General features: G+C 69.3%; 99 protein-coding genes and 1 other RNA gene (2 of these 100 running past the window's edge). 48 read left to right on the top strand and 52 right to left on the bottom strand.

What is annotated here, in order from left to right:
- The 3 genes in view from AC07U4_RS14340 to AC07U4_RS14330 are tightly spaced (at most 6 nt apart) and all read left to right on the top strand, a layout consistent with a single transcriptional unit that may run on beyond the window.
- Positions 1-1,467 carry the 3' portion of a TnsB C-terminal domain-containing protein gene (locus AC07U4_RS14340; protein WP_495195812.1) on the top strand. It extends 942 nt beyond the left edge of the window, so the window shows 1,467 of its 2,409 coding nt (coding positions 943-2,409); the start codon falls outside the window, past its left edge; its stop codon occupies positions 1,465-1,467.
- Complete coding sequence (locus AC07U4_RS14335; RefSeq protein WP_495195811.1) at positions 1,464-2,660, top strand: TniB family NTP-binding protein; 1,197 nt, start codon at positions 1,464-1,466, stop codon at positions 2,658-2,660. The genes AC07U4_RS14340 and AC07U4_RS14335 overlap by 4 nt, the downstream gene beginning before the upstream one ends.
- A gap of 6 nt (positions 2,661-2,666) precedes the next feature.
- Positions 2,667-4,541: a hypothetical protein gene (locus AC07U4_RS14330; protein WP_495195810.1), complete on the top strand. Its 1,875-nt coding sequence runs from the start codon at positions 2,667-2,669 to the stop codon at positions 4,539-4,541.
- Positions 4,542-4,696: 155 nt separating this feature from the next.
- Here AC07U4_RS14330 and AC07U4_RS14325 read toward each other — a convergent pair whose 3' ends face one another.
- The 3 genes from AC07U4_RS14325 to AC07U4_RS14315 form a co-directional block, all read right to left on the bottom strand.
- Entirely contained in the window at positions 4,697-5,053 is a 357-nt protein-coding gene (locus AC07U4_RS14325) for a hypothetical protein (protein WP_495195809.1), read from the bottom strand.
- Positions 5,050-5,766, bottom strand: a complete 717-nt coding sequence (locus AC07U4_RS14320; protein WP_495195808.1) for a protein-S-isoprenylcysteine O-methyltransferase — start codon at positions 5,764-5,766, stop codon at positions 5,050-5,052. Before AC07U4_RS14320 ends, AC07U4_RS14325 begins: the two co-directional genes overlap by 4 nt.
- A 76-nt stretch (positions 5,767-5,842) precedes the next feature.
- Positions 5,843-7,699 (bottom strand): YhjD/YihY/BrkB family envelope integrity protein, encoded by a 1,857-nt coding sequence (locus AC07U4_RS14315; protein WP_495195807.1) that lies wholly within the window; start codon positions 7,697-7,699, stop codon positions 5,843-5,845.
- A 209-nt stretch (positions 7,700-7,908) separates the two neighbouring features.
- On the opposite strand from AC07U4_RS14315, the gene AC07U4_RS14310 reads away from it, so the two are divergent.
- Positions 7,909-9,240 (top strand): DUF418 domain-containing protein, encoded by a 1,332-nt coding sequence (locus AC07U4_RS14310; protein WP_495195806.1) that lies wholly within the window; start codon positions 7,909-7,911, stop codon positions 9,238-9,240.
- Between the two features lie 58 nt (positions 9,241-9,298).
- Here the strand turns inward: AC07U4_RS14310 and ssrA are convergent.
- Positions 9,299-9,640, bottom strand: a transfer-messenger RNA (tmRNA) gene (ssrA, locus tag AC07U4_RS14305).
- Between the two features lie 42 nt (positions 9,641-9,682).
- Here ssrA and AC07U4_RS14300 point away from each other — a divergent pair.
- Positions 9,683-10,114, top strand: a complete 432-nt coding sequence (locus tag AC07U4_RS14300) for an RrF2 family transcriptional regulator (protein WP_038662387.1) — start codon at positions 9,683-9,685, stop codon at positions 10,112-10,114.
- Between the two features lie 122 nt (positions 10,115-10,236).
- Here the strand turns inward: AC07U4_RS14300 and mscL are convergent, their stop codons facing one another.
- The gene (gene mscL, locus AC07U4_RS14295; protein ID WP_137897894.1) at positions 10,237-10,677 is read right to left on the bottom strand and encodes a large conductance mechanosensitive channel protein MscL; all 441 of its coding nucleotides are present in this window, start codon (positions 10,675-10,677) and stop codon (positions 10,237-10,239) included.
- A 106-nt stretch (positions 10,678-10,783) separates the two neighbouring features.
- Here mscL and AC07U4_RS14290 point away from each other — a divergent pair, with 106 nt between their 5' ends.
- Genes AC07U4_RS14290 through AC07U4_RS14275 form a run of 4 tightly spaced genes read left to right on the top strand, consistent with a single transcriptional unit; the run spans position 10,784 to position 13,488 of the window.
- The gene (locus AC07U4_RS14290) at positions 10,784-11,389 is read left to right on the top strand and encodes a LemA family protein (protein ID WP_495195874.1); all 606 of its coding nucleotides are present in this window, start codon (positions 10,784-10,786) and stop codon (positions 11,387-11,389) included.
- Positions 11,390-11,400: 11 nt separating this feature from the next.
- Entirely contained in the window at positions 11,401-12,291 is an 891-nt protein-coding gene (locus AC07U4_RS14285) for a TPM domain-containing protein (RefSeq protein WP_495195805.1), read from the top strand.
- A 1-nt stretch (position 12,292) separates the two neighbouring features.
- Positions 12,293-12,964: a TPM domain-containing protein gene (locus AC07U4_RS14280; RefSeq protein WP_495195804.1), complete on the top strand. Its 672-nt coding sequence runs from the start codon at positions 12,293-12,295 to the stop codon at positions 12,962-12,964.
- On the top strand, positions 12,961-13,488 hold the full coding sequence (locus AC07U4_RS14275; RefSeq protein ID WP_495179013.1) for an NUDIX hydrolase: 528 nt from the start codon (positions 12,961-12,963) through the stop codon (positions 13,486-13,488). Before AC07U4_RS14280 ends, AC07U4_RS14275 begins: the two co-directional genes overlap by 4 nt.
- Positions 13,489-13,678: 190 nt before the next feature.
- Here AC07U4_RS14275 and AC07U4_RS14270 read toward each other — a convergent pair whose 3' ends face one another.
- Positions 13,679-13,960, bottom strand: a complete 282-nt coding sequence (locus AC07U4_RS14270) for an ETC complex I subunit (RefSeq protein ID WP_038662402.1) — start codon at positions 13,958-13,960, stop codon at positions 13,679-13,681.
- A gap of 9 nt (positions 13,961-13,969) precedes the next feature.
- Positions 13,970-16,405 carry an ATP-dependent helicase HrpB gene (gene hrpB / locus AC07U4_RS14265; RefSeq protein ID WP_495195803.1) on the bottom strand — a complete coding sequence of 812 codons (2,436 nt, stop codon included), beginning with the start codon at positions 16,403-16,405 and terminating at the stop codon, positions 13,970-13,972.
- An 84-nt stretch (positions 16,406-16,489) separates the two neighbouring features.
- Between hrpB and AC07U4_RS14260 the strand changes: the two genes are divergently transcribed.
- Together AC07U4_RS14260 and AC07U4_RS14255 are read left to right on the top strand one after the other, a co-directional pair.
- Complete coding sequence (locus AC07U4_RS14260) at positions 16,490-16,813, top strand: hypothetical protein (RefSeq protein WP_038662407.1); 324 nt, start codon at positions 16,490-16,492, stop codon at positions 16,811-16,813.
- A gap of 322 nt (positions 16,814-17,135) precedes the next feature.
- The gene (locus AC07U4_RS14255) at positions 17,136-18,083 is read left to right on the top strand and encodes a cation diffusion facilitator family transporter (RefSeq protein WP_495195802.1); all 948 of its coding nucleotides are present in this window, start codon (positions 17,136-17,138) and stop codon (positions 18,081-18,083) included.
- Positions 18,084-18,100: 17 nt separating this feature from the next.
- Here the strand turns inward: AC07U4_RS14255 and AC07U4_RS14250 are convergent, their stop codons facing one another.
- A complete protein-coding gene (locus AC07U4_RS14250) occupies positions 18,101-19,111 on the bottom strand; it encodes a polyprenyl synthetase family protein (protein WP_038662412.1) in 1,011 nt (336 codons plus the stop codon).
- Positions 19,112-19,212: 101 nt separating this feature from the next.
- Between AC07U4_RS14250 and AC07U4_RS14245 the strand changes: the two genes are divergently transcribed.
- From AC07U4_RS14245 to tmk, 3 genes are read left to right on the top strand one after another with little or no spacing between them, the layout of a single operon-like run.
- Positions 19,213-19,491, top strand: coding sequence for a chorismate mutase (locus AC07U4_RS14245; RefSeq protein ID WP_038662415.1), 279 nt, complete (start codon positions 19,213-19,215; stop codon positions 19,489-19,491).
- Between the two features lie 23 nt (positions 19,492-19,514).
- A complete protein-coding gene (locus AC07U4_RS14240) occupies positions 19,515-19,898 on the top strand; it encodes a DUF2147 domain-containing protein (RefSeq protein WP_495195801.1) in 384 nt (127 codons plus the stop codon).
- Entirely contained in the window at positions 19,898-20,536 is a 639-nt protein-coding gene (tmk, locus tag AC07U4_RS14235; RefSeq protein ID WP_495195800.1) for a dTMP kinase, read from the top strand. The genes AC07U4_RS14240 and tmk overlap by 1 nt, the downstream gene beginning before the upstream one ends.
- A 32-nt stretch (positions 20,537-20,568) precedes the next feature.
- On the opposite strand, the gene AC07U4_RS14230 is transcribed toward tmk, so the two are convergent.
- From AC07U4_RS14230 to AC07U4_RS14210, 5 genes are all read right to left on the bottom strand, one after another.
- Complete coding sequence (locus AC07U4_RS14230) at positions 20,569-21,345, bottom strand: enoyl-CoA hydratase (protein ID WP_495195799.1); 777 nt, start codon at positions 21,343-21,345, stop codon at positions 20,569-20,571.
- An 11-nt stretch (positions 21,346-21,356) separates the two neighbouring features.
- Complete coding sequence (locus AC07U4_RS14225; RefSeq protein ID WP_495195798.1) at positions 21,357-22,400, bottom strand: enoyl-CoA hydratase/isomerase family protein; 1,044 nt, start codon at positions 22,398-22,400, stop codon at positions 21,357-21,359.
- Between the two features lie 148 nt (positions 22,401-22,548).
- Positions 22,549-24,045, bottom strand: a complete 1,497-nt coding sequence (locus AC07U4_RS14220) for an alginate export family protein (RefSeq protein WP_495195797.1) — start codon at positions 24,043-24,045, stop codon at positions 22,549-22,551.
- A gap of 116 nt (positions 24,046-24,161) precedes the next feature.
- Positions 24,162-25,511: a dicarboxylate/amino acid:cation symporter gene (locus tag AC07U4_RS14215; RefSeq protein WP_038662429.1), complete on the bottom strand. Its 1,350-nt coding sequence runs from the start codon at positions 25,509-25,511 to the stop codon at positions 24,162-24,164.
- Positions 25,512-25,722: 211 nt separating this feature from the next.
- Entirely contained in the window at positions 25,723-26,217 is a 495-nt protein-coding gene (locus AC07U4_RS14210) for a methylated-DNA--[protein]-cysteine S-methyltransferase (protein WP_137897881.1), read from the bottom strand.
- A 424-nt stretch (positions 26,218-26,641) separates the two neighbouring features.
- Between AC07U4_RS14210 and AC07U4_RS14205 the strand changes: the two genes are divergently transcribed.
- A complete protein-coding gene (locus AC07U4_RS14205) occupies positions 26,642-28,285 on the top strand; it encodes a DUF5597 domain-containing protein (RefSeq protein ID WP_495195796.1) in 1,644 nt (547 codons plus the stop codon).
- 135 nt (positions 28,286-28,420) lie between these two features.
- Positions 28,421-31,279 carry a TIM-barrel domain-containing protein gene (locus tag AC07U4_RS14200; protein WP_495195795.1) on the top strand — a complete coding sequence of 953 codons (2,859 nt, stop codon included), beginning with the start codon at positions 28,421-28,423 and terminating at the stop codon, positions 31,277-31,279.
- A 240-nt stretch (positions 31,280-31,519) separates the two neighbouring features.
- Here AC07U4_RS14200 and AC07U4_RS14195 read toward each other — a convergent pair whose 3' ends face one another.
- Both AC07U4_RS14195 and AC07U4_RS14190 read right to left on the bottom strand, forming a co-directional pair.
- Entirely contained in the window at positions 31,520-32,491 is a 972-nt protein-coding gene (locus AC07U4_RS14195) for an alpha/beta hydrolase (protein WP_495195794.1), read from the bottom strand.
- A complete protein-coding gene (locus tag AC07U4_RS14190) occupies positions 32,488-34,962 on the bottom strand; it encodes a glycoside hydrolase family 3 protein (RefSeq protein ID WP_495195793.1) in 2,475 nt (824 codons plus the stop codon). Before AC07U4_RS14190 ends, AC07U4_RS14195 begins: the two co-directional genes overlap by 4 nt.
- A gap of 108 nt (positions 34,963-35,070) precedes the next feature.
- Between AC07U4_RS14190 and AC07U4_RS14185 the strand changes: the two genes are divergently transcribed.
- The 4 genes from AC07U4_RS14185 (at position 35,071) to AC07U4_RS14170 (ending at position 42,184) form a co-directional block, all read left to right on the top strand.
- Positions 35,071-36,585, top strand: a complete 1,515-nt coding sequence (locus AC07U4_RS14185) for a tryptophan halogenase family protein (protein ID WP_495195792.1) — start codon at positions 35,071-35,073, stop codon at positions 36,583-36,585.
- Positions 36,582-38,027: a tryptophan 7-halogenase gene (locus AC07U4_RS14180; RefSeq protein WP_495195791.1), complete on the top strand. Its 1,446-nt coding sequence runs from the start codon at positions 36,582-36,584 to the stop codon at positions 38,025-38,027. The genes AC07U4_RS14185 and AC07U4_RS14180 overlap by 4 nt, the downstream gene beginning before the upstream one ends.
- Entirely contained in the window at positions 38,024-39,496 is a 1,473-nt protein-coding gene (locus AC07U4_RS14175) for a tryptophan halogenase family protein (protein ID WP_495195790.1), read from the top strand. Before AC07U4_RS14180 ends, AC07U4_RS14175 begins: the two co-directional genes overlap by 4 nt.
- A 135-nt stretch (positions 39,497-39,631) precedes the next feature.
- Complete coding sequence (locus AC07U4_RS14170) at positions 39,632-42,184, top strand: sensor domain-containing protein (RefSeq protein WP_495195789.1); 2,553 nt, start codon at positions 39,632-39,634, stop codon at positions 42,182-42,184.
- A gap of 45 nt (positions 42,185-42,229) precedes the next feature.
- Here the strand turns inward: AC07U4_RS14170 and AC07U4_RS14165 are convergent, their stop codons facing one another.
- Positions 42,230-42,640, bottom strand: a complete 411-nt coding sequence (locus AC07U4_RS14165; RefSeq protein WP_137897875.1) for a DUF3597 family protein — start codon at positions 42,638-42,640, stop codon at positions 42,230-42,232.
- A 121-nt stretch (positions 42,641-42,761) separates the two neighbouring features.
- Between AC07U4_RS14165 and AC07U4_RS14160 the strand changes: the two genes are divergently transcribed.
- The gene (locus tag AC07U4_RS14160) at positions 42,762-43,352 is read left to right on the top strand and encodes a DUF4142 domain-containing protein (RefSeq protein ID WP_495195788.1); all 591 of its coding nucleotides are present in this window, start codon (positions 42,762-42,764) and stop codon (positions 43,350-43,352) included.
- A gap of 102 nt (positions 43,353-43,454) precedes the next feature.
- Here the strand turns inward: AC07U4_RS14160 and AC07U4_RS14155 are convergent, their stop codons facing one another.
- The 3 genes from AC07U4_RS14155 to AC07U4_RS14145 form a co-directional block, all read right to left on the bottom strand.
- Entirely contained in the window at positions 43,455-43,748 is a 294-nt protein-coding gene (locus AC07U4_RS14155) for a CsbD family protein (protein WP_038662454.1), read from the bottom strand.
- An 80-nt stretch (positions 43,749-43,828) separates the two neighbouring features.
- Positions 43,829-44,209, bottom strand: a complete 381-nt coding sequence (locus AC07U4_RS14150) for a reverse transcriptase-like protein (RefSeq protein WP_249340545.1) — start codon at positions 44,207-44,209, stop codon at positions 43,829-43,831.
- Positions 44,210-44,247: 38 nt separating this feature from the next.
- The gene (locus AC07U4_RS14145) at positions 44,248-44,844 is read right to left on the bottom strand and encodes a GDSL-type esterase/lipase family protein (RefSeq protein WP_495195787.1); all 597 of its coding nucleotides are present in this window, start codon (positions 44,842-44,844) and stop codon (positions 44,248-44,250) included.
- 102 nt (positions 44,845-44,946) lie between these two features.
- On the opposite strand from AC07U4_RS14145, the gene AC07U4_RS14140 reads away from it, so the two are divergent.
- Together AC07U4_RS14140 and AC07U4_RS14135 are read left to right on the top strand one after the other, a co-directional pair.
- Positions 44,947-45,270, top strand: coding sequence for a hypothetical protein (locus AC07U4_RS14140; RefSeq protein WP_495195786.1), 324 nt, complete (start codon positions 44,947-44,949; stop codon positions 45,268-45,270).
- Positions 45,267-46,337, top strand: coding sequence for a spore photoproduct lyase family protein (locus tag AC07U4_RS14135; RefSeq protein ID WP_495195785.1), 1,071 nt, complete (start codon positions 45,267-45,269; stop codon positions 46,335-46,337). The genes AC07U4_RS14140 and AC07U4_RS14135 overlap by 4 nt, the downstream gene beginning before the upstream one ends.
- Before the next feature lie 161 nt (positions 46,338-46,498).
- On the opposite strand, the gene AC07U4_RS14130 is transcribed toward AC07U4_RS14135, so the two are convergent.
- Both AC07U4_RS14130 and AC07U4_RS14125 read right to left on the bottom strand, forming a co-directional pair.
- The gene (locus AC07U4_RS14130; protein WP_495195784.1) at positions 46,499-48,997 is read right to left on the bottom strand and encodes an ABC transporter permease; all 2,499 of its coding nucleotides are present in this window, start codon (positions 48,995-48,997) and stop codon (positions 46,499-46,501) included.
- Positions 48,994-49,656 (bottom strand): ABC transporter ATP-binding protein, encoded by a 663-nt coding sequence (locus AC07U4_RS14125; RefSeq protein ID WP_038662467.1) that lies wholly within the window; start codon positions 49,654-49,656, stop codon positions 48,994-48,996. Before AC07U4_RS14125 ends, AC07U4_RS14130 begins: the two co-directional genes overlap by 4 nt.
- A 29-nt stretch (positions 49,657-49,685) precedes the next feature.
- On the opposite strand from AC07U4_RS14125, the gene AC07U4_RS14120 reads away from it, so the two are divergent.
- The 10 genes from AC07U4_RS14120 (at position 49,686) to AC07U4_RS14075 (ending at position 64,470) form a co-directional block, all read left to right on the top strand.
- Complete coding sequence (locus AC07U4_RS14120; protein WP_495195783.1) at positions 49,686-50,381, top strand: arylesterase; 696 nt, start codon at positions 49,686-49,688, stop codon at positions 50,379-50,381.
- 208 nt (positions 50,382-50,589) lie between these two features.
- Positions 50,590-50,841, top strand: coding sequence for a glutaredoxin domain-containing protein (locus tag AC07U4_RS14115; protein ID WP_038662469.1), 252 nt, complete (start codon positions 50,590-50,592; stop codon positions 50,839-50,841).
- A gap of 246 nt (positions 50,842-51,087) precedes the next feature.
- A complete protein-coding gene (locus AC07U4_RS14110; RefSeq protein ID WP_495195782.1) occupies positions 51,088-54,267 on the top strand; it encodes a helicase-related protein in 3,180 nt (1,059 codons plus the stop codon).
- 247 nt (positions 54,268-54,514) lie between these two features.
- Positions 54,515-55,066 carry a DNA-3-methyladenine glycosylase gene (locus AC07U4_RS14105; protein WP_495195781.1) on the top strand — a complete coding sequence of 184 codons (552 nt, stop codon included), beginning with the start codon at positions 54,515-54,517 and terminating at the stop codon, positions 55,064-55,066.
- A 152-nt stretch (positions 55,067-55,218) separates the two neighbouring features.
- Complete coding sequence (locus tag AC07U4_RS14100) at positions 55,219-55,470, top strand: hypothetical protein (protein WP_495195780.1); 252 nt, start codon at positions 55,219-55,221, stop codon at positions 55,468-55,470.
- A 114-nt stretch (positions 55,471-55,584) separates the two neighbouring features.
- Positions 55,585-57,696, top strand: coding sequence for a glycogen debranching protein GlgX (gene glgX, locus AC07U4_RS14095; protein ID WP_495195779.1), 2,112 nt, complete (start codon positions 55,585-55,587; stop codon positions 57,694-57,696).
- Positions 57,693-59,387, top strand: a complete 1,695-nt coding sequence (treZ, locus tag AC07U4_RS14090; protein WP_495195778.1) for a malto-oligosyltrehalose trehalohydrolase — start codon at positions 57,693-57,695, stop codon at positions 59,385-59,387. Before glgX ends, treZ begins: the two co-directional genes overlap by 4 nt.
- A 367-nt stretch (positions 59,388-59,754) precedes the next feature.
- The gene (gene malQ / locus AC07U4_RS14085; protein WP_495195777.1) at positions 59,755-61,662 is read left to right on the top strand and encodes a 4-alpha-glucanotransferase; all 1,908 of its coding nucleotides are present in this window, start codon (positions 59,755-59,757) and stop codon (positions 61,660-61,662) included.
- A complete protein-coding gene (treY, locus tag AC07U4_RS14080) occupies positions 61,659-63,959 on the top strand; it encodes a malto-oligosyltrehalose synthase (protein WP_495195776.1) in 2,301 nt (766 codons plus the stop codon). Before malQ ends, treY begins: the two co-directional genes overlap by 4 nt.
- Positions 63,960-64,068: 109 nt before the next feature.
- Positions 64,069-64,470, top strand: a complete 402-nt coding sequence (locus tag AC07U4_RS14075; protein WP_156143815.1) for a hypothetical protein — start codon at positions 64,069-64,071, stop codon at positions 64,468-64,470.
- Here AC07U4_RS14075 and AC07U4_RS14070 read toward each other — a convergent pair.
- The 3 genes from AC07U4_RS14070 to AC07U4_RS14060 form a co-directional block, all read right to left on the bottom strand.
- The gene (locus tag AC07U4_RS14070) at positions 64,427-64,621 is read right to left on the bottom strand and encodes a hypothetical protein (protein WP_038662491.1); all 195 of its coding nucleotides are present in this window, start codon (positions 64,619-64,621) and stop codon (positions 64,427-64,429) included. The genes AC07U4_RS14075 and AC07U4_RS14070 overlap by 44 nt on opposite strands.
- 142 nt (positions 64,622-64,763) lie before the next feature.
- Positions 64,764-65,180 (bottom strand): cupin domain-containing protein, encoded by a 417-nt coding sequence (locus AC07U4_RS14065; protein WP_038667084.1) that lies wholly within the window; start codon positions 65,178-65,180, stop codon positions 64,764-64,766.
- Between the two features lie 63 nt (positions 65,181-65,243).
- Entirely contained in the window at positions 65,244-65,459 is a 216-nt protein-coding gene (locus tag AC07U4_RS14060) for a hypothetical protein (RefSeq protein WP_137898288.1), read from the bottom strand.
- A 188-nt stretch (positions 65,460-65,647) separates the two neighbouring features.
- Here AC07U4_RS14060 and AC07U4_RS14055 point away from each other — a divergent pair, with 188 nt between their 5' ends.
- From AC07U4_RS14055 to AC07U4_RS14025, 7 genes are all read left to right on the top strand, one after another.
- Positions 65,648-74,125 (top strand): BapA/Bap/LapF family large adhesin, encoded by an 8,478-nt coding sequence (locus AC07U4_RS14055; RefSeq protein WP_495195775.1) that lies wholly within the window; start codon positions 65,648-65,650, stop codon positions 74,123-74,125.
- 153 nt (positions 74,126-74,278) lie between these two features.
- Entirely contained in the window at positions 74,279-75,538 is a 1,260-nt protein-coding gene (locus AC07U4_RS14050; protein ID WP_052075813.1) for a TolC family protein, read from the top strand.
- Entirely contained in the window at positions 75,535-77,679 is a 2,145-nt protein-coding gene (locus AC07U4_RS14045; RefSeq protein WP_495195774.1) for a type I secretion system permease/ATPase, read from the top strand. Before AC07U4_RS14050 ends, AC07U4_RS14045 begins: the two co-directional genes overlap by 4 nt.
- Positions 77,676-78,863 carry an HlyD family type I secretion periplasmic adaptor subunit gene (locus AC07U4_RS14040; protein ID WP_495195773.1) on the top strand — a complete coding sequence of 396 codons (1,188 nt, stop codon included), beginning with the start codon at positions 77,676-77,678 and terminating at the stop codon, positions 78,861-78,863. Before AC07U4_RS14045 ends, AC07U4_RS14040 begins: the two co-directional genes overlap by 4 nt.
- Positions 78,860-79,330, top strand: a complete 471-nt coding sequence (locus AC07U4_RS14035; protein WP_495195772.1) for a winged helix DNA-binding protein — start codon at positions 78,860-78,862, stop codon at positions 79,328-79,330. Before AC07U4_RS14040 ends, AC07U4_RS14035 begins: the two co-directional genes overlap by 4 nt.
- A 14-nt stretch (positions 79,331-79,344) precedes the next feature.
- Positions 79,345-79,554, top strand: coding sequence for a hypothetical protein (locus AC07U4_RS14030; protein ID WP_495195771.1), 210 nt, complete (start codon positions 79,345-79,347; stop codon positions 79,552-79,554).
- A 78-nt stretch (positions 79,555-79,632) separates the two neighbouring features.
- Positions 79,633-79,806 carry a hypothetical protein gene (locus AC07U4_RS14025; RefSeq protein WP_156143816.1) on the top strand — a complete coding sequence of 58 codons (174 nt, stop codon included), beginning with the start codon at positions 79,633-79,635 and terminating at the stop codon, positions 79,804-79,806.
- Between the two features lie 187 nt (positions 79,807-79,993).
- Here the strand turns inward: AC07U4_RS14025 and parE are convergent, their stop codons facing one another.
- Positions 79,994-81,976 (bottom strand): DNA topoisomerase IV subunit B, encoded by a 1,983-nt coding sequence (gene parE, locus AC07U4_RS14020; protein ID WP_038662504.1) that lies wholly within the window; start codon positions 81,974-81,976, stop codon positions 79,994-79,996.
- A 188-nt stretch (positions 81,977-82,164) separates the two neighbouring features.
- Here parE and AC07U4_RS14015 point away from each other — a divergent pair, with 188 nt between their 5' ends.
- Entirely contained in the window at positions 82,165-82,995 is an 831-nt protein-coding gene (locus AC07U4_RS14015; protein WP_038662507.1) for an outer membrane beta-barrel protein, read from the top strand.
- 667 nt (positions 82,996-83,662) lie between these two features.
- On the opposite strand, the gene AC07U4_RS14010 is transcribed toward AC07U4_RS14015, so the two are convergent.
- Complete coding sequence (locus AC07U4_RS14010) at positions 83,663-84,388, bottom strand: GcrA family cell cycle regulator (RefSeq protein ID WP_495195770.1); 726 nt, start codon at positions 84,386-84,388, stop codon at positions 83,663-83,665.
- A 64-nt stretch (positions 84,389-84,452) separates the two neighbouring features.
- Here AC07U4_RS14010 and AC07U4_RS14005 point away from each other — a divergent pair, with 64 nt between their 5' ends.
- Both AC07U4_RS14005 and AC07U4_RS14000 read left to right on the top strand, forming a co-directional pair.
- Positions 84,453-85,307: an ABC transporter permease gene (locus AC07U4_RS14005; RefSeq protein WP_038662513.1), complete on the top strand. Its 855-nt coding sequence runs from the start codon at positions 84,453-84,455 to the stop codon at positions 85,305-85,307.
- Complete coding sequence (locus AC07U4_RS14000; RefSeq protein ID WP_495195769.1) at positions 85,265-86,584, top strand: serine hydrolase; 1,320 nt, start codon at positions 85,265-85,267, stop codon at positions 86,582-86,584. The genes AC07U4_RS14005 and AC07U4_RS14000 overlap by 43 nt, the downstream gene beginning before the upstream one ends.
- On the opposite strand, the gene AC07U4_RS13995 is transcribed toward AC07U4_RS14000, so the two are convergent.
- Genes AC07U4_RS13995 through AC07U4_RS13980 form a run of 4 tightly spaced genes read right to left on the bottom strand, consistent with a single transcriptional unit; the run spans position 86,570 to position 89,500 of the window.
- Positions 86,570-87,118: a GNAT family N-acetyltransferase gene (locus tag AC07U4_RS13995; RefSeq protein WP_495195768.1), complete on the bottom strand. Its 549-nt coding sequence runs from the start codon at positions 87,116-87,118 to the stop codon at positions 86,570-86,572. The genes AC07U4_RS14000 and AC07U4_RS13995 overlap by 15 nt on opposite strands.
- Positions 87,115-87,903, bottom strand: a complete 789-nt coding sequence (locus tag AC07U4_RS13990) for a LysR family transcriptional regulator (protein ID WP_038662521.1) — start codon at positions 87,901-87,903, stop codon at positions 87,115-87,117. Before AC07U4_RS13990 ends, AC07U4_RS13995 begins: the two co-directional genes overlap by 4 nt.
- Positions 87,900-88,298: a Co2+/Mg2+ efflux facilitator ApaG/CorD gene (gene apaG / locus AC07U4_RS13985; protein WP_038662524.1), complete on the bottom strand. Its 399-nt coding sequence runs from the start codon at positions 88,296-88,298 to the stop codon at positions 87,900-87,902. Before apaG ends, AC07U4_RS13990 begins: the two co-directional genes overlap by 4 nt.
- The gene (locus AC07U4_RS13980; RefSeq protein WP_038662526.1) at positions 88,295-89,500 is read right to left on the bottom strand and encodes a trans-sulfuration enzyme family protein; all 1,206 of its coding nucleotides are present in this window, start codon (positions 89,498-89,500) and stop codon (positions 88,295-88,297) included. The genes apaG and AC07U4_RS13980 overlap by 4 nt, the downstream gene beginning before the upstream one ends.
- Before the next feature lie 114 nt (positions 89,501-89,614).
- On the opposite strand from AC07U4_RS13980, the gene AC07U4_RS13975 reads away from it, so the two are divergent.
- Positions 89,615-90,847 carry a phospholipid carrier-dependent glycosyltransferase gene (locus tag AC07U4_RS13975; protein WP_495195767.1) on the top strand — a complete coding sequence of 411 codons (1,233 nt, stop codon included), beginning with the start codon at positions 89,615-89,617 and terminating at the stop codon, positions 90,845-90,847.
- A gap of 31 nt (positions 90,848-90,878) precedes the next feature.
- On the opposite strand, the gene AC07U4_RS13970 is transcribed toward AC07U4_RS13975, so the two are convergent.
- The 16 genes from AC07U4_RS13970 to AC07U4_RS13895 all read right to left on the bottom strand — a co-directional run bounded on the left by AC07U4_RS13970 (position 90,879) and on the right by AC07U4_RS13895 (position 105,308).
- Positions 90,879-91,976: a glycosyltransferase family 2 protein gene (locus AC07U4_RS13970; protein ID WP_495179061.1), complete on the bottom strand. Its 1,098-nt coding sequence runs from the start codon at positions 91,974-91,976 to the stop codon at positions 90,879-90,881.
- Complete coding sequence (gene leuB / locus AC07U4_RS13965) at positions 91,973-93,016, bottom strand: 3-isopropylmalate dehydrogenase (RefSeq protein ID WP_495195766.1); 1,044 nt, start codon at positions 93,014-93,016, stop codon at positions 91,973-91,975. Before leuB ends, AC07U4_RS13970 begins: the two co-directional genes overlap by 4 nt.
- Positions 93,017-93,044: 28 nt before the next feature.
- Positions 93,045-93,776: a DNA repair protein RecO gene (gene recO, locus AC07U4_RS13960; RefSeq protein ID WP_137898302.1), complete on the bottom strand. Its 732-nt coding sequence runs from the start codon at positions 93,774-93,776 to the stop codon at positions 93,045-93,047.
- Positions 93,777-93,830: 54 nt separating this feature from the next.
- Positions 93,831-94,712 (bottom strand): GNAT family N-acetyltransferase, encoded by an 882-nt coding sequence (locus AC07U4_RS13955; protein ID WP_495195765.1) that lies wholly within the window; start codon positions 94,710-94,712, stop codon positions 93,831-93,833.
- Positions 94,709-95,659 carry a polysaccharide deacetylase family protein gene (locus AC07U4_RS13950; protein WP_495195873.1) on the bottom strand — a complete coding sequence of 317 codons (951 nt, stop codon included), beginning with the start codon at positions 95,657-95,659 and terminating at the stop codon, positions 94,709-94,711. The genes AC07U4_RS13955 and AC07U4_RS13950 overlap by 4 nt, the downstream gene beginning before the upstream one ends.
- Before the next feature lie 42 nt (positions 95,660-95,701).
- Positions 95,702-97,624 (bottom strand): excinuclease ABC subunit UvrC, encoded by a 1,923-nt coding sequence (gene uvrC / locus AC07U4_RS13945; protein ID WP_038662545.1) that lies wholly within the window; start codon positions 97,622-97,624, stop codon positions 95,702-95,704.
- 88 nt (positions 97,625-97,712) lie between these two features.
- Positions 97,713-98,153 (bottom strand): hypothetical protein, encoded by a 441-nt coding sequence (locus tag AC07U4_RS13940; RefSeq protein WP_495195764.1) that lies wholly within the window; start codon positions 98,151-98,153, stop codon positions 97,713-97,715.
- A 73-nt stretch (positions 98,154-98,226) separates the two neighbouring features.
- Complete coding sequence (locus AC07U4_RS13935; protein ID WP_495195763.1) at positions 98,227-98,547, bottom strand: DMT family transporter; 321 nt, start codon at positions 98,545-98,547, stop codon at positions 98,227-98,229.
- A gap of 245 nt (positions 98,548-98,792) precedes the next feature.
- Positions 98,793-99,425: a F0F1 ATP synthase subunit B family protein gene (locus AC07U4_RS13930; RefSeq protein ID WP_495179069.1), complete on the bottom strand. Its 633-nt coding sequence runs from the start codon at positions 99,423-99,425 to the stop codon at positions 98,793-98,795.
- Positions 99,418-99,912: a F0F1 ATP synthase subunit B family protein gene (locus AC07U4_RS13925; RefSeq protein WP_495195762.1), complete on the bottom strand. Its 495-nt coding sequence runs from the start codon at positions 99,910-99,912 to the stop codon at positions 99,418-99,420. The genes AC07U4_RS13930 and AC07U4_RS13925 overlap by 8 nt, the downstream gene beginning before the upstream one ends.
- Before the next feature lie 64 nt (positions 99,913-99,976).
- Positions 99,977-100,204: a F0F1 ATP synthase subunit C gene (locus AC07U4_RS13920; RefSeq protein ID WP_038662560.1), complete on the bottom strand. Its 228-nt coding sequence runs from the start codon at positions 100,202-100,204 to the stop codon at positions 99,977-99,979.
- A 42-nt stretch (positions 100,205-100,246) separates the two neighbouring features.
- Positions 100,247-101,038 carry a F0F1 ATP synthase subunit A gene (locus AC07U4_RS13915; RefSeq protein ID WP_495195761.1) on the bottom strand — a complete coding sequence of 264 codons (792 nt, stop codon included), beginning with the start codon at positions 101,036-101,038 and terminating at the stop codon, positions 100,247-100,249.
- Positions 101,039-101,074: 36 nt separating this feature from the next.
- Positions 101,075-101,401 (bottom strand): AtpZ/AtpI family protein, encoded by a 327-nt coding sequence (locus AC07U4_RS13910; protein WP_038662565.1) that lies wholly within the window; start codon positions 101,399-101,401, stop codon positions 101,075-101,077.
- 160 nt (positions 101,402-101,561) lie between these two features.
- Positions 101,562-101,933: a YdbL family probable chaperone protein gene (locus AC07U4_RS13905; RefSeq protein ID WP_038662568.1), complete on the bottom strand. Its 372-nt coding sequence runs from the start codon at positions 101,931-101,933 to the stop codon at positions 101,562-101,564.
- 1 nt (position 101,934) lies between these two features.
- A complete protein-coding gene (locus AC07U4_RS13900) occupies positions 101,935-102,141 on the bottom strand; it encodes a YnbE family lipoprotein (protein ID WP_052075609.1) in 207 nt (68 codons plus the stop codon).
- A 17-nt stretch (positions 102,142-102,158) separates the two neighbouring features.
- The gene (locus AC07U4_RS13895; RefSeq protein WP_495195760.1) at positions 102,159-105,308 is read right to left on the bottom strand and encodes an intermembrane phospholipid transport YdbH family protein; all 3,150 of its coding nucleotides are present in this window, start codon (positions 105,306-105,308) and stop codon (positions 102,159-102,161) included.
- Between the two features lie 75 nt (positions 105,309-105,383).
- Here AC07U4_RS13895 and radC point away from each other — a divergent pair, with 75 nt between their 5' ends.
- A complete protein-coding gene (gene radC / locus AC07U4_RS13890) occupies positions 105,384-106,076 on the top strand; it encodes a RadC family protein (protein ID WP_495195759.1) in 693 nt (230 codons plus the stop codon).
- A gap of 83 nt (positions 106,077-106,159) precedes the next feature.
- On the opposite strand, the gene AC07U4_RS13885 is transcribed toward radC, so the two are convergent.
- Positions 106,160-106,624, bottom strand: coding sequence for an EF-hand domain-containing protein (locus AC07U4_RS13885; RefSeq protein ID WP_495195758.1), 465 nt, complete (start codon positions 106,622-106,624; stop codon positions 106,160-106,162).
- 213 nt (positions 106,625-106,837) lie between these two features.
- Between AC07U4_RS13885 and purB the strand changes: the two genes are divergently transcribed.
- Positions 106,838-108,148 (top strand): adenylosuccinate lyase, encoded by a 1,311-nt coding sequence (gene purB, locus AC07U4_RS13880; protein ID WP_495195757.1) that lies wholly within the window; start codon positions 106,838-106,840, stop codon positions 108,146-108,148.
- A 39-nt stretch (positions 108,149-108,187) separates the two neighbouring features.
- On the opposite strand, the gene AC07U4_RS13875 is transcribed toward purB, so the two are convergent.
- From AC07U4_RS13875 to dnaK, 4 genes are all read right to left on the bottom strand, one after another.
- Positions 108,188-108,706, bottom strand: coding sequence for a thioredoxin family protein (locus tag AC07U4_RS13875; protein WP_495195756.1), 519 nt, complete (start codon positions 108,704-108,706; stop codon positions 108,188-108,190).
- Between the two features lie 336 nt (positions 108,707-109,042).
- Entirely contained in the window at positions 109,043-109,498 is a 456-nt protein-coding gene (locus tag AC07U4_RS13870; RefSeq protein WP_495195755.1) for a TM2 domain-containing protein, read from the bottom strand.
- 201 nt (positions 109,499-109,699) lie between these two features.
- A complete protein-coding gene (dnaJ, locus tag AC07U4_RS13865; protein ID WP_038662583.1) occupies positions 109,700-110,821 on the bottom strand; it encodes a molecular chaperone DnaJ in 1,122 nt (373 codons plus the stop codon).
- A gap of 139 nt (positions 110,822-110,960) precedes the next feature.
- On the bottom strand, positions 110,961-112,862 hold the full coding sequence (dnaK, locus tag AC07U4_RS13860; RefSeq protein WP_495195754.1) for a molecular chaperone DnaK: 1,902 nt from the start codon (positions 112,860-112,862) through the stop codon (positions 110,961-110,963).
- Positions 112,863-113,055: 193 nt separating this feature from the next.
- Here dnaK and AC07U4_RS13855 point away from each other — a divergent pair, with 193 nt between their 5' ends.
- Positions 113,056-113,505 (top strand): copper chaperone PCu(A)C, encoded by a 450-nt coding sequence (locus AC07U4_RS13855; protein WP_495195753.1) that lies wholly within the window; start codon positions 113,056-113,058, stop codon positions 113,503-113,505.
- On the top strand, positions 113,505-113,963 hold the full coding sequence (locus AC07U4_RS13850; RefSeq protein ID WP_495195752.1) for a vgr related protein: 459 nt from the start codon (positions 113,505-113,507) through the stop codon (positions 113,961-113,963). Before AC07U4_RS13855 ends, AC07U4_RS13850 begins: the two co-directional genes overlap by 1 nt.
- Positions 113,964-114,059: 96 nt before the next feature.
- On the opposite strand, the gene AC07U4_RS13845 is transcribed toward AC07U4_RS13850, so the two are convergent.
- On the bottom strand, positions 114,060-115,092 hold the 3' portion of the coding sequence (locus tag AC07U4_RS13845; RefSeq protein ID WP_495195751.1) for a threonine synthase. The gene runs 194 nt beyond the window's last position; 1,033 of the gene's 1,227 nt are visible here — the last part of the coding sequence; the start codon falls outside the window, past its right edge — the gene reads right to left on this strand; the stop codon is at positions 114,060-114,062.

Genomic DNA, 115,092 nt, shown 5'->3' with positions numbered 1-115,092 from the left:
TTCTTCGTCGACGGCGAGACCGGAATTCCCATCGGCGACGCCGTCTTGACGCTGATGCTGGAGGACAAGACGCGCGTCGTTCCGGGGTATGATCTCAGCCCTGGCGCCGGCTCGACCGCGACGCTGCTGCGTACCGTGCTCAGCGCCAACTCCCCCAAGGACGTGCCCGAACACCTGCTCGAGATCGACGAGAACCTGCCGTGGCTGCGGCTGCGCTCCGATCGCATCGGTTTCGACAATTCGATGGCCCAGCATGGACGGTCAGCCGAAGACAACCTTGCCGACGCATACATCGGTACTCGCTTCGTCGGCGCCGACATGCCGCGCGACAAGAGCCACATGGAGCGAGTGATCGGAACGTTCCTCGATCTCGTGTTCAATCACATGGAGGATGCCAGCTACGACATAGCCCGGATGCGCCTCTATGGCTTCGATCCGAAACGTCATGTTCTCTGCTCGATCCAGACCGGACGACGCCTGCTCGCGCTTGCGGTGATGACCTATAACGTCACCCGGAATAAAGCACTGGACCAGCGTCAGCCTGCCCTGGTGTGGAAAAAGGAACTCGGCCACCGGAAGCTACCCGTCATCGAGGACGTGGACAGGTTCGCCCGGGAGATCGGCCGGGTCTACGACGAGAACGTGACGCTGACGCCTGCCGGGATCGAGAAGTTCTATCGGCGTTACACGGCCGGTGCGCAGAAGATGAAGGAGGTGATCCAGGACTTCGAGTCGGCTCGTCGTGTGCCCGCCGGCGACATCACCCCGAAGCAGAAGCGGCGTACCCGTGACGACCGCAGGAAACTGTCGTTCGCGGTCAAGATCCGTGTCGACGACGAGAACATCGGGCGCATGCAGGTCTGGAATCCGCACGCGAAGACCGGCGCCGAATGGGTCACGTTCCACTGCACCGATCCCGCTGCCGACGGGATGCCACTATGGCTGCATGAGCGATGCCTGGAGTTCGCCGAGCGCGAGGCGATGGAGTATTGCACGCCCAAGCAGCAGGCGGTCGTCAGGGCGAGGCTGTTCGAGGAGATCGCGAACGTCGACGCTGCGGCCGCGGAACGCGAACGCTCTACCCTCGCCAAGGCGATCGACAATCCCCGCGTGAGGCATACGTTCGGACAGTACGTCGAGGTTGTGGACGAACCCGTCGGGCGGTTCCCGCCGCCACCGCCCGAACGGTTCGCCCCGGCACTGAACGAGTCCGCTGCGCCGATCCGCAAGGACGCGGCCATCAGGACGCCGCGTTCGGCTTCGAAGTCGACGAACGAGCCGGAGCGGATGAAGCGCAAGGCGCCATCGACTGCGCCAGCGCCAGCTCACCGGCGTTCCAGCCGCAGGCAGATTTCCCGAGACGAAGATCCGCGCGACGCCGGATCTCCACGCCAGTCGGCCGACATGGCCGACCAGCGAGCGCCACGACGCGCCCGTTCCACCCGCCTCAATTGGGGAGACGTATGATGTCGTATTCCGTTGGAAAGAATGCTTCGCAGAAGCCCGGCCGGGCCTCGGCGGGACACAAGCCCCGCCGTGAGCTGCGGCACGACAAGACCCGCCGCGATACGCGCGACGCCGGCATGCCGATCGGAGGGACCCCGGCCGACACGGCCTTTGGGGAAGCGGTCCCGAGCGATCTGAACCCGCTCACGTCCATCGACCATGATCCGGCGGAACTGCCGGTCGTTCAGGATGCCGAGGAGGGGCAGGTCGCCCTGTCGGAAGAGATGCGGGACGCATTTCGCCGCTTCCGCGCCAGCCCGATCGGGTCCCGTTCCGCCAAGGTGGCGCGCGCCATGTCCCAGCTGATGCGGATCCGCCTGCCGTATCCCCGTCAGATCGAGGCCATGGCCGAATTCGAGGAACTGCGCCTGCTCGGCCTGGACATGCGCGGCGAGCAGCAGCTCGGGGTCACCATCTTCGAGCGCACCGGCTGCGGCAAGTCCACCGCCGCGGCTCAGTACAAGGCGATGCTGCTGTCGGAATGCGCACCGGGAACGCTGCCGGTGGTCCATGCCCGGCTCGGCACGAGCGGGTCCGCACGTGACCTCTACGTGTCCATCATGTCGGAACTCGGTGACGGCTTCGCCATGTCGGGCACCGAACACACCCTGCGCCGTCGGGCGATGGTTGCCATGGACGCGGCGGGGGTGGAGCTGCTGGTGATCGACGAGACGCATCACGGTGGCCGCAAGACCGGCTTCGGCAGCGAGATCACTGCGGAACTGAAGATCATGCTTGACACCGGCAAGGTTCCGATCGTGCTGCTTGGAACGGAGGAGGCGGTTCCCATCGTCGGAGCCGATAGGGAACTGTCCGGTCGCCTGTTCTCGCCGTGCCGGATGGGTCCGCTCGACGTGAACGATGACGAGGACTGGGATCTCTGGTGCGGGTTCCTGGAGGCTCTCGACGCTCGCATGGTGTCTGACGGCATCGTTGCGGCGCCCGCCGGCTTGGATAAGGAGGACGTGGCGATCGCGCTCGGCGAGGTCTGCGACGGCATCGTGGGGCAGGTGATGCGCGTGATGCTCATGGCGCTGCGCGAGGCGACCCGCGACCACCGCGGCGTCATCACCATCGCCGATCTCCGGACCGCCGTGGATCAGTGGTCGATCGAACTCGGCTTCGCCAAGTCCAATCCGTTCGAAGGGGCCTGATCGCTCGTGGCCGACATCGATCCGGTCCGTACGCCCGCCGGGGAGTTCCTCCGGCGGGCGCATGCCCAGCTCCCGCCGCGCAGCGGCGTAGTTCTGGATCGGACGTCGTCGGCAGCGATCAAGCGGAGGCTCTTCTCTTCGACGACGCCGGCGGAGGGAGAGTCGCTGAGGAGCGTCGTGGCGAGGGCCTGCGCAGGTAACTTCGTACCTAACAGCTGGGGCGTGCTGCGGTACCTCGGCCTCGCCAATCGCAACCGTGTCCTGGTATCGGAGGACCCGAATGTCGTTACGGCCGATCTGGCCTATGCGATTCGGACGACGGAAGACGAGATCCGGCTTCGCCGCTACGAACCGCTCGACGCCCGCCATGTCTCGTTCTTCGGGACGCGGATGCATACGGCGCGTATCGAAACCAACGTGAGGCGCTTCTCTCCGACGTCTCTGGCGGTTCGGCCGGTGCATCTGGCCCTCTGGGAACTCCGGGATATCCCCTTCTGCCTGCACGGCTGGGACCTGCTAAAGGATCGGTGTCACTGCGAAGGTGAGAAGGGCGTGATCCAGGGTTGGACGCGCACGCTTGCTCCGGTCGAATGCTGTGACAGGTGCGGCGAGCCGCTGGCCGCTCTGGAGCCGCACCCGGTACCGGAAATCATGCAGGAGGATCTGTCGCTGCTGCTGCGTCTCGTCGGCACGTCCGAGGAGGAGCGCGCGAAGGGATGCGCGCTTCCGCCGACGCTGGCCGTAGCCGATCGTGGCCGAATCTACGAAGTAATAGTCGGCGTCATGAACGCTCTGCTCGGCGATCGGGCGTCCGATGGCGACAAGCCGGGCTTGGACATGGCCGCTTGCACCGCGATGCATGCAGCCTGTCGCGCCGTAAGGATGTGGCCGTCAGGGTTCGATGACCTTGTGCCTGCCCCTGACGTCACATTCTACACGTGGAGACGTCTCGGTTCGGCGTACCGCAGCCTCGGCGTCGACCGGACTACGCCGAAACAGACACGCTCCTCACTGCGGCGCGACGATGATCTCATTGGCATCCACCTCGCAGCCAGGGAAGGTCGGATGACCCCGGATACGCTGATGGGCTTCTGGCAGGCAGCTGCCATCACGCCTCACCAGAAGCCGTTCGGTGATCGCATGATGCCTGCATTCGACCGAACCGAACTTTCGGCGCTGGCCGAGGGGTGGCATGACGGCATCGAGGTACAGGCGTTCGCCAGTCGTCATGGCCTGTCGTTCCATGGCGTCGAACAGCTGATCGTGACCGACGTCCTCGCTGCCACGGCGCCTAGCCTGCCGGATGCCGCGCCCAGAATTTCGTCAGCAGGGGCGGCTGACTTCCTGAGTCGGGTCGAGGCTGGAGCCTGTCCCGCCGTACGCGATCCGGTCACCCTCAGATACGCGCTGCTTGCGGTCGGCGGACGTCAGAAGCCCTGGGGACCGATGTTCGAGGCGCTGCTGGCGGGCAAGGTCGACTACATGCTGCAGGGCGGTGACGCTCTGCTGGTCGATCGCATCCAGGTTCCGAGGTCCTTGGCGAAGGGGCTCGAGGATCTCCATTTCGATCGGGCGTCGTTCCCGCACTTTCGTTTCTCCCCGTCGATGGTCCAGCGCGAGGCATTGGCCACCCTGAACATCAGCGCAACGGGTACACGCGTCCTGAAGGGCCTTCCGGTTTCCGGTAGAACGACGCAGCTTTATCAGGTCGCTGACGTCGAGCAGCGAGCCCGCGAGATCATCACGCTTTCCGAGATCGCCTTCGCCATGGACGTCACTGTATCGCAGGCGCTCGGTCGTCTCCGGAAGGCTGGCTGGGAGCCTGCCATGCCAGGGGCGTGGTCCCGTCGAGAGACGGAACGCGAGTTGCATCGATTGTAGGGTGCCGGAATGAGCATTTTTTCCTGGAACGGACCGTGCTATGAAGAGCCCGTCCGGACCAAGCCGCCCGCTCAATCGTGAAAATAGGGCGCGTTTTGCGCACCTTACGAGAGCGGCTTTTGGTGAAATCCGGCATTCCCCGCCACCGTTGCTGGTCAAGCCATCTCCATCATCACCACGGTCGAGGCGAGCGCTCCGGCGAAGATCGCGCGTGCCGTCGGATCGCGCCGCGCCGTCATGCACGGCGCCAGCCGCTGCAGACGTCGCGGATCGGCGATCAGCCGGCACAGCAAGGCCTCGTCGCCATCCGGCCCGAACGGACATCCGCGGCAAAGCGGCCGGCCGAGACACGCCTCCCCCAGGGTCATGACGCTGTCGATCACCGGCGCCAGCATGTCATAGCCGAGCGGCGCGAGCAGCGCGTGAAGCCGCTGCTGCACCGGCTCGCGCCGGTCGCGCGCCGCGCGCCAGCAGCGCGCGGCCCGGGCGACCACGGTCGAGGGCACGGTCATGACCGCACCCGCGGCCACAGCCGTCCCACCCGCGCGCAATAAGCGTCATACGCCTCGCCGAACCGCTCGCGCAGCATCGCTTCCTCCTGCGGCACGCGCAGCCACCACATCGCGGCGAAAGCGGGTATGGCAAGCATCCCGCCGACGCCATTGTGGATCAGCAACGGCTGCGCCAGCACGGCCAGCCAGATCGCCACGTACATCGGGTGCCGCCATCGCGCGTAGACGCCGCCGGTGACGAGATCATGTCCGTCCCGCACTTCAAGTCCCGGGCTCCAGTTGCGACCGAGATCGGCGTGGCTGCGCCAGAAGAGCCAGAGCATCGGCAGCAGTGCGAGTGCGCCGATCGCCGTCGCCCAGTCGGGCAGGCGATAATCGGCGAAGGCGAACAGTCCGGTGGCGAGGTGCAGCAGCGGCAGCAGCATCATCGTCGCGAACATGCCGGTAAGCAGCAGCACCTCGTCCCGCCCCTTGCGCACCGTAACGACGCGGTTGCTGCGGTTGCGGGTCGCGTGCGGCAGGCGGATCGCGGTCATCGCGACGACCATCGCCAGCCAAACGGCCGCCCCCCAGCCGTTCTCGCGCCATCGGAACAGGGCAGCGATGATGAGGAGCATCGCCGCCACCAGCATCAACTGGGTGCCCGCACCGCTCATCATCGGTCGGATATCGTCGTCAGACCGCCGTTGCGCTTCGATCCCACCGGTCACCATCTGCCATCTCCCTATCTGCTATTGCGAGTCTGTAGCAGATAGGGAGATGAGGTGCTACCGTTTGCAGACGGCGCGGTCAGCGGTTCAGTGGCGACGCCGCAAACCGTCGCAGCAAGGCAGCGACATCGTCGTAGCGTGCCACCGCGCCACGCAGCGCCGCCTCGTCGAAACCGCCGGAGCGGACCGCCACCGCGGCCACGCCGCAGCGTTGCGCCGCAGTGATGTCATAGGGCGTATCGCCGATCACGATCGCACCCCTCGGTGCGACGCCCGCCTTGGCCAGTGCCGCGGCGAAGATGTCGCCCGCCGGCTTGCTGGTGGCGACGTCGTCCTTCGACACCGTCGCATCCACCACGTCGGCGATGGCGAGGAGGCGCTGGTAATGCGCCAGATCCTCGCTGCTCGCCGACGAGGCGAGCACCACCCTGCGCCCGCTCGCCGCGACACGCCGGACGAGTTCGGCTGCACCGGGAAACGGACGGACGCGGTCGCGATAGCGCGCCTTGAACAGCTCGCCTTGTCGCGCCGCCAGCCGTTCGCGATCCTTTGGCGCCAGCGCCGGCAGCAACGCGGGCACGAGCAAATCGCCGCCCTTGCCGATCTGGCCGCGGATCGCGTCGCAATCGACGCCATGCCCGGCTTCGGCGAAGGCGGCGTGCCACGCCGCGACGTGGAAATCGTTGCTGTCGACCAGCGTCCCGTCGAGATCGAACAACACCGCCTGCACCTGCGCCCGCTCCCGCGTCAGCCACGCGGCCAGCGCGCTGGCGCCGAGCACGGCGACGCCGGTCCGCGCCTGCCCCCGCTTGCGCAACAGGCGCAGGCCGAGCGTCGCCGAGGCGCTGGTGATCAGCCCGGCCTTGCCAAGCCCCGCGACCTGCCCCGCCCGCGCCGCCGCGCGGCTTGCCGCGAAATCCGCGGCGGCGGCATGGCCATCGCGATCGGCGGGCAACGCCGCCTCGCCGTCGTCACGCACGCCGCGCGCCGCGCCGTCGCCGGCGACGTGATCCGCCACCCACGAGCCGCGACTGCCCAGCGGCCGGGCGACGCCGGTGGTGGTATCTGCGGCCGTCTGATGTTCCAGCTCGGCGTTCAGCTCGGCGCCGAAGACCAGAATATAGGCAGACAGGTAGAACCAGGTCAGCATCACCACCACCGCGCTCAACGAGCCGTAGGTCGCGTTGTAATTACCGAAATTGGCGACGTAGAGGCCGAAGCCCAGGCTGAGCAGCAGCCACCCGCCCGCGGCGAACAGCGAGCCCGGCGTCAGCCAGGTCCAGCGCGCCCGTGCCCGCGACGGCCCGAAGCGGTAGAGCGCCGCCGCCGCGGCCGAGCCGGCGACGAGCAGCAGCAGGTACGAGGCGAGCTTGCCGCCGACCACGACGACGCCCGGTGCCCCCGGCAGCAGCGCCTCGAGCTTGGCGAGTGCCGCGATCACCAGCGCGGCGACCAGAGCGACGATCACCGCCGCCGCGGTGATGCCGAGCGCGAGCAGATTGACCCGGATGAAGCCGCGCTTCTCCTCTTCCTCATAGGCGATGTTGAGCGCGGTGATCACCGCGCCGGCGCCGTTGCGCGCACCGAACAGCGCCAGCGCCAGCGCGAGCAGCAGCCCGAAGCCCTTCTTGCCGTCCGACGATTTGACGACGTTCATCAATTGCTCGCCGACCAGCGTCGCGGCATCGGCGGGCATCACCGCCGCCAGCCGGTTGACGTCGGCGATCACGGTCTGCTGATCGGCGATCAGGCCGTAGCTCAGCACGGTGACGCCGAGCAGCGGCACCAGCGCCAGAAACCCGTAGAAGGCGACACCGGCAGCGATCAGGCCGACATTGTCGCGGCCGGTCTCCGCCCAGGTCCGTTTGAGGACGGCCTTCCAGCCGCCCGCCGGCAACGCCCAAGGGCTGTGCACCCCGTGTTCGCGATCGTCCATGCCCGTCACCCCCATCAACGCTGATCGTCGTGCAAGGGCGAACCGGCGTCGCGGCGCACGGTTCCGCGGCGATCGGTCTGCGTGGCGCATCCCGCTATGACACGACGTTAACCGCTTGTAACGGATGGTGTCCGGGACCGACTTGGCGCATTGGCGGGCGGGGTCCGGACATGCTCGCGTCCGTGCGACCCATGGCAGGTTATCCGAACATGAACGCGCCTTTCCAGCCGACCGCCCCGTATCGCACGACCGACAGTCAGCCGGCGCAGCGCATCCACACGCTGGACGTGCTGCGTGGCATCGCGATCTGCGGCATCCTGTTGATGAACATCCATGGCATGGGGGATGTCGCCGATTATCCGCTGACCCGCTTCCCGGCCGGCTGGACCGGCGAATGGATCGCCTGGGGGCTACAGACGCTGTTCGTACAGGGTGCGATGCGCGGTCTGTTCACGATGCTGTTCGGCGCGAGCATGGTGATCATGCTGCGGCGTGCCGAGGGGGCGGATTCGTCGCCGCAGCCGCTCGACGTCTGGGTGCGGCGATCGCTGGCGTTGATGGGCTTCGGCGTCGCGCAATGGCTGCTGTTCCTGTGGCCGGGCGAGATCCTTTGGAATTACGGGATCAGCGGCCTGTTCTTGCTCGCCTTCCGCGCCGCGCGTCCGCGCACGCTGCTGCTCGCCGCCGCGCTGCTTACCGCCGGCCTCGCCGCCAACGCCGCGGTGTGGACGCATCAGCAGGTCGCACAGCTCGAACAGGGACAGGCCGCTGGCTTGCGCCTCGCCCGCGGCCTGCCGGTGAGCAGCGACGATCGCCTCGCGATCCAGGCCGAGCGCGATCATCGCACCAGCATCCGCCCCACCGCCGAAGAACGCGCCGAGCGGATCGCCAAGCGGACGCACGCGCTCACGCTGCTCCACTGGAGCGGCGGCTATTGGATGCGCGAGAATCTGACGATCACCGGCTGGGTCGACATCGCCGAGAGCATCAGCTTCATGCTGATCGGCATGGCGCTTTTCCGGCTCGGCATCCTCACCGGCGCGGCACCCGCGGCGACCTATTGGCGGATGGCGATCGGCGGCTATGCCGGCGGATTGCTGCTCCGCGGGCTGCACGTCGCGCTGCTCGCGAAGACCGGGCTCGACATGGGCTCGCCCGCGGCGCCGGGATGGGCCTGGGTGGTCATGGAGGCGGCGTTCGAGCCAGCCCGGCTGTTGGTGACGATCGGCCACGTCGGGCTGGCGGTGCTCGCCTTCCGCGCCGGATGGTTCGGCCAGGCGGTGACGCTGCGCGCGCTCGGGCGGATGACCTTGTCGGTCTATTGCCTGCAATCGATCCTCGGTGCGCTGATCTTCTATGCGGCGGGCTATGTCGGCATCTTCACGCTGCCGCAGCTGTGGCTGATCGCCGCGGCGATCTGGGCGGTCTCGGCGCTGCTGTGCCGCTGGTGGCTGGCCCATCACGAAATGGGTCCGGCGGAACGACTGTTGCGGCGCATATCCTACGGACAAGCCTACAAGGCGCGCGCGGCACCGCTCTGAGGCGCTCTACAATGATGTGAGGTGGGGAGCTTCTGTTGCCCGGTGCTCCCCGTACCGCTGGAATCCCTTCTGTTGCCCGGTGGGTCCAACCGCGTAATCTTGGAATAACCTTAGGCCGTTAGGCCCTCAGTTACGCCGCAATCGCGAGTGCTTCGTTATCGTTGGCACTTGTGTAATGGGCCGTTGCGGTGGTCCCATTCCGAGCGAAAGACAGCGCCCTTCAACACACGTCGATCCTAGTTCGGCCCCGTCATCGAAGCTGATCGCTCAGCTGCGGTGGTGGAGCCGCCGGGTACTGCCCCCGGGTCCGCTGCGTCTATTCAACGCCACCGTTTATCGCCATAGCCGGCTGGAAGCCGGCGAGTGTCATATAGGCGCAACGTGCAGCCGCTGCAATCCACGCCTTTCGTTCGACACATTATGGCGTCATAGGGCCGGCATCATGTTGACCCAGCGTTCCCGCTACGCGCTGCGCGCGATGCTGTTCCTCGCCCAGGCGCCCGTCGCCAGTCCACCGATCCCGATGGGCCGGATCGCGGTCGCGGCGAACGTGCCGCGCAAGTTCCTCGAGCTGATCCTCGCGGATCTGCGCGATGCCGGCCTGCTGACCAGCACGCGCGGCAAGATGGGCGGCTACGTCCTGTCGCGGCCGGCGCGGCTGATCTCGCTTGGCGAGGTCATCCGGGTGATCGAAGGGCCGCTGGCGCTGGTCCCCTGCGTCAGCCGCACCGCCTATCGCTCGTGCACCGACTGCTACAGCGAGACCGACTGCGCGATCCGCCACGCGATGATGCGCGTCCGCGACGAAACCGCACGGATCCTCGACGGCACCAGCCTCGCGGAGGCGACCGCCGAGCATCTCGTCGCGGCGTAACGCCCATTCGTCATCCCGACGAACGTCAGGACCCATGGATACGGCGCCGGCAGAGTCGGCCCGCATCATCGGCCCCACCGACACCATGGGTCCCGGCTTTCGCCGGGATGACGATGGTAAACTCAAACCCGCGGCCGTGCCTTCAGTTCGTCGCGGATCTCGCGCAGCAACGTCACATCCGCCGGTTCGACCGGTACCGCGACCTCGGCCTTCGGCTTGGGGATCAGCCGGTTCACCGCGCGCACGATCATGAAGATGATGAAGGCGACGATGACGAAATTGGCCGCCTGGGTGATGAACGCGCCATAGCCGAGCAGCGGCACCCCCGCCTTCTTGAGCGCCGCATAATCGCTCAGCGACCCCGCATAATTCGCCGGCACCGGCCCCATGCGCAGGAAATAGCCCGAGAAATCGAGCCCGCCGAAAATCTTGCCGATCACCGGCATGATCACGTCCTCGGTCAGCGAGGTGACGATCTTGCCGAAGGCGGCACCGATGATCACCGCCACGGCGAGATCGAGCACGTTGCCCCGTGCGATGAACGTCTTGAATTCCTTGAACATGATCGCGCTTCCCTCGTTACCTGCCCGATGGCTGAGGTTAGGCGGCGATTACCCCTTCGCCAAGCCCGTCCACTGTCCTATATGCATAGGACAGATATTGCAGGAGATGTTCATGTCGTCGCTTCGACCCGTTGCCGCTTTTGCTTTGGTCGCCACCGCTTCGGTGTCGCTGGCCGGCTGCGGCATCAACTCCGTGCCGACCGCCGAGGAGAACGCCAAGGCGCGCTGGGCCGACGTCCAGAACCAGTATCAGCGCCGCGCCGACCTGATCCCCAATCTCGTCGCGACGGTGAAGGCCGCGGGCGCGCAGGAGAAGGACGTTCTCGTCCAGGTGACGCAGGCGCGCGCCGGCGCCAACCAGATCAAGCTGTCGGGTGATCAGCTCACCGATCCCGCCAAGGTGCAGCAGTTCGAGCGCGCGCAGAATGCCGTGACGCTGTCGCTGCAACGCCTGCAGGAGGCCTATCCCGAGCTCAAGTCGCAGGGCAATTACACCACGCTGATGAGCCAGCTCGAAGGCACCGAGAATCGCATCACCATCGCGCGGACCGATTACAACAATGCGGTGCAGGCCTATAACACGCGCATCCGCACCTTCCCCGACGCGGTCGGCGCGAAGATCTTCTACGGCGCCAAGCCGATCGTCCCCTTTACCGCGACGGCGGCGAACGCAGAGAATGCACCGACGGTCAACTTCGGGAATGCGAGCTGAGGGTGACCCCAATGCTCGCCCGGATGCTGGCCGCGTGGCGGGCGGCGCTGTTGCTGATGCTGGCGTGGATGATGGTCACGCCGGTGTCGGCGCAGACCTTTCCCAAATTCACCGGTCTCGTCGTCGATGCCGCGAACGTGCTGCCGCCCGATCAGGAGGCAGCGCTGACCGCGAAGCTGGAGGCCCTGCAGAAGGAGACGAAGCGCCAGCTCGTCGTCGCGACGATCCCCGACCTGCAAGGCTATCCGCTTGAGGAATACGGCTACAAGCTCGGCCGCAACTGGGGCGTCGGCCTGCGCGACGTCAACAATGGCGCGATCCTGTTCATCGCGCCGAACGAGCCCGCCGGTCGGCGGGGGGCACGTATCGAGGTCGGCCGTGGGCTGGAGCCGATCGTGACCGACGCGCTTTCCAGCGTCATCATCAATCAGGACATGATTCCACGGCTCAAGGCGGGGGACATTCCCGGTGCGATGAACGCCGGCGTCGATGCTCTGTCGCAGCAATTGCGCGCCTCGCCCGAGGAGGCGCAATCGCGGCTCGATGCCGCCGCAAAGCAGTTCGATCAGGCCCATAAGCGATCCACCTCGCGGCAGGGCGGCGGCGTACCGTTCGGCCTCATCATCTGGGGCGTGATCCTGCTGTTCGTGCTGATCCCGCTGTTCCGTGGTCGCAAGCGCGCCGGTCCCTGGGGACGGCGTTACGATGACGGCGGCGGCAGCGCGCTGCCGATCGTCCTGTGGGGCATCGCCAATGAGATCGGCCGCTCGCAGGGCGGTGGTGGCGGCGGTGGTTGGGGCGGCGGTTCCGATGGCGGCAGCGATGGCAGCTGGGGCGGCGGCGGCTTCACCGGCGGCGGTGGCGGCGACTTCGGTGGCGGCGGCGCTTCGGGGAATTGGTGACATGCAACTGACCGATACCGATCGCGCCCGCGTCGCCGCGGCGGTGGCCGAGGCGGAACGGAGCACCGCCGGCGAGATCGTCACGATCGTCGCGCGCCGCTCCGACAAATATCACGACGTCGCGCTGCACTGGGCGGTGCTGGCGATGCTGTTCGTGCTCGCGCTGCTGGCGCTTTGGCCCGATGCGGCGGTGCGGCTGCACGGACTGGTCGCCGACCCGTGGGACGGCGCACCGGCGCCGGGCGGGCTGTTTACCGTCGCGCTGGTGCTGCTCGTGGTGACCTTCCTCGTCGTGCGGCTGGCGCTCGCCTATATGCCGCTGCGGCTGGCGCTGACGCCGGGAAGCACCGCCGCGCGGCGCGTGCATGCGCGCGCGCTGATGCTGTTCCGCACCGCGGCCGAGGCGCGGACGCTGGAGGCGACGGGGGTGCTCCTGTATCTGTCGCTCGACGAACATCGCGCCGAGATCATCGCGGACAGCTCGATCCACAATCGCGTCGATCCCAAGGTCTGGGGCGCAGCGATGGCGGCGCTGATCGCGGCGACGCGTGACGGCCGCCCGGGTGACGGCATGGCCGAGGCGGTGCGCCAGATCGGCCTCGTCCTCGCCGAACAATTCCCGCCGCGGGCGGACGACATCAACGAACTGCCGGACCGATTGATCGAACTATGACCACCGAAACCGTCTGGAAGGGTAAATACCTTTCCGTCCGCAAGAGCGGCACCTGGGAATATGCCGAGCGGATCGGCGCGATCGCCGCGGCGGTGATCGTCGCAATCGACGGCGAGGGGCAGCTGTTGCTGGTCGAGCAGCATCGCGTGCCGTTGGGCCGCACCTGTCTCGAACTGCCCGCCGGGCTGGTCGGCGACGAGAGCGCCGGTGAGAGCGTCGCCGAGGCGGCTCGGCGCGAACTGGAGGAAGAGACCGGCTATCACGCCGCCTTCGTCGAGGAACGCGGCGAATATTATTCGTCGCCGGGCATGACCTCGGAAAGCTTCACCTTGGTGCTCGCCACCGGGCTGACGCGGACCGGCGACGGCGGCGGCGATGCGCAGGAGAATATCACCGTCCACCGCGTCGCGCCGGAGGCGGTCGCGGGCTTCGTCGCGACCAAACGGCGCGAGGGGGTGGCGATCGACGCCAAGATGCTGTTGCTGCTGGGCAGCGGGTTGCTCGAGGAAGCAATGGGCCGGTAGCTGCGCAGCGGGTAGGTTCGCGACGCGCGCCCCCACGCCCGTCACCCCGGACTCGTTCCGGGGTCCACTTCGCGGCTAGGTGAATGGCTGGAGGCTCCATCCGCGCGCTTGCGGCCCGGTGGACCCCGGAACGAGTCCGGGGTGACGGGGGAATCAGGTGGCAGTTACCTCAGGACGACAGCCACCAATCTTACCGGAAATTGTCGGCGTAGGCCTGCAGCTTCAGCTTGCGCTCGGGTGCCGGGATCAGCTCGTAATCGAAGCCCTGCGCCTCGCAATAGGCGATCGCCGCCTCCTGCGTCGGGAAGCTGAGCTTCACCTGCTCGCGCGTGTCGCCGCTGCCGGCCCAGCCGGTGAGCGGATCGGGCTGTTTCGGCTCGGCGGGCTCGAATTCGAGGCTCCACGTCTGGGTCCGGGCTTTGCCGGACTGCATCGCGTTCTTGGGGCGCTGGAAGATACGGGCGGTAGGCATGGCGGCTCCTTAGCGCGTCCCGGCGGCGCGCGCATCCGCCTTTTTGGTGCGCAGCGTCGCGGCCGCGGCGGCGGGATCGTCGGGCCAGGGATGTTTGGGATAGCGGCCGCGCATCTCCTTCGCCACCGCGCTCCAGCTTCCCGCCCAGAAGCCCGGCAGGTCGCGCGTCGTCTGGATCGGCCGGCCCGCGGGCGAGGTCAGGCTGAGCACCAGCGCCACCCGCTCCGATCCGATGCGCGGATGCTCGGCCAGCCCGAACAAGGCCTGCACGCGCAGCTCGACTTTGGGGCCGCCCTCCGCCGCATAATCGATGGCGTGCGTGCTGCCGGCGGGGCTCGTGAAATCGGCGGGCGCGAGCCGGTCGACCTGCCGCATCGCGTCCCAGCCGATCAGGTTGCGGACCGCATCGGTCAGCGCACCGCCGGGGATCGCGTCGAGCCGCCGCTTGCCCGCGAGCAGCGGCGGCAGCCATTCGTCGAGCCGCTCGACCAGCATCGCGTCGAGCCCGATCCCGGCATAGCGCGCGCGCGCCTTCAGCGCCTCGCCGCCCTCGCGCCACGGCAGCAGCGCAAGGCCATGCGTCCGCACGCCTTCGAGCAGCGCCGCCGCCACCGCCGCGGGATCGGCCTGCGAATCGGGTCCCGACGACAGCCGCAGCGCGCCGAGCCGCCGCTCGCGCAGCGTCGTCACGCCGCCGGTCGCCGGATCGAAATCCACCGTCCGGCGCGTCTCGATCCGGTCGGCGAACAGCCGTTCGATCGTCGCCAGCGTGATCGGCGCCGCGGCGAGGATGCGCGCGCCCGACGCCGCCCCCTGCGTCTCCGCCACCGCCAGCCATTCGCTGCGCGCCAGCGCGGTCGCCGGATCGAGCCGGAAGCCGCGCCCGCCGACCGACGCCCAATATTCGCCGCTGGCGTCGCGCGCGCGCGCGATCCGGTCGGGGAAGGCGAGCGCGATCGCCACCTCGACGCCCTCGGCGCTGCCGCCGTCGCCGCCCAGTTTCGCCCAGCGTTCGGCGAGCTTGCGCGCCGCCACCGCCTTGGTGCCGCGCTCGCCGCGCCAGCGCCGCAACCGCGCATCGAGATCGGGATCGGTGCCGCCGAGCCCGCGCTCGGACAGCAGCACCGCCACCTCGGCGGCGATCCGCCCCTGCCCCATCTCGCCGGCGCGCAGCAGCATATGGGCGAGCCGCGGCGGCATCGGCATCGCCGCGATCCGCCGCCCGTGCGCGGTCGGCCGGCCGTCGCCGTCGATCGCCTCCAAAGCGGTCAGCCGCTCGCGTGCCTCCGCCACCGCCGCGGCGGGCGGCGGATCGAGAAAGGCGAGGTCGCGCGGATCGTGGACGCCCCATAGCGCCGCGGCGAGGACGAGGCCGGACAGATCGGCCTCGAGGATCTCCGGCGGATCGAACCGCGGCAGGCCCCCGGTCGCCGCCTCCTCCCACAAGCGATAGGCCACGCCCGGCCCGAGTCGCGCCGCACGGCCGGCGCGCTGGATCACCGCCGCCTGGCTCGCCCGCTCGGTCACCAGCCGCGTCATCCCCGCGGCACGATCATAGCGCGGCCGTCGCGCCAGTCCCGAATCGACGACGATGCGGATGCCGTCGAGCGTCAAACTGGTCTCGGCGATCGAGGTGGCGAGCACCAGCTTGCGCCGGCCATCGGGCTCGGGCTTGATCGCGGCACGCTGCGCGGCGGGATCGAGGCTGCCGTGCAGTTCGTGGATGACGATATCGTCGGGCAGGCCGGCGAGCCGTTCGGCGGTGCGCTCGATCTCGGCGACGCCGGGCAGGAAGGCGAGCACGCCGCCCTCCGCCTCGCCGAGCGCGCGGCGGATCGCGCTCGCCATCGCATCCTCGATCCGGCCATCGCCCGCACGGCCCAAGTGGCGCAGTGCGAGCGGATAGCTGCGCCCCTCGCTCTCGATCACCGGTGCCTCGCCAAGCAGGCTGGCGAACCGTGCGCCGTCCAGCGTCGCCGACATCGCGACGATGCGCAGGTCGGGCCGCAGCGCCCCTTGCGCATCGAGCGCGAGCGCGAGGCCGAAATCGCCGTCGAGGCTGCGTTCATGGACCTCGTCGAACAGCACCGCCGAGATGCCGGCGAGTTCGGGATCGCTCTGGATACGCGCGACGAAGATGCCTTCGGTGACCACTGTCACCCGCGTCGCGGCGGAGCGCCGGCTGTCCATCCGCGTCGCATAGCCGAAGGTGCCGCCGACCGCTTCGCCGGCCAGCGCCGCCATCCGCTCCGCCGCCGCCCGCGCCGCGAGCCGCCGCGGCGAGAGCAGCAGGATCTCGCCGCTGCACCAATCCTCGCGCAGCAGCGCGGGCGCAACCGCGGTGGTCTTGCCCGCCCCCGGCGGCGCGACGAGCACCGCATTGGGCCGCGCGCGCAACACGGCGAGCATATCGGGCAGGACGGCGAGGATCGGCAGGTCGGTCACGGTCGCGGCGCCATGCCATGGATCGCCGCGCGACGCGATACACGCGATCTGCTATCCTCGCCGGACTCAACGAAGGACATGCACATGGGTCTGTTGGACGGCATCCTCGGCCAGGTGGCCGGCAATCCCGCGATCACCAATCTCGCCGAACGCATCGGCCTGTCGCCCGAACAGCTGACCGCGGCGATCAGCGCACTCGGCGAGGCGCACACCCAGCCCGGCGACACCGTCGCAGGCGCCGCCGATTCGACCGGCCTCTCGCCCGACGTGCTCCAGCAGATCCTCGGCCATCTCGGCGGCGAAGGCGCGCTCGGCAATCTCGGCGCGCTGCTCGGCGGCGCGAACGGCGAACAGGGCGGCCTCGGCGGCCTGCTCGGCGGCCTCGGCGGGATGTTCGGCAAGTCCTGACGCCGAACGACCGTCATCTCGGCCCTCATAAAACCTTTGGACAACCGACCCAGTGCTCCTGCGAAAGCAGGAGCCCAGGAGTTTTAAGCGCCATAAGACGTTGTTTTGCCTGACCCTGGGCTCCCGCCTGCGCGGGAGCACTGTGATGCTTTACCGGCGATGCAGACGTTTGCAGAAGTCCCGGCTTGCACCGGGATGACGATCCGGGTCGGGGTCAATCCGCCCTCCCCGCCAGATGACGAAAAGGTCATCGCCCGCGTCCTAGTATCTCCCGCCCCGCGGGTGATAGGCATGGCATCACGACGGCAGCCGGACGGGACCATTGGGCGGACATCATCACCACGGACACGATCACGGCGGCCACGACCACGGTCATAGCCATGGTCACGGCCAGGGCCACGGCCATTCCCACGCCCCCGCGTCGTTCGACCGCGCCTTTGCGATCGGGATCGCGCTCAACATCGCCTATGTCCTCGCCGAAGGGGGGGCCGGGCTGTGGACCGGCTCGGTTGCGCTGCTCGCCGACGCCGGCCATAATCTGTCCGACGTGCTCGGCCTCGCCGTCGCCTGGGGCGGCGCGGCGCTGGCGCGGACCGCGCCGACCAAGCGCTTCACCTATGGGCTGAAGGGATCGACGATCCTCGCCGCGCTCGCCAACGCGCTGTTCCTGCTCGTCGCGCTCGGCGCGATCGTCACCGAGGCGGTGCAGCGGCTGGGCGATCCGCCCGTCGTCGCCGGCCTTACCGTCTCGATCGTCGCCGGCATCGGCATCGCGATCAACGCCTTCACCGCCTGGCTGTTCGCGCGCGGGCGTAAGGGCGACATCAATATCCGCGGCGCCTATCTCCACATGCTCAGCGACGCGATGGTGTCGGCGGGCGTGGTGCTGGCCGGCGTCGCGATCTGGGCAACCGGCCTGGGGTGGATCGATCCGCTGGTCAGCCTCGTCATCGCCGCGCTGATCTTCTGGCAGACCTGGGGCCTGCTGCGCGAGACGGTCGAGATGAGCCTCGCCGCGGTGCCGCGGGCGATCGATTACGATGCGGTCACCGGCGCGCTGGAGGCGCTGCCCGGCGTGACCAAGGTCCACGACCTGCACATCTGGGCGATGTCGACCACCGAGCCGGTGCTGACCGCGCATCTGGTGATCCCGACCGGTCATCCCGGCGACGGTTTCCTCGTCGCGGCGCGCGGCATGTTGCACGAGCGGTTCGCGATCGGCCATGCGACCTTGCAGGTCGAAATGGGCGGGGATTGCGTCGCGTGTTGAGGCGCGCGCCCTAGCCCTCAATAGGCTCGCGCGACCGCGAACTCGACCGCCTCGATCATCGCGTCCTTGGCCTTGCCGTTGGCGAAGCCGCCGATCGCATCGATCGCGCGCTGGCCGTAGTGGCGGGCGCGGGCGAGCGTGTCGTCGACCGAACGCGTCTTGCGCACCAGATCGATGGCGTGGGCGAAATCCGCGTCGGACTGGCGCCGCCCCTCGATCGCGTCCTTCCAGAACTTGCGATCCTCCGCGTCGCCGCGGGCGTAGGCGAGGATCACCGGCAGCGTCATCTTGCCCTCGCGGAAATCGTCGCCGGCATCCTTGCCCATCGTCCCTGCGTCCGACACGTAATCGATCGCGTCGTCGACGAGCTGGAAGGCGATGCCGAGGTTGCGGCCATAAGCGTCGAGCGCCAGTTCCTCGCCCTCGGGCCGTTCGGCGACCACCGCGGAAATGCGGCAGGCGGCGGCGAACAGCGCCGCGGTCTTGGCGTTGATGATGTCGAGATAGCGGTCCTCGCCGAGGTCGACGCGGCGCGCGGCGGTGAGCTGGTTGACCTCGCCCTCCGCGATCACCGCCGAGGCGTTCGACAGGATCTTCAGCACCTTGAGGCTGCCGTCCTCGACCATCAGCTCGAAACTGCGGCTGAACAGGAAGTCGCCGACCAGCACGCTCGCCGGATTGCCCCAGATGATGTTGGCGGTGCGCTTGCCGCGGCGCAGGTCCGACCCGTCGACGACGTCGTCGTGGAGCAGCGTCGCGGTATGGATGAATTCGACCGAGGCGGCGAGGCGGTGGTGCCGCGTGCCGGTATAGCCGATCAGCCGCGCGCTGCTGAGCGTCAGCATCGGCCGCATCCGCTTGCCGCCGCCGGCGATGAGATGCCCGGCAAGTTCCGGGATCAGCGGGATTTGCGACTGCATACGGTCGAGGATCACCGTGTTGACGGCGTTCATGTCCCCCGCGACGAGCTGGAGCAGCGGCTCCAGCGACGGTTCGCGGTTGTCGAGGCGATGGATGGTTGCGGTCATCTCGCCCTGCGCTGTGGCCTCTCGCCTTCGCGAACGCAAGTCTTGCTCGCGGGTGCAACACACCCCATGGGAGGCGGACAGCGACCAAGGAAAGGCGAGGCATGAGCGACGACGTGCTGCAGGGATATCGCAAGAGCATCGACAACATCGATGCGGCGCTGGTCCATCTGCTCGCCGAACGGTTCAAGGTGACGCAGGCGGTCGGGCGTCACAAGGCGACCTCGGGCCTGCCCGCCGCCGATCCCGGCCGCGAGGAACGCCAGATCGCGCGGCTGCGCCGGCTCGCCGAGGAGGCGGAGCTCGATCCCGAGTTCAGCGAGAAATTCCTGCGCTTCATCATCGACGAGGTGATCCGCCACCATCAGCAGTTGCGCGGCTGAGCGCGGCCGACCATCTCCCGTCCGTGATCCTGTCCCTGCTCCTCGCCGCCGCTGCGCCGGCGGTCCCGCCGTCGGCGGCGATCCTCGGCACCTGGCACAATCCCAAGAACAGCGTCGCGGTGCGAACCGGGCGCTGCGGCGACAAAGTGTGTGGCTGGGTGATCCGCGCCAGCGACAAGTCGAAGAGCGACGTCGCGGAAAAGGGATATCCGCCGCTGATCGGCACCGCCTTGCTGCGCGACTATAAGGCGGACGGCAAGCGGCGCTGGTCGGGACAGATCTATGTCCCCGATATGGGCCGGGCGTTCGGATCGAGCGTCACGATGGTGGACGGCGACACGCTCAACGTGCGCGGCTGCCTGATCGGCGGGTTCATCTGCAAGTCGCAGATCTGGCGGCGCGACTGATGGCGGGGGCGTTCATCGCCGTCGAAGGCGTCGACGGCTCGGGCAAGAGCGGCGTCGTCCGCCGACTCGTCGCCGGTCTGCAGGCGCGCGGCCACGACGTGGTCGGCACCCGCGAGCCGGGCGGCACGCCGCAGGGCGAGGCGTTGCGCGGGCTGCTGCTGGCGGGCGAGGACGCCGCCTGGGAGCCGCGCGCGGAGCTGCTGCTGATGACCGCGGCACGGGTGCAGCATGTCGCGCGCGTCGTGTTGCCGGCGGTGGCGGCGGGGCGGGTCGTCGTGTCCGATCGCTACGCCGGGTCGACGCTCGCCTATCAGGGCGCCGGGCGCGGCATGTCGGAAGCGCTGATCCTCGAACTCCACGCCGCGATGGTCGACGATCTGTGGCCCGACCTGACTTTGGTGCTCGACGTCGATCCGGCGGTGGGGCTGGCGCGCAGCCGCAAACGTCTGTCCGACGGGGGGATCGACGAAGGGCGGTTCGAGAGCCTCGACCTCGCCTTCCACCAGCGCATCCGCGAGGCGTTCCTGACGCAGGCGGCGGCAGCGCCGGAGCGGCATGCGGTGATCGACGCAAGCGACGCACCGGGAGCGGTGCAGGCGCAGGCGCTTGCCGCGGTGGAACGGTTCCTGGGACGGTAAGCCCCTCCCCTTCAGGGGAGGGGTGTGTAGCCTTACCGCCCCGTCCACGCCCCCGGCCGCTTCTCGACGAACGCCGCCATGCCTTCCTTCTGGTCCGCGGTACCGAACAGCCCGTGGAACAGCCGCCGCTCGAACTGGACGCCCTGCGCCAGCGTCGTCTCGAACGCGGCGTCGACCATCTCCTTGTTCGCCAGCACCGCGAGCGGCGCCATGCCGGCGATCGTCGCGGCAGTCTTCATCGCTTCCTCGACCAGCTCCGCGGCGGGGATCACCCGGCTCACCAATCCGGCGCGCTCCGCCTCGGCGGCATCCATCATCCGGCCGGTGAGGCACATCTCCATCGCCTTGGCCTTGCCGACCGCGCGGGCGAGCCGCTGCGAGCCGCCCATACCGGGGCTGACCGCCAGCTTGACCTCGGGCTGGCCGAACTTGGCGGTATCGGCGGCGAGGATGAAATCGCACATCATCGCCAGCTCGCAACCGCCGCCGAGCGCATAGCCCGCCACCGCGGCGATGATCGGCTTGCGCGTCGCGGTCAGCGTCTCGTAGCCGGCGAAATGATTGCGGCCGTACATGGCGGCGAAGTCCATCGCCTGCATTTCCTTGATGTCCGCCCCCGCCGCGAACGCCTTGGCGCTGCCGGTCAGCACCGCGCAGCCCTGATCGGGATCGGCATCGAACGCCGCCAGCGCGGCGAGCAGGTCGGCGAGCACCTGCGCGTTGAGCGCGTTGAGCGCCTCGGGCCGGTTGAGCGTGATGAGCGTGACGCGATCGCGCCGCTCGACGAGGATGGTCTGATAATCGGACACGGCGGCTCTCCTTATGCGGGCGTCCACGCCTCGCCCTCGGGCATCGGCGCGAAGATCTGGTCGATGACGTGGTCGGTGACGTCCTCGGCGGTCGCCGGCTGCCAGCGCGGCGCATGGTCCTTGTCGACGATCACCGCGCGCACCCCTTCGAGGAAGTCGTGGCGCTGCACGACGCGGCAGGCGACGGCATATTCCTGCACCATCTCGTCGGCGAAGCTCTGCATCAGCCCGCCGTCGTAGAGCAGCCGCAGCGACACCTTCATCGCCTGCGGCGACTTGGTGCGCAGGATGGCGAGCTGTTCGGCGGCGAAGACGCCGTCGTCGGCTTCGAGCGTCGCCAGCACGTCCTCCAGCGTATCGGAGGCGAACAGCCGGTCGATCTCGTCGCGGTGCGACAGCAGCTTCGCGGCCGGCGGCGTCACGGCGAGCCGATCGAGCGCGCCGTCGATCTCACGCGGATCGGCGACGATCGCCGCCTTGGCGGCTTCCACCGCGGCGCCAGGCAGATAATGCGTCGCGAGCCCCAGCGCATGCGCCTCGGCGCCGTCGAGGCGATGGCCGGTAAGCGCGAGGAACTGACCGATCCGTCCCGGCAGCCGCGCCAGATACCAGCCGCCGCCGACATCGGGGAACAGGCCGATCCCCGTCTCCGGCATCGCAAATCGCGTATTCTCGGTGGCGATGCGGTAGCGGCAGGGCAAGGCGATGCCGACACCGCCGCCCATCGTCACCCCATCCATCACCGACACCGTCGGCTTGGCATAAGTGAACAGCCGTTGGTTGAGCCGGTATTCGCTGAGGAAGAAACCGCGCGCCGCGGCGCCGTCGGTCGCGCCGCTCTCGCTCAGCATGCGGATGTCGCCCCCGGCACAGAAGCCGCGCCCCTCGGCATGGTCGAGCAGCACCGCGGCGACGCCCGCGTCGCTCCGCCACGCCTCCAGCGCGGCGAGCATGCCGTCGCACATGGCGCGGTTGAGCGCATGCAGCGCCTTGGGACGGTTGAGGCGCAGCCGGCCGACGGCACCCTCTGTCTGGATCAGCAGGTCATCGCTCATCCCCCGCCTTTGACCCGCGCGGGTCGCGGCGTCCATACCGGATCGACGAAACCGCGTGCCTGTACGGCGTGGAACAGTCCGTCGCGGGCGGGACGGCACAGCAATGGACCGCATCGGCAACGAGCAGCGCGGAAGCTTCCGGGCCTCCTCAGAAGCGGAAGCTGAGCCAGCCGGCCATGAAGTCGGAGCTCTTGAACCCCGCCTTGGACAGCGACGGGCCGGCGGCGAGATGCTCGTAGCGGCCGGTGAACGACAGGCGCGGGCTGATCGACCAGACCGCCTGCAGCCGCATCACGTCGCCGATCTTGGCATCGCCGACGCGCTGCGTGCCGGCGAATGGCTGGCCGTTGGCGCGATAGACCGCGTCGGTGACGCTGTCGCGCCACGCGAGCTGATATTCGGCGGTGACGCGCACCGTCTTCACGGGCGAGAAGGTGAAATTGGGTGCCACCGCGATCAGGTTCGACGGGGTCAGGAACAGGCCGTAGCTGTAATAGATGTTGTTGCCGAACGGCGCATAGGCATCGCGCAGCTTGCCGTCGCCATACCCGCCGCCGCCGCTCGCATAGTCCATATGGATACCGACGCGCGGCGCGGTCTTGGATTTGCCGAGTCGATAGGTCTGCGCAAAGAACAGCTGCCAGGCGTCGATGTCCTGGTTGATGTAATGGCCGTATTGATGGTTGATCGTCCAGTCGACCGTCACCGGGCCGGCGTCGCCATAGATATGCGTGCCGACATAATAGCGCGTCGCCGGGCCGATGCGGCCGCCCCAGGCGCCCACCGTATTGCGTCGCCGCCAGAAGAACGGATCGACGAAGATCTTCGAGCCGCCGAACCAGCCGTTCGGCACGGCATAGCCCAGCGTCACGCCCGAGAAACGCCGTGCCGGATCGCTGATGTCGTCGTCGGTGCCGAGGTCGCCATATTGCGTCGGCTTGAAGTCGAAGAGATCGGCGCGCACCCGGCTGCCGCGTGCCCAGGCGCGGATGCCGTTGAGCGTGTAGCGGATGGTATTGTTGTCGCGCTGCGAGGTCAGCAGATTGGGACCGTCGGTGAATTCCTGCCGGCCGTAGCGCGCACCGATCGCGATGCCGTCGACCTCGGCGTTACCCTCGACGAACGCCTGTTGCAGCACGAGGTCGTTGCGCAGCGTCGCCGCCGGCGCGCCGAGCTCGACGCCGGAGATGCCGCCATGCGCGATCTCCGCGAAGGCGCGGAAATGCGGACCGACGTGCAAATCGGCGCCGCCGACGATGCGGTTGATGTCCTGCCGCTGCGCACGCGAATCGCGCAGATTGGGGTTGGTGGTATGGTTGACCCGCAACCGCACCTCGCCCGACAGCGTCAGATAGACGTCGCCATCGCCATCGAGCGGCAGGAACTTGAGCCGATCGAGGAAGTCGTCGCGCTTGGCGGGATCGCGATAGCTGCGCCAATCCTCCGCCCAGCGCGACAGATTGAAGCCGTTGGTGGTCGCGCCGTCACCCGCGGCGGCGGCGGGATAGCTGGTCACCGTCGGCGTCGCGGGATCGCGGGTCTGGCCGGATTCGCTCGGCGCGACGCTGGTCTGCGCAGTGGCGGCGGTGGTGACGAGGGTGAGCAGAGCAGTGGCGCCGGCGAGGGCGCGAGCACGGAGCAACATGGGGATATCCTTATGGGCGATCGTCGCCCTCACCCGTCGCCGCCTCCGGCTCTGTCCTTCCCCAATCGGGAGAAGGATGAGGGCGCGCGGCGACCGACGGGGGAGGACGCGACGCGTTATTCGGCGGGCACCGCCTCGGCGGGCAGCTGGTCGACGCGCAGGGCCTCGCCATGCAGCGCGGCGTGAAGCTGCGCGGTATCGAGCCGTCCTTCCCAGCGCGATACGACCACGGTCGCCACCGCATTGCCGATGAAGTTGGTCAGGCTGCGGCATTCGCTCATGAAGCGGTCGACGCCGAGGATCAGCGCCATGCCGGCGACGGGCACGCTCGGTACGATCGACAGCGTCGCGGCGAGCGTGATGAAGCCCGCACCGGTGACCCCCGCCGCGCCCTTCGACGACAGCATCGCCACGCCGAGCAGCAGCAATTGCTGGCCGAGCGTCAGGTCGACGTTGCACGCCTGCGCGATGAACAACGCCGCCAGCGTCATGTAGATGTTGGTGCCGTCGAGGTTGAACGAATAGCCGGTCGGCACGACGAGGCCGACGATCGACTTGGGGCAGCCGGCGCGCTCCATCTTCTCGATCAGCGCGGGCAGCGCGCTTTCCGACGACGAGGTGCCGAGCACCAGCAGCAGCTCCGCCTTGAGATAGGAGATCAGCCGCAGGATCGAGAAACCGCACAGCCAGCTCACCGTGCCGAGCACGACGAGGACGAACAGCAGCGAGGTGAAATAGAAGGTGCCGACCAGCATCGCGAGATTGGCGAGCGTGCCGACGCCATATTTGCCGATGGTGAAGGCCATCGCGCCGAACGCGCCGATCGGCGCCGCCTTCATGACGATGCTGACCACCTTGAAGAAGGCGAGCGAGACGTCCTCGAGCACGCTCAGCACCTTGGTGCCGCGATCGCCGATCAGCGCCAGCGCGATGCCGAACAGGATCGAGACGAACAGCACCTGCAGGATGTTGCCCTGCGTCAGCGACGACAGGAACGTGTCGGGGATGATGCCGGTCAGGAAGCCGGTGATCGTCGATTCATGTGCCTTCTCGGCGAATTCGGCGACCTTGCTGGTGTCGAGGCTGGCGGGATCGATGTTGAGCCCCGCGCCCGGCCGCACCACGTTGGCGACGATCAGGCCGACGATCAGCGCGAGCGTCGAGAAGAACAGGAAATAGACGAACGCCTTGCCGGCGACGCGGCCGACCGCGCCGAGATCGCGCATACCCGCGATACCAGTGACGATGGTGAGGAAGATCACCGGCGCGATCACCATCTTGACCAATTTGATGAAGGCATCGCCGATCGGCTTCATCGCCTCGCCGGCCTGGGGTGCGAAATGGCCGAGCAGGACACCGGCGACGATCGCGACGAGCACCTGCAAATACAGTTGCGCATACCAGGGCTTGGCGGCCGGGGGTAAGACGGGTCCTCCGGACGGCGTCGCGGCGACGGTGATGCTCATGGGTGCCTCTCATCCTCTATGACGGCGCAGATCGGCTCTTCTGGCCGTGGTGCGTCGCCAGACAATGCCGCGATCCGCAGCGGACAGGCAATGCCACGAGCGGAAGTTAAGAATCGTTTGTTTTCAATGACTTATTTGCACACCCCCTCGCCCGCTCACGCGGCGGGGCACGGCGGGAGCAGCGATGTGTGCAGAAAGTTGCACAGGCCGATCACAACGGCAATTCGCCGGCGCGCCGCTCCAGCGCGAGCAACAGTGCCTTGGCCGGCAGACCGCCGGCGAAGCCGGTGAGATGGCCGGCGCTGCCGACCACGCGATGGCAGGGCGCGACGATCGACAACGGGTTGCGACCGTTCGCCGCGCCGACCGCACGCGACGCCGCCGGCCGCCCGATCGCCCGCGCCAAGGCGCCATAACTGCGCGTCTCGCCATAAGGGATGGTCAGCAGCGCCGCCCATACCTGTTTCTGGAAAGCGGTGCCCCGCCAGTCCAGCGGCAGGTCGAAGGCCGTGCGCTCGCCAGCGAAATAGCCGCGCAGCTGGCGGGCGGTCTCGACAAGGATCGGGTGATCGCCGCCAGCGACGAGCGGACCGAGGCGAACGCGCGAGGGATCGTCGTCCGGCCACAACACCGCAACGAGACCGACGTCGCTCGCCACCAGCGTCAACGTACCGACCGGCGAATCACAGGGGATCGAGAAGAGCATAGCGGGAGTATAACAGCGCAGGGGCCGCCGGAGCAGCGGCGCGAGAGCCACCCAGTCGGCGAAGGCAAATCGCCGTGGCGCTCATACGCCCCGCCCACCCCGTCACCCCGGACTCGTTCCGGGTCCACCTCGCGGCGAGGAGAGGGGTTTGAAAATGAGTCGCTCGCTTGCGGCCGGGTGGACCCCGGAACGAGTCCGGGGTGACGGATGTCATTTGGAAGCGGTTCGAACCTCGCAGGCCGGCGCATGGGACGAACCAGGGCTCGCGCGGATAAACGTCCCTTATCAATCCCTTCCCTGCGCCCCGACGCATCGCGCTAACCATCTATTATGTCTTACTTATCGACATTCGCCTCACCGCTTGGTAGCGCCACCATCAGCAAAGCGGCACCCGTGTGGGCCGATGTGATCTGGGAGGATGACGATGACGGGCAGGAACAGGCGGTGGTTCACCGCGCCTTTGGCAGCGGCCGCTTTGGGGTTCGGAACGTTCGCGGCGCAGGCGCAGACCGCCGCTCCGCTTCCGAAAATGGTCGAACGCGACGGGCGTCATGCGCTGATGGTCGACGGCGCGCCGTTCCTGATGCTCGGCATCCAGGCGAACAACAGCAGCAATTACGCCGGCATGCTGCCCAAGGTCTGGCCGATGGTGGAGCGTATCCACGCCAACACGCTCGAGATCCCGGTCGCCTGGGAACAGGTCGAGCCGGTCGAGGGGCAGTTCGACTTCAGCTATGTCGACGCCCTGCTCGCCGGCGCGCGGACGCATGACACGCGGCTGGTGCTATTGTGGTTCGGCACCTGGAAAAACACCGGGCCGAGCTACACCCCCGCCTGGGTGAAGAGCGATCCCAAGCGCTTCCCGCGGATGCGCAAGGCGGACGGCTCGACGCACCCCACCTTCACCCCGCACGCACGCACCACGCTGGAGGCGGACAAGCGCGCCTTCGTCGCATTGATGCAGCACCTCAAGGCCAACGATCCCGACCATCGCGTCATCATGGTGCAGGTCGAGAACGAGACCGGCGTCTACGGCCAGAACCGCGATCTCTCGCCCGCCGCACAGGCGCTGTTCCGCCAGCCGATCCCGGCGGCGCTCGCCAGGAAGACCGGCAAGCGCGGCGACTGGACGACCGTCTACGGCAAGGTCGCCGAGGCGGCGTTCAACGGCTGGTACGTCGCGCGCTACGTCGACGAGATCGCCGCGGCGGGCCGCGCGGTGCTCGACCTGCCGATGTACGCCAATGCCGCGGTCGGCAGCCCCTTCGCCACGCCGGGCGAGGACGGCGGCGCGAGCGGCGGGCCGAACTGGACGATCATCGACGTGTGGAAGGCCGCCGCGCCGCATCTCGATGTCGTCGCGCCCGATCTCTACAATGCCGACCCCAAGACCTATGCCGCCTTCCTCAAGCTCTACGGGCGGCCCGACAATGCGCTGATGATCCCGGAGACGGGCAATGCGATCGCCTATGCTCGCTATCTGTGGCCGGTGCTCGGCCATGGCGGCATCGGTTTCTCGCCGTTCGGCTTCGACGACACCGGCTATGTCAACTACCCGCTCGGCAGCAAGGTGATCGACGCCGAGACGATCGCGGCTTTTGGCGACAAATTCGCGCTGATGGCCCCCAACGCGCGCGGCTGGGCGAAGGTCGCGCTGGAGCATCCGACCTGGGGCAGCGCCAAGCCCGCCGATGCCTCGGACGAGAGCGGCGTGCTGGGGCGGTGGAAGATCACCGCGCAATACGGCCAGTGGCAGTTCGGTGATCGCGACTCGCAATGGTTGAAGTCCGACCCCAATCCGACCCGCGACCAGCCGGTCGGCGGCGTCGCGGTGGCGCAGCTCGGGCCGGACCGCTTCCTGCTCGCCGGCTCCGATGTGCGGATCAAGATCGACCGCGCCACCGAGACGAAGGGCGAGAACACGCAATATCTCAGCGTCGAGGAAGGCAGTTTCGACGCCGCCGGCACCTGGACGACGCTGCGCGTCTGGAACGGCGACCAGACCGATTATGGCCTTAATCTCACCAAGCCCACGCTGCTCCGCGTGACGCTCGGCACCTATCGTTGACCTTATCCCCGTTCGTGCTGAGCCTGTCGAAGCAGCGGCGTCCATAAGCGGCGGCGTCGCATGTGGCACTGCCCTTCGACAGGCTCAGGGCGAACGGCGTTTCCCATTCAGCCCGATCAGATCAGGATCAGACCGATGACCTTCCGTTTCCTCGCCCGCGCCGTCGCGGGCCTCGCCGTCTCCGTCTCGGGCATGGCGCTCGCCTCCGAAGTGCAGAAGATCGACCAGGGCGTCGTCGTCACGCCCGACAGCGGCCCCGCCAAGCGCGTCCGCGTCGTCGCTTATGGCGACGACAGCTTCCGCGTCACCGCCGTGCCCGGCACCGATCTCACCCTGCCCGACAGCCTGATGGTGGTCGCCAAGCCGCACGGCGCGCCGACGATCAGCGAAGGCGCCGGCGTCGTCACGCTCAAGCTCGCCAAGGCGAGCGCCGAAATCCGCCTGTCCGACGGCCACCTCACCGTCCGCGACGCGGCGGGCAAGGTGCTGCTCGACGAGGCCGCCCGCGCCGCCTTCGCCCCCAGCGTCGAGGGCAAGGGCTATGTCGCCACGCAGCAGCAGTTCAACCGCGCGACCGACGAAGGCTTCTACGGCCTCGGCCAGCATCAGAATCGGCAGATGAACTATAATGGCGAGGACGTCGAACTCGCCCAGCACAATATGGACATCGCCATCCCGTTCGTCGTCTCGACGCGCAATTACGGGCTGTTGTGGGACAATAATTCGATCACCCGCTTCGGCAATCCCAAGCCCTATGCCTTGGTCGGCGACGATATGAAGGTGTCGAACGGCGGCAAGCCGGGCTGGACCGCGCAATATTACCTTGGCGACAGACTGGCGGCGACGCGCCAGGAAGCGACGATCAACTATCAATATATCAAGGATCAGGCGCGCTGGCCGGCGCAAGCCAAGGCGCAGACCGTCGCCTCGGCGGACAGCGGCCAGAACACCGCCGGCAAGGTCGTCGGCAAGCAACGCGTGATCTGGACCGGCACCGTCGATCCCACCGTCACCGGCCTGCACAAGTTCCGCGTCTACGGCTCGAGCTATTTCAAGGTCTATGCCGACGACAAGCTGGTGCTCGATCGCTGGCGGCAGAATTGGAACCCCTGGTATCATAACGTCGAGCTGCCGATGACCGCCGGCAAGCCGGTCGCGATCCGCATCGAATGGGAGCCGAACGCCGGCTATATGGCGTTCTTCCACAACGATCCCCTGCCCCAGCCCGATCGCCACTCGCTGTGGCTGTCGTCGGAGGCGGGCAAGGCGGTCGATTATTACGTCGTCGCCGGCGCCGATATGGACGCGGTCGTCGCGGGCTATCGCGGATTGACCGGCAAGGCGCCGATGATGCCGCAATGGGCCTATGGCTTCTGGCAGAGCCGCCAGCGCTACGAAACGCAGGAGCAATTGGTCGGGGTCGTGCGCGAATATCGCAAGCGGCAGATCCCGCTCGACAATATCGTCGAGGATTGGTTCTACTGGCCGCAGGATCAATGGGGCAGCCACCAGTTCGACAAGACGCGCTTCCCCGATCCGCAGGGGATGGTGGACGAGGTCCACAAGCTCAACGCGCAATTGATGATCTCGGTCTGGCCGAAATTCTATCCCAATACCGACAATGCCAAGGAACTGGCCGCCAAGGGCTTCCTGTATCAGGGCAATCTCAAGCTGAAGAACAAGGACTGGGTCGGGCCCGGCTACCTCAACACCGATTACGATCCTTATTATCCCGAAGCGCGCAAGATCTATTACCGGCAGGTGCGCGACAATCTGGTCAAGCTCGGCATCGACGCCTGGTGGATGGACGCGACCGAGCCCGACATCCATTCCAACCTGTCGATCGAAGAGCGTAAATATGTGATGGGGCCGAACGCCTTCGGGCCGGGCGGCGCCTATTTCAACAGCTTCCCGCTGGTCCATGCGGCGGGCTTCGCCGAGGGGCTGCGCGAGACCAACACCGACAAGCGGCCGTTCATCCTGACGCGCTCGGGCTTCGCCGGCCTGCAACGCGCGAGCGCGGCCTTGTGGTCGGGCGACGTCGCGGCGCGCTGGGACGATCTGCGCGACCAGATTTCGGCGGGCGTCAATCTGTCGATGTCGGGCGTGCCCAATTGGACGCACGATATTGGCGGCTTCGCGGTCGAGGATCGCTACACCAATGCCGAGCCGGCGGCGCTGCCCGAATGGCGCGAGCTCAACCTGCGCTGGTTCCAGTTCGGCGCGCTCAGCCCGCTGTTCCGCAGCCATGGCGAGACGCCCAAGCGCGAGATCTACGAATTGAGCGCGAGCGATCCGGCGATGGCATCGTCGATGCTCTGGTACGACCAGCTCCGCTATCGGCTGATGCCGTATATCTACACGACCGCGGCCGACACCTATCACAAGGACGGCAGCATCATGCGCGGGCTGGTGATGGACTATGCCGCCGATCGCAAGACGTGGAACGTCGACGACGAATATCTCTTCGGCCGCGATCTGCTTGTCGCGCCGGTGACGGCGTTTAAGGCGCGCTCGCGCTCGGTGTATCTGCCGGCGGGGGCGGACTGGTACGATTTCGCCAGCGGCAAGCACTACACGGGTGGCCAGTCGATCACCGCCGCCGCGCCCTACGAGCGGATGCCGCTGTTCGTCCGTGCGGGTGCGATCCTGCCGACCGGGCCGGCGGTGCAATATGCGCGCGAACAGCCGGGCGGGCCGATCGTGCTGCACGTCTTCACCGGCAAGGACGGTGCGTTCTCGCTGTACGAGGACGACGGCGTGACCCCCGGTTACGAATCAGGCAAGTTCGCGCGCGTGCCGCTGACGTGGAACGAGCAGGCGAAGACGCTGACGATCGGCGCGCGCGAGGGCAGCTATCCGGGCATGGTCGCGACGCGCGCGGTTTCGGTTCGCTTCCATACGCCGGGCAAGGCCGAAGCGCTGGACTTCGCCGAAAATGGCGCGACGCGGGTAAGCTACACCGGCAAGGCGATGACGATCCGGATGAAGTGACCAAACGGCGACTGGTGGAACGAGCGCTCCGCCGGTCGCCGACCCGTTGGCTCAGGGGATGGCCTTGAGCCATCCGTCACCCCGGACTTGTTCCGGGGTCCACCCCGCGGCTGGGAGAGGGGCCTGAGGATCAGGCGGAGCCCGTGAGGCCCGGTGGACCCCGGAACGAGTCCGGGGTGACGGGGTGGATGCGGTGAGGATTCGAACCACTCTCGCCGTTCGCCCTAAGCGATCAGTGTCTCAGCCGGGAAACACACCCTTGCGCGCGGCATAGGCTGCGAACAGCGTCGGCCAGGCCGCCGTCGGCACCGTCTTCGCCAGCCGCACGCCGAAGCCGTGCCCGCCTTCGTCGAACACATGCATCTCCGCCGGGCGTTTCGCCGCGAGCAGCGCCGCATACATGGTAAGGCTGTTGGCGATCGGCACCGCGCCATCGTCACCGGCGTGGACGAGGAAGACCGGCGGCGTCTCCGCCGTGACGCGCTTTTCGACCGACGCCGCCGCGACCTCTTCCGCCGACGGCGTCGCCCCCAGCAGATTGTCGCGCGAGCCCCGGTGGGTGATCGCCGCGTCCATGCTGATCACCGGATAGATCAGCCCGGCGAGATCGGGCCGCGCCGACAGCGTGTCGGCGGCATCGACCGGCGCATAGACGCGCTCGCCATGCCGCGTCGCCAGCGAACCGGCGAGATGCCCGCCCGCCGAGAAGCCGATCACCGCGATCCGCTTGGCATCGACGCCGAAGCTGCCCGCCCGGCTGCGGATCACGCGCATTGCACGCTGCGCGTCCTGCAGCGGCACCAGCCGCCGCTCGCTCCAGCCTTCGCCCGGCAGGCGATAGAGCAGGATGAAGCAGGTGACGCCCAGCGCATTGAGCCAGCGCGCCTGTTCGATCCCCTCATTGTCATAGGCGAGGAAGCCATAGCCGCCGCCGGGCACCAGCAGCACCGCCGCACCGTTGGGACGCGCCGGCCGCTTGACGACCAGCGCGGGCACGTCGACGCCGGTCACCCAGCGGTCGGTGAAGCCCGCGGTCTTCGACCGCTCCTCGATCTTGCGCGGGATCGTCTTGCCCGGCGCGCCGGGGATGCGGCCCGGCCACAGCGGCACGACCTCCTCCCCGGCGACGGTCTGCGCACCCGCCGCGCCGGCGAGCGTCAGCAGCGCCGCGCCGCCGATCAGGCCGCGGCGCGACAGATCACCCCCGCTCATTTGGCACCGCAGGCGATCGGCGTGGTGGCGCTGCCGATGCGGATGGACGACACGTCGATGCCGAGCGCACCGCTGCTCGCCAGTTCGAACGGCTTGGTCACCTTGTTCATCACGACCCCCTGACTGGCGAAGCACCGCAGCGGCACCGCCACGGTCGCCCAATCGCCCACCGCAAGCTGGTTCGTCAATGCGACCGTTGTGGACTTACCCGTATCGGCGACGCCGACGGTGACCGCGCCGGTCGGCTTGGCGGTGACGCGATATTCGACGATCAGGCTGAGATCGCCGTTGGATTCGCGCGTCAGGTCGATCGGCATCGCCTGTTCGATCGAGACGCTGCCCGCGCCCCTGTAGGTCAGGCGCAGGCTGTCCTCCTGCCCGCGCCGGTCGGTGCGGGTCTGCACCGCCGCGCCGGTCGTGCCAATTCGAGCACCCCCGGCGACGCGGCCGCGCACGAACAACGCATTCTGGTCGCCCGCCGCGACCTTGGGCTTGGTCTCGTCGAGCCGGGCGAGCGTCGCCTTGTCGGCATAGGTCAGGCCGAAGCCGATCGGGAACAGCGGGTCGTAGCCCGGATCGGTGCGGTTGAGCACATTCTGGTCGATCCGCTTCGGCCAGCTGAAGCTCAATTTGCCGTGGAAGTCGGCGACCGGACGCCCGCTTTTGCCGGCGACCAGCACGTCGGCGACGCCGCCGCCCTCGGTCCCCGGCAGGAAGGCGGCGACGAAGGCGTCGGCGGCGTTCATTTCCGGATTGACCCACATCGGCCGGCCCGAGAGGAAGACCGCGACGGTTGGCACGCCCGCCGCCTTGAGCTTCTTGAGCAGCGCGAGATCGCTCTTGTCGTCGGGGCTGTATTCGAGGCTCGGCCGGTCGCCGGTGAATTCGGCATAGGGCGTCTCGCCGAACACGACGATCGCGACGTCGGGCTTCGCGGTGAAGGCACCGTCGACGGCGAGCGTCGCCTTGCCGCCGGCGGCGCGCGCCGCCGCATCGATCCCCGACCAGATCGACTGGCCGTTGGGGAAATCCTTGTTGGCGACGTCGGTGCCCTGCCAGGTGATCGACCAGCCGCCGGCCTGTTGGCCGATATTGTCGGCACCGCGCCCGGCGACGAGGATGGTGGCACCCGGCTTCACCGGCAGCACGCCGCCGTTGTTCTTGAGCAGCACGAGCGATTCGCGCACCGCCTGCCGCGCGATCGCGCGATGTTCGGGCGCGCCGAGCAGCGCGAACTTGCCCGACATCGGCCGCGCCGACGGCCGGCCGTTGTCGAACGTGCCGGCGATCACCTTGACGCGCAGGATGCGGCGCACCGCATCGTCGAGCCGCGCGGCGGGGATCGTGCCGGCCTTCGCCTCGCGCAGCGTGTTGGCGTAGAGTTCCTTCCACTTCGGGCCGGAATACATGAACATGTCGAGCCCGGCGTTGATCGCGGCGGCGCAATCCTCGTTGGTGCAGCCCGTCACCTGGCCGTGCGCGTTCCAGTCGCCGATGGTGAACCCCTGAAAGCCCCAGCGGTCCTTCAGCACGCCGGTGAGCAGGCTCTTGTTGCCCGTCATCTTCTCGCCGTTCCAGCTCGAAAAGCTCGGCATTACCGTCAGCGCGCCGGCGGGCAGCGCGGTCATATAGCCTGCGCCATGCACCTCGCGCAGCACCGTCTCCGACACGCGCGTATCGCCCTGGTCGTGGCCGCCGGTGCCGCCGTCGCCGAGGAAGTGCTTGACCGAGGCGATGACATGGCCGGGCTTCATGAAGTCCTGACCGATCGTGCCCTGGATGCCCTCGACCATCTGGCCGGCATAGGAAGCGACGATCGCCGGGTCTTCGGAATAGCTTTCGTAGGTGCGGCCCCAGCGATCGTCCTGCACCACCGCGACGGTCGGCGCGAAGCTCCAGTCGATGCCGGTCGCGGCGGTTTCGGCGGCGGTGACCGCGCCGATCTTCTTGATCAGCGCCGGATCGCGCATCGCGCCGAGGCCGATGTTATGCGGGAACAGCGTCGCGCCGACGATATTGTTGGCGCCGTGCACCGCGTCGGTACCCCAGATCACCGGCACCACCGGGCGGCCGTCCGAGCGCTTGACCGAGGCGTCGTAGAAGGCGTCGAACAGCTTGAGCCATTCCGGCGCCGGTGCGAATTCGTCGCCGTTGGGCGCCGAATTGCCGCCGTTGAGGATCGAGCCGAGCTTGTACGTCTCGAGATCCTTGGGCGTGATGCTGGCGATGTCGACCTGGATGAGCTGGCCGACCTTGTCCTCGATACTCATCTTGGCGAGGATCGCGGCGACGCGTGCCTCGACCTTGGCGTCGCGCTTCAACTGCATCGGCAGCAGCGGCCATTGCTCGGGATGCGCGGTAGCGGCAGCGGGAACGGCGGCGCTGGCCGCCTGCTGCTGCGCAATTGCGGGCGACGCGCCCACCATCAGCGCGAGCGCTGCGCAAGCCGTACCGAACCTCAAAACCATCATCCTCTCCCCGGGAGCCATCTACATCGTGGTAGCGGCACCAAAGCCGTGCCACGAAGCCGCTGTCAACGATGGACATTCCCTGTAGAGGTCTGGACTTGGACGGGGAATATGAGGGGAGAGCGGCCAGTGCGGGCGGAGCAGCGGATCAGGGTGGTGATCGTCGGGGGCGGCACCGCCGGCTGGATGACCGCCGCCGCGCTGGCGACGCTGGCCCCCGGCGCCGCGAAGGTCCACCTGGTCGAATCGCAGGAGATCGGCATCGTCGGCGTCGGCGAGGCGACGCTGCCGCATCTGCGCGCCTTCGTCACCCGGCTCGGCATCGACGAGGCGGCGTTCATGGCCGCCACCCATGCGACGTTCAAGCTCGGCATTGAGTTCCGCGACTTCGGCGCGATCGGCGATTCCTACATCCACCCGTTCGGCAGCTACGGCCGGCCGCTCGACGGCGTCGGCTTCCACCATTATTGGCTGCGACGCCATCACGCCGGCGCGACCGCGGCGATCGGCGACTATTCGACCGCGGTGGTCGCCGCTGCCGCGCTACGCTTCACCCGCCCGGGCAGCGATCCGCACGATCTGGCGAGCGCCTTCGGCTATGCCTATCAATTCGACGCGACCCGCTTCGCGCCTTTCCTGCGCGCCCATGCCGAGGCGCGCGGCGCGGTGCGCACCGAGGGTCTGGTGACCGGCGTCGACCGCGATGCGGACAGCGGCGACGTCGTCGCGATCACACTCGCCGATGGCCAGCGGATTGAGGGCGATCTGTTCATCGACTGCTCGGGGTTTCGCGCGCTGCTGATCGGCGGCGCGATGGACGAGGCGTGGGAGGATTGGTCGCACTGGCTGCCCTGCGACCGCGCCGTCGCCGCGCCCTGCGCCTCGCCCGCCGGCGGCATCGAGCCGTACACCCGCGCCACCGCGATGGCCGCCGGCTGGCGCTGGCGCATCCCCCTCACCCACCGCATCGGCAACGGCTACGTCTATTCGAGCGCGCATCTGTCCGAAGGCGCGGCGACCGACGCGCTGGTCGACGCGCTGGAGAGTCCGCCGCTCGCCGAGCCGCGCCATCTGCGCTTCCGCGCCGGGCGGCGGCGGCGCAGCTGGGTCGGCAACGTGCTGTCGATCGGCCTCGCCTCGGGGTTCCTCGAACCGCTGGAATCGACCAGCATCTATCTGGTGCAGATGGCGATCACGCAATTGGTCGAGCATTTCCCCGCAGCCCGCGTCACCGATGCCGACCGCGACGGCTTCAATGCCTTGGTCGACGCCGAATACGACCGGCTGCGCGACTTCCTGATCCTCCATTATCACGCGACGACACGCGACGATTCGCCCTTCTGGGACCACGTCCGCACGATGACGATCCCCGACAGCCTCGCCGAGAAAATGGCGCTGTGGCGGCAGACCGCGCAGGTGTCGCGCTACAGCCACGGCCTGTTCCTCGAACCGAGCTGGGTCGCGGTCTATCTCGGCCAGAACGTCGTGCCCGACGGCTGGGACCCGCGCGCCGATCTGCCCGACGGCGCCGCGCTCGATCGCGCATTGGCCGCCCTGCGCGGCGGTATCGCCGCCGCGGTCGCGACGATGCCCGATCACGCTACCTATCTACGGGCAGCGGCGTGAACCGTCGCGAAAGCCTGCAGAGCGTCGTCGTGGTCGGCGGCGGCCTCGTCGCCTTGACCGCGGCGCTCGGCTTCGCGCGCGCGCTGCCGCACGCGACGGTGACCCTCGTCGCCACCGCGCCCGACCCGGCGGCGCTCGCCGATCGCCTGCCCGCGGTGACGCCGCAGGTCGCCGAGGCATTCGACGCGCTGGGCCTGGACGAGGCGGCGATGGTCGCCGCGGGGGCGGCGACGCACCGCGTCGGCGAACGCTTCGCCTGGGGCGATGCGGCCTTTACGATCGGCGAGGGCGACGGCGTGCCCAACCTCGCCGGCGCGGCGGTGCACCAGATGTGGCTGGCGCACGGCGACGGCCCCTATGACGCGCTGGTTCCCGCCGCGACGCTGGCGGCGGCGGAACGGTTCGCGCCACCGGCGAGCGATCCGCGATCCTTGCTGTCGCGCGTCAATTACACGCTGCGGCTCGACGCCGAGGCCGCGACGCCCTTCTTCGCCGCGGCGCTGCGCGCGGCGCGGGTGCGCGCCGTCGCACCGCAGCAGCTTCGCGTCGTCCGCGACGGCGAAACCGTGCGCGCGCTCGCCATGGACGACGGTGGCGCGCTGACCGGCGACCTGTTCGTCGATGCGACCGGACCCGCCGCCCTGCTCGCCGCGGAGGACACCGCGTGGCTCGACTGGGCCATCACCCTGCCCGTCGACCGGCTGCTGCTCGCCGCCGCGCCGCCGCGCCCGTCGCCGCTCGACCGGTACGACGCGACCACCGACGGCTGGACCGCGCGCTGGCCGCTGGCGGGTCGCACGCTCGCCGGCGTCGCTTATGCCAGCGCCACGACCAGCGACGCGCGCGCCGCCAAGCAGATGCCGGGCCGAAGCGAGCGCATCACGATCCGTCCGCGGCGGCAGGTCGTTCCCTTTGCCGGCAACGTACTGGCGCTCGGCGATGCGGCTGCGACGCTGGGGCCATTGGGCTGGCATGGCTATACGCTGGCGCTGGCGCAGCTCGAACTGGCGCTGGCATTGATGCCGGCACGGACGCCCGAGCCGCTGCTCGTCGCCGAATACAACCGACGCGCGACGCTGCGCGCCGACCGGCTCCATGCCTATGCCGCGGCCTTCTATCTGGTCGGCCGGCGGCGCGGCGATTTCTGGCACGCGCGGCGCTCGCAGCAACCGCCTGCCGAACTGGCAACGGCGCTCGCCCAATTCGGCCAGCGCGGCACGTTGCCGCCGCTGGAAGAGGAGATGCTGCCACAGGCGGCGTGGCAGCAGGCGCTGATCGGGCTCGGCGTCCGGCCGGTACGCGCCGATCCGTTGGCGCTGTCGGTGCCGCGGGTGAGCGCGGTCGCCGCGCTGACGCAATTGCGCAACGCGGTCGCTGCGCTACCCGCCGGCCTGCCTGCCTATCCGGAGTATCTAATGGCGGCGCAACGGGGCAGGCGATGAGCGGAACACCGATCGGCCGGGTGGTGATCGTCGGCGGTGGCACCGCCGGCTGGATGGCGGCGGCCGCCGCCTCGCGCTTCCTCAACGACGGGCAGCGGACGATAACCTTGGTCGAATCCGACGCGATCGGCACCGTCGGCGTCGGCGAGGCGACGATCCCGCCGATCCGCGGTTTCAATGCCCGGCTGGGGATCGACGAGGCGGACTTCCTGCGCGCGACCGGCGGCACGCCCAAGCTCGGCATCGAATTCGTCGACTGGGGCGCGCTGGGCGAGCGCTACATGCACCCGTTCGGCACGCCCGGTCGCGACATCGAAGGGCTCAACTTCCACCAGCTCTGGCTCAAGCTGCGCGAGCGGCCGGGCATCGGCGACTTCGAGGGCTATGCGATGGCCGCCGTCGCCGCGCGCGCCGGCCGCTTCGCACCGCCCTCCCCCGACCCGCGCTCGCCGCTGTCGGGAGTCGATTATGCCTATCATTTCGACGCCGGCCTCTACGCCGCCTTTCTGCGCCGCCGCGCCGAGGAGCAGGGCACGGTGCGCGTCGAGGGGCGGATCACCGGCGTCGAGCAGGACGAACGCGGCCATGTGACGGCGGTGCGGCTGGAGGGGGACCGGCGGATCGCGGGCGACCTGTTCCTCGATTGCTCGGGCTTTCGCAGCCTGTTGCTCGGCGAGGCGATGGGCGTCGGCTTCGAGGATTGGTCGCACTGGCTGCCCTGCGATCGCGCGATCGCGGTGCCGACCGAACGGACACAGCCGCTGCTGCCCTATACTCGCGCCACCGCGCATGACGCCGGCTGGCAATGGCGCATCCCGCTGCAACACCGCACCGGCAACGGCCACGTCTATGCCAGCGCCTTCACCGACGACGACTCCGCCGAGCGCATCCTGTTGGCCAATCTCGACGCCGCGCCGACCGCCACGCCGCGCCGCCTGTCGTTCACCGCCGGCCGGCGGCGGCAGAGCTGGGCGGGCAACGTCGTCGCGCTCGGCCTCGCCGGCGGCTTCCTCGAACCGCTCGAATCGACCAGCATCCACCTCATCCAGGAAGGGATAGCGAAGCTGTTCGCGCTGTTCCCGGACGATCGCTTCAGCCCGGTCGTACGCGACGAATACAACCGGCTGATGGCCGATCACTACACCGCGATCCGCGATTTCATCATCCTCCATTACGCCGCGACGCGCCGCCGCGACACGCCGTTCTGGCGGCACGTGGGATCGATGGCGCTGCCCGAGACGCTGGCACGCAAGCTCGCGCTGTTCGCCGAGAAGGGGCGCATCTTCCGCTACGACGACGAGCTGTTCACCGTGCCGAGCTGGGTGGCGGTGCTGCTCGGCCAGGGGATCATGCCGACCGGCTACGACCCGATCGTCGACGCGCTCGACGCGGATCGCGTTGCCGAAGCGCTGCGGCACATGCGCCGGCAGAACGCCACACTCGCGCAGCAACTGCCCCTCGCCGGCTGAGTGCGCCGGCGAACCAGTCAAAACGGTTCCGTTACCCTTCGTTAAGCGACCGCCACCCAAGCCGGACGGGCGACCGATCGCGCGAAGGATAGAAAAGTGGATCGTTGGGAGGAAAGCGGATTTGATCGCAAAGACTTGGTCGAAGTCGACTCGGCATGTCGCGAAGAACCGCCGATCGATCCGGCCGCTATCCGCGCCGCGGTCGCCCGCGCCGTCGCCGGTCTCGACACCGGACTGCCGCTCAGCACGGTCCTGAGCCGCGCGCGCATCGGCCTGCTGCACCGCGACCGCCGCCACCGCGTGCTCGCGGTCAACGACCGGTTCTGCGAACTCGTCGGGCGGCGCGCGGCCGAACTGACCGGCCTGTCGATCGACGCGTTCCTCCACCCCGAGGATCTGCCTAGCGTCCTCGCCACCTACGACGACCATCGCGCGCGCTCGACGCCGTTCGAGGTCGAGGCTCGTTTCGTCCGGCCGGATGGCAGCGCCTTGTGGTGTGACATCAACGTTTCGTTCGTCTGCGACGCCGCCGGCACCGCGATCTCGACGATCACGATCGCGCAGGACATCTCCGCCCGCCGCGCCGCCGAGGAGCGGCTGCGCGAGAGCGAGGAACATTATCGCCACACCGTTGAACTCAATCCGCAGATCACCTGGACGGCCGGCCCCGACGGCCTCGTCGAGACGGTCAGCTCGCGCTGGAAGGCGGTGACCGGCGGCGCGGCGGGCGACGCGATGGGAACGCGCTGGCTGAGAGCGCTCCATCCCGAGGATCGCGCGCCGACGATGTCGGCATGGCGGGCCTCGGTGGCGACCGGAAGGGCGATCGACCTCGAATACCGGCTGCGGTCCCCCGACGGCGACTATCGCTGGTTCCGCTCGCGCGCGACCGCCCGGCACGACGAATCCGGCGCGACGATCCGCTGGTACGGGACGCTGGAGGACATCCACGATCGCAAGCTGACCGAACGCGCGCTGCGCGACAGCGAGCGGCGCTTCCGCCTCGCCGCGCATGCCGCCGGACTCGGCATCTGGGACTATGATGCGACCTCGGGCCAGCGCCAATGGTCGGACGAGCTCAAGGCGATGCTCGGCCTGCCGCTCGACGCCGCCGCGTCGGTGCCGGTCGCGCTCGATCTGGTCGTTCCCGAGGATCGCCACCGCCTGCAGGCGCTAATCTCCGCGGTCGACGCCGGCGACGGCAGTCATCGCTTCGACACCATCCTGCGCATCCACCGCGCCGACACCGGCGAGGAACGCTGGATCAGGACCGGCGGCTGGCGGATCGAGGCGCCGTCGGGCAAGCTCAGCCGCGTCCTCGTCACCACCCGCGACGTCACCGAGGAACGCACTGCCGAAGAGCGTATCCGCTTCGCCGCGCACCACGACGCGCTCACCGGCCTGCCCAATCGCGCCAAATTCGGCGAGCGGCTCGAGGCGGCGATCGCGCAGGCACGCGCGGCGGGCGGCGAGGTCACGCTGGTGCTGCTCGACGTCGACGACCTCAAGGAGACCAACGACACGATCGGCCATGACGCCGGCGATGTCGTGCTGCGCACGCTCGGCGAACGGCTGCATCGCGCGCTCGGCGCGGGTTGCACGCTGGCACGGCTCGGTGGCGACGAATTCGCCGCGGTGATCGCGAGCCACGGCGACGCGCCGGCGGTGATCGACCGCGTCCGCACCGCGCTGCACGCCGTGCGCGAGCCGCTGTCGCACGAGGGCCGCATCCTCGATTGCCAGGCGACCGCCGGCGGCTCGCTGTTCCCCACGCATGGCGAGACCGCTGCCGAACTGCTCAAGGCGGCGGACATCGCGCTCTATGCCGCCAAGGCGCAATATCGCGGCGGCTTGCTGATGTTCGAACCGCCGATGCGCGCCGACCTGCAACGCCGCTCGTCGATGCTCAGCATCGCGCGCGACGTGATCCGCGACGACCGGATCCTGCCATATTACCAGCCCAAGGTGGCACTGGACACCGGGCGGGTGTGCGGGTTCGAGGCGCTGCTGCGCTGGCAGCATCCGACCTTCGGCCCGCAGGCGCCCGCGACGATCTGCGCGGCGTTCGAGGATTTCGAGCTGGCGCTGGGGCTGAGCGAGCGGATGCTCGGTGCGATCGTCGGCGACATGCGCCGCTGGCTCGATGCCGGGCTCGATTTCGGGCGGATCGCCTTCAACCTGTCGCCGGCGGAATTCCGCCGCGACGACCTCACCGACCGCATCCTCGGCCGCCTGGAGCGGGCCGGCGTGCCGTTCGACCGGCTCGAGCTGGAGGTGACCGAGACGGTGTTCGTCGGTCGCGGCGCCGAATGCGTCGCGACGATGCTGGAGACGTTCAGCCGTGCCGGCGTGCACATCGCGCTCGACGATTTCGGCACCGGCTATGCCTCGCTGACCCACCTCAAGGCGTTTCCGGTCCATACTATCAAGATCGACCGCAGCTTCATCAGCCATATCGACCGGGACGCGGGCGATGCGGCGATCGTCGATGCGGTGGTGGCGCTAGGCCATCGCCTCGGCATGACCGTGGTTGCCGAGGGGATCGAGACCGAGGATCAGGCGCGCTACCTGCTCGGTCAGGGCTGCGACGTCGGTCAGGGCTTCTGGTTCGGCCACAGCGTCCCGCGCGACGAGGTGGCGGCGATGCTGCACCGCCGCCACCCGATCCCGCGCGCGGCGCTGGCGTAAGCGAAAACGGGAGCGGGCGCGAACCGCCCGCTCCCGCCTGTCCGGTCAGCCGCGCAGGCTGTCGGGAACGATGCCGCCATTCTCGGCGAGCTTCGCCATCACCGCGCGATGCAGCGCGATGTTCTGCTCGGCGCTGCCGTCGTCACCTGCGTGCACGCCCAGCTCCTGTCCCAGTTCCTTGCGCGCGGCGAGGCTGGAATCGAGGTCGAGCAGCTTGAGCAGGTCGACGATCGACGACTGATAGTTGCCGCCGCCGTTCTTCATCGTCGCCATTTCCGACAGCACCGCGCCGACGTCGACCGGCTGGGCGGGCGCTTCCGGTGCAGCGGCGGGCGCGGCGGTCGGTGCAGGCGTCGGCGTCGGTGCCGCCTGCGTGGTCTGCGGCGCGGCGGGGGCCGGCGCGGCATCCTGCTTGTGGTGGAAGATCTTGCCCATGATGTTGCCGAAAATGCTCAACGCGTGTCTCCTGTGGGTGGGGATGAGACATGCAACGTCGGGCCGCCCGGAACGCTCCCCACGGAAAGCGGAACGCCTCGCAACACCCGGACGTTCAGGCCGCGCAACGAGGGAGATACAGATGCTCGGAAAAACCATAGTTATCCTGTCGGCATCGGCGCTGGCGCTCGCCGCCTGCGGCCAGAAGACCGACACGACCGCCGCGAACGACACCGCGCTCGCGACCAACGACACGACGGCGTTCGACGCGAACACCGCCGGCACCGCCAACGCCGTCGCCCCCGCGACCGGCGGCCAGGCCTTCGTCAACTCGGCGGCGGCGAGCGACGCGTTCGAGATCGCGACGTCCAAGCTCGCGCTCGACAACAGCAGCTCGGCGGCGGTGAAGAAATACGCCAACCAGATGATCACCGCCCACACCGCCTCGACCGACAAGCTCAAGGCGACCACCGCCGGCCTGACCCCGGCGCTGACCCCCGATCCGAAGCTCAGCGCCGAGCAGCAGACGATCGTCGATTCGCTGAAGACCAAGAAGGGCGCCGATTTCGACGCGGCCTACATCACCGCCCAGCAGTCGGGTCATCAGCAGACGCTCGACCTGCTCCGCGGTTACGCCGCGACCGGCGACGTGCCGGCGCTCAAGACCTTCGCGACCGGCCTCGTCCCGACCGTGACCGCGCATCTTAACATGGCCAAGGGCCTCAAGTCCTGATACGACGCGCGGCCGGGCGATCCGGCCGCGCTCCCGCACCGAACGAGAAGGGGCGCCGGCTGTTGCCGACGCCCCTTTTTCGTATGCGATGCCGACCGGCGATTACGCCGAGGTCTTGCCGCGCAGCGTGTTCAGGATCGCGAGACCGACCACACCGGCAAGCGCAGCTGCCGCGAACGGACGCTCGTTGGCGAACTTGCGCGCCTTGTCGGCGAGCGGCGCGGCATTCTTGGCGACGGTTTCCTTCGTATCGCCGAAGGTCTTCTGCACCTTGCCGCTGATCTGATCGACCACGCCGGCGTTCTGCGTCTCGGTGTCGCCGGTCGCCTTGCCCAGGCCTTCCTTCAGCTTGCCGGTGAGATCGCCCGCGGTACCTTCGATCTGATCCTGGTTCATGTGCTTCGCTCCTGTTGAATGATGACGCCGACCAACGCGCAGACACCCCAGTGTTTCCGCATGTGCGAAATGAACCTGGTTCAGCGCGGGTGCCGGCGGGCGAGCGCGATGCCGGCGAGGTTCTTCGATCGGCCGACATGGCGGACATGAACGCGCGCGAATCCCGCGGTCGCGATGCGGTAGGCGGCGAGGTGCGGCTGCAATTGCGGGCTGCGACAGCGCCAACGGCCCAGCGCCTGCTCGACGATCGTGCGCGCATCGCCGACGAACACCGCATCTGCGGCCCCCGCCGCCACCGCGATCTCGACCGCATAGAGCAACGCCAGCCATTCCGCGGTGCAATTGTCGCCGGGACCCAGATCATCACGGATATAGGTGCGCCCGCCGCTCACCACCGCAATCTCCATCCGGTCGGGATTGGGCCGCGATCCCCCATCGAAGTACAGCGTCATGCGGTCCATCGGCCTCTCCTCGCCCGACGCCTTTGCAAAGACAAGCGTCAGGCCGCCGCCCGTGCCGCCGATCGCAGCGCCGCCGTGACCGCGGGCGCGACCGCGTCGATGACGAGATCGATCGCGCGGGCATTGGGGTGGATACGATCCGCCAGCGTCATCGCGGGATGGCCGAGCACCCCGGCGGGAAAGAAGGCGCAGGTCGCCGCACCATGCTGCCGCGCCGCCGCGGCATGGATGCCGGCATAGCCACGCGTCCGCTCGGCAAACAGCGCGGGCGGCTCGATCGTCGTCATCAACACGGCTATGCCGCAACGGGCGAACTCGATCAGCATCGCGTCGAGATTGGCGCGCAGCCGTGCAGGCGCGATGCCCCGCAGCACGTCGTTGGCGCCGATCTGCACCACGGCGAGATCGGGCCGGCGCGACAGCCCGGCGAGCGTTCGCGGCAGCCGCGCGAGCGCATCCTGCGACGTGTCGCCCGACCGCCCCGCCGCGATCACCGCCGCATCGGGCCAGTCGCTACGCAGCGCCCGTTCGAGCCGGGCGGGAAAGGCGTCGGCGGCGGCAAGGCCGTAACCGGCGATCAGGCTGTCGCCATAGGCCAGCAGCAGGGGATCGGCAGTGGCCGGCGAACGCGTCATCGATTGTCCTCGGAAGTCGCCGGCAATGTAGGGCGAGCCGACGATCTTTCCACCACGCACCAAGGACTTGCGACGCGTGGCGGGCTGGTGCGTTGGACCTAGATGCGCGATGCCGACCCTCCCACGACCCCCGATGGCCGCTATATCGTGGTGCGCGGACGCCTGTGGCGCCGCACCAACCCCGCGCTCGGCGAGGATCGTCGCGCGGCACTGGTCCACGATCTGATGCAGGCCCGCCGCGACGTCGGCACCGCGTTGCGCGCCGGGAATGCCGCCGGCGAGCGCGACGCCCGCAGCCGCGTCGACGCCGCCAAACAGGCGCTCGGCGAGCGCGGCCCGGTGTGGTGGGACGATGGCGCACCCGATCTCAACCGCCGCATGGCGGCGAACACGCCCTATGCCGCCTGGTTCGAGGCCCTGCCGTGAGCGAGACCCGGCCGACGCGTCCGTGGCTGCCGCGGCGCGTCCTCATCACCCGCTCGGCGCTGGCATGGGAGCACGGCCAGGCCATTGCGGCGCGTGCGGAGGCGCTGGGTATCCCGGTCGAGCGGCTCGCCTCCAACCGGCTGGCGCTCGGCCTGCCCGACGATGCCGCCGCCGCTTATGCCGCTGCCAAGAAGACGCTGGCGGTGGTGGTCGCGCCGCCGGGCAAGCTGCGTCTGCAACCGATCGCGCCCTCCGCCGACTGGCGCGTCGATCTCGCCGAGGGTTGCCCGGCGCATTGCAGCTATTGCTATCTCGCGGGTTCGCTGAAGGGGCCGCCGATCACCCGCGCCTACGCCAATCTGCCCGCGATCGTCGCCGCACTGCCGCACTATCTCGGCGAGGGCACGGTCACCTCGCGCTCCGCAGCGCGCGCCGACGAAGGGACGACCTATGAAGCGAGCTGCTACACCGATCCGCTCGCGCTCGAACATCTCACCGGATCGCTGTCGGCGCTGATTTCGGCGTTCGGGGCGTGGCAGGCGCCGGTGCAATTGCGCTTCACCACCAAGTTCGACGCGGTCGAGCCGTTGCTCAGCCTCGATCATCAGGGCCGGACGCGGATGCGCGCCTCGATCAACCCGGCGCGCTTCGCGCGGTTCGAGGGCGGGACGAGCCCGGTCGCGGCCCGGCTCGCCGCGCTCGCGCGGATGGGCCACGCCGGCTATCCGATCGGCCTGACGATCGCGCCGATCATCGCCGCCGAGGGCTGGGAGGCGGCCTATGGCGAACTGATCGCCCAGGCTGGCGCGGCACTCGCCGACGTCACGACGGACTGCACGATCGAGCTGATTACGCATCGCTACACGCCGGGATCGAAGGCGGTGCTCGACAGCTGGTATCCGTCCTCGAAGCTCGACATGGGCGCAGAGAACCGTGTGGAGAAACGGACGAAGTTCGGCTCGCTCAAATACGTCTACGACGCTGCGACGATGGGGACGCTGAAACGCTTCTTCGCGGCGGAGGTAGCCCGGCACCTGCCGCAAGCCCGCATCCTCTACTGGACCTGACTCAATTCCTCCCCCGCCAGGGGGAGGTGGCGCGCCGAAGGCGTGACGGAGGGGGAGGACAGGCGGGAGGGTCGTTACAAAGCTCCCGCCCTGTCCTCCCCCTCCACCATCCGGCTGACGCCGGACGGTCCCTCTCCCCCTTGCGGGGGAGGAATTGAGGGTCACACCTCCCGCAGCGCCCGTGCCGGCCGCACGCTCAATATCGGCCAAGCGCCCGCCAATCCGATGCCGAGCGTCACCCCCAGCCCCACCAGCAGCGTCACGCCCACCGCGACCGGATCGGGCGCCCAGGCGAAGTCGAACATCCGCACCACGACATACCACGCTCCGCCTAGCCCGAGCGCCAGCGCGACCAGCGTCACCACCGCGCCGAGCAGCAGATATTCGAGCGCCTGCGCCGCCAGCAACTGGCCGCGCGTCGCTCCCAGCGTGCGCAGGATCACCGCGTCATAGGTGCGCGCCTCGCGCGCCGCGGCGATCGCGCCGATTAGCACCGCGATCCCCGCCGCCACCGCCACGCCCGCCGCCGCGGCGATCGCCGCCGCGACCTGCCCGACGAGATCGCGCACCTGCGTCAGCACGCCGCGCACCTCGATCACCGACACCGACGGAAAGGGCGCGAGCAGCGCGCGCGTCACCCGCCCCTCGCGCCCCCGCGGCAGGTCGATCGTCGCGGCGAGATTGTGCGGCGCGTCCGCCAGCGTATTGGGCGAGAAGACCAGCACGAAGTTGAACCCCAAGGTATCCCATTGGATGCGCCGGAACGAGGCGACGTGCGCGGTGCGCTCGACGCCGAGCAGGCTGACCGTCAGCGGATCGCCGAGCTTGAGATCGAGCGCCTCGGCGAGCCGCTCGTCGACCGAGACGAGCGGCGGTCCGGCATAATCCTTCGGCCACCAACGGCCGGCGGCGAGCGTGCTCCCTTCCGGCAGCGTCGCGGCATAGGTCAGGCCGCGCTCGCCGCGCAGCGCCCAGGCGCCCTCGGGCAAGGTCTTGAGATCGGCGACGCGGATGTCGCGATAGCCGGTGATCGTGCCGCGCAGGATCGGCACCGTCTTGACCACCGCCGCCAGCACCGCGGCGGTGACGATGCGGCGGAACTCGGCCTCGCGCGGGCGCGGCACGTCGAGCGCGAACAGCGCCGGCGCGCGCGCGGGGACGGTGGTGGCAATATTGGCGTCGATGCTGGTGCGGATCGCGGCGAGCAGCACGAACAGCGTCAGCCCGAGCCCCAGCGCCACCACCAGCGCCTCGGTCCGCGCCCCCGGCCGGTGCAGCGCGGCGATGGCGAGCCGCAGCAGCGGCCGTCGCGATCGCGGCAGCCGCACCGCGGCGGCGCGCACCAGCCGCCCGAGCCCGCCGAGCAGCAGCAGCGCCCCCGCCACCGCGGCGAGGAAGCCCGCCGCCATCACCGGTTGCGCCGAGGTGGCGATGGCCAGCGCGACCGCCGCGCCGCCGGCGAGCACGGCGATCCCCCGCCCCCGCCACGACGCCGCGCGCATCGGCGCGAGCGCGCCGCGCAGCAGCCCCGCCGCCGGCGTCGCCCCCGCCGCGGCGAGCGGCGACGCGGCGAAGGCGATCGCGATCAACCCGCCATAGGCCGCCGCGCGCAGCAGCGGCCACGGCTCCAGCGTCAGGTCCGGCACCACCGGCAACGCGCCCGCCAACGCTTTGCCGAGCAGCGGCACCGCGGCGATGCCGATCGCCAGCCCCCCGGCGATCCCCACCAGCGCCGCCGCACCGATCTCGATCGCATAGAGGCGGGCGACGTCGACCGTGGTCGCGCCGAGCACCTTGAGCGTCGCGATACCGCCACGCCGGCCGGCGAGGAACGAGGCGACGCCGTTGCCGACGCCGATCCCGGCGATCGCCAGCGCGGCGAGCCCGACCAGCGTCAGGAACTCGCCCATCCGGTCGACGAAGCGCGACGCCCCCGGCGAGGCGCGCTCGCGCGTCTTGCTCTCCCAGCCGGCGGTGGCGAAACGCGCCTCGAACGCTTTGGCGATTCGCGCGGGATCGCTGCCGGCGGGCAGGCGCAGGCGATAGCGCGTCTCATAGAGGCTGCCCGGCTGGATCAATTGCGTCGCCGGCAGCGTCGCCAGCGCGATGATCGCCACCGGCCCGAGCGTGAACCCCTCGCCGAGCCGGTCGGGCTCGTCGGCGATGATCCCGCCGACGGTCAGCCCCGCCGCCCCCACCATGAAGCGCGCACCGGGCCGCAACCGCAGCCGCTCGGCGAGCGCCAGCGCGATCCACGCCTGCCCCGGCGGCGGCGCCCCGACGCGCCGCCCGCCCGTCAGCGTCACCCGGCCGTAGAGCGGATAGGCGGCATCGACCGCCTTCAGCTGGATCGGCGCGGCGCTGCCGCCGGCGACCGCATTGGCCTGCATCCGCACCGTCTGAGAGACGACGCCGGCGCGCGTCATCGCCGCGCGCTCGGCATCGCCCGCCGATCGCTGCGACACCGCGAATTCGACGTCGCCGCCGAGGATCACCGCGCCGCGCGCCGCCAGTTCGCGGCCCACCGCATCGGCAAGGCCGCCGATCGCGGCCAGCGCCGCGACGCCGAGCAACAGGCAGACGACGAGCAGCCGCAGCCCGCGGAACCGCCAGTCGAGCTCGCGCCGCGCCAGCCGCCACGCCGAGGCCCAGCCGCTCAAACGATCCGCCCGTCGGCGAGCGTCACCACCCGGTCGCAGCGTTCGGCGAGGCTGCGGTCGTGGGTGATGACTACCAGCGTCGCGCCGATCGCCGCGCGGCGCGCGAACAGCAGGTCCATGATCGCCGCGCCGGTCGCGGTGTCGAGATTGCCGGTCGGCTCGTCGGCGAAGACCAGCGGCGGCCGCGGCCCGAGCGCCCGTGCGATCGCGACGCGCTGCTGCTCGCCGCCCGACAATTGCGAGGGATAGTGATCGAGCCGGTGACCGAGGCCGACCGCCGCCAGCTCCGCCGCGGCCCGCTCCCACGCGTCCGCCGCCCCGGCCAATTCCATCGGCACCGCGACATTCTCGCGCGCAGTCATCGTCGGCAGCAGGTGGAAGGCCTGCAGCACGATCCCGATCCGCCCGCGACGGGCACGCGCGAGCGCATCCTCGTCGAGGCGGCCGAAGTCGAGCCCGTCGACCGTCACGCGTCCGCCGCTCGCCCGCTCCAGCCCGGCGAGCACCGCCATCAGCGACGACTTGCCCGACCCCGAGGTGCCGAGCAGCGCGACGCTCTCGCCGCGCCCGACGGAGAGGTCGATGCCGCGCAGGATCGCGGTTTCGCCGAGCGTCAGCGTGACATCGCGCGCGTCGATCACCATAGCGGGTTCGGTCATATCGGGAGGACAAGGCCTTGAAGGGGCTGATGATACGCTATGCGGCAGCGGCCGCGCTCGGCCAAGCCCTGATGCTCGCCGGCTGCGACCGGCCGGCGCCCGCGCCGACCGCGACGCCCATTGCGACGGCAAGTGCGACGGCGTCGCGCCCTGCCGGCCCCGAACGGCTGGTGCTGGCCTTCGGCGACAGCCTCTATGCCGGTTACGGCCTCGACCGTGGCCAGAGCCTGCCCGACGCGGTGCAGGCTCGGCTGCTTCGCGACGGGATCAACGCGACGATCGTCAACGCCGGCGTCTCGGGCGACACCACTGCGGCGGGCCGGCAGCGGCTCGGCTTCGTGCTCGACAATCTGCCGCGCAAGCCCGATCTCGTGCTGCTCGGCCTCGGCGGCAACGACGTGCTGCGCCAGCTCCCCGCCGCCGAGACGCGCGCCAACATGACCGCGATGCTCGACGAATTGCACAAGCGCGGCCTGCCGGTGGTGCTCACCGGCATGAAGGCACCGCCCAATCTCGGCGCGGCGTACGTCACCGCCTTCGACCGCATCTGGCCCGATCTGGCGAAGCGCGACCAGGCCGGCCTCTATCCCTTCGTCCTCGACGGCGTGATCGGCAATCCGCAGCTGATGCAGGCCGACCGCGTCCACCCCAATGCGACCGGCGTCGCGCGCATCGCCGACCGCCTCACCCCGCTGGTCGCCGCCGGACTCAAACCCGCCGGCTGACGGAACGCACGCGACGCTGCCGCGCTATAGCGTGAGGAGACCGGTACAGCCTGAGCCGTTCGCCCTGAGCCTGTCGAAGCCTGTCCTGAGCGACGCCGTAGGCGGCGTCGAAGGGGGCAGGTGAGTCCCACCGTGCTTCGACAAGCTCAGCACCAACGGATTTCAGGTTACCTTGCCGTATTTCATTTACGACCCAAAAGGACCCGACATGGCCGACAGCCGCACCGCAACCTTGTACCGCATGGTCCTGCCCGACCACATCTGCCCGTTCGGCGTCCGCGCCAAGCAGATCCTGCAATCCGAAGGCTTCGAGGTCGACGACCAGATCCTCCGTTCGCGCGAGGAGGTCGAGGCGTTCAAGGCCGAGCATGACGTCGCCACCACGCCGCTGGTGTTCATCGACGGCGAACAGATCGGCGGCAGCGACGATCTCGAACGCTATCTGGCGCAGGTCGACTGAGCCGCATCCGTGCTCCTGCTCAAGCAGGAGCCCAGGGTTCTGGACATTACCGTCGTTCTGTTTGGCCCTGGGTTCCTGCCTCCGCAGGAACACTGAGGATCGATGCAACCTACGTCTGCAATAGCCAAACGTATCGATCGCCGCGGCCCGAAACACCATCCACAACTTTCGCATTGCCCGGTGAGGAACGTCGTCGCCGACCGGCCGTTCGGCAGCACTCCCCAAAGCGAAAGACACCATAGGTCTATGCCGGCCAAAGCCAGCCCTCCCGCCGACGCGCCCCTGCTGGCTCCCGAACCGCCCGTCGCCGATCCGCTCGGCATCGCCGAAACCGCCGCCGCGCTCGCCGAACGCCTTGCCACCGACGACCTCCTCTATGCCGTCGCCGACGAACCACGTGGCGTCGCGCTCAGTCATGCGCTCGCACTCGTGATGCCCGACGCCGAAGTGCTGTTCTGCCCGGGCAGCGATGCCTTGCCCGGCGACGCCGCTCCCGCCTCGCCCGGCAACGTCGGCCAGCGCGTCTCGGCGCTGCGCCGCATCCGGCTGCTGCTCGACGCGGCCGAGCGACCGCGCATCGCCTGCATCACCACCGGCGAAGCGCTCGCCCGCGCCTATCCGGCGCCGCAATCCTTCGCCGCCGCGCCGCCCCGCGTCGATGCCGGCGCGCCGATCGATCTCGAGGCGCTGTTCGCCAGCCTGACCGAGATCGGCTACACCCCGGACGAGACCGTCGACGAACCCGGCGAGATCGCGTTGCGCGGGCAGGTACTGGACGTCTTTCCCGCCGATGCCGGCCTGCCGCTACGCGTCGCGGCCGGCGACGGCCGCGTCGTCAGCCTGCGCTGCTTCGACCCCGGCGACCAGCGCACCACCGGCGATATCGACACGCGCGAACTCGGCCGCGTCGCCGAACCGCCGCTCGCCGACGAGGGCGTGCCGCTCTGCGATCATGTGCCCGACGCGCGCATCGGCATCGAACCTGCCGCCGACGCACGCCGCGCACGCTTCCTCGCGCTCGCCGCCGACGCCGCCAAGCGCCGCCCGACCCGCGCGATTGCCGACACGCTCGGCGACGCCCGCTGGCGCAAGGCGGTCGCCGGCCGCGCGATGCCGCCGCTGGAGCGGGCCGGCGACCCGCCGCCGCGCTTCGTCGAGAGCAAGGCGCCGATGCGTGCCTTCGCCAAGGCGGCGCGCGCCGCGATCGACGCCGGCGACCGGCTCGCGATCCTCGGCGGCCCGCGCGATCTGCGCTTCCTGCAACGCCGCATCGCCAAGACGCTCAAGCTCCCGGTCGAAGAGGCTGCGTCATGGCCGGCGATCGTCGCCGCCGCGCCGGGCAGCATCCACCTGCTGCCGCTCGCCGCCGATCGGGGCTTCCACCGTGACGGCGTGCTCGCGATCGCTGCCGCCGATCTGCTCGGCAGCCGTGCCGAACGCGACGATCCCTCCACGCCCGTCGCCGACACCGGCCTGTTCGATTATGGCGAGATCCGCCTCGGCGATGTCGTCGTGCACGAGGATCACGGCCTCGCCGTGGTCAGCGGCCTGCAATCCTTGCCCGACGAGGCCGGCGACGCGATCGCGCTGACCTATGCCGACGACGGCGTCCGTCTCGTCCCGGTCGCCGAAGCCGACCGCATCTGGCGCTACGGCGCCGATGCCGAGGCGGTGACGCTCGACAAGCTGGACGGCGCGAGCTGGCTCAAGCGGCGCGGCGCGATCGACGCCGCCATCGCCGAGAGCGCGCGCGGCCTCACCGCGCTCGCCACCGAGCGCGACCGCCGCGCCGCGCCCAAACTCGTCCCCGACATCGCCGCCTACGAACGCTTCGCGGCGGGCTTCGCTTTCACCGAGACGCCCGATCAGGCGCGCGCCATCGCTGCGGTCCGCGACGACCTCGCCTCGGGCAAGCCGATGGACCGGCTGGTCATCGGCGACGTCGGCTATGGCAAGACCGAGGTCGCGCTGCGCGCCGCCGCGATCGCCGCGCTCGCCGGCCATCAGGTCGCGATCGCCGCGCCGACCACCGTGCTCGCGCGCCAGCATCTCGAAAGCTTCGCCGCGCGGTTCGAGGGCACCGGCATCGTCGTCGCCGGCCTGTCGCGCCTCACCGCCGCCGCCGACCGCAAGCGGATCAAGGCGGGGCTCGCCGACGGATCGGTGCACGTCGTCGTCGGCACCGGCGCGGTCGCCGCCAAGGGCATCGCCTACAAGGACCTCGCGCTCGTCATCATCGACGAGGAACAAAGGTTCGGCGCCGCCGACAAGACGCGGCTGCGCGATCTCGGCGCCGGCCACGTACTGACGCTCAGCGCCACGCCGATCCCGCGCACGCTCCAGACCGCGCTGATCGGGCTCCAGCAGCTCTCGGTCATCGCCACCCCGCCGGCGCGGCGCCAACCGATCCGTACCGTCGTCGGCGCGTTCGACGCGACCGTGGTGCGCACCGCATTGCTGCGCGAGCGCACCCGCGGCGGCCAGAGCTTCGTCGTCGTGCCGCGGATCGAGGACATGGCACCGCTCGCCGAGAAGCTCGCCAAATCGGTGCCCGAGCTCGACATCGTCCAGGCGCACGGCAAGATGCCCGCCGCCGAGATCGACGAGGCGATGGTGCGTTTCGCCGGCGGTGACGGCGACGTGCTGCTCGCCACCAACATCATCGAGGCGGGACTGGACGTGCCGCGCGCCAATACGATGGTGATCTGGCGTGCCGACCGCTTCGGCCTGTCGCAGCTCCATCAGTTGCGCGGCCGCGTCGGTCGCGGCATCCGCCGCGGTCAGGTGCTGCTGCTCACTGATCCCGAGGCGACGATCGCGCCGCGCACGCTCAAACGGCTCAAGACGCTGGAGGCGTTCGACCGGCTCGGCGCCGGCTTTGCGATCAGCGCGCGCGATCTCGATATGCGCGGCGCCGGCGATCTGCTCGGCGAGACGCAGGCGGGGCATATGAAGCTGATCGGCATCGATTTGTACCAGCATCTGCTCGAAAGCGCGCTGCGCACCGCCCGCGGCGAGACGGTGGAGCGCTGGAGTCCCGAACTGCACCTCGGCATCGACGGCTGTCTGCCCGACGACTGGATGCCGGAGGCGGAGCTTCGCGTCACCACCTACGCCCGGCTCGCGCGGATCGAGGAAGCCGACGGTCTCGACGCGCTGACCGACGAATTGGAGGATCGTTTCGGCGACCTCCCCGAGACGGTGCGGCTTTTGTTCGCCGTCGCCCGTATCCGCGTCGCCGCGCGCGCGGCGGACATCCAGCGGATCGACGCCGGACCCGGCGCGATCGCGCTGACCCCGCGCAAGCCGATCGCCCCGCCGACGGGCTTCACGGAGAAGAACGGCCGCCTGATCCTTTCCGAGCGGATCGAAGACGCCCACGCCCGGCTCGAGCGGATCGAGACGCTGCTGGAGGAATGGGGCTGACCCGCGGGCCTTCAGCGAGAGGCAGCACGCCGGTGGATCAGCACCGTGCTCCTGCGAACGCAGGAGCCCAGGGCCAAGCAAAACAACGTTGCTTGGCATTCGGGACTCCCGGGCTCCTGCTTTCGCAGGAGCACTGGGGACCTTTCGCAGCGATCTCAGGCGGCTCGGGCTTCATCCAATAGGGCCTCCCTCGCACGTAGTGAGATAGGCTTGTCCCACCACGCCTTGCACGCCTAACCCCACCGCAATGCCCCTTCCCCCCGCCTTCTTCGACCGCGACGTGGCGACCGTCGCCCGCGATCTCATCGGCGCGACCTTGCTGGTCAACGGCGTCGGCGGCACGATCGTCGAGACCGAGGCCTACGACGCCGACGACCCCGCCTCGCACAGCGCGAACGGGCCGACGGCGCGCAATGCGGCGATGTTCGGCCCCGCCGGCCACGCCTATGTCTACCGCAGCTACGGCATCCACTGGTGCCTCAATGTCGTCTGCCTCCCGGGCAGCGCGGTGCTGATCCGCGCGCTCGAACCGACCGACGGCATCGCGACGATGATCGCCCGCCGCGGCCTCGCCGATCCGCGCCTGCTTTGCGCCGGACCGGGGCGGCTCTGTCAGGCGCTCGGCGTCGACAAGGCGCTCGACGGCGCCGCGCTCGACCTGCCGCCGTTCGCGCTGGACGCCGCCGGCGCCGCCATCCCGACCCATGCCGGCACCCGCATCGGCATCACCCGCGCCGTCGAGACGCCATGGCGCTTCTGCGCGATCGGCTCGCGCTTCCTCAGCAAGCCGGCGCGCTGATCCCGAGCTTCGGCGCCGGAAGCCAGATGTTGGCGCGCCACGCGGCGCAAACAGCCCCGAAAACGCCCGCCGCCCTCCTATGAGGTGTTTGGCATGCATAATGCACTGCTACGGGTACAGCCACATCGGGCTGTGTCCTTGGGAGGAACATCATGCTCATCACCACCATCGCCGCCGCGCTCCTGTCGACCACCGCCGCGCCGCAGCCCGCCTCGACGCCCACCGCATCGGCCACCCCCGTCGCGACCGCGGCAACGGCTGCCGCCGCGACGATGGCGCGCCCGGACTATAATCCGCGCGTCTGCCTGGTCGACGACGTCACCGGCTCGCACATCCGCCGCCGCGAGTGCAAATCGCTCAGCCAGTGGCGCGGCGCCGGCATCGACCCGCTCGCCAAGCGCTGACCCGTGCAGGCGCGCCGGCCCGACCGCCGGCGCGCCGCCCGCGTTTTCGCGCGGGAGCTTCCATGCCGCACCTGCGTTTGGCGCAGCGACGATCATCATGGGGGTTTCCAACACGTGCATGCCTTGCCCGACCGGCTCGATCCGGGCTCGCCCTATCCGCTGGGCGCTACGTTCGATGGCCTCGGCGTCAATTTCGCGGTCTTCAGCGCCAATGCCGATCGTATCGAACTCTGCGTCTTCGATCCCTCCGGCAAGCGCGAGCTTCAGCGGATCACGCTGCCCGAATGTACCGACGAGGTGTTCCACGGCTATCTGCCCGATGCCGCGCCCGGCCTGATCTACGGCTATCGCGCGCACGGCCGCTACGAGCCCGACAACGGCCATCGCTTCAATCCCAACAAATTGCTGCTCGATCCCTATGCGCGGCGGCTGCACGGCCAGATCAAATGGACCGATGCGCTGCACGGCTACAAGGTCGGCCACGCGCGCGAGGACCTGAGCTTCGACAAGCGCGACAGCGCGCCGGCGATGCCCAAGGCGGTGGTGGTCGACGACCATTGGGACTGGTCGCGCGACACCAAGCCCAACACGCCCTGGTCCGAAACCGTGATCTACGAGGCGCACGTCAAGGGCCTGACCAAGCTGATGGAGCTGGTCCCGCCGCGCGAACGCGGGACCTATGCCGCGCTCGGCCATCCCGCGGTGATCGCGCATCTCAAGCGGATCGGCGTCACCGCGCTCGAGCTGCTGCCGATTCACAGCTTCACGCAGGACCGCTTCCTGCAGGAAAAGGGCCTGAAGAACTATTGGGGCTATAACACGCTCGGCTTCTTCGCGCCCGAACAGGCCTATATGTCGACCGACAGCCAGGACGAGCTGCGCCGCGCCGTCCACCGCCTGCACAAGGCGGGGATCGAGGTGATCCTCGACGTCGTCTACAACCACACGTGCGAAGGCTCGGAGAAAGGCCCGACGCTGTCGTGGCGCGGGTTGGACAATGCGAGCTATTACCGGCTGGTCAAGGATCAGCCGCGTTATTCGATAAACGACACCGGCACCGGCAACACGCTCAACCTCAGCAAGGCGCGCGTCATCCAGATGGTGACCGATTCGCTGCGCTATTGGGCGACGAGCTTCGGCATCGATGGTTTCCGCTTCGACCTCGGCCTGACGCTCGGCCGCGAGGACGACGGCTTCGACCCCGGCGCCGCCTTCTTCGACGTGGTGCGGCAGGATCCGGTGCTCGGTCGCCTCAAGCTGATGGCGGAGCCGTGGGACGTCGGCCCCGGCGGCTATCAGCTCGGCAATTTCCCGCCCGGTTTCGCCGAGTGGAACGACAAATATCGCGACACCGTCCGCCAGTTCTGGCGCGGCGACGCCGGCCAGCGCGCCGATCTCGCCGCGCGGCTCGCGGGCTCGGGCGACCTGTTCGACCGCCGCTCGCGCCGGCCGTGGGCGAGCATCAACCTGCTGTCCGCGCACGACGGCTTCACCCTCGCCGACACGGTGATGTACGAAGAGCGCCACAACGAGGCCAATGGCGAGGACAATCGCGACGGCCACGACAACAACCATTCACGCAACTGGGGCCAGGAAGGCCCGACCGACGATCCCGCGATCAACGACGCGCGCGGCCGCGTCCAGCGGTCGATGCTGACGACGCTGCTCGCCTCGCTCGGCACGCCGATGCTCGTCGCCGGCGACGAATTCGGGCGGACGCAGCAGGGCAACAACAACGCCTATTGCCAGGACAACGAGATCAGTTGGCTCGACTGGCAGGCGGCGGCGAGCGAGGCCGGGCAGACGCAGATTGACTATGTCGCGCGGCTGGCCGACCTGCGCCGTCGCTATCCGGTGCTGCGCGCCGCGACCTTCCTCTACGGGCAGGATTCGCCAGGCCACGGCATCAACGACGTCGAATGGTGGGACGAGCGCGGCGAGCGGCTGAGCCCCGAGGATTGGCAGAACCCCGAGGGTCGCGCGCTGATGATGCGCCGCGCCAGCCGCAACGAGGCGGGCGAGGTCGAGGCGGTGTCGCTGCTCATCAACGGTTCGGCCGATCCGGTGACGTTCCACCTGCCGCCGCCGCATGCCGGCCGCACCGTGCTGATCGACAGCGCTAGGCCCGAGCAGGGCGAGCTGGCGATCGAGGACAGCTACGAGGTGGCGCCGCAGGGCGCGGTGCTGGTCACTTGGACGCTGACCTTCGAGGAGGATGCGGCATGAGCCGCCGCTGGGGCGCCGAGCTGCTCGACGACGGGCGGACGCGCTTCGCGCTCTGGGCGCCGGCGTGCGACTCGGTGACGCTGAAGATCGACGGCAGCGCATCGACCGCGATGACGGCGGAGGACGACGGCTGGTTCGTCGCCACCGCGGACGCCCCGGCCGGCACCCGCTACCGCTTTCGACTCGACGATCTTGCGGTGCCCGATCCGGCGAGCCGCGCACAATCGGGCGGCGTCCACGGCTGGAGCCTCGTCATCGATCCCGCCTACGCCTGGACGGTCCCCGACTGGCGCGGCCGGCCGTGGGAGGACACGGTGCTGATCGAGCTGCACGCCGGCGTGCTCGGCGGCTTTCGCGGCGTCATGGACCAGATCCCGACGCTCGCCGCGCTCGGCATCACCGCGATCGAGCTGATGCCGGTCAACGCCTTCGGCGGTACGCGCAACTGGGGCTATGACGGCGTCCTGCCCTATGCCCCCGCCGAAGCCTATGGCGCGCCCGCCGAGCTCAAGGCGTTGGTCGACGAGGCGCATGCCTTCGGCCTCTCGGTCTTCCTCGACGTCGTCTACAATCACTTCGGCCCCGACGGGAATTACCTGTCGGCCTATGCCCCCGATTTCTTCGATGCCGACGTCCATACGCCCTGGGGCGGCGCGGTCGCGGTCGAGCGCGACGCGGTGCATCGCTTCTTCGTCGACAATGCGCTGATGTGGCTCGGCGACTATCGCATCGACGGGCTGCGCTTCGACGCGGTCCATGCGATCGACAACACCGACTTCCTCGATGCGATGGCGGCGGAGATCCGCGCGGCCTTCCCCGATCGCCACATCCACCTCGTCCTTGAAAACGAGCGCAACGACGCCGAGCGCCTCCACGACGGCGGCTATGACGCACAGTGGAACGACGATTTCCACAACGTCCTCCACGTGCTGCTCACCGGCGAGACCAGCGCCTATTACAGCGACTTCGCCGACAGGCCCGCCGAGCGGCTGGCGCGCTGCCTCGCCGAAGGCTTCATCTATCAGGGCGAACCTTCGGCCAATCACGACGGCACACCGCGCGGTACGCCGAGTGCGCATCTGTCGCCGACGCGCTTCGTCGCCTTTCTCCAGAACCACGATCAGGTCGGCAACCGCGCGCTCGGCGAGCGGCTCACCGTCCTCACCGACACCGCCCGGCTGCGTGCCGCGACCGCCCTGCTGCTGCTCGGGCCGCAGGTGCCGATGCTGTTCATGGGCGACACCGAAGGCAGCGAGACGCCGTTCCTGTTCTTCACCGATTTCCACGACGACCTCGCCGACGCGGTGCGCGAGGGGCGGCGCAAGGAATTCGCCAAGTTCGACGCCTTCGCCGACCCGGCGGCGCGCGAGCGCATCCCCGATCCCAATGCGCCCGAGACGTTCGAGCGCTCGCGCCCCGAGCCGGGACCGGATGCGCACGGCTGGCGGACGCTGATCCGCGACCTGATCGCGCTGCGTCGGAGCGCGATCGCGCCGCATCTGGCGGGGGCGAAGGCGCTGGGGGCGGAGGCGACGGGCGAGGCGGCCGTCACCGCGCGCTGGCGGCTCGGCGACGGCAGCGTGCTGACGATCGCGCTCGATCTCGCCTATCAGCCGGCGCCGCTGCCGGAGGGTGAAGGCGAGCTGCTGCACGCCGAGGGCGAACGCTTCCGCGCGTGGATCGCGAAATGATGGGCGCACAGAGGCGCGGAGGACGCAGAGGGATCGGGGCCGGCGGCAGCCCTTTTTACGAAGATGATGGTCACGCGAAGACGCGAAGACGCGAAGGTGTCCCGCACGGGCGGGCTCCCGCCCTTCTTCTTCGCGTCTTCGCGTCTTCGCGTGAATCCCGCTTCATCGGATCGGATGACAGGGCCACGACATCGGCTACGCCGCGTGACCCACTCCGCGTTCTCTGCGCCTCTGCGCGAACCCATCTCAGTACCCCGGCGAAGGCCGGGGCCCAGTTGGGAGACGCCACGCACAAAGCGCATCGCGTCATAAGCACGACTTTCCCAACCGGGCCCCGGCCTTCGCCGGGGTTCCGAGGGGGGATGCGATGACCGACCTCGCCACCGAAGCCCAAGCCACCGGGCTGCAGGCCGAATGGGAGGATGCCGACGGCCGCCGGCACCGCGTCGACGATGCGGTGCTGCGCGCGATCCTCGATACGCTCGACACGCGGGTCGACGGCGTGCCGTTCGTCACCGGCGACACGGGTTGCCCGGTCGCGACTGCTGCCAAGCCCGGCGCGGCGCGCCTGATGCTCGAGGACGGCACCACCCGCGCGGTCGCCATCGCCGCGGACGGCACCATCCCCGGTATCGCCGAGCCCGGCTATCACCGCCTCGACACCGCGGGCGGTGTCGTCACGCTCGCCATCGCGCCGCCGCGCTGCATCGCGCCGCCGCCCGGTCATAGCTGGGGGCCGGCGGTCCAGATCCCCGCATTGCGCGGGTCGCGACCGGCACCGTACGGCGACCTCGGCACGCTCGCCGAGGCCGCGCGCGCCTTCGCCGACGCCGGTGCGGACACGCTCGCGATCAGCCCGACGCATGCGCTCTTCCCCGCCGATGCGACGCGGTTCAGCCCCTATGCGCCGTCGAGCCGGCTGTTCCACCACGCGCTCCTCGCCGACCCCGCCCTTGCCGGCGTGACGGACGCCGGCCCGGTCGGTGGCGAGCTGATAGACTGGCAGACCGGCTGGCCCGAACGCCTTGCGCAGCTCCGCACCGCCTTCGATCGCGCGCCGGCCGGGTTGCGCGCCCGCTTCGACGCCGCTCGCGCGGCCCGCCCGGACTGGGACGAACACGCCCGGTTCGACGCGCTGCACGCGCATTTCTTCGCCGCCACGCAGGCACGCGGCTGGCAGGACTGGCCCGCCGATTATCACGACCCCGCCGGCCCCGCGGTCGCCCGCTTCGTCGCGGATCACGCGCCGGACGTCGCCTTTTACGCCTTCCTGCAATGGCTCACCGACGCCAGCCTCGCGCAGGCGCAGGCGGCGGCGCGCGATGCCGGCATGCGAATCGGCCTGATCGCCGACCTCGCGGTCGGCATGGACGCGGGCGGCAGCCACGGCTGGAACCGCCGCGACGATCTGCTGACCGGCCTGTCGATCGGCGCGCCGCCCGATCCGCTCGGGCCGCAGGGCCAGAATTGGGGGATCACCGCGCTCTCCCCCTTCGCGCTGCGCCGGACCGGCTTCGACGGCTTCATCCGCACCGTCCGCGCCGCGCTCCGCCATGCCGGGGGCCTGCGCATCGACCATGCGCTCGGGCTCAAGCGGCTGTGGGTCATCCCCGACGGCGGCAAGGCGAGCGACGGCGCCTATCTGGCGATGCCCTTCGCCGACCTGCTGCGCATCCTCGCGCTCGAATCGCATCGCGCCGGGGCGATCGTCATCGGCGAGGATCTCGGCACCGTGCCGCCGGGCTTCCGCGACACGATGGCGAAGCGCGGCATGCTCGGCATGCGCGTCCTCCCCTTCGAGCGCGACGACACGGGCTTCACGCCCTCCAGCGGGTGGGACGCGCAGGCGGTGGCGATGACCGGCACGCACGACACCGCGACGCTCGCGGGCTGGTGGACGGGCCGCGACATCACCTGGAACCACAAGTTGAAGCGCAGCGGAAGCGACGAACCCGCCGACCGGCTGCGCCGCATCGGCGAGAAGAAGGCGCTGTGGACCGCCTGTACCACGGCGGGCGTCGCCGCCGGTCCGGTCCCCAACGACGCCGCACCGGCGATCGACGCCGCGATCGCCTTCACGCGTCAGGCACCCTGCCCACTCACCATCGTCCCGCTCGAAGACCTCGTCGGCATCGCCGAACAGCCCAACCTGCCCGGCACCACGGACGAACATCCCAACTGGCGCCGCCGCATGCCCGACACGACCGAGGCGCTGCTCGCCCGGCCCGAGGTCGCGCGTCGCGCCGCCCTCCTTTCAGCAAAGAGTTCCGCATGACGCCCCGCGCCACCTATCGCATGCAGTTCCACGCCGGCTTCACCTTCGCCGATGCCGAGGCGCTGGTGCCGTATCTCGACGATCTCGGGATCAGCCATCTCTACGCCTCGCCGATCACCGTCGCCGCCAAGGGCTCGACGCACGGCTATGACGTCGTCGATCCGACCCGCATCAACCCCGAGCTCGGCGGCGAGGACGGCTTCCGCAGCCTCGTCGCCGCGCTCAAGGCGCGGAACATGGGCGTCGTTATCGATATCGTCCCCAACCATATGGGCGTCGCCGGCGGCGGCAACGCCTGGTGGAACGACGTGCTCGCCAACGGACAGGCGAGCGCCTACGCCCGGTTCTTCGATATCGACTGGTCGCGGCGGCTGCTGCTGCCGGTGCTCGGCGACACGCTTGCGGCGACGATCGCCAACGGCGACCTCGCGGTCGAAGGCGACGCGATCGTCGCTTACGGCGAGCATCGCTTCCCGCTGCGCCCCGACGTGCAGGAAAGCGACCTCGCCACGCTGCTCGACCGCCAGCATTACCGGCTGGCGAGCTGGCGCGTCGCCAACGACGCACTCAACTGGCGCCGCTTCTTCACCGTCAACGACCTCGCCGGCGTCCGCATCGAGGATCCCGCGGTGTTCGAGGCGACGCACGCGCTGTATTTCCGCCTCTACGACGAGGGGCTGATCGACGGCGTCCGCATCGATCACGTCGACGGCCTCACCGACCCGATCGGCTATTGCCGCACGTTGCGCGAGCGGCTCGGCCCCGACGCCTGGATCGTCATCGAGAAGATCCTCGGTGCGGGCGAAGGCCAGCCGCTCGGCTGGGGCGTCGACGGCACCAGCGGCTACGATTTCATGGAACAGGTCGCGACACTGATCCACGACCCGCTCGGCGCGCTGCCGCTCGAGGAATTGTGGCAGGAGGTGAGCGGCCGCTATCAGGGGTTCGAGGCGGAGGAGTTCGAGGCGCGGCAGGATCTGCTCGCGTGGCAATTCTCCGGCCAGCTCGACGCCTGCGTCGCTGCCTTCGTCGCGCTGAACGACGACGAGGCGGTCACCCCGGCGATGCTGCGCCGCGCGATCGAGCGGCTGCTCTGGGTGTTCCCGGTCTATCGCACCTATGGCACCGGCAGCGCCGCCGCGCCGCAGGACGCGGCGATCCGCGGCCTCGTCCGCGAGCGCGTGTCGTGGCTGATCCCGCCCGGCGAAGCGCATGTCGTCGACCGCATCCTCGCCTGGCTCGCCGGGGAGGGGCCGCAGGGATCTTCGGGCGATGCCGCCGACGCGGTGCGTCGCTTCCAGCAGCTATCCGCCCCGATCGCCGCCAAATCGGTCGAGGATACCGCCTTCTACCGTTCGGGCCGATTGCTGTCGCGCAACGACGTCGGCTTCGACGCGACGATTCTCGGCGTGCCCGTCGACGCCTTCCACCGGATCATGGCCGATCGGGCGCGCGACGTGCCGCATGCGATGCTGACCACCGCGACGCACGACCACAAGCGCGGCGAGGATGTCCGCGCCCGGCTCGCGGTCCTGAGCACGATCCCCGACGCATGGCGCGCGCGGGTCGAGGCGTGGGAGGCGCTGTCATGGGGCTGGGATCACGACGTCGACGGCGGCGATCGCTACATGCTGCTCCAGACGATCGTCGGCGCCTGGCCCGAGGACGGCGCGGCCGGCGACTTCGCCGACCGGCTCAAGGCATGGCAGCAGAAGGCGCTACGCGAGGCCAAGCTCCGCTCGTCGTGGGAAGCGCCCGACGAGGACTATGAGGCCGCCGCCGCCGCGCTGATCGACGCCTATCTCGCCGATCCGCGCTTCGTCGCCGAGATCACCGCCTTCGTCGCGAAGCTGGCGCCCGCGGCCCGCGCCAACACGCTCGTACAGACGCTGCTGCGCTATACGGTGCCGGGCGTGCCCGACCTCTATCAGGGCACCGAACTCGCCGACCTCAGCCTCGTCGATCCCGACAACCGCCGCCCGGTCGATTATGCTGCGCGCACGGCGTTGCTCGGCGGCGATGCGGTCCCGGGCAAGCTGCGGTTGATCGCCGCCCTGCTCGCCCGCCGCCGCGCCGATCCGGCGCTGTTCGCCGACGGCGACTATCGGCCCGCCACGGTCGAGGGCAGCGACCGCATCCTCGCCTTCACCCGCAGCACCGGCGGCCGCAGCCTGCATGTCGCCGCGCTCGTCCGCGGCACCGCGGTGCCCGACGCGACGATCCGATTCGCCGACGGCGACACCCGCACCGCGGCGGAAATCTTCGCGCAAGACGCGATCTGGTATCGAATTGTCTGATTATGATGACATTAACTAAGTATTTGATCCAAATCAGTTGTTATAGGTTGTTTCACCGCGCTGCCTCCGGCACGGAGGCATCAAGATAATCAAGAGAGGACTGGGAGCCATGCCGCAAGCGCGCCTTGTAGACTTCTGGGCCAGAGCGATCGCCGCACGCTCGCCGGTGATGCTGGAACAATTGCGCGGGGTGGCGCGCGATCTGATTGCCGCCCGCAGCGCGCTACGATCGGTGATGCCGGCCGAATTCGTCAACAACCCGCCGATCGACCTGCTGTACGCGCTGTTCGCCGCCGACGATCAGGCGATGATGGTGCCGCCGCTGATCACCGCCACGGGCGTTTCCGGCCCGGTCGCCCGCCGTTGGCTCGACGTCCTCGTCGATCGCGATCTCGTCATGGAGCGCGACGGCAGGGTCACGCTGACCGAGGCGGGCTTCGTCATGGCCGCCGAAGCGTGTCAGGCGATCATTGAGTCGCGGACGGGCGCCGCGGGGGCGACTCTGAATTGAAGCGCAGCGCGTCGGCACGGCGCGTCACCGTGTCGAGCGCCTGCTCCAGCTCGGCGGCAGCCAGCGTCTCGTCGGCTGCCACGGCCAGTTCCAGGGCCTGCGAAATCAGGTGCCGCGCCTCGTCGAGACGGACGGCGTTGTCGATATCCATGCGCGAACCTCCGCTCCGATCGACACTCGTGCCGCGCGGTGGTGGATGCAACCAAGCCCGCTAAAAATCAAATGACAATCGTCTCCATTGGCGGACCGCGAGTCCCCCGATGGAGCGACGTCTCCGGAAATGCCGTCCGGGCTTAATGCCCGACGGCATCCTTTACCGCATCGACCGCCTTGGCGAGCAGACCCTTCTCGGCCTCTTCCGCCTCTGCCTTGGTCTTGAAGGCGGCACCCTCCGGCTCCGCCGGGGGCGCGTAGACCGAGAACAGCTTGAGCGCGCCCGCGCCCTTGTTGACGATATTGTGCTGTGCGCCCTTCGGCACCACGACGAGGTGGTTGGGCGTCGCCTTGGTCGAATGACCGTCGATCACTACCTGCGCCTCGCCCTCGACGATGAAGGTCGTCTGGTCGGCGGGATGCGTCTCCATGCCGATCTCCTCGCCGGCAGGGATCGCCATCAATACGATCTGCACCTTGGCGTCGCGATAGACCTCTTTCTGCCAAAGGTCGTTGCGGCCGGCGAGTTCGACCATGTCCTTGTTGAAGATCGCCATTGCCGATTCGCTCCCATCCATGCGTTCGCAGCATTGGACGAACGAGCGCCCGGCACGTTCCGCTCAATCCCACACCAGCCGCCAAAAGGCGCGCCACGCACGCCACGGTGCAGGCACGCGAAGCACCTCTGCGGACGCCGGACCGAGGTCGGCACGCCGCGTCGCGTAGATGGCGGCCAGATGATGATGCACCCGCCGTGCCCGCTTGCACTGCGCCCGCCGCGCCATGTGCAATTCGTGCAACTCCCGGCGGCGCAAGTATTCGGCTTCAGGATTCATGGTCCGCGCCTCTCTCCTCTCTGTTGATCAGGCTAGAGTGTGGCGCGGAACCGACAACAGGATTTCAAACCGATATCGGTATCGAAGCAGCTTCGGCTTGGGAGCCGACTTTACTAGCATAGATTAAATCGCACCTCGGTCCGACACGGACGATGTCGTGCAGCGAAGTGCCAGTAGAGGAATAGGCCATGAACGTCGAAGTGATCTCGAAGGCGACCGGCGCCGTGAACGAAGTCGCGGGCAACAGCGTCGATCTCGACGCGCCGAGCATCGTCCGCCTCGATCTCACGCGTGCCCAGATCGCCGGGATGGATCGCCAGGGTCAGGATCTCGTCGTCCGCCTCGTTGACGGTCAGACCGTACGGATCGCCGATTTCTACCCCGCCAATGCGACGGTGGCGAACGACCTCGTCCTGCGCGAGCCCGACGGCCACCTCTGGGTGGCGCGTGGCAGCGGCGGCGTCCCGCGCTTCGCATCGCTGCGCGACCTCGCCGACCTCACCGCCGTCGCGGGCGAGGGCGGGTCGTCGCTGGCGCTGCCCGCGATGCTGCTCGGCGGCGCTGCCGCGGCCGGCGGCATCGTCGCGATCGCCGGCGGCGGCGGCGATGACGCCAGCGCCGCCGGCAGCGGCACACCGACGCCCGATCCGGGCACCGGGACCGGTGTCGGCACCGGCACACCCGACACCACGCCCCCCGCCATACCCGTCGCCGCCGTCCGCGGCGACGGCGCCGCGATCACCGGTCGTGGCGAGGCCGGCGCCACCATCACCGTCCGCGACGCCGCCGGCACCGTGATCGCCACCACCGTGGTCGCCGCCGACGGCAGCTATACCGTCGTCATCGCCCCGGCGCGGATCGACAACGAGCGGCTCACCGTCACCCAGACCGACACCGCCGGCAACGTCTCCCCCACCCTCGTCATCCAGGCGCCCGACCTCACCGCCCCGGTTGCGCCCACCGCCGCGGTCGATGCCACCGGCGCGACCGTCAGCGGCCGCGGCGAGGCTGGCGCCACCGTCACCGTCCGCGACGCCGCCGGCACCGTGCTCGGCACCGCGCTCGTCGCCGCCGACGGCAGCTACACCGTCACGCTGTCGACGCCCCAGGCCAATGGCGGCGCGCTGAGCGTCAGCCAGAGTGACGCCGCCGGCAACGTCTCGCCGACCGTCGCGGTCGCCGCGCCCGACATCACCGCCCCCGCCGCACCGACCGTCGCGGTCGACGGCACCGGCACCGTCGTCACCGGCACCGGTGAGCCGGGCGCCCGCGTCACGATCACCGATCCCGCCGGCACCATACTCGCCACCGCCACCGTCGCCGCCGACGGCAGCTACAGCGCGACGCTCGCCACCGCACAGGTCAACGGCGAGCGGCTCGACGCGCGCCAGACCGACGCCGCCGGCAACGCCTCGGGCACCGCCAGCACCGTCGCTCCCGATCTCACCGCCCCGGCCCAGCCGACCGCGACGATCACCGGCGACGGCACCTCGGTCAGCGGCGCCGGCGAGGCGGGCGCACGCATCACCATCGTCAACGCCGCCGGCACCGTGCTCGGCACCGCGCTGGTCGGTGCCGACGGCACCTACGTCGTCGCGCTGACCCCGGCGCAGGCCAATGGCGAGGCGCTGACGGTGCGCGAGAGCGACGCCGCCGGCAATCAGGCGACACCGCTCGCGCTGACCGCGCCCGACATCACGCCGCCCGCCGCGCCGGTCGCCACGCTCGACGCGACCGGCACCACCGTGACCGGCACCGGCGAGCCCGGCGCCACGATCGTCGTGCGGGACGCCGCCGGCACCGCGCTCGGTACGGCGACCGTCGGCGCACAGGGCGCCTATGCGGTCGTCCTCGCCACCCCGCAGATCGACAGCCAGAGCCTCGCGGTCACCCAGACCGACGCCGCCGGCAACGCCTCGCCGGCGACGCCGCTCACCGCGCCCGACCTCACCGCGCCCGCCGCGCCGACCATCACGATCGCCGCCGACGGCGCGAGCGTCAGCGGCGTCGGCGAGCCGGGCGCCGCCGTCACCATCCGCGATCCGCTCGGCACGGTGATCGCCACCGCCACCGTCGCCGCCGACGGCACCTATGCCGCCACCTTGTCCACGCCCCAGATCGACGGCGAGGTGCTGAGCGTCCGTCAGGCCGATGCCGCCGGCAACCTGTCGCCCGTCGCCACTGCGACCGCGCCCGATCTGGTCGTCGACGTCCCGCCCGCCGCGCCGACCGCGGCGGTGACCGGCGACGGCACCGCAGTCACCGGCGTCGCCGTCGGCGGCGCGACGATCACGCTCTATGACGCCAACGGCGTTGCGATCGGCACCGGCACCGCCGCCGCCGACGGCAGCTACAGCGTCACGCTGACCCCGGCGCGGCTCGACGGCGAGACGATCCGCGTCACCCAGGCGGATGCCGCCGGTGCGGTGTCGCCGCCCGCGACCGCGATCGCCCCCGATCTCACCGCCCCCGCCGCGCCGAGCGCGACGATCGACGCCACCGGCCAGATCATCACCGGCACCGCCGAGGCAGGCGCGACCGTCACCGTCCGCGACGCCGGCGGCGCCGCGATCGGCACCGCCACCGCCAATGCGTCCGGCGAATATGCCGTACAGCTCGCCACGCCGCAGGCGAACGGCGGCACGCTCGCCGTCACCCAGGCGGACGGCGCGGGCAATGTGTCCGCCGCGACCGGCATAGCTGCCCCCGACACCACCGCGCCCGTCGCGCCCTCCGCCACCGTCGCGCCCGACGGCAACAGCGTCACCGGCATCGGCGAGGCCGGTGCGACCGTCACCGTCCGCGACGCAACCGGCAATCCGCTCGGCACCGCGCTCGTCGCGCCGGACGGCAGCTACACCGTCGCGCTGACCGCGCAGCAAGGCGACGGCCAGACCGTCACCGTCACGCAGGCGGATCCGACCGGCAACGCCTCGCCCGCGACGACGATCACCGCACCCGACTTCACCGCGCCCGGCGCACCGACCGCGTCCGTCGCCGCCGGCGGCAGCACCGTGATCGGTGTCGGCGAACCCGGCGCGACCGTCACCGTCACCGCCGCCGACGGCACCGTGCTCGGCAGCGACACCGTCGCTGCCAACGGTGGCTATGCCGTCACGCTCGCCACCCCGCAGGCGAACGGCGAGGCGCTCACCGTCGTCCAGACCGATCCGGCCGGCAACGCCTCGCCGCCGCTCGCCTTCACCGCGCCCGACCTCACCCCGCCGGCGGCTCCCGCCGCGACGCTCGATGCCAGCGGCAGCATCGTCACCGGCACCGGCGAGATCGGCGCGACGGTCAGCGTCCGCGACGGCGCGGGTGCGCTGCTCGGTACCGCGACCGTCACCGCGCAGGGCAATTATTCGGTCACGCTCGCCACCCCGCAGGTCGACCGCCAGACGCTCGTCGTCGGCCAGAGCGACGCAGCCGGCAACGCCTCGCCCACCGTCGCGCTGACCGCGCCCGACATCACCGCACCGCTCGCCCCCACCGCGACGGTCGGCGGCGATGGCCTGTCGGTCACCGGCACCGGCGAGGCCGGCGCGACCATCTCGATCCGCAATCCTGTCGGGCTCGAGATCGGCACCGCCATCGTCGCTGCCGACGGAAGCTACACCGCGACGCTGTCGTCGGCGCAGGTCGATGGCGAGGTGCTCACCGTCCGCCAGACCGACCCGGCGAACAACGTGTCGCCGGTGGTCAGCGCCACCGCGCCGGACCTCGCCCCCGGCGTCGTCCCGATGCCGCCGTCGGCGACGGTGACCGGCGACGGCACCGCGGTGACCGGACGCGCGATGGGTGCCGCGACGATCACCGTCTACAGCGCCACCGGCACCGTCATCGCCACCGGCATCGCCGCGGCCGACGGCAGCTACAGCGTCGCCCTCGCCACCCCGCGCGTCAACGGCGAGACCGTCTTCGTCACTCAGAGCGACGCGATCGGCGCTTCGCCGCCGACCACCGCGATCGCGCCCGACCTCACCGCCCCGGCGGCACCGACCGCGACGCTCGATCCGAGCGGCGCCGTCGTCACCGGCACCGGCGAGGCCGGCGCGACGATCGTCGTGCGCGACCTCAACGGCACGTCGCTCGGCACCGCCACCGTCACCACCGCCGGCAGCTATGCGGTCACGCTGTCTGCGCCGCAGGTCGACGGCCAAGTGCTCGCCGTCACCCAGGCGGACCGCACCGGCAACGTCTCGCCCGCGATCCCGCTGGTCGCGCCGGACTTCACCGCACCGCTCGCCCCGGTCGCCAGCGTCGCCGTCGACGGCACCTTCGTCAGCGGCACCGGCGAGCCCGGCACGATCGCCATGGTCCGCGATGCCGCCGGCACGCTGCTCGGCACCGGCACCGTCGACACCACCGGCGGCTTCAACGTGCCGCTCGCCACCGCGCTGATCGACGGCGAGAGCATCCGCGTGACGCTCACCGACGCGACCGGCAACGTCTCGCCGACCGTCACCGTCACCGCGCCCGATTTTACCGCGCCCGCCGCGCCGACGCTCGCGATCAACGGCGACGGCACCGTCGTGACCGGGACCGGCGAGGCCGGCGCGGTGGTGACGATCACCAACGCCGCTGGCGCCGCGCTCGGCACCGCGACCGTCGCGGCGGACGGCAGCTTCACCGTCACGCTCACCCCGCAGCAGAACAACGGCGGCACGCTGACCGCGACGCAGGCGGATGCCGCAAGCAACGTCTCGCTCCCCGGCACCGTCACCGCGCCCGACCTGATCGCGCCGGCCGCGCCCTCCGCGACCGTCTCCCCCGACGGCACCACCGTCACCGGCACCGGCGAGGCCGGCGCGCGGATCGTCGTCACCGATCCCGCCGGTGCGCCGATCGGCGTCACCGTCGTCGCCGCCGACGGCAGCTACGCCGTCACCCTCTCCACCCCGCAGGCCAATGGCGAGCGGCTGCTCGCCACCCAGACCGACGGCGGCGGCAACGTCTCGCCGCCGATCGCGGCGCTCGCCCCCGACATCACGCCGCCCGCCGCGCCGACGCTCGCCATCGCCGGCGACGGCACGCTCGCCAGTGGCATCGGCGAGGCCAATGCGACCGTCACCGTCACCGGCCCCGGCGGCTTCGTCGCCACCGTGACGGCGGACGCCGCGGGCAATTTCAGCGTCCCGCTCTCGCCGGCACGGCTGAACGGCGAAGGCTTCACCGCGATCCAGGTCGACGGCGGCGGCAACGCCTCCCCCGTCGCGACCGCGACCGCCCCCGACACCACCGCACCGCTTGCCCCCACCGGCACGGTCGCCGGCGACGGCGCGAGCATCACCGGCTTCGGCGAGGCCGGCGCGACCGTCACCGCCACCGGCGCCGCCGGCACGGTGCTCGGCACCGCGGTGGTCGCGGCGGACGGCAGCTTCACGATCCCGCTCGCCACCGCGCAGATCGACGGCGAACCGCTCACCATCCGGCAGGCCGACCCCACCGGCAACACGTCGCCGGGCTTCGCGCTCACCGCGCCGGACCTCGTCGCCCCCGCCGCCCCCACCGCGACCGTCGCGGCCGGCGGCGCCAGCGTCAGCGGCTTCGGCGAAGCCGGCGCGACCATCGTCGTCACCGCTCCGGGTGGCACCGAACTGGGCCGTACCGTCGCCGCCGCCGACGGCAGCTACACCGTGGCGCTCGCCACTGCGCAGACCAACGGCGAGCTGCTCGGCGTCCGCCAGAGCGACGGCGGCGGCGTTTCGCCGGTCACCGCTACGATCGCCCCCGATACCACGCCCCCCGCCGCGCCGGTCGCGACGGTGACGGCGGACGGCGTCCTGGTCACCGGCACCGGCGAGCCCGGCGCCACCGTGACCGTCCTCGGCGCCGGCAACGTGCCGCTCGGCACCGCGGTGGTCGACCCGGATCGCAGCTATACGGTCCAGCTCACCCAGCCGCAGACCGGCGGCCAGACGCTGACCGTCACGCAGAGCGACACCAGCGGCAACGTCTCGATCCCCACCACCGCCGGCGCACCGCTGCTGGCCGGACCGGCCCCGCTCACCGCCACCGTATCGCCCGACGGCACCACCGTGACCGGCACCGGTGCCGCCGGCGCCGCGATCACCGTCACGCTCAACGGCACCGCGCTCGGCACGGTCACCGCGGCCGGCGACGGCACCTACACGATCGGCCTGTCCACCCCGCAGCGCAACGGCGAGACGCTCACCGTCGTGCAGGCAGTCGCCAACGGCCCCGCCACGTCGGTCCTGGCGCTCGCTCCCGACATCACCGCGCCCGCCGCGCCGACCGCCACGGTGATCGCCGCCGGCAGTCAGGTGACCGGCACCGGCGAGCCCGGCGCGACCGTGACGATCCGTGCCGGCGGCGTCGACCTCGGCACCGCGCTGGTCACCACCTCGGGCAGCTATCTGGTCACCCTCGCCACGCCGCAGCGCAACGGCGAGACGCTGACCGCGGTGCAGACCGACGCGGCGCGCAACGTCTCGGCCGGGATCACCGTCGTCGCGCCCGACATCACCGCGCCCGCGGCGCCCGCCGCGCTGGCGGTCAACCCGACCGGCACGACGCTCACCGGCACCGGCGAGGCCGGCGCCCGCGTCGAGGTGCGCAGCGGCACGAGCGTCCTCGGCAACGGCGTCGTCGGCGCCGACGGCAGCTTCACCGTCACGCTGACCACGCCGCAGGTCGCCGGCGCGACGCTGGCGGTGACCCTGGCCGATGCGGCCGGCAACGTCTCGGGCGCCGCGACGGTCGTCGCGCCGTTCGATATCCAGGCGTTCGGCAACGCCGCGACGGCGACGATCGACCTCCTCCCCGTCGTCGCCGCCGCGCCCACCGCGATCGGCAGCGCCAACTACCTCGCCTTGGTCTCCGCCGGCGTGCTCAACCTGCAGGCGCAGGTGCTCGGCACGCCCAGCGTCCGCTTCACCGTGCAGGACGGCCACAACCTCGCCGCCAGCTTCACCTATGACGCGACGCTCAACATCGGCGTCACCAGCGGCTATAGCGTCGTCGTCCAGCGCTTCGACGGCACGCAATGGGTTGCAGTCAACGGCGCTCCGGGCGGCTCTCTGCTCGAACTCGGCCTGCTGAACGGCAACCTCACCGCCAGCCAGACGCTCACGCCCGGCGAATATCGCGCCTTCCTCACCTATCAAAGCGGGCTCGGCGTCGGCGTCGGTCTGCTCGGCAGCCTCGCGGTCAGCGGCACCGATATCGACTATACCGATGTCGGCGGGGTGCGCCCGGTCGCGGCGACCGGCAACGTCATCACCGACCCCGGCGTCGGCGGCGCGGTCGACGTGGTCTCGCCCGGCACGCACGTGACCAGCGTCACCAACACCGTCACCGGCGCGACCGTCGCCGTCACCGCGGACGGCACCGTCGTCGACGGCGAATGGGGCACGCTGGTGATCAACCTCGACGGCAGCTACAGCTACACGCCCGATGCGAATGCGGCGGCGATCGGCCGTACCGACGTCTTCAGCTATGCGATCATCGACCCTAGCGACAATGAGGTGGAGCGCGCCAATCTGTCGATCACCGTCGGCAGCGGCGCGATCACCGGCGCGCCGGTCGGCGTCGCCGATGTCGCGGTGGCGCCGGTCACTTATGCCAACGTCGTCGAGGCGGCGGCGCCGATCACCTACAGCTTCACCGCGACCCCCGCGGTGCAGGTGCCGCTGTTGCCGGTCGCGGTCGGCTCGCACGGCGAGCGGACCGATACGTTCTCGATCGCGCCCAACACCGATGCGGACATCACCATCCGCGCCTCCACGGTAGGCCTGCTCAGCGTCGCCCCTACCTATACGCTGACGCTGACCAATCTCACCGCCGGCACCACCCAGACGATCACCAACCTGGCGCTGGCCGGCGTCGGCAGCGCCAGCACCAGCTTCACGCTCAACGACCTGCCGGCGGGCAATTACCGTTATACGCTCGCCGCCGACGCGCTGGTCGGCACGCGGTTCGACACCAGCGTCACGCTGGACCGCACGACGACGCTGCTCGACCGCCATGTCGTCGTCAGCCCGGCAGCGGTGGAGGGCAGCCTGCTCGCCAACGACGACGCCCATTCGAGCTTCGTCGCGGTCCGCGTCGCCACCGGCAGCACCTTTACGGAGGTCGGCAATACCCCGCTCGTCATCAACGGCACGCACGGCACGCTGACCGTCGATGAGGTCGGCCATTACGTCTACCAGCCGAGTACGACGCTGGCCTATTCGACCACCGACCTGACCGACTCGTTCACCTACCAGTTGGTGCAGCCCAATGGAGTCGCCGCGACCACGACTCTGACCGTCACGATCGACGTGCCGGGCGACAATGCCTCGGCGATGGTCCATTATGCGGTCGCACCCGTCTACAGTATCGAACCCGATGTGGTTTCACTGGATACGCACGCGGTGACCGCCGATGCCCATCTCGCCACCGCACCCGCGGTCGCCGCGACGGGCGATGGCGCGGCGATCGGGCTCGCCACCTACGAACTGTTCGAAGGGCGCGGCGAACTGGAAGATGTGCTCTCGCACTATCTCGCCACGCAGCAGAATGGCATCCACGCCGATGCGTCGGGCGCCGATCACAGCGCGGCAGTGGTACCGGTCGCCGCCGCGGTCGTCGCCGACCCGCTCGACTATCTCGCGACGCTGGATGATCAGACGCATCATGCAACTACTGTCAATCATGTTGTTTAAGCACCTCAAACTGCATCTAAAGTATTGATGACAAAGGGCTGAATTCTACTCTTTGTTAAGCAACCGGGCCTCTTTTGCACGGCAAGAGAGGACCCGGTTGCGATGCGTTTCCCGAGACGGTTACCCAGACTATTGGCTGCGACGGGCGCGGTGATGACCGTCGCCCTCGCAGGCAGCGGCATGGCCGCGGATGCGCCCGTCCCGGTCACGCTGGAAAGCGCCGCGCGCGACGCCGTCGCCTGGCATCCCTCGGTGATCGAGGCCGCCGGCACGCTTGCCGCCAGCGGCGAGGAGGTCGCCGCGGCACGCGCCGGCTATCTGCCGACGGTCAGCGCCGGGCTCGGCAGCGGCTATGACAGCCGCGTGTCGGGCACCTGGTCGCCACGCCCGCAATTCAGCGCGTCGCAGATGCTCTACGACTTCGGCAAGGTGTCGAGCGACGTCGCCGCCGCCCGCGCCGGCACCCGCGCCAGCCGCGCCGAGATGCTGCTCGCGGTCGACACATTGGTCCGCGACACCGCTTATGCGATCATCGAACTGCAGCGGGCCACCGCGCAGCGGGCCATCGCCCGCGATCAGGCCGATCGCATCCGCCAGATCAGCGCACTCGTCGGCCAGCGCTCGACGATGGGCGCCGCTACCCGGTCGGACGCCTTGCAGGCGCAGGCCCGCGTCGAGGCGGCCGAGGCCAGCCTCACCCAGGTCGAGGCGGAGGAGCGGCGCTGGACCAGCAACCTCGCCTTCCTGCTCGGCCATCCCGCGCCCGCCGGCGTCGCCGCCGACGTACCCGGCTGGCTGATGCAGGGCTGCGCCGGCCCCGCGCCGTCGTGGCAGAGCGTGCCCGCGGTCGCCGCCGCCGATGCCGAGACCGAGCGCGCCGCCGCCAACCTGCGCCGCAGCCGCGCCGACCGCTATCCGACGCTGTCGTTCGGCGGCGATGCCTCGACCGACGTCAATTCGCCGTTCGGCGACCGCAGCATCTACAATTTCGGCCTGCGCGTCACGAGCAACATCTTCGCCGGCGGCCTCACCAAGGCGCGGGTGCGCAGCGCCGCCTATCGCCTCGACGCCGCCGAGGCGAGCGCGCGGCGCGTCCGCAACGAGAGCAGCCAGCAGCTCGCCGAGGCGCAGCAGCAGATCGACAGCCTCTCCCGCCTCGCCACCACGCTGGCCTCGCGCGAGGACAATATGCGCGAGACCGGCCGCCTCTACCGCATTCAGTATCTCGAAATGGGAACCCGCACCTTGGTCGATCTGCTCAACGCCGAACAGGAGCTGCAACAGGTGCGCTTCGACGCGGTCAACACCACCCAGAACCTGCGCCGCCTGCAGATCGACTGCCTCTACGTCTCGGGCCGGATGCGCGACGCCTTCGGCCTCTCGGGCACCTCGGTGCGTGGGGTGACGCTGTGACCGCCGCGATCGCTCCGGCGGCGCCCGTCGCCGTCGACGGCTGGCTCGAACTGCTCGCCCGCGTCGCCCGCCACTATCGCCTGCCTGTCTCCGAACAGCGTGCGCGCCTTGCCGCGCAATGGGATCTCGGCGGCGACGAGGACGCGCGCATCCTCGCGCTCGCCCGCGCCACCGGTCTCACCGTCCGCTTCTCGACGCCGCAGGAGGTCAAGCTCAGCGGCTGGCGCCTGCCGATGATCGTCCGCCTCGCCGATGGCGAGATCGCCCTGATCGACGGCATCGACGGCGACGATCAGGCGCGGCTGGTGCTGCCCGGCGACCGCGGCGGCCAGACCCGCCTGTCGCTGGCCGAGCTGCGCGCCGCCGCCACCGGCTTCGTCGTGCCACGACCGTCGCGCTCCTCGCCCGACGCGCGCGTCGACACCTATATCCGCCCGTTCGAGGATCACTGGCTGCGCCAGATCCTGATGCGCGACGCCCCCGCCTACGGCCATGTCATGGTCGCTTCGGTCGTCACCAACCTGCTCGGCCTCGCCGGCGTGCTGTTCTCGATGCAGGTCTACGACCGCGTCGTGCCCGCGGCGTCGATCCCGACGCTGACCATCCTGTTCGTCGGCGTGCTCGTCTCGATCGCGTTCGATTTCGCCTTGCGGCGGCTGCGCACCAACATCGTCGACGTGCTCGGCAAGCGCGCCGATCTGCGCATCTCCGACCGGGTCTTCGGCCACGCGCTGCGCGTCCGCAACCAGTCGCGCCCGGCCTCGACCGGCACCTTCATCGCCCAGCTCCGCGACCTTGACCAGGTCCGCGACATGCTGACCTCGACGACGATCGCCACCGTCGCCGACCTTCCTTTCTTTCTGATGTTCCTCGGCCTGCTCTGGTACATCGGCGGCCTGCTCGCGCTGGTGCCGGTCGTCGCGCTCGTCCTGCTCCTGCTCCCCGGCCTGCTCGCCCAGCGCCGGCTGCGCATGCTGGCGACCGAATCGATGCGCGAATCCTCGCTGCGCAACGCGATGCTGGTCGAGGCGGTGCAGGGCATCGAGGACATCAAGGCGCTCCAGGCGGAGGACCGCTTCCACCAGCAGTGGAACCACTACAATGCCGTCGCCGGCGAGGCGCAATTGCGCCTGCGCGGCCTCACCAACGGCCTATCGGTATGGACGCAGAGCGTGCAGAACGGCGTCTATGCCGCGATCATCTTCGTCGGCGCGCCGCTCGTCATCTCGGGCAGCATCACCACCGGCGTGCTCGTCGCCACCTCGATCCTCGGCTCGCGGATGATGGCGCCGATGGCGCAGGTCACGCAATTGCTCGGCCGCTGGCAGCACGCCAAGGTCGCGATGGGCAGCCTCAACCAGATCATGGCCCTGCCGGTCGACAGCGCCGACGCCGACCACCGCATCCCGCTGCCCGCAGTCACCGGCGCCTTCACCCTGCGCTCGGCGGTGTTCACCTACGCCGATCCCAACGCGCCGCCCGCGCTGACCGTTGGCGGGCTGGAGATCGCCGCGGGCGAACGGATCGCGCTGCTTGGCCGCAACGGCGCCGGCAAGTCGACCCTGCTCCAGGGCCTGTCGGGCATGCTGCAACCCGTCTCGGGCGAGGTGCTGCTCGACGGTCTCGCGCTGCACCAGATCGATCCCGCCGACGTCCGCCGCGACGTCGGGCTGCTCACCCAGTCGAGCCGGCTGTTCCACGGCACGCTGCGCGAGAACCTGACCCTCGGCGCGCCGTCGGCGTCCGATACCGAGATCATGGCGGTGCTCGCCATGGTCGGGGCCGACGCGATGCTCCGCCGGATGCGCGACGGCCTCGGCCATGTCGTGCAGGAGGGCGGGCGTGGCCTGTCCGGCGGGCAGGTGCAGGCGCTGCTCCTCGCCCGGCTGCTGCTCCGCCAGCCGATGGTCGCGCTGCTCGACGAGCCCACCGCGGCGATGGACGAGGCCACCGAACGCCACTTCATCCAGCGACTCGGCGAATGGGGTCGCGACCGGACGCTCGTCGTCGCCACCCACCGGATGCGGATGCTCGATATCGTCGACCGCATCATCATCATCGACCAGGGCGGCGTCATTCTCGACGGCCCGCGCGACCAGATCCTCGCCACGATGCGTGGCACAAGGAGTGCAGCGGCATGACCAGCATCACCGCCGACGACGACCATCTGTTCGGCGGCGACGGCGAGGCTGCGCGCCTCACCGCCACCCGCCTGATCTGGCTGCTCGCCGCCCTGTTCGTCGCCGCGCTCGGCTGGGCCTGGTTCGCCAGCCTCGACGAGGTCGCGACCGGCGAGGCGCGCGTCGTGCCGACCAGCCGCGAACAGGTGCTGCAATCGCTCGAGGGCGGCATCCTCGCCAAATTGCTCGTCCATCAGGACGATATCGTCAAACCCGGCCAGTTGCTCGCGCAGCTCGACCCGACGCAGGCGGGCTCCACCGTCGAGGAAAGCGCCGCCAAATACCGCGCCGCGCTCGCCAGCGCCGGCCGGCTGCAGGCCGAGGCCAACGGCACGCCGCTGCGCTTCTCCCCGGAGCTCGACCGCTTTCCCGAGCTCAAGGCGGCGGAAACCAGCCTCTACGAGACCCGCCGCCGCAGCCTGCAATCCTCGATTCAGTTGATCGACCAGAGCCTCGCGCTGATCGGCCGCGAAGTGTCGATCGGCCAGTCGCTGATCACCGTCGGCGCGGCGAGCAACGTCGAGGTGCTGCGCCTGCAACGCCAGCGCGCCGAGCTCGAACTCAAGAAGGCCGACCTGCGCTCGCAATATATGGTCGAGGCGCGGCAGGACCTCGCCAAGGTCATGGAGCAGGTCGACTCGCTCGGCCCCGTCGTCCGCGGCCGCTCCGACACGCTGAGTCGCCTCACGCTGCGCTCGCCCGTGCGCGGCGTGGTCAAGAACATCGAGGTGTCGACGATCGGCGGCGTCATCCCGCCCAACGGCAAGGTCATGGAGATCGTGCCGCTCGACGAACGCCTGCTGATCGAGGCGCGCATCCAGCCGCGCGACATCGCCTTCATCCGTCCCGGCCAGGCCGCCAAGGTCAAGGTCACGGCCTATGACTATTCGATCTACGGCGGCCTCGACGGCGTCGTCACCACCATCTCGCCCGACACGATCCGCGACGAGGTGAAGCCCGACGTGCTTTATTATCGCGTCTTCGTCCGCACCAAATCGGATTCGCTGACCAACAAGGCGGGTCGCCGCTTTCCGATCACCCCCGGCATGGTCGCCACCGTCGACATCCACACCGGCAGCAAGACCGTGCTGCAATATCTGCTCAAACCCCTCAACCGTGCGCAGGAGGCGCTGCGCGAACGATGAGCCCGCCTCTCGACCATGCCGCCCTCGCCGGCGCCACCCCGCTCGACGGCGGTGACGCCACCGCGACCTTCTCGCCCGTGCTGCTCGCCCGCGCACGTCAGGCCCGTCAGCTGCGGGCGCGGATGAGCCACTTCCTGCCGCGCGACCTGCTCGTTGATCCCGCCTGGGACATGATGATCGACCTGTTCGTCGCCGCCGGCACCGGCGAGCGCCTGTACGTCAAGGACCTGACGCTGATGTCCGGCGAGAGCACGACCAGCGCGATGCGCCGCATCGACCGGTTGCAGGAGGCCGAACTGCTGTCGCGCCACCCCGACCCGACCGATCATCGCCGCGTCCGCGTCCGGCTGACCGGCAAGGGCTATACCGCGATGGCGGCGATGCTCGAACATCTGTTCGACACGCCCGACGGGGCCGAGGCCGCCGCCGATCCGCGCACCTTCCGCCCTGGCCCGGTGCGGCGCTAGGCGGATCGGACGGCATGACCCAGCCCCCCGCCCCCAGCCATCTCGCCGACCTGCAGACCGCCTTCGAGGACGGCCGCCTGTCCGGCGTCGACGGCAGCGCACGCGATTGCCCCTTCGATCACAGCTCGGTGCTGATCCTCGCCGCCTGGCACGCCGGCTTTTCGCATGGCCGGCTCCAGGCGCGCGATATGCCCTCGCCGCCGCCGCAATGGCCGCCACATTGAGGTTAACCGTTCGTCTTATTTAACCTATTTAAGTGGTTAATGGGTGGAACGGCGACAAATGGGTGGAGTTGGACGCGGATGATCGATCCTGCCGACTCTGTCTTCGCCTTCGAGGAGGGGGATCACCTCACGCGCATCCACCTCAAGCTCGCGCTCGAGGACATCGGCTTCGTCGTGTGCGAAGAGGACGAGACGATCCACCTGCTCCACAAAGCGGAATGCGAAACCCGGGATGGCGCCGCCCAGCGCTGACGGCAAGAAGAACGGCTTGCGATGACGCCGTTTCCTTACGATCTGATGCCCCCCGGAACGGATCGAGGCTTATACGAAACATCTGACGTACCCCGGCGAAGGCCGGGGCCCAGTTGGGAAGGCTGTTGCAAGTCATTCCGAACCTTCACCCAACTGGACCCCGGCCTCCGCCGGGGTACACGGTTGGTCAGGCGTCGATCGCCTCCTCGTCCAGCCGCGCGGCATTCTCCTGGATGAAGGCGAAGCGGTGCGCCGGATTGTTGCCCATCAGCCGGTCGACCAGATCCTTCACCCCCGCCCGCTCCTCATATTCCTGCGGCAGGGTGATGCGGATCATGCCGCGCGTCTTGGGGTCCATCGTCGTCTCGCGAAGCTGCCCCGGATTCATCTCGCCGAGCCCCTTGAACCGCGCCACCTCGACCTTCTTGCCCTTGAACGCGGTCTTCTCCAGCTCGGCGCGATGCGCGTCGTCGCGCGCGTACAGCGACTTGGCGCCGACCGTCAGCCGATAGAGCGGCGGCTGCGCCAGATACAGATGCCCGCGCCGCACCAGATCGGGCATCTCCTGGAAGAAGAAGGTCATCAGCAACGTCGCGATATGCGCACCGTCGACGTCGGCGTCGGTCATGATGACGACGCGCTCGTAGCGCAGCTGGCTCGCGTCGCACTCCTTGCGCGTGCCGCAGCCCAATGCCTGGATCAGATCGGCGATCTCTTGATTGGCGACGATCTTGGCGCTCGTCGCACTGGCGACGTTGAGGATCTTGCCGCGGATTGGCAGGATCGCCTGCGTCTTGCGGTCGCGTGCCTGTTTCGCCGAGCCGCCCGCCGAATCGCCCTCGACGATGAACAGCTCGGTACCCTCGTTGCCGTCGTTGGCGCAGTCGGTCAGCTTGCCGGGCAGGCGCAGCTTGCGCGCGCTGGTCGCGGTCTTGCGCTTGACCTCGCGCTCCTGCTTGCGGCGCAGCCGCTCGTCCATCCGCTCGAGCACATAGCCGAGCAGCGCCTTGCCACGGTCCATATTGTGGCCGAGCCAATGGTCGAAATGGTCGCGCACCGCCTTTTCGACCAGCCCCGCCGCCTCCGGGCTGGTGAGGCGGTCCTTGGTCTGGCTCTGGAATTGCGGATCGCGGATGAAGACGCTGAGCATCAGCTCGCTGCCAACCATCACGTCGTCGGCGGTGATCTCCTTGGCCTTCTTCTGGTGGATCAGCTCGCCGAACGCGCGCAGGCCGCGGACCAGCGCCTGCCGCAGCCCCTGTTCGTGCGTGCCGCCGTCGGGGGTCGGGATCGTGTTGCAATACCAGCTGTAGCTGCCGTCGCTCCACAACGGCCAGGCGACCGCCCATTCGACGCGGCCCTGTGCGCCGGGGAAATCCTGATTGCCCGCGAAGAAGTCCGACGTCGCGCACTCGCGCCCGCCGACCTGTTCCTTGAGGTGGTCGGCGAGGCCGCCGGGGAATTGGAACACCGCCTCGGCCGGGGTGTCGGTCCCCTCGACCAGCTCGGGCGCGCAATGCCAGCGGATCTCGACCCCGGCGAACAGATAGGCCTTCGACCGCGCGAGCTGGTAGAGCCGCTTGGGCTTGAACGCGAGCTCCGGCCCGAAGATCTCGGTATCCGGCGTGAAGGCAACCGAGGTGCCGCGCCGGTTGGGCGCCGCGCCGACATGCTCCAGCGGCCCCTGCGTCACGCCGCGGCTGAACCGCTGGCGATAGAGCTGCCGCTCGCGCGCCACCTCGACCAGCGTGTCCGACGACAGCGCATTGACCACCGATACGCCGACGCCGTGCAGGCCGCCGCTGGTCGCATAGGCCTTGCCGGCGAACTTGCCGCCCGAGTGCAGCGTCGACAGGATCACCTCGAGCGCGCTCTTGTCGGGAAACTTGGGGTGCGGGTCGACCGGAATGCCGCGGCCATTGTCGGTGATCGTCAGGCGGTTGCCCGGCTCCAGCGTCACCTCGATCCGCGTCGCATGGCCGGCGACCGCCTCGTCCATCGCATTGTCGAGCACTTCGGCGGCGAGATGGTGCAGCGCACGCTCGTCGGTGCCGCCGACGTACATGCCGGGGCGACGGCGGACGGGTTCGAGCCCCTCCAGCACCTCGATCGAAGATGCGTCGTAATTGCTCTCGGGCGCCGCGGCGGACGCAAAAAGGTCTTTGGCCATTACCGGGAACCATAAGGGAACATCGCCGCCGATACCAGCGCCGGGCAATGGCGATTCAGCCGCCCCATGTTGCTCGAATATGTCTATGCTGATGCATGAAAGCCACACTTTAAGTGAATCAAAATGCTGATGCATATCAACGGCATCCCGCACGTTCCTGAGCTGCTGCAAACACTCCGGGAGAGACTATGCGTACCACCCTGCTGCTCGGCGCCCTCGCCGCCGTCACCTTCGCCACCGCCGCCCAGGCGCAGGACGCCGGCGATCCGGCGCCGTTCTCGGGCATCTATGTCGGCGCCGCCGGCGGCTATGACGTCCAGCCCAACGACACCGGTTCGACGATCCTGTTTGACCGCGGCTCGAACGGCAGCTTCGGCGACACGGTGATCGCGAACGGCGGCAACGCCTTCACTCCGGGTTTCTGCAACGGTCGCGCCCGCGCCGCGACGCCGCTGCCCGCCGGCTGCGCCAACGATAAGGACGGCTGGTCCTATTATGGTCGTATCGGCATGGATTCGCAGACCGGCAACATCGTGATCGGTGCGCTCGGCGAATTCGGCAAGACCGAGATCACCGACAGCGTCAGCGGCTTCTCGACCACGCCGGCCAATTACGTGATGACCCGCGACGTGAAGTGGGAAGCGAGCATCCGCGGCCGCGTCGGCTATGCGCCCGGCACGACGCTGTTCTACGGCACCTTCGGTCCGGGCTATGCCAATATCGACCGCAGCTTCACCTCGACCAACACTGCGAACGCCTTCACCCAGTCGGGCAAGCGCAAGCAGTTCGGCATCGTCGGCGGCGGCGGCATCGAGCAGAAGCTCGGCGAGCATTTCTCGGTCGGTATGGAATACACCTACCACCAGTATAACGACGACGACGCCCGCGTCCGCGTGGCGCAGGGCAGCGCGCCCGCGACCAACCCGTTCGTCGTCGGCGGCACCACGACCGACTTCCGTCGCTCGGACGAGAAGTTCCGCTGGCATTCGCTGCGCGCGACGGCGGCCTTCCGCTTCTAAGCGCGATCGTCACGCCCGTTCGAAAGGGATCGGCTTCGCAGGAAGCCGGTCCCTTTTTGCTGCATGCATCACGCGGGAGGACCGCCGTCTGTCCTACACGCCGGGCACGTGATATCTCCCGTGGCGACGCTCCTTCTCATCGCCGCACCACGATCATGACAGATTTGGAAACGATGGAAATCGATCGTTTCCGTTAAGGTGTCCATGTTGTCCATGTCGTCCAACATGGACGTGGTCCCTCGGCCTCCCGCAAGCCCTATGCGAAGGTCGGTCCCCGACACCCCAAGCGAGTACCCCGGCGTAGGCCGGGGCCCAGTTGAGTGAAGCTTTGGAATAACTTACGACGCTTCATCCTAACCGGACCCCAGGCTTCGCGGCACCGCCGCAAACCTCTCCCAGTACTCCCGCGCAGGCGGGAGCCCAGGAGTCACGCACGCTACAAGATGTTGTTTCGCTTGGCCCTGGGTTCCCGCCTTCGCGGGAACACGAGAAAGGGACGACGGCCTTTCTCGGCGGGATCGACATCCAGCGGCCGGAGTGAGGTCCTCCCCGTCAGGAAGTGCCGGGCTGGATTGCCCCCGGCGATTCAAGCCCACGCCATCACCAGCAAAGAAAAAGGCCGCCCCCTCGCGGGAAGCGGCCTCCTTCACACCCAAATCGCGATGGCTCAGCGCACGCGCGGGCCACCGAACGGCAGCGGCGGCGGCGGACGCCGGTCGCGGCGCGGCAGCTGCGCCTGATAGGCGTGGCCGCAATGCGCGACGCAATACGGGAAACCGGGGTTCACCTTGTCGCCGCAGAAGTGGAAGTCCGGTTCGCCGGGATGGCCGAGCGGCCATTTGCAGATCCGGTCGTTGAGGTCGAGCAGCGTCGTCTTGCCGGCGATCTCGGGCGACGGCTTGGCGGGCACCAGCCGGCGCGGCGGCGCTGGAGTGGAGGGCGGCTGCTGCTCGCCGGGCGACTGGCGGACGAACCCGCCGGGACCGACCGAGCGCAGGATCGGCTGCGGCTCGCGCTTGGGGGCGGCGACGACCTCTTCGTCCTCCTCCTCGTCCGCATCGTCCTCGACGGCGTCATCCTCGTCCTCGTCGGCATCGGCCGCGACGACGACCGGCTCCGGCGCCGGACGCGGGGGGGCCGGGGGCGCCGCGACCACCGGTGGCGGCGCGGGTTCGGGCTCGGCCTCGGGCAGCGGCACGTCGGGCACCGGCGCCGCGGCGACCGGCTCGTTCGGCTTCACCGGCGACGGGCGCGACTGGAGGCCCAGGCGGTGGGCCTTGCCGATCACCGCGTTGCGACTGACGCCGCCCAGCGCCTCGGCGATCTGGCTGGCGGTCTGCCCCGCCTCCCACATCGTCTTGAGCGTGTCGATCCGCTCGTCGGTCCAGGACATTATCACGTTCCTTACACTTGCGCCGGGTTGCGGGCGGCTGCGGCTGCGGTTACCCGCTTCGGCCATGAGCAGCCAGCCCCCAATCGGCGAGATCCAATCGGCAATCCGGTCCGCACCCGGCGTTCCGGTCATCCGGAACGTGAACTGGGGCGGCCTGAAGACCCTCTATGTGAAGGAGGTGCGCCGGTTCTTCAAGGTCCACCTCCAGACAGTGTGGGCGCCATCGATCACCACGTTGCTGTTCCTGATCGTCTTCACCATCGCCACCGGCGCGAAAAGCCCGGTCGTGGTCGGCGGCATCACCGTTCCCTTCGCCGATTTCATCGCCCCCGGCCTCATCATCAGCCAGGGGATGATGGGCCCCGCCTTCGCCAACGCCAGCTTCTCGCTGCTCGTCGGCAAGATCCAGGGGACGATCGTCGATTACCTGCAACCGCCTCTATCGACGTGGGAATTGCTCGCCGCGCTGGTCGGGGGCGCGATGACGCGGGCGTTCATCGTCGGCTTCATCTGCTGGTGCGCAATGGCGCTCTACCCCGGCGTCCACGTCACGCCGACCCACCCGCTGGCGATCCTGTGGTTCGGCCTGCTCGGCGCCGCCTTCCTGTCGTTCCTCGGCGTGCTGACGTCGATCTGGGCGGAAAAGTTCGACCATGCCGCCGCGGTGACCAATTTCGTCATCGCGCCGCTGTCGCTGCTGTCGGGTACCTTCTACTCGGTCGACCGGCTCGCCCCCGCCTTCCGCGCGTTCAGCCACGCCAATCCCTTCTTCTACATCATCTCCGGCTTCCGATACGGCTTCCTCGGCACCGCCGATTCGCCCATCATGGTCGGCAGCATCGCGATCCTCGCGGTGGACATCGCACTGGGGGTCTTATGCTATCAGCTGCTCAAGCGAGGCTGGAAGCTCAAGAACTGATCGCGCTGGCGGCGACGGCGCTGATCGCGCTGACGCCGCTCGCGGCATCGGCGCAGACGCCCCCCGCCGCCGCGGCTGCCCCCGTGGCGGACCCCGCCGTCCACACCCGCGCCACCGCGCTGATCCCGGTGCTCGCCGGCCGCCCCGGCTACGACGCCCTCTTCACCGCCGCCTTCCGCCAGGCGGTACCGTCCGCGCAATGGACAGCCCTCGCCGCGCAATTGCGCGCCACGCTCGGCGAGCCGCGCCGCGTCGCCCGCCTCGATCCCGCCGGTCGCTGGGCGGCGACGGCGGTGATCGACTATGACCGCGGCACCGCGACGCTGCGCCTGTCGCTCGATCCCGCCGCGCCGCATGCGATCGCCGGCCTGCTGATCACCGGCACCGACTTGCGCGGCGACACGCCCGCCAAGGTGCAGGCCGACCTCGCCGCCTTGCCCGGCATCGCGCAGGTCGGCATCTACGCGCTCGACGGCCCGCAACCCGCGCCGCTCGCCGAAACCCGCGCCGACACCCCCGCCCCGCTCGGCTCGGCGTTCAAGCTCTGGGTCCTCGCCGAGGCGGCGCGGCAGGTCGCGGCGGGGACGCGCCACTGGGACGACGTCGTGACGGTCGGGCCGCCGTCGCTCCCCTCCGGCATCCTTCAAAACTGGCCGCGAACCACGCCGGTAACGCTCCAGACGCTGGCGACGCTGATGATCTCGATCAGCGACAACACCGCCACCGACACGCTGGTCCGCCTGCTCGGCCGCCGCGAGGTGGATGCGATGGCGGCGCGATACGGCGCCACCGGCCCGGTCCTGACCACCCGCGAAGCCTTCGCGATCAAGGCCGACCCCGCACTCACCGCCGCTTGGACCGCGGCGGACGCCACGGGTCGGCGCGCGCTGCTGGCGACCGAAGCGACGCGGCTCGACGCCGCCCGTCTCGACCCGCTGATGTTCTCCTCGGGTCCGCTAGCCAGCGAGACCGTCGAATGGTTCGCCGCCCCGCGCGACATGGCACGCCTGCTCGCCGATCTCCGCGATGCCGGCCCGATGGTGCGCGACATCCTGTCGATCAACCACGGCGTGGATCCCGCGACCGCGGCGCGCTTCGCCTATGTCGGCTTCAAGGGCGGCTCAGAACCCGGCGTCATCGCGCTCAACCTGCTGGCGCAGACGAGGACCGGCCGCTGGTATGCGATCTGCGCGAGCTGGCACAGCGCCGACGGCGCGGTCGACGAGCCCCGGCTGATGGCGCTGGTCACGCGGGCGCTGGGGCTATTGGCGTCCTGACATGGCGGCGTCGCGCGCCAGCCACTCGCTGCGCAACATCGCGTAGATCAACGTATCGCGCACCCCGATATGCGTCTGCCATTCGGCGCGCAGCCGTCCCTCGCACGTGAAGCCGATCCGCTCCAGCAGCCGTGCGGAGGCGACCGCGTCGGGATCGATATCGGCGAAGAGGCGCCGCGTGCCTTCGCCGAACAGCTGCGCGATCACCGCGCTCACCGCTTCGCGCGCCACGCCGCTCCCCCACGTCGCCCGTGCGAAAAGATAGCCGATCTCGCTGACCCCGGGCCGCCTCTCGCCGACATAGACGAAGCCGATCGCCGCCGCCTCGCCCGCCCGCACCGCCGCCCAGGCGCGCTGCCCTAGTCGCATGTCCGCGAAATAGGAGCGCAATTCCTCGACCGACGCGAACGGTCCGCGCGACCACCAATGCATCACCTCGGGGTCCGCCATGGCGGGAAACAGTGCCTCGGCGTCGTCCAGCGCCAACGGCCGCAACGTCAGCCGCGCCGTCGTCAGCGTCGGCGTATCGCTCACCCGGTCAGCGCGTCTACCAGCGCCCGGACCTTCGCCTGCCGCCATTGCGGCAGCGGCGCGACCAGCCAATAACCGCAGCGCGACGGCTGCGGATCGCCGACGACCGCGACCTTGCCGTTGGCGATGTCGCGCGCGGCGAGCAGTTCGGACACCGTCGCACGGCCGAGCCCCGCCACCGCCGCATCGATCGCAAGACCCGCATCGGCGACGCGGACCAGCGCATGGCCGTCGCCACCGGGGCAGCCCGGCCAGGCGATCAGCGTCTCCGCCGCGCCGGGCGCGGCGATCGTCACCATGCCCTCCGACTCGAGCGCCTCGCCCTCATGCTCGCCCGGCCCTTCGCCCCAGCGGATAGCCAAGTCGAGGTTCGCTTCGGTGAAATCGACCGCATCGTCCGCCGCGATTAGCACGAAGCGCAACTCGCCGTCGCGCTGCGCGACCTCGGCGAGCCGCGGCATCAGCCATTTCTCGGTCAGGTCGCGCGGTGCGGCGATGGTCAGCGATTTGGACGATTGACCGGCCTGCATCGCGCGGACCGCCTCCTCGAACTGGAGGAAGCCGTCGCGCAGCGCACCCAGTCCGGCGTCCGCCTCGGGCGTCAGCTCCAACCCCCGCGTGGTGCGGCGGAACAGCACGACGCCCAGCGTATCCTCCAGCGCGCGGATCTGCTGGCCGACCGCGGCGGGAGTCACCGCCAGCTCGTCGGCGGCGCGGGTGAAGCTCAGGTGGCGCGCCGCGGCGTCGAGCACACGCAGCCCGTTGAGCGGCAGATGTGTCCGCTTCACGATTCGACCGCCGACGCGAGCAGCGCGAATTTGGGGATCGCCGCGTCGAAGCAGGCACCGTCCTCGTCGATCATCCTATAGCTGCCCTGCATCACCCCGCTCGGCGTCTGCAACGGGCAGCCCGAGACATAGTCGAAGCTCGCGCCGGGCGCGATCAGCGGCTGCTCGCCGACGACACCCTCGCCCTCCACCGAATGGCGGGCACCACGTCCGTCGATGATCACCCAATGACGGGTCAGCAACTGCACCGCGCGCGCCGATTCATTCTCGATGCGGATATGATAGGCCCAGAACCAGCGGCCACGCCGCGGCTCGGACTGTTCGGGCAGATAGCTTACCGCCACGCGTACCGTCACCCCGTCGGTGGTCGCGGCATGCGGGAAGAATTCCTTCACAGACCGACCTGCCGCAGCGCCTGGTCGAGATCGTCGATCAGGTCCTGCGGATCTTCCAGCCCGACGTTGAGGCGCAGCATGCCCTCGTTGATCCCCATCTCGATCCGCTTGTCCTCGGCGACGCCGGCGTGCGTGGTCGAGGCGGGGTGCGTCATCAGCGAGCGCGAATCGCCGATGTTGTTCGAAATGTCGATCAGCGCCAGCGCGTCGAGCAGCCCGTGCGCCTGTGCGCGATCGGCGACCTCGAAGGCGAAGATCGGGCCGGTCGCCGACATCTGGCTCATCGCCAGGTCGTGCTGCGGATGGCTGGGCAGGCCGGGATGGAGGATGCGCGGCACGCGGCCTTCGAGGAAGCGGCCGACGGTAATCGCGCTCTGCGACTGGCGCTGGATGCGCAGATCGAGCGTCTCCAGCCCCTTGAGCACCACCCAGGCGTTGAACGGCGACAGCGTCGGGCCGGTGTTGCGGGTGAAGGGCAGCAGGGTGTTGTCGATGAAGTCCTTGCTGCCGCACACCGCGCCGGCGAGCACGCGGCCCTGCCCGTCCATCATCTTGGTCGCCGAATAGGCGGTGACGTCGGCGCCGAAGTCCATCGGCCGCTGGAGCGCCGGGGTGGCGAAGGCATTGTCGACGACGCTGACGATGCCGCGCTCGCGCGCGATGCCGCAGACGGCGCGCAGATCGACGACGTCCATCGTCGGATTGGCGGGCGTTTCGAAGAAGAAGACCTTCGTCTCGGGCCGCACCGCGTCGAGGAACGCCTGCGGGTCGCGCGCATCGACCACCGTCGTCGCGATGCCGAATTTCGGCAGCAACGTGTCGGTCAGCCATCGGCACGAGCCGAAAGCGGCGCGACCGCCGACGAGATGGTCGCCGGCCTGCAACTGGCAGAGCAGCGCCGCGGTCATCGCCGCCATGCCGGTCGCCATCGTCCGGCACGCCTCGGCACCTTCGAGCAGCGCGATCCGCTGTTCGAGCATCTCGACGGTCGGGTTCTGGAGGCGGGAATAGGTCATCCCCTCCTGCTCGCCGGCGAAGCGCGCCGCGGCATCGGCCGCCTTGTCGTAGGTATAGCCCGAGGTGAGGAACAGCGCCTCGCTGGTCTCGCCATATTCGCTGCGCGCGGTGCCGCCACGGATGGCGAGCGTCGCCGGACGCCAGTTGGCGGTGATCGAGCGGTCCTGTCCTGCCTTGCGCTTCATGCGATGCGCTTAGCCGGACGGGTGCGGGCGGTGCAAGCGTTGCGGGCTTCCTGCTCCTCCCGAGTCCGGAGAGTTGATCTTGCCAAGCCGCCCCTCCACGAGGACAAGACCGACGTGCGCCTCTTCTCCCGCCCCCTGCCCGCCGCGCTCGCCATCGGCCTCGTCGCGCAGTTGCTGTTCTGCTGGCGGCTGACCACGCCGCACGTGCTCGTCTTCGACGAGGTCCATTACGTCCCCGCGGCGCGGATGCTGCGCGGACTGGTCGGGCCGGTGAACATCGAGCATCCCTTGCTCGGCAAGACGCTGATCGCGCTGGGGATGACGATCTTCGGCGACGGCCCGCTCGGCTGGCGCGCGCTGTCGACCGTCGCGGCGAGCGCGGTGGTGACGGGGGTGTTCGCGATCCTCTGGCTGGTGTTCGGGCGGGTGCGCACCGCGAGCCTCGGCGCGGCGCTGACGCTGCTCAACTTCACCGTCTTCGTGCAGGCGCGGATCGCGATGCTCGACGGGTTCATGGCGGCGTTCGTCGTCACCGGACTGGCCGCGCTGTTATGGGCGATGCGCGCGCGGGGCGCGGCGGTGTGGTGGCGGTGGCTGCTCGGCGCGCTGCTGCTCGGGCTGGCGGTGGGGACGAAATGGACCGCGCTGCCGTATCTAGGCTTTGCCGGCGCGACCTATCTGGTCGCGCGCCGGCGGCGGCCGGACCTCTGGCCCGGTCTCCATCCGCTGGTCGCGTTGCCGCTGCTCGGCGGGGTGGCGATGCTCGCCTATTTCGCGACATTCTGGCCCGCCTTCTTCTACGCCGACCAGCCGTTGACGTTCGCGCGACTGCTTCCCTTCCAGCTCGACATGTACCGCCAGCAGACGCAGGTGCTGCCGCCGCATACCTATCAGTCGAGTTGGTGGACGTGGCCGTTCGACTGGCGGCCGGTCTGGTATTTCTACGAGCCGGCGGACGGCGCGCAGCGCGGCATCCTGATGCTCGGCAATCCGGTGGTGATGTGGGGCGGGCTGGTCGCGGTGGTCGCCGGGATCGCGGCATGGGTGCGCGACGGCGACGCGCGGACCGGCGGCGTCGCCTTGCTGTGGATCGCCAGCATCGCGATGTGGGCGCTCATCCCCAAGTCGTTGGGCTTCTATTATTATTACTGTCTGTCGAGCATCTGGCTGGCGATGGCGATCGCCGCGGCCTTCGATCACTGGCGGGTGCGCCTGCGCTATTGGGACGAGGCGTTCCTCGCCGCGAGCGCGGTGCTGTTCATCCACTTCCACCCGATCCTGTCCGCCGCGGCGCTGCGCGGGCCGGGGTCGTTCCATGGCTGGATGTGGCTGAAGAGCTGGGTCTGACATCGAAATTCGGGAGGGAGATACCGTCGCGTCAGTACCGACCCCATACGAATTTCGACGACAGCGCGTAATTCCACACCGCGCCCACCAATATCCCGAGCAGCGCGGACGCCGCCGCGCCCTCGTTGTGGACGTCGTGGACGAAGGCGGCGATGCCGACGTTCGCGACCAGCCCGACCGAACAGACGACGCAGAACGACACCCAGCCGTCGAGCCATTGCCGCACGCCCTTCAGCCGCCGGTCGCGATAGGTCAGCGCGTTGTTGAGCGCGAAATTGAACGTCATCGCCGCCAGCGCGCCGAGGATCTGCGCGCCGAGGAAGGCCGCGCCGAACAGCATCGCGACGCCGAGCACGCCCATATGCACGCCGACGCCGAGCACGCCGATGCACGAGAACATCGCAAAGCGCACCGGCACGAACCGCCCGAACATGCGGTCGTAGAGCGCGATTAGATATTCCATCGCGACGACGTGATCGAGTTTCGACTCGCCCTCCGTCCGCACCCGGAAGGTATAGGGCAGTTCGGCGAAGCGCAGCGGTTCGGCGCTGGCGGTCATCAAATCGAGCAGGATCTTGAAGCCGATCGCCGACAATTCGGGGGCGAGCCGCCGCGCATGAGCGGTGCGGATCGCGAAGAAGCCGCTCATCGGATCGCTGAGGTCGCCCTTGAGCACCCGGCGCGACAGCCGCGTCGCGAACGCCGATTTGGCGACGCGGTCGCGGTCCCAGTCGCCGGTCCCCCCGCCGTCGACGAAGCGCGAGCCGACCACCACGTCGAGATCGGCATCAGCCTGCAACAGGTTGAGCATCTTGGGCAGCAACGTCTCGTCATGCTGCAGATCGCCGTCGATCACCGCGACCACCGGCGCGGCGGTCGCGCACATCCCCTCGATACAGGCGGACGACAGTCCGCGCCGGCCGATGCGATGGATCACCCGCACCCGCGTATCGACCCGCCCCAGCTCGCGCGCCGCCTCGGCGGTGCCGTCGGGACTGTCGTCGTCGACGAAGATCGCTTCCCAGCGCCGCCCGGCCAGCGCCTGATCGAGCCTGGCGATCAGCGTCGGCACATTGGCGCGTTCGTTGAACGTCGGGATGACGACCGCGATCTCGAGCAGCGCGCTCACAGGACGGCGAGGACGGCGTCCCCCATTGCGGCCGTGCTCATCGTCCCGCCGAGATCGGCGGTGCGCGCGCCGTCGCGGATCGCCTGCGCCACCGCCGCCTCGATCCGGTCCGCCGCCGCGCCGTTCCCGAGAGAATGGCGCAGCATCATCGCCGCCGACAGGATCGCGGCGCAAGGGTTGGCCTTGCCCTGTCCGGCGATATCGGGGGCCGAGCCGTGGATCGGCTCGTACAGCCCCTTGCCCGCATCATCGAGGCTCGCCGAGGGCAGCATGCCGATCGAGCCGGCGCACATCGACGCCTGATCCGACAGGATGTCGCCGAACAGATTGCCGGTGACGATCACGTCGAACTGGCCGGGATTGCGCACGAGCTGCATCGCGGCATTGTCGACGTACATATGGGTCAGCGTCACGTCGGGATAATCCGCCGACACCTCGATCACCACGTCGCGCCACAATTGCGAGGTTTCGAGCACGTTGGCCTTGTCGACCGAGCAGAGCTGGCCGCGCCGCTTGCGCGCCGTCTCGAACCCGACGCGGGCGATGCGCCGCACCTCGGTTTCGTCGTAGCTCATGATGTCATAGCCTTCGCGATGACCCGCGGCGGTGGTGCGACGCCCCTTCTCGCCGAAATAGACGTCGCCGTTGAGTTCGCGGACGATGACGAGGTCGATCTGGCGCGCGACGTCGGGCTTCAGCGCCGAGGCGTCCTCCAGCCCCTCGAACAGCGTCGCCGGGCGCAGGTTCGAGAAGAGCGACAGATGCTTGCGCAGCCCGAGGATCGCCTGTTCGGGGCGCAGCGCGCGTTCGAGCGAATCGCAGGTCGGATCGCCGACCGCCCCGAACAGCAGTGCATCCGCACGCCGCGCGACGTCGAGCGTCGCCTCGGGCAGCGGATGGCCGACGCTGTGATAGGCGACGCCGCCGACCGGCGCCTCCTCATAGGTCAGGTCGAGATCGAGTGCGTCGAGCACGCGGCGCGCCTGGGTGATGACTTCGGGGCCGATGCCGTCGCCCGGCAGGAGTGCGATCAATGCCATGGCCGCTGCCTAGCCGCGGCGCCGGGCTTCACGCAACGGCCCTTTTCAGCATCGCGACCAGCCGTTCGCGCGCGACGAGCGGATCGGCGCGGCGATCGGTGAGCAGATCGCGCGCGAGGAAATGGCCGGTGATGGCGAGGCCGGCGAGGATATCGGGCCAGTCGGCCGCGCCGCCTTCGGTGAGGAAGGCGGGCAGCGCGAACAGCCGCGCCTCATAGCCATAGGCCGCGCCGCGGCTGACCGCGCCGCCGCTGCGGGGGGAGACGAAGCCGAGATCCTCCTCGCCGCCGGTGACGACGCAGGCGGTGAGATCGAGGCCGAAGCCGAGTTCGGCGAGCAGCAGCAATTCGTAGCGGACGAGCGCGGTCGCCCAGCCGCGCGCCGCCGGCGCCGCCTCGACCGCGTCGAGCACCGCGCCGAGCGCGTCGTAGAGCCGCGGATAAGGCTGCGCCTCGGGCAGCGCCGCGGCGGTCAAGGCGGTAACCCAGGCGAGCGCCGCGGCGGGCAAGGGTTCGCCGTGCAGCGCGGCGCGGCTGTGCAGCGGCTCGACGGTGAGCGCGGCGAGCTGTTCGCCGGTGCGCGCCCGCCATTCGCCGGCGATCGCATTGGCCGGCTGCAACACGGGGCGCAGATGGCGCGACCGGCCGCCGCGGACATAGCCGGGCTGGACGCCGTCGCCGCGGGTCAGCGCGCGCACCACCGCACCGTGCTCACCATGCGCGCGGATCGCGAGAACGATGGCTTCGGCGCGCAGGTGCATCAAGGGGATATAGCCCCCCGGCCCTTTCCCGCCAGAGGCAGGACCGACGGCACGCTACCGCCGCACCCGCTTCGCCAGCGCCGCCACCCGCGGATGCTGCGCCGCCCGTTTCGCCCGCGCCATCGCGCTGTCGAACCCCGCCAGCGCCGCCAGCGTCGCCCGGTTCGCCAACGTCGGGCGGAGCAGCAACAGGTCGACGCAAGGCACGCCGTCCGTGGCGAACTGGCGCTTGTGCTGGCCCTCGCCCTCGGTGAAGTCGAAGCGCGCGAACCGGTCGTCGAACAGATCGCGCATCGCCGCCGCATGCAGCACCGTACCGGGCGACAGCTCGCCCCACGCCGGATCATGGCCGACATGATCGTAACGCAACGCAGACCCCTGCGCGGTACAACACAGATAGGCCGCCGGCACCCCGCCGATCAGCAGCAGCCACGCACGCAGCCCGTCCGCCGCCGCCAGCGCCGACAGATGCGCCACCGCCGCCGGATCCTCGGGCAGGCCGGCGTCGAGCAGGCGTTCCTGATAGGTCGTCGCCGACACGGCTCGCGCCAGCGGGTAGAAAGCGGCGAACTCTGCCGCGGTTCGATAGGCGTGAATCTCCAGCCCCGCCGCCTCGATCTTCCGCGTCTTGCGCTTCAGCGTCGACCGCGCCGAGCCCGACAGGCCCGCGAGCCACGCCGCATGGCCGATGCCCAGATCGGTATAGAACCGCGTATAGCGCTGGCGCACCATCGCGACACGGCCGCCACGCTCCACCGCGGCGGCGAGCGATGCAGGCAACGAGGTAATCAGATAGCCGTCGCCATCGGTCTCCGGCAGCATCGGCACCTGCCCCGCCAGCACCTCGTCGAGCGACAGCGCCACCCGCACCAGCCGTCGCCGCACCGCTGCCACGGTCCGCGCCCCGATCTGGAACTTGAGCGCCACCACCGTCATACGCCGCGTTCCGCGACCCAATTCGACCACAGTTGCTCGGCCTGCCGCAACCGCCGGCGGAGAGCATTGGCGCCGAGCGGGCGATCGTCCTGCCCCAGCGCCAGCGCAGGCCGGTCGGTGAAATGCGCCGTCGGCAGCGCGTCGGTGCGCAATGCCAGCAGCCGGCACAAGGTATCGAAACGCCGGACGTGCACGCCATTGGCGCGCGTGCCGAGCCGGTTGGCGAGCTCGAAGCCGTGGCTGACGATCGTCACCGCGGCATGATCCTCCGCCGCGGCATGATCGAGCGCCGCCGCAGTCTCCGCCCCCGACAGCGCGCATAATTGGAAGGTGCGCCACATGCCCGGCGCATCCTCGATCACCGTCACCGGCACCTCGATCAGATGATGGTCGATCGGCGCGATCTGCGCGGGCGGCAGCGCGATCCGGCTTTCCGCCGCCTCGGCGCCATTGTGGCTGCTGTCATAAGCGAAACCGAGCTCGGCGAGCGCGATCAGCGTATCCTCGTTCGCCGCATAGCCGCCGGCGCGAAACGCGATCGGCGCCGGCGCACCGGCGGCGACCAGCAGTTCGACCGCGCCGCGCAGCAGGTCGCGCTGCTCGGCCAACGTATATTCGTGCAGCTGGAAGCGGGCGTAATGCGCGCCGCGGTCACCGACCCGCGCCGCGGTCCAATTGGGATGGAGATGGAGCTGCACCTCCTGCCCCGCCGCGAGAATGGTATCGACCATCCGCTTGACCGGCGCGAGGCCGAAGATCAGCGCCGGCATCGGATCGACAAAGAAACATGCCTTCAAACCGTGCTCGGCGAGCAGATCGAGCTGATAGCTCAGCCCCACGCCGGCGGGTTCGATCGACCGCGCATAGATCGTTTCGACGTCGAGCCCGGCAGCGTGATGCCGCCAGGCGAATTCGGTGTCGATCGTGAGGAAGACGCGGGTCACCATGGCCCGGCCATACGGCAGGGACATGAACAATTGGTAGGGCCATCACCGTGCGTGGTAGAAGTCGTACACCTGCTGCGCGACGCCCGCCGACACGCCCGGCGCCTTCTTGAGATCCTCGAGGCTGGCGTTGCGCACCGCGCGGCCGGTGCCGAAATGCATCAGCAGCGCCTTCTTGCGCGCGGGGCCGATGCCCGGCACCTCGTCGAGCGGGCTCGCACCGATCGCCTTCGAGCGCTTGTCGCGATGCGCGCCGATCGCGAACCGGTGCACCTCGTCGCGCAGGCGCTGGAGGTAGAAGAGCACCGGGGCATTGACCGGCAGCTGGAATTCGCGCCCGTCGAGCATGTGGAACACCTCGCGCCCGTCGCGGCCGTGATGCGGCCCCTTGGCGACGCCGACCATGCACACGTCCTCGATGCCGAGATCCTCGAGCACCGCCTTGGCGGCATGGAGCTGTGGTTTGCCGCCGTCGATCAGCACCAGATCGGGCCAGGTACCGTCGTCGCGATCGGGGGCTTCGTCGAGCTGGCGCGCGAAGCGGCGGCGGAACACCTCGCGCATCATGCCGACGTCGCTGTCGGTCGCCGCCTCGTTGCCCTTGATGTTGAACTTGCGATACTGGCCCTTGCGGAAGCCCTCCGGCCCGGCGACGACCATCGCACCCAGCGCGTTCGTCCCCTGGATATGGCTGTTGTCGTAGACCTCGATCCGGTCGGGCGGCTCGGGCAGGTCGAACAGGTCCGCCACCTCGCGCAGCAGCCGCGCCTGCGTCGTGCTCTCCGCCAGCCGCCGTTCGAGCGCCTCGATCGCGTTGCGCTTGGCCTGATCCATCAGCCGCCGCCGGTCGCCGCGCTGCGGCACCGACAGCGCGACCTTGTAGCCCGCACGCTCGCCGAGCGCTTCGCCGAGCAACGCACCCTCGGTCAGATCGCGGTCGAGCAGGATCGTCTTGGGCGGCGGCACCTCCTCGTAGAATTGGGTGAGGAAGCTCGCCAGCACCTCGTCCTCGGGCACCTCGTTGGTATGCTGCGGGAAGAAGCTGCGATGGCCCCAATTCTGGCCGCCGCGAATGAAGAACGCCTGGATGCCCATCGTCCCGTCGCGGCAGGCGAGCGCGAAGACGTCGGCGTCCCCGACCCCCTCGGCGTTGATCGCCTGCGACCCCTGGACGAAGGTGAGCGCCTTCAGCCGGTCGCGGATCAGCGCGGCCAGCTCGAAATCCATGTTCTCCGCGGCCGCCTGCATCTGCGCGCCGAGCTTGGCCTGCACCTTGGTCGACTTGCCGGCGAGGAAGTCGCGGCAATCGTCGACCAGCTCCTGATATTCGTCCTTGCCCACGCGGCCGACGCACGGCGCCGAGCAGCGCTTGATCTGGTAGAGCAGGCACGGCCGGTCGCGCGTCTTGAAGAAACCGTCGGTGCAGGAGCGCAACAAGAACAGTTTTTGCAAGGCGTTGAGCGTGTTGTTGACGCTGCCCGCGCTGGCGAAGGGGCCGTAGTAATTGCCCGGCGCGCGGCGCGCGCCGCGATGCTTCTGGACGCGCGGAAAATCGTGATCGCCGCGCAGCAGGATGAACGGGAACGACTTATCGTCGCGCAGCAGCACGTTGTAGGCGGGACGATAGCGTTTGATGAGCTGCGCCTCGAGCAGCAGCGCCTCCGCCTCGTTGTTGGTGGTGACGATCGTCATCGACCGCGTCTGCGCGATCATCCGCTGCAGCCGCTTGGTCAGCCCCTTGACCTGCGTGTAATTGGCGACGCGCTGCTTGAGCGAGCGCGCCTTGCCGACATAGAGGACGTCGCCCTTGGCATCGTGCATGCGATACACGCCGGAGCGGCTCGGCAGCGTGGCGAGGACGTTGCGGATCGCGGCGATCCCCGCGTCGAGATCCGGCGTATCGGACCCGCGGACGGTGAAGGTGGCGCGTTCTTCGTTGAATCGATCGGGAGGACCGTAACCGGACATGAGCGGCATGTAGGAGTCGCGGCGGTGCGGGGCTAGAGGCTTGCGACGACGCGGGGAATTCGTCCCCCGCCAATGCGAGGAACGGGGGTTACCGCCCCGATGGCAGCGCGCGGCGGCTCTGGACCTTCTTGACCAGAGTCGACGCCCCCTCGATCGCTTCCAGATCCGCCGCCACCTTCGCGAGCAGCGTCGGCGTCATCTGCCCGCCGCTGAGCGGTGCGAGCCTGCGCAGCGACAGCGACTGGAACTTCGGCAGATTGGGGTCGTCGCTCATCCCCGGCACGTCGCGATCGAGGATCGCCTTCGCGCGCGGTTCGGCGATCAGGTCCGCGATCGGCGTATCGAGCGAATAGCCGCCCGCCGCCGGGGCGGCCGGGGTCGCCGCAGCAACGGGTGCGACCGGCGCGACAGGCTCCGCCGGCGCGGTCACCGTCTCGTCGGCCGGCAGGTCGAGCGCGAATTTGTCCGCCGCTTGCGCGGCCTGCGAGGATTGCGCCAGCATCAGCGCGGCGAACAGAAGCATCGACATCGGGCCACCTCGATCCGGCCGCGCAAGGGCGCGCCGTACCCCGTTGTAGCAGCCCCGCGCCGGTGCGAAAGGGTCAGGCCTGCGCGAACATCTTGGTGCCGACGATGCCGATCACGGTCAATGCCATGAAACACGCCTGCACCATGCCGACCTTGTCACCGAACAGCAGCACGCCGCCGATGATGACGCCGACCGCGCCGCAGCCGGTCCACACCGCATAGGCCGTACCGGCGGGCAGGCCGCGCATCGCGAGCGCGAGCAGCCCCATGTTGACGAAGGACAAAATGATCGGAACGCTCGACGCTTGCCACGTCGCGAGCGTCGCCGCCCATTTCAGGCTGAGCGCCCAGCAGATTTCGGTGAAAACGGCGACGCCCAGGATGAGCCACGACATGGATGTTACTCCTGTACGGGCTCGTGGATGCAGGACGGCGCCGGAAACCCGGGAAGAGACGCGCGTCTGAGATATGAGGGGCGGGAGGCCCCGAATTCCTCCCCCGCAAGGGGGAGGTGGCAGGCCGAAGGCCTGACGGAGGGGGAGGATACGGCGAGTTCGCCGTGTGCCGAGACACCCCCTCCACCACCGGCCTCCGGCCGGCGGTCCCCCTCCCCCGCCAAAGCGAGGGAGGAATTAAAGGATCAATTCACCCGGCTAAGCCCAGCGATCGAGCGATCGATCATCGCCCGGTCCGCCTGCGCGTCGAGCTGCTCGGCGATCAGCACCGCCGCTGCCTTCGACGCCGTCTCCGCGGCCAAAGCACGGACCTCGGCGATCGCGGTCCGCTCGGCGGCGGCGATTTTGTCTTCCGCGCGCTTGGTGCGGCGGGCCATCAGCTCCTCCGCATCATGCTTCGCCTTGGCGATGATCTGATTGGCTTCCTGCTGGGCGTGATGCCGCATCGTCACCGCATCCGCCTCGGCCGCCTTGGCCTTCGCCGCATATTCGTTGCGCAGCACCTCGGCCTCGGCACGCAGCGTCTTGGCCTCGTCGAGCTGCTGGCGAACCGCGGCGATCTGCTTGTCGAGGCTGGCGGCGATCTTCGCCGGCACCTTCACGACCAGCATGCCGATCAGCACGACGAGCGCAGCGATGCCCACCCAGCCGGTGGTGTTGAAGCCCAGCGCGGTCGCCTCGACGGCATGGTCCGCACCCGGCTCGGAAACGTTGGCAGTCAACTGGCTGCCGTCACGGACGTTCTGCGGCTGCATCGCTTCGGCCGATGCCGCATCCGAGAGATTGGCGGCGACGAGATTGCTGGCGGAATTAGCCATGCGCATTGCTCCGGCGCACCGCATCCGCGGCGGCATCGATGCTGACGGTCAGACCCGAAACCTTGGCGACCAGTTCCTGCGCGACATCCGCCGCGACAGACTGGAGGTTGAGCATCGCCTGCGCTTTGGCATTGCCGACCGCGAGGTCGTGATGCGCGAGCCGCTCGGCGAGTTCCGCATCGGCGGACCGGATCTGGCTTTCGGCCGCCTTGGCGGCCTGTGCCTTGGCGGCGGTGGTCTCGGCGAGCGCCGCGGAACGCGCCTCGTCCATCTTCAGGCGCCATGCCGCCTCGACCTGGTCGGCGGCGAGACGGGCCTGTTCGGCCGCGGCAAGGTCAGCCGCGATCTGGCCTTCACGCGCGTCCACGGTCGCGATGACCCGTGGCACCATCATCTTGCCGATCCCGAAATACAGGATGCCAAAGGTGACGAGCAGCCAGAAGATCTGCGAGGCGTAGGTGGCAGCGATCTGCGAAATCTGAGGCATTTAGGACCTTTTGCGCGACCTCGAAGAGTCGCCGGGCGCGCACGCCCGGCGGACACGTCCGATGTTAGGCGACGAAGAGCAGGATGATCATCGTCACGAAGGCGAGCAGGCCGAGCAGTTCGGCGCCCGCGAAACCGATGAACAGACGGCCCTGCTGGCTGTCCGCGGCACCCGGGTTGCGCAGCGCACCCTCGAGGAACTTGGCGAACACGTTGCCCACGCCGAGCGAGGCGAGGCCCATGCCGATCGCGGCCAGACCGGCACCGATCATCTTGGCGGCTTCTGCGTCCATGTCAAAACTCCCGTATCAAATCTAAAGGTTGGAACGAAAAACTCAGTGCAGGTTGACGGCGTCGTTGAGATAGACGCTCGTCAGCAGCGCAAAGACATACGCCTGGATGGCGGCGACCAGCAGCTCGAGCAGCGTGATGCCGATCATCAGCAGGAAGCTGGGCAGCGAGATCAGCAGGCCGTAGCCGGCACCAAGGTTGAGACCGCTGATGACGAACGCGGCGAGCACCTTGAGCAGGATATGCCCCGCGGTCATCGCGACGAACAGTCGCAGACCCAGCGAGAAGGGGCGCACCAGGAAGCTCATCAGCTCGACGACGAAGATCAGCGGGATCATCAGCTTCGGCGTGCCGTGCGGCACGAACAGGCTGAAGAAGTGGAAGCCGTGCTTGCCGAAGCCGACGATCAGCACGATCGCGAAGCTGATCACCGCGAGCACACCGGTGACGGTAAGGTGGCTGGTGATGGTGAACGGATGCCAGCCCGGCACGATGCCGACCGGAGTCAGGCCCCAGATGTTGGCGAAGAGGATGAACATGAACAACGAGAAGACGTAGGGGACAAAACGCTTGCCCTGCGGCCCGATATTCGACGTCAGCATGTTCGAGACGAAGCCGGTGAAGCCCTCGACCGCGGCCTGCCAGCGGCCGGGGACGAGCTCGCGCTTCATTCCGCCGAGCATGAACAGCCACAGGCTGGCGAGCGTGATCACCATCCACAACGCCGAGTTGGTGAACGAGATGTCGTATCCCGCGACGACCCAATGCCGAACGAACAAAGGTTCGATCAGGAACTGGTGCATCGGATCGATCTTGCTGCCCGATTCTGCCGCCACTTGGCCCGTTCGCTCCCTAATACGACAAACGCCCGGTTATTCCGGGCGTTCGCCTGCAATCCGAATGATCTGCCTGAACGCGACGGCGATTCCTAGGAACAGCATCACGATCAGCGCCCATGGGGTCGTGCCAAACCAGCGGTCGATACACCAGCCGATCAGCGCACTGCCGACGAGGCTTCCGATCAGGGCCGCGAGCACGCGATTGCCGAGCGAATATCCCGCATCGGCCGTCGGCGCCCCCTGCCCCGTCCGCAACGCTTCGGCATGCCGGGCTTCCTTCAGCCGCTCGTCGAGCGCGGAAAGCCGCGGATCGTCCGCGCTGGTGAAGTCTCGCCCGGTCTCGTCTTCCGCCACGCGCATACCCTCGCCTGTTAATGCCAGCCGGGGGAGAAAACGCGCGGGGCGAGCGATCCCGCCAAGGCGTGGCCCGTTTAGGTGGGGGGTGCCGGGGTGTCAACCGTCTGGTTCCCCGATGGGTTTGGCGAGACATAAGTCCTCCCCGCCAAGGGGAGGACTTACCTTACTTGCAGCGTGGGTCGAGTTCGGGGGTGCCGGTGTTTTCCTTCCACTGGCCGGACGGCGTCTTGTACATCTCGCCCTGGCCGACCTTCGCCACCAGATTGCAGCCGCTGGTGAAGGCGAATTGCTCCACCGTCGCGCCGCTCGCCTGCGCGCTCGCGGTATAGGCGGCCTTGCGCTTGATGTTGATGTCGCGGACCAGCGCCTGCACCGACGCGCCGCCGCTCACCACGCCGAGATAGCCGTCGGGCTGTTCGCCGACCTGCTTCGCCTCGCGCGCGGCGGCATAGGCCGGGTCGCGCTGCGCCATCGCCATCGTCGACAGCCCCAGCAGGGCCACCGCGCCGGCAACGATCAAAAGCTTCGTCTTCATATCAGAATATCCCAGGATTCTGCTGGATCAGCGACTTCGCCTCGCCATCGAGACGATAGACGACCTCCTGCGTGACGCTGATGTTGAGGTTGATCTCGATCGGCTTGTCGGGCGCCGAGACGTTGATGCAGCCACCAAGCGTCGTCGCCGCCAGACCGATCCCGGCCAGCCCCGTCATGCGTCTCAAGGTCGTGATTCGCTGCTCCATCTTCAATCCTGTTTCGGTCATGGCACGAGTCCGCTTGCGGGGGGCTGAATGGGGGCGCTCTGGCGCTGCTGCTGCTGCCGTTCGAGCAGCGCGGGCAGGTTGCGCTGGATCAGCCGGCTGGGGTCGTAGAAGGACTGCGCCGAATCGAGCAGCCCGCGGAAGGGCGCCTTGATCCGGATGTTGAACACGAACGGCAGCCGCTGCAGCCGGCGGACGAGGAAGTTGCTCTTCGCCCCCTGCCCCTGCGTCACGCCGGCGAAGCGCACCTCGGTCACCATCTCGCCGGCGAGCGGCCCGTTCATGCCGATCGTCAGGTTGCGATAGCGCAGCGATTTCAGCGCCTGGAAGGCGATATTGCCCCACAGCCCCAGATCCTTTTGCGACAGGTCGCCGACATAGGCGAGGCTGCCGCCGCCCGGTCGCACCGCGAGCCGCCCGCCCTCGATCCGGCCGCCCTGCACGTCGAAGATCATCGGCAGTTCGCCGTCGAAGACGCCGGTCGCGGACAGGTTCTTGAAATCGAACTGTTCGAGGAACTGGTCCGCCGCCGCGCCCTGGATGCGGAAGGTCATCCGCCGCGCCGCGGCTTCGGTGAAGTCGAGCGTCGTCGGCAGCAGCGTCATCGTGCCGCCGGCGAACGGCCAGCGGCCGCTGTCGATCCGCACGCGCAGATCGGGGAGCAATTGATAGACGATCGTGCCGTCGGTCACCGCGATGCCGGGATTGACCGTCTTGATCGTCGCCACCTGCGCCGGCGCGCTCGCCAGCCCGAGCAGGTCGGTGAAGCGCAGCGTCGTGCTGATCCCGGTGACCGGGCCGAAGGCGGCGGCGAGATCGGTGTCCTTCGTCGCGAACGTGCCGGTCGAGCCGACGCCGTCGGGGCTCCACGCGATATGGCCATCGCCGGTGACGCTGCCGCGCACGTCGGCAACGACGCCGAAGGTCAGCCGGGTGAGCAATTCGGGCTGGAAGTCCTTGGTGAAGGCGATCCCCGGCACGGTCAGATCGGCGGTGCCGCGGCCGCTCGCCAGCGTATGGCCGATCGCGACATCGGCGACCTTCACGTTCTTCATCGGCTCGTAGAGCGTGCCGCGCGCGGCGATCGCGCCGTTGACAAGGTCGAGCGTGACGTCGCGCACCGCCAGCGTCTTGAAGCGCGGATCGGGCGCGGCATCGTCGACCGTCATCGTCGCCGTCAGCCGCAGCGCGCCGCCGCGCAGCGACCAGTCGCCCGCCGCCGCGCCGAGCAGCAGCGGCACGTTGGCGATCTGGCCCGCGCCGCCGCCGAACGTGCCGGCGACGCCGCCGCCGGCGATCCGGCCGGTCAGTTGCGCGAGATCGATGCGGGTGATGCGTTCAGGACTGCCCAGCCGCGCGGCGACGCTGTCGAGCACGAAGCCGCCGTCGCCAAGCCGCAATTGGGCGCCGCTTGCCGCAACGGTCAGCGGCGTCTGTCCGAGCCGCCCCGCCAGTCGCACCGCCGGCAGCCGTGCGCCGCCGGCCAGTCGTCCATCCGCCAGCGTAACCATCGCGCCGGCGATCGGGCAGAGCGTCGTGCGCAGCGGATCGAGCACCAGCCCCGCCACCGCCAGCCGCTGGATCGCGACCGGGGTACATGCGGGATTGGCGACCAGCGTCCCGCGTCCGTTCCAGCGCAGATCGACCGGCAGCGCCAGGCCATCGACCCGGCCGTCGCCGAGCGGCCCCGACAGCGCGACGCGCGTGGCGATCCGCGTCGCTCCCCCCGGTGTCGCGGTGAAGACGACCGGCGCCAGCGCCAGCCGTGCGCCGCCGGCGGCATAGGGTGCGATCGTCGCGCGGCCGGTGATCGGTGCGCCGACGCGGGCCTGTGCCAGTGCGACCTGCGCGTCGGGCAACCCCCCGCCGGCCATGGCGAGCCGCGTATCGATGCGTAGCCGCGTACCGGGCCAGCCGAAGGTCAGCCCCGCACCGCCAGCGATCCGCAGCCGGGCGCCGCTCGCCGATTGCAGCGACGCGGCGGTGACGCGCGCCTGCCCCGCGCCGCCGCTCTGCCGGACCGCCAGCGCCGCCGACCCGCCGAACCCGTTCGCCGCGCCCCGCACCGCCTGCGACACGGCGGCGATCAGCGGCGCGGCCGGCGTTCCCGCGCCGGTCGTGGCCCCGATGCTCGGCAGCCCATCGGCCGCGATGCGCGCGTCGGCGACGCGGACGGTGCCGGCGAAGGCCTGTACCGCACCGATCCGATAGCGTCCCGCCATCCCCAACGTCCCCGCGGACGCGCCGGCGATCGCCACATTGCTGGCGGTGAGGTCCGCGGTCCCGCCGGTCGCCTGCGCCGCCCCGTCGAAGGTCACGTCGCCGCGCAGCCCGGCGACCCGGGCACCGGCGCCGCGGACCGGCCCGCTCGCCAGCCGCGCGCTGCCGCGCCAGCCGTCCAGCGCCGGCGTCAGCACCACGTCGATATCCGCCCCGCCGCGCCGCACGTCGACGCCGGCGCAGCGCCCGGCGGCGACCTGAACCGGCCCCCGCAATCGCGGCGCACCGGCGATCACCGCGACCCTGAGCGCCGCGCGCAGCCCGTCCGCGCCGCAGTCGCCCTGCGCCAGCCGATCGCTCACCACCGCCGCGGTGCCGGCAAAGCCGCCGTCCAGCCGTCCGCGCCCGGCGATGCGCAGCCCCGCGACGCCGAGCGGCGTCTCCAGCCGCATCCGTGCATCCGCGATGTCGACATCCAGCGCCGGCAGCGCGAAGGCCTTGCCCGACGACGGCGGGATCAATTTGTCGATCTCGCCCAGCGACAGCCGTCCGTCGATCATCCGCCCGCGCAACCGCACGTGTCCGGCGCGCACCGCGTCGAGGCTGGCGCCGCCGAAGCCGATCCGCGTCCGCGTCTCCAGCCAGTCGGCGACGAGATCGGGATCGCGGGGATCGCCGATCACCACGTTGGTCAGCCGCTGCCGCCCGAACCCCAGATCGCGCACGTCGTAGCGCGCGACGACGCCGCGCCTGGCGAGTTCGCCGTCGATGACCCGGCTGGCGATCGGCTTGCGCTCGACCCACAGACCGATCAGCGCGACGAGGACGACGAGCGCCGCGCCGAGCGCGATCCGCCGCCGTCGGCTCCACGACGCGAAGCGGCGTTGCCGCGCGGGCGCATCGTTCAACTCGTCCACGCCCTCGCCCATCGTCGCCCCTCATAGGCGGGGGCGATGCATCCGCGCAATTGCGCCCATGCCGGACCAACGATAGCCTCCGCCGCGATGGCCGCTCCCCCTTCCCCGCCGGGTGACACCGCCGGCCACCGCGAACGGCTGCGCGGGCGGCTGCTCGCCGGTGGCGGCGACGCGTTGCTCGACCATGAGCTGATCGAATATCTGCTGATGCTCGCGATTCCGCGGATCGACACCAAGCCGATCGCCAAGGCGCTGCTGCGCGAGTTCGGCGGTATCGGCGGGCTGCTCGCCGCCGACGTCGAGGCGCTCGGCCGCGTCAGGGGCGTCGGCCCCTCCGCCGCCGCCGCGATCAAGATCGCGCATGGAATCGCGATCCGGCTGCTTCGAGCCGAAGCGACCGACCGCCCGATCCTGAGCAATTGGCAGGCGCTGCTCGATTATTTGCGCGCCGACATGGCGCATCACGGCATCGAGCGGTTCCGCGTCCTCCACCTCAACACGCGCAACATGCTGATCCGCGACGAAATCATGAGCGAGGGCTCGATCGATCAGGCGGCGGTCCAAGTCCGCGAGGTGATCCGCCGCGCGATCGACCTGGGCTCGGCGGCGATCATCCTCGTCCACAACCATCCCTCGGGCGACCCCGCCCCCAGCCGCGCCGACATCGCCATCACCCGCACCATCGCCGACGCCGGCGCGGCGATGGGCATCGTGCTGCACGACCACATCATCATCGGCGTCAACGGCCATGTCAGCCTGAAGGCGCAGGGTCTGATCTGAGACCCTCGCCGGCATGACGAAAAAGGCCGCCGGTTCGCACCGGCGGCCTCGTTCTCGTCATCGGGCCGGTACTGGCGGCACGGTTACGACTGCGCCTTGCTCAAGAAGCCGATCAGTTCGGGTTGCGAAATCGACTGGCTCTTGTCGGTGTCGGCCTGGGCGAAGGCGGCGCTTACCCATTTCTTGGTCACGGCGCTTTCGGCGCTCGCCTTGGGATCGCTCGCCTGCTTCAGCTTGACCATCCAGCTGGCGAATTCCGCCTTTTCGAGCTTGCCGTCCTGATTGGCGTCGTAGGTCGGGAATTCGGTCTGCACCACGGTCGCGACCTGATCGGCGCCCGCTGCGGGCTGCGTCGTCGCCGTCTGCGCGCCGTCGGTTGCAGTCGTCGTATCCGCTGGCGCCGTCGATTGCGGCTGCGCCTCAACAGATCCCGATCCCGGCACAGTTTGTCCCGGTATCGCCTGCGTCGGTGCAGTATTCGTCTGCGTTTGCGCCAGAGCCGGCGCGGAGAGCGTGATCACTCCGGCGAGAAGAGCATATTTCAGCATTATCTGTCTCCCATCGTTCTACATGAAGCATGCGACGATCGACTGTGCCGACCGCGTCGCATACTTGATGTGGGAAATGATTCTGCCGATACAATGGTTCCGGATCGGGAGGTTTGTCCCGGACCGCGCACGCTGCTACTGCGCCGCAGAAATCCGCGAGTCGGGCCGAAATGGCCGCGACGAGCCGTGCTCCCGTCAGGACGAAGGAACACCATGGTCCCCCGTTATTCCCGCCCCGAGATGACCGCGATCTGGACCCCGGAGGCGCGCTTCCGCATCTGGTTCGAGATCGAGGCGCATGCCACCGACGCGCTCGCCGACCTCGGCGTCGTGCCAAAGGAAGCCGCCGAGGCGCTGTGGGCATGGTGGCGCACCGATCCCGCCATCGACGTGCCCGCGATCGACGCGATCGAGGCGGTCACCAAGCATGACGTCATCGCCTTCCTCACCTGGGTGGCGGACAATGTTGGCGATCAGGCGCGCTTCATGCACCAGGGCATGACCTCGTCGGACGTGCTCGACACCTGCCTCGCGGTGCAGCTGGCGCGCGCCGCCGACATCCTGCTCGCCGACCTCGATGCGTTGCTCGCGGTGCTCAAGCGTCGCGCGGTCGAGCACAAGATGACGCCGACGATCGGCCGCAGCCACGGCATCCATGCCGAGCCGGTTACCTTCGGCCTCAAGCTGGCGCAGGCCTATGCCGAGTTCGACCGTTGCAAGACCCGGCTGATCGCGGCACGCGCCGATATCGCCACCTGCGCGATCTCGGGCGCGGTCGGCACCTTCGCCAATATCGATCCGTCGGTGGAGGAGCATGTCGCCGCGAAGCTCGGCCTGTCGGTCGAGCCGGTCTCGACGCAGGTCATCCCGCGCGACCGCCATGCGATGTTCTTCGCCACGCTGGGCGTCATCGCCTCGTCGATCGAGCGGCTCGCCACCGAGGTCCGCCATCTCCAGCGCACCGAAGTGCTCGAGGCGGAGGAATATTTCTCGCCCGGCCAGAAGGGCTCGTCGGCGATGCCGCACAAGCGCAATCCGGTGCTGACCGAGAACCTCACCGGCCTCGCGCGGATGGTGCGCGGCTATGTCACGCCGGCGCTGGAGAATGTAGCGCTGTGGCACGAGCGCGACATCTCGCACTCGTCGGTCGAGCGTTATATCGGCCCCGACGCGACGATCACGCTCGACTTCGCGCTCGCGCGCCTCACCGGCGTGATCGACAAGCTGCTCGTCTACCCTGAGCGGATGGACAAGAATCTCAACAAGATGGGCGGGCTCGTCCATTCGCAGCGCGTGCTGCTCGCGCTCACCCAGGCGGGCGTCAGCCGCGAGGATTCGTATCGCCTCGTCCAGCGCAACGCGATGAAGGTGTGGGAATCGGACGGCCGGCTCTCGCTGCTCGAATTGCTCAAGGCCGATCCCGAGGTCACCGCGGCGCTGTCGCCGGCGCAGCTCGAGGAGAAGTTCGACCTCGGCTATCACCTCAAGCACGTCGACACGATCTTCGCACGCGTGTTCGGGTAAGGCGAAGTCCTCCCCCTTGCGGGGGAGGATTGCATCACCTCACACCCATTGCGCCAGCCAGTCGGCGAGCCCCTGCGGCGATAGCGAGCGCGCATCCGCCAACGCGGTCTCGCGCCCGGCATTGACCAATTTGTCGGTCCGGGGATCGACGATCAGCAGCGCCGGCACGCCGGCCAGCCGTCCCTTGATCCCGTAACGTGCCGGAATGTCGAGGTTCCTGTCGAACCGGCCGATATCCACCGTGACCACTTCGTAATGCCGCGCGACGAAGCCGCGCATCGTCGGCAGCTCCATCACTCCGGCGAGCAACCGGCAGTCGAGACACCAATTGCCGCCGAGATCGATCAGCAGCTTCTTGTGTCCCTTGAGCGCACGCGCCTTGGCCGCGGCGACCGCTGCCTTGGCATCGGCATTGCCGTCATAGGGCAAGGGCAAAGGCTGCGACAATTGCTCGAAGCTCGTCGCTCCCACCCGCGGTGCGGCAACGCGCGCATCGACGGCGGCAGGTAGCGTAAGTGCGGCAATGGCGAGTGCGGCAGCGAAGGATAGACGAGGCATCCGGATCTCCTGACGGAAAGACGGCAGTGTGACCTATCGTGCCGCCGCCTGACAAGCCGGACGGCCCCAAGCAAATGTTGCAGTTGCGTGAAACGCACTTGGGCATGCAAGCAACAATATTGCGATATCAAGCAATTATCGCCATCTCCCGCTTACCGGATATTCCTCCGGTATCGGAGACCTTCCATGCGCATGTTCGAAACCGCAGCCAGCAGCGTGCTGGCGATCGCGGCTCAGGCGCTGGTGGTCGGGGTGATCATTTCAACCCTTTGACCCATCGGCCCGCCCGCCCCCTTGTCCTTATCGGCCGAGAGGGCGCGGCTTGGGGCCGCAGATTCAACGGCGTGCATAACGCGCCGCGAATTCCCGCTCGGGCATGACGAGATAGCGGATCATGTCGATGAATGCCCATGGCGCGGTGACGAGCATTCCGACGACGGTGATCGTCATCACCAACATCACGATCCCCGATCCGGTCCGCCCCAGATAGAAACGGTGGATACCGAGCGTCCCGAGAAAGAAGGCGAGCACCGCCGCGACGATCTTGTTGCGATCGGTCACCGGCTCGCGCGACGCTGGCGGCGGCGGCGCCGTGGCGACACCGCGGGCAGATGGCATCGGAAAGACGCTGAGCGCACGATCGCCTTCGGCCTCGAAATCGACCTGGAGGCCGATCGCCGGTTCGCCGCGCTGCGCCCAATCTTCAGGGGTAAAGCGATAGCGCCGACCGTCGTCGCCGGCGACCAGCCCCTCGCCGGTCCGCTGATCCACCCCCAACACCTGTCCGCGCATGCATGTCCCCCGATCTATGACGCGCGCATCATCCGCATCCGCGGCGTGGGCGCAAGATGGCGTGGGACCAGAGCCGACATCAGACCATCACCCGTCACCCCGGCCTTGCGCCGGGGCCCCGCTTTTGAGGGGGTGAAGGAAGCGGGATGCCGGATCAAGTCCGGCATGACGGATAGGTCGGGCGACCGTATCGGCCCAAAATCACTCCGCCGCGAATACGCCCTTCAATTTGGCGAAGAAGCCCTGACTGTCGGGGCATTCGTCGCCCGTCTCGGTCTCGCGGAATAGTTCGAGCAATTCGCGCTGTCGCACCGATAGTTTCGTCGGCGTCTCGACCTCGATCTGCACGACGAGATCGCCCTGCCCGCGCCCCTGCAACACCGGCATGCCGGCACCGCGCTGGCGCAGTTGCTTGCCCGACTGGATCCCGGCCGGGATCTTGATCTCGTGCGTCCGCCCGTCGAGCCCGGGGATCGACAATGCGCCACCGAGCGCTGCGGTCGTGAAGCTGATCGGCGCGCGCGCGAACAGGGTGGTGCCCTCGCGCTCGAAGATCGGATGCCGCTTGACGTGCAGGAAGATGTACAGGTCGCCCGCCGGCGCGCCGCGCGGCCCCGCCTCGCCCTCGCCGGACAAACGGATGCGCGTGCCTTCGTCCACGCCGGGCGGCACGTTGACGCTCAGCGTCTTGGTCTTCTCGACCCGACCCTCGCCGCGGCAGTCCGGGCAGGGATCGGCGATGATCTCGCCCGCGCCCTGACACACCGGACAGGCACGCTCGACGACGAAGAAGCCCTGCTGCGCGCGCACCTTGCCGTGGCCGTTGCACTGGCGGCAGGTCGAGGCATGCGTCCCGGGCTTGGCGCCCGAGCCGTGGCACGTGTCGCATTGCGCCGAGACGTCGACGGTGATCTCGGTCGCCTTGCCATGGAACGCCTCTTCGAGGCTGACTTCCATGTCGTAGCGCAGATCGGCACCACGGCGCTGCTGCGCCCGGCCACCGCCACGCGCACCGCCCATGAACTCGCCGAACACCGATTCGAAGATGTCGGAGAAGCCGCCGAAGTCCTGCGCGCCGCCACCGCCGCCGCCGTTCTGGAACGCGGCATGACCGTAGCGATCATAGGCCGCGCGCTTCTGCGGGTCCTTCAGGACCTCATAGGCTTCGCTGACCGCCTTGAACTTGGCTTCGCTGTCCTTGCACCCGGCATTCTTGTCCGGGTGATATTTCATCGCGAGCTTGCGATAGGACGACTTGATCGTCGCGCCGTCCGCGCCGCGCTCGCATTCGAGCAATTCGTAATAATCGACTGTGCTGCTCATGATCGCCTCGCCGCCCCCCGGCCGTCACCCCGGCGCATGCCGGGGCCTCCCCGATGACGGGAGCTGCCGGCGCGCAGGCCACCGGCGAAGCATCGCTTCGCCGGGACCGCCGCAGGCATGACGGTGGAGATCATGGATGTTACGCCTTGTGGTCGTCGACTTCCGAGAATTCGGCATCGACCACATCGTCCTTCGGTGCCTCACCGGCACCGCCTTCGGGCGAGGCATCGGCCTGGGCCTGCTTCTCGTAGATCGCCTGGCCGAGCTTCATCGCGACCTGCGCGAGCGCCTGGCTCTTCTCGGTCATCTGATCGGCATCCCCGGTCTCGACCGCCGCCTTGGCGGCGTCGATCGCCGACTGGATCTCGCCCTTCAGCGCCTCGTCGACCTTGTCGCCATTGTCGGCGAGCTGCCGCTCGGTCGTGTGGATCAGCGATTCGGCGTTGTTCTTCGCCTCGGCGCCGGCCCGACGCTTCTTGTCCTCCTCGGCGAACTTCTCCGCGTCGCGGACCATCTGCTCGATGTCGTTGTCCGACAGACCACCAGATGCCTGGATGCGGATCTGCTGCTCCTTGCCCGTGCCCTTGTCCTTGGCCGAGACGTTGACGATGCCGTTGGCGTCGATGTCGAACGTGACCTCGATCTGCGGCACGCCGCGCGGCGCCGGCGGGATGCCGACCAGATCGAACTGGCCGAGCAGCTTGTTGTCCGCCGCCATCTCGCGCTCGCCCTGGAACACGCGGATCGTCACCGCGCCCTGGTTGTCGTCAGCGGTCGAATAGGTCTGCGACTTCTTGGTCGGGATCGTCGTGTTGCGGTCGATCATCCGGGTAAACACGCCACCCAGCGTCTCGATGCCGAGCGACAGCGGCGTCACGTCGAGCAGCAGCACGTCCTTGACGTCACCCTGCAGCACGCCCGCCTGGATCGCGGCGCCCATCGCGACGACCTCGTCCGGGTTGACGCCGGTGTGCGGCTCCTTGCCGAAGAAGTTCTTCACCGCCTCGCGGACCTTCGGCATGCGCGTCATGCCGCCGACGAGGACGACCTCGCTGATGTCGTCGGTCTTCACGCCGGCATCGGCGAGCGCCTTCTTCATCGGCTCGATCGTCCGCTTGATCAGGTCGTCGACGAGACGCTCCAGATCGGCGCGGCTGATCGTCTTGACGAGATGCTTCGGGCCGTTCTGGTCGGCGGTGATGAACGGCAGGTTCACCTCGGTCGAGGCTGCCGACGACAGCTCGATCTTCGCCTTCTCGGCGGCTTCCTTCAGACGCTGGAGCGCCAGCTTGTCCTTGGCGAGGTCGATGCCCTCGTCCTTCTTGAAGCCTTCGGCGAGATATTCGACCAGCTTGTTGTCGAAATCCTCACCGCCGAGGAAGGTGTCACCGTTGGTCGCCTTCACCTCGAACACGCCGTCGCCGATCTCGAGGATCGAGACGTCGAACGTGCCGCCGCCGAGATCGTAGACCGCGATCGTCTTGCCGTCCTGCTTCTCGAGGCCGTAGGCGAGCGCCGCCGCGGTCGGCTCGTTGATGATGCGCAGCACCTCGAGGCCGGCGATCTGGCCGGCGTCCTTGGTCGCCTGACGCTGCGCGTCGTTGAAATAGGCCGGAACCGTGATGACCGCCTGCGTCACCGTCTCGCCGAGATAGCTCTCGGCGGTTTCCTTCATCTTCTGCAGCGTGAAGGCGCTGATCTGCGACGGCGAATAATCCTTGCCGCCGGCCTGCACCCATGCGTCGCCGTTCTGGCCGCGCACGATGTGGTACGGAACCAGCTCGGTGTCCTTCTTGGTGATCGGATCGTCGAACCGGCGGCCGATCAGGCGCTTCACCGCGAAGATCGTGTTGTCGCCGTTGGTGACGGCCTGACGCTTCGCCGGCTGGCCGACCAGCCGCTCGCCGTCCTTGGCGAAGGCGACGATCGACGGCGTGGTGCGCGCGCCTTCCGCATTCTCGATCACCTTGGGCTTGCCGCCCTCCATCACTGCGACGCAGCTGTTGGTCGTGCCGAGGTCGATACCGATTACTTTAGCCATGTGTGCTTACTGAGCCCCTCACATACGAAACGATGGCAAAATTCATTGCCGGACGCAGGGAACTTTTGCCCCGTTACGGCAGCGAAAGCTCCTGTGTATGGCGGCGATATAGGTGGGGTTCCGCTTGCCGCAAGACGGTGGCGACCATAGGGCTGTGACAGAAATGATCGCATGTGCGGGAAGAGGAGCGACGATGCGCCGGACGCGAGTGGGAACGATGCTGGTGCTCGCCGCTGCACTGGCCGGCTGCGGCGGACCCGACCGGGTCGAGGTGGACGACGCCTGGATCCGCCTGCCGGCGGTGCCGGGCCGGCCGGGTGCGGCCTATTTCACGCTGCACGGCGGGCGGTCCGACGCGACGCTGATCGACGTCACCGCCAACATCGCGGTGCGCGCCGAGATGCACGAGAGCATGACCGGCCGGAACGGCATGGCCGCGATGAAGCCGCTCGCCCAAGTGGCCGTGCCGGCGAAGACCGAGGTCGCCTTCACTCCGGGCGGCCGCCACGTCATGCTGTTCGACATCAATTCCAAGGCGAAGGCGGGCAAGATCTACAAGCTGACGCTCAACTTCGGCAATGGCGGCCGGCTGTACGTCGACGCGATGACGGTGGGCGCAGCCGCGCCGGCGCCCGATTTCTGATGGCGGATGCACGCCGCCCCCTCACCGCAGGCGAACGCGCGCTCGCGGCGTCGGTCTTCCGCGACACGATCGACTATGACGCGGTGCGCCTGTCGCGCAGCAAATGGGCGTTCTTCCAGCCGCGCGACACGGTGATGGCGCCGCGCGGCTGCATTCACTTCCACCCCAAGGGGCAGGGCTGGCGCGACGATTTCGCCGCCGCTGCGCTCACCGACCAGGGGCTGTTCATCCACGAGATGGTCCACATCTGGCAGCATCAGCGCGGCATCTTCCTGCCGCTCGCGCGCCATCCGTGGTGCCGCTACGATTATGCGATCAAGCCCGGCCAGCCGCTCCACCGCTACGGCATCGAGCAACAGGGCGAGATCGTCCGTCACGCCTTCCTGCTCCGCCACGGCGCGCGCGTACCCGGCGCGCCGAGCCTCGCGCAATATGAGACGCTGCTGCCGTTCGGCTGAGCGCCCGCCGCAAGACCTTCCGTTCGCCCTGAGCCTGTCGAAGGGTGGGTGAGTCTCAATGCCCCTTCGACAGGCTCAGGGTCAACGGGGGATGATTTACAGCATGTCGAAGTCGATCGCGCCATGCCGGTCGAGCGTGCGCGGCGCCTCGGGCATCGGATATTTGAGCCCGGTCGCGCAGTTGAACAGCACCACCCGCTCGTCCTCGTCAACCTCGCCGATGCGCAGCGCCTCGCGATAGGCGGCGAGCGTCGCGCCGCCTTCCGGACACAGCAGCAGTCCGTCCTTGCGCGCCGCCTCGTCGACCGCCTTGAGGATCGCGGGATCGCCGACCCCCAGCGCCTTGCCGCCGCTCGCGCGCACGGCGCGCAGGATCAGGAAGTCGCCCACCGCCTTGGGCACGCGGATCCCCGCCGCGACGGTATGCGCATCCTCCCAGCGTTCCGCATGTTCGACGCCGTCCTCGAAGGCGCGGACGATCGGCGCGCACCCCGATGCCTGCACCGCATACATGCGCGGCCGCTTGGCGCCGATCCAGCCGAGCGCCTCCAGTTCGTCGAACGCCTTCCACATGCCGATCAGGCCGGTGCCGCCGCCGGTCGGGTAGAAGATCGCATCGGGTAGCTCCCAGCCGAATTGCGCGGCGAGCTCCAGCCCCATCGTCTTCTTGCCCTCGATCCGGTACGGCTCCTTGAGCGTGGAGAAATCGAACCAGCGTCCCTCGGCGGCGCCCTTGCCGACGATCGCGCCGCAATCGTCGATCAGGCCGTTGACCCGCCACACCCGCGCGCCCTGCATCGCGATCTCGCGCACGTTCACCTCGGGCGTATCCTCGGGGCAGAAGACGATCGTCTCGATCCCCACCCGGGTCGCATAAGCGGCAAGCGCCGCGCCGGCATTGCCGTTGGTCGGCATCGCGATGCGGGTGACGCCAAGCTCCTTGGCCATCGCCACCGCCATCACCGGCCCGCGCGCCTTGAAGCTGCCGGTCGGCAACCGCCCCTCGTCCTTGACCCAGACGTTGGCACTGCCCGCGCTTTTTGGGATCGGGATCAGCGGCGTCTCGATCTCGCCGAGGCTGACGACATCCTCGGTGCGCCGCACCGGGAGCAGCTCGCGCCACCGCCAC

This window comes from Sphingomonas sp. GW821-FHT02B09 (assembly GCF_059421875.1).
Note: the sequence above shows the minus strand (reverse complement) of the source record. Positions and strands in the feature narration are given on the sequence as shown.

What these genes read in the sequence shown, in the direction of transcription:
- AC07U4_RS14335 (WP_495195811.1), top strand. Translation starts at nt 1,464, where the DNA reads ATGATGTCGTATTCCGTTGGAAAGAATGCTTCGCAGAAGCCCGGCCGG.
- AC07U4_RS14325 (WP_495195809.1), bottom strand. Translation starts at nt 5,053, where the DNA reads ATGACCGTGCCCTCGACCGTGGTCGCCCGGGCCGCGCGCTGCTGGCGC.
- AC07U4_RS14320 (WP_495195808.1), bottom strand. Translation starts at nt 5,766, where the DNA reads ATGGTGACCGGTGGGATCGAAGCGCAACGGCGGTCTGACGACGATATC.
- AC07U4_RS14315 (WP_495195807.1), bottom strand. Translation starts at nt 7,699, where the DNA reads ATGGACGATCGCGAACACGGGGTGCACAGCCCTTGGGCGTTGCCGGCG.
- AC07U4_RS14310 (WP_495195806.1), top strand. Translation starts at nt 7,909, where the DNA reads ATGAACGCGCCTTTCCAGCCGACCGCCCCGTATCGCACGACCGACAGT.
- AC07U4_RS14300 (WP_038662387.1), top strand. Translation starts at nt 9,683, where the DNA reads ATGTTGACCCAGCGTTCCCGCTACGCGCTGCGCGCGATGCTGTTCCTC.
- mscL (WP_137897894.1), bottom strand. Translation starts at nt 10,677, where the DNA reads ATGTTCAAGGAATTCAAGACGTTCATCGCACGGGGCAACGTGCTCGAT.
- AC07U4_RS14290 (WP_495195874.1), top strand. Translation starts at nt 10,784, where the DNA reads ATGTTCATGTCGTCGCTTCGACCCGTTGCCGCTTTTGCTTTGGTCGCC.
- AC07U4_RS14285 (WP_495195805.1), top strand. Translation starts at nt 11,401, where the DNA reads ATGCTCGCCCGGATGCTGGCCGCGTGGCGGGCGGCGCTGTTGCTGATG.
- AC07U4_RS14280 (WP_495195804.1), top strand. Translation starts at nt 12,293, where the DNA reads ATGCAACTGACCGATACCGATCGCGCCCGCGTCGCCGCGGCGGTGGCC.
- AC07U4_RS14275 (WP_495179013.1), top strand. Translation starts at nt 12,961, where the DNA reads ATGACCACCGAAACCGTCTGGAAGGGTAAATACCTTTCCGTCCGCAAG.
- AC07U4_RS14270 (WP_038662402.1), bottom strand. Translation starts at nt 13,960, where the DNA reads ATGCCTACCGCCCGTATCTTCCAGCGCCCCAAGAACGCGATGCAGTCC.
- AC07U4_RS14260 (WP_038662407.1), top strand. Translation starts at nt 16,490, where the DNA reads ATGGGTCTGTTGGACGGCATCCTCGGCCAGGTGGCCGGCAATCCCGCG.
- AC07U4_RS14250 (WP_038662412.1), bottom strand. Translation starts at nt 19,111, where the DNA reads ATGACCGCAACCATCCATCGCCTCGACAACCGCGAACCGTCGCTGGAG.
- AC07U4_RS14245 (WP_038662415.1), top strand. Translation starts at nt 19,213, where the DNA reads ATGAGCGACGACGTGCTGCAGGGATATCGCAAGAGCATCGACAACATC.
- tmk (WP_495195800.1), top strand. Translation starts at nt 19,898, where the DNA reads ATGGCGGGGGCGTTCATCGCCGTCGAAGGCGTCGACGGCTCGGGCAAG.
- AC07U4_RS14225 (WP_495195798.1), bottom strand. Translation starts at nt 22,400, where the DNA reads ATGAGCGATGACCTGCTGATCCAGACAGAGGGTGCCGTCGGCCGGCTG.
- AC07U4_RS14220 (WP_495195797.1), bottom strand. Translation starts at nt 24,045, where the DNA reads ATGTTGCTCCGTGCTCGCGCCCTCGCCGGCGCCACTGCTCTGCTCACC.
- AC07U4_RS14215 (WP_038662429.1), bottom strand. Translation starts at nt 25,511, where the DNA reads ATGAGCATCACCGTCGCCGCGACGCCGTCCGGAGGACCCGTCTTACCC.
- AC07U4_RS14210 (WP_137897881.1), bottom strand. Translation starts at nt 26,217, where the DNA reads ATGCTCTTCTCGATCCCCTGTGATTCGCCGGTCGGTACGTTGACGCTG.
- AC07U4_RS14205 (WP_495195796.1), top strand. Translation starts at nt 26,642, where the DNA reads ATGACGGGCAGGAACAGGCGGTGGTTCACCGCGCCTTTGGCAGCGGCC.
- AC07U4_RS14200 (WP_495195795.1), top strand. Translation starts at nt 28,421, where the DNA reads ATGACCTTCCGTTTCCTCGCCCGCGCCGTCGCGGGCCTCGCCGTCTCC.
- AC07U4_RS14195 (WP_495195794.1), bottom strand. Translation starts at nt 32,491, where the DNA reads ATGAGCGGGGGTGATCTGTCGCGCCGCGGCCTGATCGGCGGCGCGGCG.
- AC07U4_RS14190 (WP_495195793.1), bottom strand. Translation starts at nt 34,962, where the DNA reads ATGATGGTTTTGAGGTTCGGTACGGCTTGCGCAGCGCTCGCGCTGATG.
- AC07U4_RS14185 (WP_495195792.1), top strand. Translation starts at nt 35,071, where the DNA reads ATGAGGGGAGAGCGGCCAGTGCGGGCGGAGCAGCGGATCAGGGTGGTG.
- AC07U4_RS14175 (WP_495195790.1), top strand. Translation starts at nt 38,024, where the DNA reads ATGAGCGGAACACCGATCGGCCGGGTGGTGATCGTCGGCGGTGGCACC.
- AC07U4_RS14160 (WP_495195788.1), top strand. Translation starts at nt 42,762, where the DNA reads ATGCTCGGAAAAACCATAGTTATCCTGTCGGCATCGGCGCTGGCGCTC.
- AC07U4_RS14155 (WP_038662454.1), bottom strand. Translation starts at nt 43,748, where the DNA reads ATGAACCAGGATCAGATCGAAGGTACCGCGGGCGATCTCACCGGCAAG.
- AC07U4_RS14150 (WP_249340545.1), bottom strand. Translation starts at nt 44,209, where the DNA reads ATGGACCGCATGACGCTGTACTTCGATGGGGGATCGCGGCCCAATCCC.
- AC07U4_RS14145 (WP_495195787.1), bottom strand. Translation starts at nt 44,844, where the DNA reads ATGACGCGTTCGCCGGCCACTGCCGATCCCCTGCTGCTGGCCTATGGC.
- AC07U4_RS14140 (WP_495195786.1), top strand. Translation starts at nt 44,947, where the DNA reads ATGCGCGATGCCGACCCTCCCACGACCCCCGATGGCCGCTATATCGTG.
- AC07U4_RS14125 (WP_038662467.1), bottom strand. Translation starts at nt 49,656, where the DNA reads ATGACCGAACCCGCTATGGTGATCGACGCGCGCGATGTCACGCTGACG.
- AC07U4_RS14120 (WP_495195783.1), top strand. Translation starts at nt 49,686, where the DNA reads ATGATACGCTATGCGGCAGCGGCCGCGCTCGGCCAAGCCCTGATGCTC.
- AC07U4_RS14115 (WP_038662469.1), top strand. Translation starts at nt 50,590, where the DNA reads ATGGCCGACAGCCGCACCGCAACCTTGTACCGCATGGTCCTGCCCGAC.
- AC07U4_RS14110 (WP_495195782.1), top strand. Translation starts at nt 51,088, where the DNA reads ATGCCGGCCAAAGCCAGCCCTCCCGCCGACGCGCCCCTGCTGGCTCCC.
- AC07U4_RS14105 (WP_495195781.1), top strand. Translation starts at nt 54,515, where the DNA reads ATGCCCCTTCCCCCCGCCTTCTTCGACCGCGACGTGGCGACCGTCGCC.
- AC07U4_RS14100 (WP_495195780.1), top strand. Translation starts at nt 55,219, where the DNA reads ATGCTCATCACCACCATCGCCGCCGCGCTCCTGTCGACCACCGCCGCG.
- treZ (WP_495195778.1), top strand. Translation starts at nt 57,693, where the DNA reads ATGAGCCGCCGCTGGGGCGCCGAGCTGCTCGACGACGGGCGGACGCGC.
- malQ (WP_495195777.1), top strand. Translation starts at nt 59,755, where the DNA reads ATGACCGACCTCGCCACCGAAGCCCAAGCCACCGGGCTGCAGGCCGAA.
- treY (WP_495195776.1), top strand. Translation starts at nt 61,659, where the DNA reads ATGACGCCCCGCGCCACCTATCGCATGCAGTTCCACGCCGGCTTCACC.
- AC07U4_RS14075 (WP_156143815.1), top strand. Translation starts at nt 64,069, where the DNA reads ATGCCGCAAGCGCGCCTTGTAGACTTCTGGGCCAGAGCGATCGCCGCA.
- AC07U4_RS14070 (WP_038662491.1), bottom strand. Translation starts at nt 64,621, where the DNA reads ATGGATATCGACAACGCCGTCCGTCTCGACGAGGCGCGGCACCTGATT.
- AC07U4_RS14065 (WP_038667084.1), bottom strand. Translation starts at nt 65,180, where the DNA reads ATGGCGATCTTCAACAAGGACATGGTCGAACTCGCCGGCCGCAACGAC.
- AC07U4_RS14060 (WP_137898288.1), bottom strand. Translation starts at nt 65,459, where the DNA reads ATGAATCCTGAAGCCGAATACTTGCGCCGCCGGGAGTTGCACGAATTG.
- AC07U4_RS14055 (WP_495195775.1), top strand. Translation starts at nt 65,648, where the DNA reads ATGAACGTCGAAGTGATCTCGAAGGCGACCGGCGCCGTGAACGAAGTC.
- AC07U4_RS14050 (WP_052075813.1), top strand. Translation starts at nt 74,279, where the DNA reads ATGACCGTCGCCCTCGCAGGCAGCGGCATGGCCGCGGATGCGCCCGTC.
- AC07U4_RS14040 (WP_495195773.1), top strand. Translation starts at nt 77,676, where the DNA reads ATGACCAGCATCACCGCCGACGACGACCATCTGTTCGGCGGCGACGGC.
- AC07U4_RS14035 (WP_495195772.1), top strand. Translation starts at nt 78,860, where the DNA reads ATGAGCCCGCCTCTCGACCATGCCGCCCTCGCCGGCGCCACCCCGCTC.
- AC07U4_RS14030 (WP_495195771.1), top strand. Translation starts at nt 79,345, where the DNA reads ATGACCCAGCCCCCCGCCCCCAGCCATCTCGCCGACCTGCAGACCGCC.
- AC07U4_RS14025 (WP_156143816.1), top strand. Translation starts at nt 79,633, where the DNA reads ATGATCGATCCTGCCGACTCTGTCTTCGCCTTCGAGGAGGGGGATCAC.
- parE (WP_038662504.1), bottom strand. Translation starts at nt 81,976, where the DNA reads ATGGCCAAAGACCTTTTTGCGTCCGCCGCGGCGCCCGAGAGCAATTAC.
- AC07U4_RS14015 (WP_038662507.1), top strand. Translation starts at nt 82,165, where the DNA reads ATGCGTACCACCCTGCTGCTCGGCGCCCTCGCCGCCGTCACCTTCGCC.
- AC07U4_RS14010 (WP_495195770.1), bottom strand. Translation starts at nt 84,388, where the DNA reads ATGTCCTGGACCGACGAGCGGATCGACACGCTCAAGACGATGTGGGAG.
- AC07U4_RS14005 (WP_038662513.1), top strand. Translation starts at nt 84,453, where the DNA reads ATGAGCAGCCAGCCCCCAATCGGCGAGATCCAATCGGCAATCCGGTCC.
- AC07U4_RS14000 (WP_495195769.1), top strand. Translation starts at nt 85,265, where the DNA reads ATGCTATCAGCTGCTCAAGCGAGGCTGGAAGCTCAAGAACTGATCGCG.
- AC07U4_RS13980 (WP_038662526.1), bottom strand. Translation starts at nt 89,500, where the DNA reads ATGAAGCGCAAGGCAGGACAGGACCGCTCGATCACCGCCAACTGGCGT.
- leuB (WP_495195766.1), bottom strand. Translation starts at nt 93,016, where the DNA reads ATGGCATTGATCGCACTCCTGCCGGGCGACGGCATCGGCCCCGAAGTC.
- recO (WP_137898302.1), bottom strand. Translation starts at nt 93,776, where the DNA reads ATGCACCTGCGCGCCGAAGCCATCGTTCTCGCGATCCGCGCGCATGGT.
- AC07U4_RS13955 (WP_495195765.1), bottom strand. Translation starts at nt 94,712, where the DNA reads ATGACGGTGGTGGCGCTCAAGTTCCAGATCGGGGCGCGGACCGTGGCA.
- AC07U4_RS13950 (WP_495195873.1), bottom strand. Translation starts at nt 95,659, where the DNA reads ATGGTGACCCGCGTCTTCCTCACGATCGACACCGAATTCGCCTGGCGG.
- uvrC (WP_038662545.1), bottom strand. Translation starts at nt 97,624, where the DNA reads ATGTCCGGTTACGGTCCTCCCGATCGATTCAACGAAGAACGCGCCACC.
- AC07U4_RS13940 (WP_495195764.1), bottom strand. Translation starts at nt 98,153, where the DNA reads ATGTCGATGCTTCTGTTCGCCGCGCTGATGCTGGCGCAATCCTCGCAG.
- AC07U4_RS13935 (WP_495195763.1), bottom strand. Translation starts at nt 98,547, where the DNA reads ATGTCGTGGCTCATCCTGGGCGTCGCCGTTTTCACCGAAATCTGCTGG.
- AC07U4_RS13930 (WP_495179069.1), bottom strand. Translation starts at nt 99,425, where the DNA reads ATGGCTAATTCCGCCAGCAATCTCGTCGCCGCCAATCTCTCGGATGCG.
- AC07U4_RS13925 (WP_495195762.1), bottom strand. Translation starts at nt 99,912, where the DNA reads ATGCCTCAGATTTCGCAGATCGCTGCCACCTACGCCTCGCAGATCTTC.
- AC07U4_RS13920 (WP_038662560.1), bottom strand. Translation starts at nt 100,204, where the DNA reads ATGGACGCAGAAGCCGCCAAGATGATCGGTGCCGGTCTGGCCGCGATC.
- AC07U4_RS13910 (WP_038662565.1), bottom strand. Translation starts at nt 101,401, where the DNA reads ATGCGCGTGGCGGAAGACGAGACCGGGCGAGACTTCACCAGCGCGGAC.
- AC07U4_RS13905 (WP_038662568.1), bottom strand. Translation starts at nt 101,933, where the DNA reads ATGAAGACGAAGCTTTTGATCGTTGCCGGCGCGGTGGCCCTGCTGGGG.
- AC07U4_RS13900 (WP_052075609.1), bottom strand. Translation starts at nt 102,141, where the DNA reads ATGGAGCAGCGAATCACGACCTTGAGACGCATGACGGGGCTGGCCGGG.
- AC07U4_RS13895 (WP_495195760.1), bottom strand. Translation starts at nt 105,308, where the DNA reads ATGGGCGAGGGCGTGGACGAGTTGAACGATGCGCCCGCGCGGCAACGC.
- radC (WP_495195759.1), top strand. Translation starts at nt 105,384, where the DNA reads ATGGCCGCTCCCCCTTCCCCGCCGGGTGACACCGCCGGCCACCGCGAA.
- AC07U4_RS13885 (WP_495195758.1), bottom strand. Translation starts at nt 106,624, where the DNA reads ATGCTGAAATATGCTCTTCTCGCCGGAGTGATCACGCTCTCCGCGCCG.
- purB (WP_495195757.1), top strand. Translation starts at nt 106,838, where the DNA reads ATGGTCCCCCGTTATTCCCGCCCCGAGATGACCGCGATCTGGACCCCG.
- AC07U4_RS13875 (WP_495195756.1), bottom strand. Translation starts at nt 108,706, where the DNA reads ATGCCTCGTCTATCCTTCGCTGCCGCACTCGCCATTGCCGCACTTACG.
- AC07U4_RS13870 (WP_495195755.1), bottom strand. Translation starts at nt 109,498, where the DNA reads ATGCGCGGACAGGTGTTGGGGGTGGATCAGCGGACCGGCGAGGGGCTG.
- dnaJ (WP_038662583.1), bottom strand. Translation starts at nt 110,821, where the DNA reads ATGAGCAGCACAGTCGATTATTACGAATTGCTCGAATGCGAGCGCGGC.
- dnaK (WP_495195754.1), bottom strand. Translation starts at nt 112,862, where the DNA reads ATGGCTAAAGTAATCGGTATCGACCTCGGCACGACCAACAGCTGCGTC.
- AC07U4_RS13855 (WP_495195753.1), top strand. Translation starts at nt 113,056, where the DNA reads ATGCGCCGGACGCGAGTGGGAACGATGCTGGTGCTCGCCGCTGCACTG.
- AC07U4_RS13850 (WP_495195752.1), top strand. Translation starts at nt 113,505, where the DNA reads ATGGCGGATGCACGCCGCCCCCTCACCGCAGGCGAACGCGCGCTCGCG.